The 115,343-nt window shown below is 38.3% G+C and carries 92 protein-coding genes and 1 tRNA gene (2 of these 93 running past the window's edge); 45 read left to right on the top strand and 48 right to left on the bottom strand.

The window, feature by feature from the left end; genetic code table 11:
* Together MM236_RS05435 and MM236_RS05440 are read right to left on the bottom strand one after the other, a co-directional pair.
* On the bottom strand, positions 1-517 hold the 5' portion of the coding sequence (locus MM236_RS05435; RefSeq protein ID WP_241273930.1) for a hypothetical protein. The gene continues 155 nt to the left of window position 1, outside the view; only the first 517 of its 672 coding nucleotides appear in the window; its start codon is at positions 515-517; the stop codon falls past the left edge of the window.
* Between the two features lie 149 nt (positions 518-666).
* Positions 667-1,350, bottom strand: coding sequence for a lysoplasmalogenase (locus MM236_RS05440; protein WP_241273931.1), 684 nt, complete (start codon positions 1,348-1,350; stop codon positions 667-669).
* Between the two features lie 520 nt (positions 1,351-1,870).
* Between MM236_RS05440 and MM236_RS05445 the strand changes: the two genes are divergently transcribed.
* Positions 1,871-5,248, top strand: a complete 3,378-nt coding sequence (locus MM236_RS05445) for a TonB-dependent receptor (protein WP_241273932.1) — start codon at positions 1,871-1,873, stop codon at positions 5,246-5,248.
* A 140-nt stretch (positions 5,249-5,388) separates the two neighbouring features.
* Positions 5,389-6,444, top strand: coding sequence for an aminotransferase class I/II-fold pyridoxal phosphate-dependent enzyme (locus MM236_RS05450; protein ID WP_241273933.1), 1,056 nt, complete (start codon positions 5,389-5,391; stop codon positions 6,442-6,444).
* 76 nt (positions 6,445-6,520) lie between these two features.
* On the opposite strand, the gene MM236_RS05455 is transcribed toward MM236_RS05450, so the two are convergent.
* The 8 genes from MM236_RS05455 to MM236_RS05490 form a co-directional block, all read right to left on the bottom strand.
* Positions 6,521-7,723, bottom strand: a complete 1,203-nt coding sequence (locus MM236_RS05455; RefSeq protein ID WP_241273934.1) for a CynX/NimT family MFS transporter — start codon at positions 7,721-7,723, stop codon at positions 6,521-6,523.
* A 112-nt stretch (positions 7,724-7,835) separates the two neighbouring features.
* A complete protein-coding gene (gene hemH, locus MM236_RS05460; protein ID WP_241273935.1) occupies positions 7,836-8,870 on the bottom strand; it encodes a ferrochelatase in 1,035 nt (344 codons plus the stop codon).
* Between the two features lie 438 nt (positions 8,871-9,308).
* Positions 9,309-9,794 (bottom strand): DUF4252 domain-containing protein, encoded by a 486-nt coding sequence (locus tag MM236_RS05465; protein WP_241273936.1) that lies wholly within the window; start codon positions 9,792-9,794, stop codon positions 9,309-9,311.
* 10 nt (positions 9,795-9,804) lie between these two features.
* Positions 9,805-10,332, bottom strand: coding sequence for a hypothetical protein (locus tag MM236_RS05470; protein WP_241273937.1), 528 nt, complete (start codon positions 10,330-10,332; stop codon positions 9,805-9,807).
* Positions 10,333-10,637: 305 nt separating this feature from the next.
* Positions 10,638-11,162, bottom strand: coding sequence for a DUF4252 domain-containing protein (locus MM236_RS05475; RefSeq protein WP_241273938.1), 525 nt, complete (start codon positions 11,160-11,162; stop codon positions 10,638-10,640).
* Positions 11,163-11,167: 5 nt separating this feature from the next.
* Positions 11,168-11,599: a PG0215 family putative anti-sigma factor gene (locus tag MM236_RS05480; RefSeq protein WP_241273939.1), complete on the bottom strand. Its 432-nt coding sequence runs from the start codon at positions 11,597-11,599 to the stop codon at positions 11,168-11,170.
* The gene (locus tag MM236_RS05485) at positions 11,596-12,078 is read right to left on the bottom strand and encodes a GFO_1088 family ECF-type sigma factor (protein WP_241273940.1); all 483 of its coding nucleotides are present in this window, start codon (positions 12,076-12,078) and stop codon (positions 11,596-11,598) included. The genes MM236_RS05480 and MM236_RS05485 overlap by 4 nt, the downstream gene beginning before the upstream one ends.
* 208 nt (positions 12,079-12,286) lie before the next feature.
* Positions 12,287-12,359 (bottom strand) — tRNA-Phe (locus MM236_RS05490).
* Positions 12,360-12,466: 107 nt separating this feature from the next.
* On the opposite strand from MM236_RS05490, the gene MM236_RS05495 reads away from it, so the two are divergent.
* From MM236_RS05495 to MM236_RS05520, 6 genes are all read left to right on the top strand, one after another.
* Entirely contained in the window at positions 12,467-13,801 is a 1,335-nt protein-coding gene (locus tag MM236_RS05495) for a 4Fe-4S dicluster domain-containing protein (RefSeq protein ID WP_241273941.1), read from the top strand.
* A gap of 85 nt (positions 13,802-13,886) precedes the next feature.
* Positions 13,887-14,678 carry a (Fe-S)-binding protein gene (locus MM236_RS05500; RefSeq protein WP_241273942.1) on the top strand — a complete coding sequence of 264 codons (792 nt, stop codon included), beginning with the start codon at positions 13,887-13,889 and terminating at the stop codon, positions 14,676-14,678.
* A gap of 482 nt (positions 14,679-15,160) precedes the next feature.
* Positions 15,161-16,516, top strand: a complete 1,356-nt coding sequence (locus MM236_RS05505) for an ATP-binding protein (RefSeq protein WP_241273943.1) — start codon at positions 15,161-15,163, stop codon at positions 16,514-16,516.
* A 111-nt stretch (positions 16,517-16,627) separates the two neighbouring features.
* Complete coding sequence (locus MM236_RS05510; RefSeq protein ID WP_241273944.1) at positions 16,628-17,119, top strand: hypothetical protein; 492 nt, start codon at positions 16,628-16,630, stop codon at positions 17,117-17,119.
* 56 nt (positions 17,120-17,175) lie between these two features.
* Positions 17,176-19,098, top strand: coding sequence for a CHU_0125 family OmpA-like outer membrane integrity protein (locus MM236_RS05515; protein ID WP_241273945.1), 1,923 nt, complete (start codon positions 17,176-17,178; stop codon positions 19,096-19,098).
* Between the two features lie 53 nt (positions 19,099-19,151).
* Positions 19,152-19,469 carry a nucleotidyltransferase family protein gene (locus MM236_RS05520; RefSeq protein ID WP_241273946.1) on the top strand — a complete coding sequence of 106 codons (318 nt, stop codon included), beginning with the start codon at positions 19,152-19,154 and terminating at the stop codon, positions 19,467-19,469.
* Between the two features lie 26 nt (positions 19,470-19,495).
* Here the strand turns inward: MM236_RS05520 and MM236_RS05525 are convergent, their stop codons facing one another.
* On the bottom strand, positions 19,496-20,119 hold the full coding sequence (locus MM236_RS05525; protein WP_241273947.1) for a class I SAM-dependent methyltransferase: 624 nt from the start codon (positions 20,117-20,119) through the stop codon (positions 19,496-19,498).
* A complete protein-coding gene (locus MM236_RS05530) occupies positions 20,106-21,017 on the bottom strand; it encodes a patatin-like phospholipase family protein (RefSeq protein WP_241273948.1) in 912 nt (303 codons plus the stop codon). Before MM236_RS05530 ends, MM236_RS05525 begins: the two co-directional genes overlap by 14 nt.
* Before the next feature lie 63 nt (positions 21,018-21,080).
* On the opposite strand from MM236_RS05530, the gene MM236_RS05535 reads away from it, so the two are divergent.
* From MM236_RS05535 to MM236_RS05565, 7 genes are all read left to right on the top strand, one after another.
* Positions 21,081-21,503 carry a VOC family protein gene (locus tag MM236_RS05535; RefSeq protein ID WP_241273949.1) on the top strand — a complete coding sequence of 141 codons (423 nt, stop codon included), beginning with the start codon at positions 21,081-21,083 and terminating at the stop codon, positions 21,501-21,503.
* Between the two features lie 10 nt (positions 21,504-21,513).
* The gene (locus MM236_RS05540; RefSeq protein WP_241273950.1) at positions 21,514-21,723 is read left to right on the top strand and encodes a hypothetical protein; all 210 of its coding nucleotides are present in this window, start codon (positions 21,514-21,516) and stop codon (positions 21,721-21,723) included.
* Between the two features lie 236 nt (positions 21,724-21,959).
* Positions 21,960-22,772 (top strand): alpha/beta fold hydrolase, encoded by an 813-nt coding sequence (locus MM236_RS05545; RefSeq protein ID WP_241274170.1) that lies wholly within the window; start codon positions 21,960-21,962, stop codon positions 22,770-22,772.
* The gene (locus tag MM236_RS05550; protein WP_241273951.1) at positions 22,772-23,854 is read left to right on the top strand and encodes an efflux RND transporter periplasmic adaptor subunit; all 1,083 of its coding nucleotides are present in this window, start codon (positions 22,772-22,774) and stop codon (positions 23,852-23,854) included. Before MM236_RS05545 ends, MM236_RS05550 begins: the two co-directional genes overlap by 1 nt.
* A gap of 2 nt (positions 23,855-23,856) precedes the next feature.
* Positions 23,857-26,922: an efflux RND transporter permease subunit gene (locus tag MM236_RS05555; protein WP_241273952.1), complete on the top strand. Its 3,066-nt coding sequence runs from the start codon at positions 23,857-23,859 to the stop codon at positions 26,920-26,922.
* Positions 26,919-28,262: a TolC family protein gene (locus MM236_RS05560; protein ID WP_241273953.1), complete on the top strand. Its 1,344-nt coding sequence runs from the start codon at positions 26,919-26,921 to the stop codon at positions 28,260-28,262. The genes MM236_RS05555 and MM236_RS05560 overlap by 4 nt, the downstream gene beginning before the upstream one ends.
* A gap of 183 nt (positions 28,263-28,445) precedes the next feature.
* A complete protein-coding gene (locus MM236_RS05565) occupies positions 28,446-29,843 on the top strand; it encodes an MltF family protein (protein ID WP_241273954.1) in 1,398 nt (465 codons plus the stop codon).
* A 76-nt stretch (positions 29,844-29,919) separates the two neighbouring features.
* On the opposite strand, the gene MM236_RS05570 is transcribed toward MM236_RS05565, so the two are convergent.
* The 6 genes from MM236_RS05570 to MM236_RS05595 all read right to left on the bottom strand — a co-directional run bounded on the left by MM236_RS05570 (position 29,920) and on the right by MM236_RS05595 (position 36,106).
* The gene (locus MM236_RS05570; RefSeq protein WP_241273955.1) at positions 29,920-30,342 is read right to left on the bottom strand and encodes an organic hydroperoxide resistance protein; all 423 of its coding nucleotides are present in this window, start codon (positions 30,340-30,342) and stop codon (positions 29,920-29,922) included.
* Between the two features lie 4 nt (positions 30,343-30,346).
* Positions 30,347-30,790, bottom strand: a complete 444-nt coding sequence (locus tag MM236_RS05575) for a MarR family winged helix-turn-helix transcriptional regulator (RefSeq protein WP_241273956.1) — start codon at positions 30,788-30,790, stop codon at positions 30,347-30,349.
* 71 nt (positions 30,791-30,861) lie between these two features.
* Positions 30,862-32,175 carry a Gfo/Idh/MocA family protein gene (locus MM236_RS05580; protein ID WP_241273957.1) on the bottom strand — a complete coding sequence of 438 codons (1,314 nt, stop codon included), beginning with the start codon at positions 32,173-32,175 and terminating at the stop codon, positions 30,862-30,864.
* A gap of 194 nt (positions 32,176-32,369) precedes the next feature.
* The gene (locus tag MM236_RS05585; protein WP_241273958.1) at positions 32,370-33,407 is read right to left on the bottom strand and encodes an ABC transporter ATP-binding protein; all 1,038 of its coding nucleotides are present in this window, start codon (positions 33,405-33,407) and stop codon (positions 32,370-32,372) included.
* A gap of 20 nt (positions 33,408-33,427) precedes the next feature.
* The gene (locus MM236_RS05590; RefSeq protein ID WP_241273959.1) at positions 33,428-35,065 is read right to left on the bottom strand and encodes an ABC transporter permease; all 1,638 of its coding nucleotides are present in this window, start codon (positions 35,063-35,065) and stop codon (positions 33,428-33,430) included.
* Between the two features lie 9 nt (positions 35,066-35,074).
* A complete protein-coding gene (locus MM236_RS05595) occupies positions 35,075-36,106 on the bottom strand; it encodes a Fe(3+) ABC transporter substrate-binding protein (protein WP_439648009.1) in 1,032 nt (343 codons plus the stop codon).
* Positions 36,107-36,248: 142 nt separating this feature from the next.
* On the opposite strand from MM236_RS05595, the gene MM236_RS05600 reads away from it, so the two are divergent.
* Positions 36,249-37,181, top strand: coding sequence for a hydrogen peroxide-inducible genes activator (locus tag MM236_RS05600; protein ID WP_241273961.1), 933 nt, complete (start codon positions 36,249-36,251; stop codon positions 37,179-37,181).
* A 223-nt stretch (positions 37,182-37,404) separates the two neighbouring features.
* Complete coding sequence (locus tag MM236_RS05605) at positions 37,405-38,541, top strand: BamA/TamA family outer membrane protein (protein ID WP_241273962.1); 1,137 nt, start codon at positions 37,405-37,407, stop codon at positions 38,539-38,541.
* A gap of 152 nt (positions 38,542-38,693) precedes the next feature.
* Here the strand turns inward: MM236_RS05605 and MM236_RS05610 are convergent, their stop codons facing one another.
* The 4 genes from MM236_RS05610 to polA all read right to left on the bottom strand — a co-directional run bounded on the left by MM236_RS05610 (position 38,694) and on the right by polA (position 44,225).
* Positions 38,694-39,272: a KilA-N domain-containing protein gene (locus MM236_RS05610; RefSeq protein WP_369415188.1), complete on the bottom strand. Its 579-nt coding sequence runs from the start codon at positions 39,270-39,272 to the stop codon at positions 38,694-38,696.
* 82 nt (positions 39,273-39,354) lie between these two features.
* Complete coding sequence (radA, locus tag MM236_RS05615; protein WP_241273963.1) at positions 39,355-40,731, bottom strand: DNA repair protein RadA; 1,377 nt, start codon at positions 40,729-40,731, stop codon at positions 39,355-39,357.
* Positions 40,732-40,744: 13 nt separating this feature from the next.
* The gene (locus tag MM236_RS05620; RefSeq protein ID WP_241273964.1) at positions 40,745-41,098 is read right to left on the bottom strand and encodes a nucleotidyltransferase domain-containing protein; all 354 of its coding nucleotides are present in this window, start codon (positions 41,096-41,098) and stop codon (positions 40,745-40,747) included.
* A gap of 304 nt (positions 41,099-41,402) precedes the next feature.
* Positions 41,403-44,225, bottom strand: a complete 2,823-nt coding sequence (gene polA, locus MM236_RS05625; RefSeq protein ID WP_241273965.1) for a DNA polymerase I — start codon at positions 44,223-44,225, stop codon at positions 41,403-41,405.
* Positions 44,226-44,467: 242 nt separating this feature from the next.
* On the opposite strand from polA, the gene MM236_RS05630 reads away from it, so the two are divergent.
* Entirely contained in the window at positions 44,468-44,779 is a 312-nt protein-coding gene (locus MM236_RS05630) for a hypothetical protein (RefSeq protein ID WP_241273966.1), read from the top strand.
* 70 nt (positions 44,780-44,849) lie between these two features.
* Here the strand turns inward: MM236_RS05630 and MM236_RS05635 are convergent, their stop codons facing one another.
* From MM236_RS05635 to MM236_RS05645, 3 genes are all read right to left on the bottom strand, one after another.
* On the bottom strand, positions 44,850-45,452 hold the full coding sequence (locus MM236_RS05635) for a hypothetical protein (RefSeq protein WP_241273967.1): 603 nt from the start codon (positions 45,450-45,452) through the stop codon (positions 44,850-44,852).
* A 393-nt stretch (positions 45,453-45,845) separates the two neighbouring features.
* Positions 45,846-48,362 (bottom strand): M14 family metallopeptidase, encoded by a 2,517-nt coding sequence (locus tag MM236_RS05640; protein WP_241273968.1) that lies wholly within the window; start codon positions 48,360-48,362, stop codon positions 45,846-45,848.
* Between the two features lie 90 nt (positions 48,363-48,452).
* A complete protein-coding gene (locus tag MM236_RS05645; protein WP_241273969.1) occupies positions 48,453-49,055 on the bottom strand; it encodes a DUF2179 domain-containing protein in 603 nt (200 codons plus the stop codon).
* A gap of 293 nt (positions 49,056-49,348) precedes the next feature.
* Here MM236_RS05645 and MM236_RS05650 point away from each other — a divergent pair, with 293 nt between their 5' ends.
* Positions 49,349-50,539 (top strand): serine hydrolase, encoded by a 1,191-nt coding sequence (locus tag MM236_RS05650; protein ID WP_241273970.1) that lies wholly within the window; start codon positions 49,349-49,351, stop codon positions 50,537-50,539.
* 57 nt (positions 50,540-50,596) lie between these two features.
* On the opposite strand, the gene MM236_RS05655 is transcribed toward MM236_RS05650, so the two are convergent.
* The 3 genes from MM236_RS05655 to MM236_RS05665 all read right to left on the bottom strand — a co-directional run bounded on the left by MM236_RS05655 (position 50,597) and on the right by MM236_RS05665 (position 53,336).
* A complete protein-coding gene (locus MM236_RS05655) occupies positions 50,597-51,337 on the bottom strand; it encodes a 1-(5-phosphoribosyl)-5-[(5-phosphoribosylamino)methylideneamino]imidazole-4-carboxamide isomerase (protein WP_241273971.1) in 741 nt (246 codons plus the stop codon).
* A 281-nt stretch (positions 51,338-51,618) separates the two neighbouring features.
* Positions 51,619-52,659, bottom strand: coding sequence for a WD40/YVTN/BNR-like repeat-containing protein (locus tag MM236_RS05660; RefSeq protein ID WP_241273972.1), 1,041 nt, complete (start codon positions 52,657-52,659; stop codon positions 51,619-51,621).
* Positions 52,660-52,682: 23 nt separating this feature from the next.
* On the bottom strand, positions 52,683-53,336 hold the full coding sequence (locus MM236_RS05665; RefSeq protein ID WP_241273973.1) for a Tll0287-like domain-containing protein: 654 nt from the start codon (positions 53,334-53,336) through the stop codon (positions 52,683-52,685).
* A 181-nt stretch (positions 53,337-53,517) separates the two neighbouring features.
* On the opposite strand from MM236_RS05665, the gene MM236_RS05670 reads away from it, so the two are divergent.
* Both MM236_RS05670 and MM236_RS05675 read left to right on the top strand, forming a co-directional pair.
* Positions 53,518-56,328, top strand: a complete 2,811-nt coding sequence (locus MM236_RS05670; protein WP_241273974.1) for a YCF48-related protein — start codon at positions 53,518-53,520, stop codon at positions 56,326-56,328.
* A gap of 278 nt (positions 56,329-56,606) precedes the next feature.
* Positions 56,607-57,851, top strand: coding sequence for a cystathionine gamma-synthase family protein (locus MM236_RS05675; protein ID WP_241273975.1), 1,245 nt, complete (start codon positions 56,607-56,609; stop codon positions 57,849-57,851).
* Positions 57,852-57,971: 120 nt separating this feature from the next.
* Here MM236_RS05675 and MM236_RS05680 read toward each other — a convergent pair whose 3' ends face one another.
* From MM236_RS05680 to MM236_RS05690, 3 genes are all read right to left on the bottom strand, one after another.
* Positions 57,972-58,514 (bottom strand): GNAT family N-acetyltransferase, encoded by a 543-nt coding sequence (locus MM236_RS05680; RefSeq protein WP_241273976.1) that lies wholly within the window; start codon positions 58,512-58,514, stop codon positions 57,972-57,974.
* A gap of 215 nt (positions 58,515-58,729) precedes the next feature.
* Positions 58,730-59,200 (bottom strand): RES family NAD+ phosphorylase, encoded by a 471-nt coding sequence (locus MM236_RS05685; protein WP_241273977.1) that lies wholly within the window; start codon positions 59,198-59,200, stop codon positions 58,730-58,732.
* On the bottom strand, positions 59,200-59,703 hold the full coding sequence (locus tag MM236_RS05690; RefSeq protein ID WP_241273978.1) for an Xre family toxin-antitoxin system antitoxin: 504 nt from the start codon (positions 59,701-59,703) through the stop codon (positions 59,200-59,202). Before MM236_RS05690 ends, MM236_RS05685 begins: the two co-directional genes overlap by 1 nt.
* Positions 59,704-60,041: 338 nt before the next feature.
* On the opposite strand from MM236_RS05690, the gene MM236_RS05695 reads away from it, so the two are divergent.
* The gene (locus MM236_RS05695; RefSeq protein WP_241273979.1) at positions 60,042-60,449 is read left to right on the top strand and encodes a hypothetical protein; all 408 of its coding nucleotides are present in this window, start codon (positions 60,042-60,044) and stop codon (positions 60,447-60,449) included.
* A 97-nt stretch (positions 60,450-60,546) separates the two neighbouring features.
* On the top strand, positions 60,547-60,864 hold the full coding sequence (locus MM236_RS05700; RefSeq protein WP_241273980.1) for a hypothetical protein: 318 nt from the start codon (positions 60,547-60,549) through the stop codon (positions 60,862-60,864).
* A 455-nt stretch (positions 60,865-61,319) separates the two neighbouring features.
* On the opposite strand, the gene prfA is transcribed toward MM236_RS05700, so the two are convergent.
* Entirely contained in the window at positions 61,320-62,396 is a 1,077-nt protein-coding gene (gene prfA, locus MM236_RS05705; protein ID WP_241273981.1) for a peptide chain release factor 1, read from the bottom strand.
* Between the two features lie 261 nt (positions 62,397-62,657).
* Entirely contained in the window at positions 62,658-65,480 is a 2,823-nt protein-coding gene (gene uvrA, locus MM236_RS05710; protein ID WP_241273982.1) for an excinuclease ABC subunit UvrA, read from the bottom strand.
* Between the two features lie 134 nt (positions 65,481-65,614).
* On the opposite strand from uvrA, the gene MM236_RS05715 reads away from it, so the two are divergent.
* From MM236_RS05715 to MM236_RS05725, 3 genes are all read left to right on the top strand, one after another.
* Positions 65,615-66,127 (top strand): FKBP-type peptidyl-prolyl cis-trans isomerase, encoded by a 513-nt coding sequence (locus MM236_RS05715; protein WP_241273983.1) that lies wholly within the window; start codon positions 65,615-65,617, stop codon positions 66,125-66,127.
* A gap of 573 nt (positions 66,128-66,700) precedes the next feature.
* Positions 66,701-67,009, top strand: coding sequence for a thioredoxin (gene trxA / locus MM236_RS05720; protein WP_241273984.1), 309 nt, complete (start codon positions 66,701-66,703; stop codon positions 67,007-67,009).
* Between the two features lie 76 nt (positions 67,010-67,085).
* Entirely contained in the window at positions 67,086-67,853 is a 768-nt protein-coding gene (locus MM236_RS05725; RefSeq protein WP_241273985.1) for a hypothetical protein, read from the top strand.
* 459 nt (positions 67,854-68,312) lie between these two features.
* Here MM236_RS05725 and MM236_RS05730 read toward each other — a convergent pair whose 3' ends face one another.
* Together MM236_RS05730 and MM236_RS05735 are read right to left on the bottom strand one after the other, a co-directional pair.
* Complete coding sequence (locus tag MM236_RS05730) at positions 68,313-70,061, bottom strand: M14 family metallopeptidase (RefSeq protein WP_241273986.1); 1,749 nt, start codon at positions 70,059-70,061, stop codon at positions 68,313-68,315.
* Between the two features lie 21 nt (positions 70,062-70,082).
* Positions 70,083-71,699: a M14 family metallopeptidase gene (locus MM236_RS05735; RefSeq protein WP_241273987.1), complete on the bottom strand. Its 1,617-nt coding sequence runs from the start codon at positions 71,697-71,699 to the stop codon at positions 70,083-70,085.
* Positions 71,700-72,044: 345 nt separating this feature from the next.
* Between MM236_RS05735 and MM236_RS05740 the strand changes: the two genes are divergently transcribed.
* The 3 genes from MM236_RS05740 to MM236_RS05750 all read left to right on the top strand — a co-directional run bounded on the left by MM236_RS05740 (position 72,045) and on the right by MM236_RS05750 (position 75,184).
* Positions 72,045-72,875, top strand: a complete 831-nt coding sequence (locus tag MM236_RS05740) for a universal stress protein (protein WP_241273988.1) — start codon at positions 72,045-72,047, stop codon at positions 72,873-72,875.
* A 10-nt stretch (positions 72,876-72,885) separates the two neighbouring features.
* Positions 72,886-74,124: a cation:proton antiporter gene (locus MM236_RS05745; protein ID WP_241273989.1), complete on the top strand. Its 1,239-nt coding sequence runs from the start codon at positions 72,886-72,888 to the stop codon at positions 74,122-74,124.
* A gap of 565 nt (positions 74,125-74,689) precedes the next feature.
* On the top strand, positions 74,690-75,184 hold the full coding sequence (locus tag MM236_RS05750; protein ID WP_241273990.1) for a DUF4168 domain-containing protein: 495 nt from the start codon (positions 74,690-74,692) through the stop codon (positions 75,182-75,184).
* A 386-nt stretch (positions 75,185-75,570) separates the two neighbouring features.
* On the opposite strand, the gene MM236_RS05755 is transcribed toward MM236_RS05750, so the two are convergent.
* Together MM236_RS05755 and MM236_RS05760 are read right to left on the bottom strand one after the other, a co-directional pair.
* Entirely contained in the window at positions 75,571-77,199 is a 1,629-nt protein-coding gene (locus MM236_RS05755) for an LVIVD repeat-containing protein (protein ID WP_241273991.1), read from the bottom strand.
* Positions 77,200-77,628: 429 nt separating this feature from the next.
* Entirely contained in the window at positions 77,629-79,953 is a 2,325-nt protein-coding gene (locus MM236_RS05760) for a glycine-rich domain-containing protein (protein ID WP_241273992.1), read from the bottom strand.
* Positions 79,954-80,767: 814 nt separating this feature from the next.
* On the opposite strand from MM236_RS05760, the gene MM236_RS05765 reads away from it, so the two are divergent.
* Positions 80,768-81,502, top strand: coding sequence for a DUF2490 domain-containing protein (locus MM236_RS05765; RefSeq protein ID WP_241273993.1), 735 nt, complete (start codon positions 80,768-80,770; stop codon positions 81,500-81,502).
* Positions 81,503-81,556: 54 nt separating this feature from the next.
* A complete protein-coding gene (locus MM236_RS05770; RefSeq protein WP_241273994.1) occupies positions 81,557-82,207 on the top strand; it encodes a metal-independent carbonic anhydrase family protein in 651 nt (216 codons plus the stop codon).
* Between the two features lie 184 nt (positions 82,208-82,391).
* On the opposite strand, the gene MM236_RS05775 is transcribed toward MM236_RS05770, so the two are convergent.
* The 5 genes from MM236_RS05775 to MM236_RS05795 form a co-directional block, all read right to left on the bottom strand.
* A complete protein-coding gene (locus tag MM236_RS05775) occupies positions 82,392-84,599 on the bottom strand; it encodes a DUF4347 domain-containing protein (protein ID WP_241273995.1) in 2,208 nt (735 codons plus the stop codon).
* A 374-nt stretch (positions 84,600-84,973) separates the two neighbouring features.
* Entirely contained in the window at positions 84,974-86,782 is a 1,809-nt protein-coding gene (gene rho / locus MM236_RS05780) for a transcription termination factor Rho (RefSeq protein WP_241273996.1), read from the bottom strand.
* 194 nt (positions 86,783-86,976) lie between these two features.
* Entirely contained in the window at positions 86,977-87,666 is a 690-nt protein-coding gene (recO, locus tag MM236_RS05785) for a DNA repair protein RecO (protein WP_241273997.1), read from the bottom strand.
* A gap of 136 nt (positions 87,667-87,802) precedes the next feature.
* Positions 87,803-88,390: a thymidine kinase gene (locus tag MM236_RS05790; RefSeq protein ID WP_241273998.1), complete on the bottom strand. Its 588-nt coding sequence runs from the start codon at positions 88,388-88,390 to the stop codon at positions 87,803-87,805.
* Positions 88,391-88,765: 375 nt separating this feature from the next.
* Positions 88,766-89,092 carry a 2Fe-2S iron-sulfur cluster-binding protein gene (locus MM236_RS05795; RefSeq protein WP_241273999.1) on the bottom strand — a complete coding sequence of 109 codons (327 nt, stop codon included), beginning with the start codon at positions 89,090-89,092 and terminating at the stop codon, positions 88,766-88,768.
* Between the two features lie 34 nt (positions 89,093-89,126).
* On the opposite strand from MM236_RS05795, the gene MM236_RS05800 reads away from it, so the two are divergent.
* The 5 genes from MM236_RS05800 (at position 89,127) to MM236_RS05820 (ending at position 99,063) form a co-directional block, all read left to right on the top strand.
* Complete coding sequence (locus tag MM236_RS05800) at positions 89,127-90,305, top strand: DUF8457 domain-containing protein (RefSeq protein WP_241274000.1); 1,179 nt, start codon at positions 89,127-89,129, stop codon at positions 90,303-90,305.
* Positions 90,306-90,805: 500 nt separating this feature from the next.
* Positions 90,806-94,057 (top strand): SusC/RagA family TonB-linked outer membrane protein, encoded by a 3,252-nt coding sequence (locus MM236_RS05805; protein ID WP_241274001.1) that lies wholly within the window; start codon positions 90,806-90,808, stop codon positions 94,055-94,057.
* A 14-nt stretch (positions 94,058-94,071) separates the two neighbouring features.
* Positions 94,072-95,667 carry a SusD/RagB family nutrient-binding outer membrane lipoprotein gene (locus tag MM236_RS05810; RefSeq protein ID WP_241274002.1) on the top strand — a complete coding sequence of 532 codons (1,596 nt, stop codon included), beginning with the start codon at positions 94,072-94,074 and terminating at the stop codon, positions 95,665-95,667.
* Positions 95,668-95,700: 33 nt separating this feature from the next.
* Positions 95,701-96,324 carry a hypothetical protein gene (locus MM236_RS05815; protein ID WP_241274003.1) on the top strand — a complete coding sequence of 208 codons (624 nt, stop codon included), beginning with the start codon at positions 95,701-95,703 and terminating at the stop codon, positions 96,322-96,324.
* Positions 96,325-99,063, top strand: a complete 2,739-nt coding sequence (locus tag MM236_RS05820) for a M14 family metallopeptidase (RefSeq protein WP_241274004.1) — start codon at positions 96,325-96,327, stop codon at positions 99,061-99,063.
* A gap of 197 nt (positions 99,064-99,260) precedes the next feature.
* Here the strand turns inward: MM236_RS05820 and MM236_RS05825 are convergent, their stop codons facing one another.
* Positions 99,261-99,977, bottom strand: a complete 717-nt coding sequence (locus MM236_RS05825; RefSeq protein ID WP_241274005.1) for an RDD family protein — start codon at positions 99,975-99,977, stop codon at positions 99,261-99,263.
* Between the two features lie 34 nt (positions 99,978-100,011).
* Between MM236_RS05825 and MM236_RS05830 the strand changes: the two genes are divergently transcribed.
* Genes MM236_RS05830 through MM236_RS05855 form a run of 6 tightly spaced genes read left to right on the top strand, consistent with a single transcriptional unit; the run spans position 100,012 to position 106,087 of the window.
* On the top strand, positions 100,012-100,968 hold the full coding sequence (locus MM236_RS05830; protein WP_241274006.1) for a stage II sporulation protein M: 957 nt from the start codon (positions 100,012-100,014) through the stop codon (positions 100,966-100,968).
* Positions 100,968-101,807: a hypothetical protein gene (locus MM236_RS05835; RefSeq protein WP_241274007.1), complete on the top strand. Its 840-nt coding sequence runs from the start codon at positions 100,968-100,970 to the stop codon at positions 101,805-101,807. The genes MM236_RS05830 and MM236_RS05835 overlap by 1 nt, the downstream gene beginning before the upstream one ends.
* Position 101,808: 1 nt before the next feature.
* The gene (locus MM236_RS05840) at positions 101,809-102,540 is read left to right on the top strand and encodes a hypothetical protein (RefSeq protein WP_241274008.1); all 732 of its coding nucleotides are present in this window, start codon (positions 101,809-101,811) and stop codon (positions 102,538-102,540) included.
* Entirely contained in the window at positions 102,537-103,751 is a 1,215-nt protein-coding gene (locus tag MM236_RS05845) for a DUF4350 domain-containing protein (protein ID WP_241274009.1), read from the top strand. The genes MM236_RS05840 and MM236_RS05845 overlap by 4 nt, the downstream gene beginning before the upstream one ends.
* Positions 103,738-104,751 (top strand): AAA family ATPase, encoded by a 1,014-nt coding sequence (locus MM236_RS05850; RefSeq protein WP_241274010.1) that lies wholly within the window; start codon positions 103,738-103,740, stop codon positions 104,749-104,751. Before MM236_RS05845 ends, MM236_RS05850 begins: the two co-directional genes overlap by 14 nt.
* 4 nt (positions 104,752-104,755) lie before the next feature.
* Complete coding sequence (locus tag MM236_RS05855) at positions 104,756-106,087, top strand: DUF58 domain-containing protein (RefSeq protein ID WP_241274011.1); 1,332 nt, start codon at positions 104,756-104,758, stop codon at positions 106,085-106,087.
* 244 nt (positions 106,088-106,331) lie between these two features.
* Here MM236_RS05855 and rodA read toward each other — a convergent pair whose 3' ends face one another.
* The 5 genes from rodA to MM236_RS05880 are packed head-to-tail and all read right to left on the bottom strand — an operon-like array spanning position 106,332 to position 111,790.
* On the bottom strand, positions 106,332-107,606 hold the full coding sequence (gene rodA, locus MM236_RS05860) for a rod shape-determining protein RodA (protein WP_241274012.1): 1,275 nt from the start codon (positions 107,604-107,606) through the stop codon (positions 106,332-106,334).
* A 1-nt stretch (position 107,607) separates the two neighbouring features.
* Entirely contained in the window at positions 107,608-109,407 is a 1,800-nt protein-coding gene (mrdA, locus tag MM236_RS05865; RefSeq protein ID WP_241274013.1) for a penicillin-binding protein 2, read from the bottom strand.
* Positions 109,407-109,928, bottom strand: coding sequence for a rod shape-determining protein MreD (locus MM236_RS05870; RefSeq protein ID WP_241274014.1), 522 nt, complete (start codon positions 109,926-109,928; stop codon positions 109,407-109,409). The genes mrdA and MM236_RS05870 overlap by 1 nt, the downstream gene beginning before the upstream one ends.
* Positions 109,918-110,754 (bottom strand): rod shape-determining protein MreC, encoded by an 837-nt coding sequence (gene mreC, locus MM236_RS05875; RefSeq protein WP_241274015.1) that lies wholly within the window; start codon positions 110,752-110,754, stop codon positions 109,918-109,920. Before mreC ends, MM236_RS05870 begins: the two co-directional genes overlap by 11 nt.
* Before the next feature lie 7 nt (positions 110,755-110,761).
* Positions 110,762-111,790, bottom strand: coding sequence for a rod shape-determining protein (locus MM236_RS05880; RefSeq protein WP_076501372.1), 1,029 nt, complete (start codon positions 111,788-111,790; stop codon positions 110,762-110,764).
* Positions 111,791-112,495: 705 nt separating this feature from the next.
* Here MM236_RS05880 and rimP point away from each other — a divergent pair.
* The 3 genes from rimP to infB all read left to right on the top strand — a co-directional run.
* Entirely contained in the window at positions 112,496-112,966 is a 471-nt protein-coding gene (gene rimP, locus MM236_RS05885; RefSeq protein WP_241274016.1) for a ribosome maturation factor RimP, read from the top strand.
* A 5-nt stretch (positions 112,967-112,971) separates the two neighbouring features.
* Positions 112,972-114,219 carry a transcription termination factor NusA gene (gene nusA, locus MM236_RS05890; RefSeq protein ID WP_241274017.1) on the top strand — a complete coding sequence of 416 codons (1,248 nt, stop codon included), beginning with the start codon at positions 112,972-112,974 and terminating at the stop codon, positions 114,217-114,219.
* Positions 114,220-114,286: 67 nt separating this feature from the next.
* Positions 114,287-115,343 carry the start of a translation initiation factor IF-2 gene (gene infB, locus MM236_RS05895; protein WP_241274018.1) on the top strand. 1,970 nt of this gene lie beyond the right edge of the window, so only the first 1,057 of its 3,027 coding nucleotides appear in the window; its start codon is at positions 114,287-114,289; its stop codon lies off the right edge, out of view.

The following is a 115,343-nucleotide window of genomic DNA, read 5'->3' on the forward strand; positions in this document are numbered from 1 at the left end:
TAAAGATTTTACCATTTCTTTCTTCCAAAGGTTCGTCTAAGTTGAAATTAATTATTTCATTTAAGTCGTTGTAGTTCATTTTCCAACTATTCCTTGAATAGGTCTTTTCCATTTTTAATAACAACTTCTTTCCATCAATCGACTTGCTAATATCAGAAATATTCAAATTGTTTTCTTTATAAATTGTAGCTGAATACATAGAAGTTTTTGAAAAAACAGAATTTTCAATATTTCTATAATTTATGTATAAATGGCTTGCTCCTTTTATTGAAGCCTCACTTTTTAATTTGCGGAGAGCTCTATTGTTTATGGTATTTATAGGAGAAATGGAAAAAACACCTTTAGCTTTTGAAAATATTAAATCCCCTTTTTGAAAGTCTTTAGCTTCCTCTAAATTGTCCAATATTTCGATTTCTTCTGGTGGAGTATATCCTTGAATATTCCAACTTTCTATTTGTGCAACTAATAATTGACTGAAAAAAGTCATGATGATGGTAAATAGGAGTGTTTTTTTCATAATATTTTTGTTTGTTAAATGTTACGGCGATAATAGTTAGGGGGTTGTTATATTAATTGATAATAATTTTGAATTTTTCATTAAGAATTCCTTTACTTCAGAAAGTTTGAAAAAGAAACTATAATTTTACTTTTATAAAAGTAGTTTAATCAATCAACATAATGCGCCCTTATTCCCATTACAATTAATAATTGAGCAAGCAGATAGGTGCCCATGACCAAGACGCCAGATTCGGGAAAGGATTTGAAAAACATATTTAAAGCTAAAATCCCATCAGAAATCATAAAGAATAATGCACCAACAAACACTTGCCAAAAACTGGCAGGGTTTGTTTTTTTGAAGCGCTCTCGGGCAGTTGTCACCATAGTCAATATCACAAGCATATAGATTATCACAGGGATTTTCATTTCTCCCAGATTGGGATTTACTAAATAGTAAACAATGACAGCGGGAAGATATATGGGTAGATTATAAAGAAATAGCCTGATAAAATTCACTTGACCTATTTCAAAAGGCTTTGTTTGGCTCAGCTTGAAGCTAATGACATAACAAATGTGTGCCATCAAAAAAGCGCCAAGCCCATAGAGGAACAGTTGGGGAAATAATAAAAGCACATCGCCCATCCATGAAAAAAGCAATGCACCTACCATTGTTTTTCTCAGAATTGTCCCCGATAAGTTTTTGCTGATTTGATGAAAATAGATGGCAAGAGGGATTATGATCAAAGGTTTTGAGTAGATTCTCATGTTCATATCGCCTTGTGCGGTCAATGCTAGGTCTATAATTCCCGCTATTAAATAAAGGTATAACCAATATATATTTCTGTTTTTCATAAGTCTCTAGAAATTATAATTAGGTCATAGATATGGCCCAATTGAACCTAAAATTAAAAGGTTTTTAAAGAATTCAAGAACAATTGATCTTCAAATTATCTAAGGGGTATGATTAGAGGTTCGATTGACCTCATAGGAGTTCTGCTTCAAGTGAAACTTCTGAAACTACAATGAGTAGTTTTGTTTGAAAAGAGGAGATTAAATTTCAACCTTCAAAACAACTCAAAACTACTTAACATTCCGATAAAGAAAACTTAACACGAGATGAAGGAAACAAACTTAATTTCAAAATAAAGGGTGATTTACTGGGTTTAAACCGTTTGAAATACAAAAAAACGAGAGAAAAGAAAATTTCCTTCTTTTTTCAATGTTAAGAAATTGTTAAGTAATATTGTGAAATAATGTTAAAACTTAACAATTACAAAAAAAAATACTTGTCTAAGTCCTATACATTTGTACTCGGAAAAACTAAGTAAATCCTAAAACTGAAATTTTAAATTTTCCACAAAAAACAAAAATTATGAGGCAATCATTACTTAAGAGTCTATTTGCTTTTGCACTTGTCGTATTTGCGATAGGAACTGCATTAGGGCAAGTAACAACGAGTTCTATTCAAGGAATCGTTTCAGACGCATCTGGAGAAACACTTCCAGGTGCAAATGTCGTTGCTGTACACGAGCCATCTGGCACTCGTTACGGTGCTGTAACCAATTTAGAAGGTAGGTTTTCGTTACCTAATTTAAGAATTGGTGGACCTTACACTATCCAAATTAGTTTTATCGGGTTTAGAACTCAGTCTTACACAGGAATTGTGTTGAAATTGGGTGAGCCATATTCATTAACGGTGAACTTAGATGATGATAGTGAGGATTTGTCAGAAATAATTGTGACAGCATCAAGAACAGGGGATTTCACTTCTTCTAGAACAGGTGCAGCTACAAATATCAGCAATGAACAAGTTAATTCACTTCCAACTATTAATAGAAGTCTTACAGATTTTACAAGGTTGACTCCCCAGTCAAATGGAAATAGTTTTGCAGGACGTGATGGTAGATATAACAATGTTCAAATAGACGGTGCAAATTTTAATAACGGATTTGGGCTTAGTGATGGTTTATTGCCAGGAGGAAGATCCCAGCCAATTTCCCTTGATGCTATTCAAGAGATAACTGTAAATATAGCTCCATATGATGTAAGACAAAGTCAATTTACAGGAGCTGGTGTAAACGCAGTGACAAGAAGCGGGACTAACCAATTTGAAGGTTCTGCATTCGGTTTTTTTAGAAATCAAAATTATAGTGGCAGAAGGGTAGGTGATTTAGAGTTAGATGAACAAAATCAGGCTTCAACAAAAATTATGGGCTTTAGATTAGGTGGACCAATTATTAAAAATAAATTGTTCTTTTTTGTTAATGCAGAGCAAACAATAAATGAGGGAACTAACCCAGGGGCTGTTAATCTTTGGAGACCTTCTCAAGATGGCATTGCAAATCCTGATAATAACATCTCTAGAACCCGTGAATCAGATCTAATTGCAGTTAGAGATCACCTTATCAATACTTGGAATTATGATCCAGGGAGATATCAAGGATATGCAAACGATGCAGGAGACAAAAGCACATCTATATTTGCTAGGCTAGATTGGAATATCAACGAAAAACATAAATTTGCTGCAAGATTTAGTAGCGTAAGAGGAACTCGATCATCACTAGTAAATGGTAATTCTGGCCCAAGACCAAGGTCAGCTGTAAATAGAGTAAGTGACCAGTCCATTGCATTTGAATCAACTCAGTATGGTACTGATGACATTGTAGACTCTTATGCAGTCGAATTGAGCAGTTACTTCTCTCCAAAACTATCAAACCAATTTATCGGAACCTACTCAAAAATTCAAGCAACAAGATCTACTTTTAGCAATAGATTGTTTCCTACAATTGATATTTATACAGATATAGTAAGAGACCCTGTAACTGGTACTCCAACAACTGATGGAACTAATTACATTACAGCTGGTTATGATCCATTTACGTTCGGAAATGATGTCATAAATAACAACTTCAATATTGTTAATAATTTAACCTACGTAGAAGGTAAGCATGAAATAACTGCAGGTGTAGCCTTTGATTCCCAAACTTTCGGAAATCAATTCTTAAGAATCGGAGCTTCCTATTACAGATATGCCTCTGTTGATGATTTTCTTTCAACTGGTACTCCAAATGAAGTAGCCCCAATTATGTTTGGAGTTACTTACCCATATGAAGGTGCTGATACTTATGGCGGAATTACTCTTGGACAAGCTAGTATCTATTTGCAAGATAAAATTAGCATTTCTCCAAAGTTCGAATTAACAGCTGGTTTAAGAGCCGAGGCTCCATTATTCTTGAATCAATTGACTACAAACCAATCAATCGATGACTTGGAGTTCAGGTCAATTGATGGAGGTACGAAAAATTATAAATCAGGAGAATGGCCAAAAACTAGAATAAACCTGAGTCCAAGAGTTGGGTTTAATTATGATGTCTTTGGTGATGGCAAGCTTAAATTAAGAGGTGGTACAGGTATTTTCTACGGTAATATTCCGTTTGTTTGGTTCACAAACATGCCTTCAGGTGCAGGTGGATATCAGAACAATGTAGAGCCTAATAGCTATGGGGAAATTTCTGATTGGATCGGTGGAATAAGATTCAATGAAGACCCATATTTTTGGCCAAACAATCCTCCTGCTGGTTCAGAAGATGTTTTCTTGACAAGCCCTCAGGGAGGAGCTCCAGGAACTATTGCCTTAGTAGATGATGAATTTAAAATGCCAAGTGTTTGGAGAACTAGTTTTGGATCTGATTTCCAAGTTCCAAATACCCCCATCACTCTTACAGGCGATTTGATGTACACACGAGATGTAAATGCAGTTTATCAATTCTTGGCGAATAGAGCAGACGCAACACAATTTTTTAATAATGGAAATGATAATAGAGAATTTTATCCAGGACCTGGTGGAGCACCTAGATTCAACCCCGCAATAGGTCCTAATAATGTGTTTATACTTTCAAATACACAAGAAAAAGGTAACATAGTAAATGCAACTTTTGGTGGAACAATTAATTCAAATAGAGGTTTGTTTGGTTCATTGTTTTACACTTACACTTATGCAGATGAAGTATCGAGTAACCCAGGTTCTTCAGCTAATTCAGCATTTGCAGGTCCAAACATTAATAATCCAAACCAACAAATGCTCTACAATTCCTTCTTTGCTGTTCCTCATAGAGTAGTTGGAAGTTTGTCATATAAGTTGAACTACTTGAATCATGCTTCTACAACTTTCTCTATTTTCTATAATGGAGCACATCAAGGTAGATTTAGCTATAGATACACTAATGATATCAATGGTGATGGTATTAACTCTGATTTGCTATATGTACCAGCCAATGACAGCGAAATAAATTTTGCGGATATTGTTATCGATGGTCAAGTCAGATTTACAGCTGCCCAACAATTGGAAGCTTTCAACGAGTTTGTTGATAACGATCCGCACTTAAGCAAAAGAAGGGGTCAGTATGCTGAAAGGAACGGTAACCTTATCCCTTGGTTAAATAGATTTGACATTAGAATCTTGCAAGACCTATATACAAATATTGGGAGTAGAAAAAACACTCTTCAATTAAGTTTGGATATTATGAATTTTGGCAATATGCTAAATTCTGATTGGGGTATTGCTACTGGATTTAATAATGCTCAAAATTTATTGGTTCCAGCAGGAATTCAACAAAATGGACCTTCAACATTTAGAATGACAACTGTTACTGAAGATGGTCAACTTGCTTTGCCAAAAACTCCATTTAGAGATATTACCACAATTGGAACAACTTGGAACATGCAAATAGGTTTAAGATATATATTCTAATTGTTTAGAATGAAACACCTAATTCTTAAAAACCCTCAAGCAATTGAGGGTTTTTTTTATGCCTTTTTTCTCTTTTTCAAAACCAATTCTTTTTTTGATACCATTTCCATCACATTTTTCTATCTTCATACATTAATTCTATGGAGCCAATTTTTCAAAATAATAAAATCGATCGGACTATCTGGGCTGAGGGTAGAGAATGTCTCTATTTTAGTGGCACTTCCTATTTGGGAATGTCTGCATCTGATGCTTTTGCTTCTTATGTCAATATTGGGATGCAACAATTTGGCCTTTCCCATGGATTGAGTAGGATAAATAATGTCCGACTGAAAATCTACCAGGATTTCGAATTGTTTTTCGCAAAAAATGCCGGGGCTGAAAACGCTTTGGTTTTTAGCAGCGGCTTTCTGGCAGGTCATGCTGCCACTTCATTTTTGGAAAATGAAGTAGATGCGATTTTTATAGCTCCTGATACGCATCCAGCTGTTCTTCCCAATTCCTACAAAAAGCATATTTACCCAAATGCCAAAAGCTGGATCCATGCTTGTCAGGAATTCGATAAGAATAACTTCGGTAAAAAACTTCTGATTCTTGCAAATGCAGTGGATGCTCTTAAGCCTGAAATCCACGATTTTTCTTGGATTGAAGCGCTTTCAGGTAGAAATGAATACATGCTTTTGATTGATGATAGCCATGCTTTTGGAACTACCGGTATTGATATTTTTGGGACATATAGCAAATGGAAAAAACTCCCTGTAGAACTCTTGATTTCTGGGTCTTTAGGGAAGGGCTTGGGAATTCCAGCAGGCATCGTACTGGGAAGCGAAAAGATTATCGAAAAACTCTCCCAACAAGCAATTTTCAGGGGAGCTTCTCCACCACCACCTGCATACCTTTGGGCTTTTTTGAATGCACAAACGCTATATCAAAACCAACATAAAAAATTAAAACACAATATCAGTTTTTTTAAATCCATTGCAAGCGGGCTGAATTTGCAGACTTGTGATCATGACTTTCCTGTCTTTCGACTTTTTGTTGAGGACATTACACAGAGACTCTTGAATAATGACATCGTCATTTCTTCCTTTCCATACCCAAGCCCATCCGACCCAGCTGTCCACAGACTAGTAATCTCTGCTTGGCATGAAGAAAAGGACTTGTTGGACTTGAAAGCCGCTTTGGAAGCTGCTGTTTAACCACAGAGCTCACGAAGGTTTCACCAATGAATAAAATCCTCTCCACAATCTTCCAATCTTCCAATCTTAAAAATTTTTAATCTACCAACCGCCCAATCACTCTGGCCCTTCCACTCTTTATCCCAAAAAATGTAAATAGCAGCGTGCAAACGAGCATCAAGTAGATTAGATGATCCCAATCGCCGAAAATATCGAAAGCAACACCAAACAACAAGGGGCCTAGGGCAGCTAGATAGTAGCCAGCTGACTGAGACATTCCTGATAAGGAGGCAGTCACTTTTTCCGATCCTGTCCTCAATCCTATAAGCGTATAGGCTAAGGAAATACTCGAACCTAAACCCAATCCTACCAACGTCAAACCCACATAATTCACCCAAAGGGTATGAATAAACAAGGAACTGAATCCGATCAGATACATGCTTCCCAATACCAAGATAATCCCAACTTGATCCTTGAACTTGACTGCAATAATTGGAGAAATAAATGTTCCAAGCAAACCCACCACCTGCATCAATGATATCAAAAGTCCAGCTTCTACAGGGCTCAACCCTCTGGAAATCATCATGTCAGGCAGCCAGGCTACCAACGTGAAAAATAGCAGCGACTGAATCCCCATAAATAAACTCACCTGCCATGCCAACCTGGATTTCCAAACATTGATTTTGATTTCATTTGCATGGATATCGATTATTGGTTTAGGGAATTTCGTTTGTGGTGCCCACATAAGGATCCCCATCAAGATCAAAATCCCCCAAGATAAAAGAGAGCCCTGCCATCCAAGATTCAAGTCAATAGCCAATGGGGCACTGATCCCCGAAGCGATCGCTGCCGTTAGTGTCATTCCAGTAGTGTAAGATGCTGTTACGATTCCAATTTTTTGAGGGAGTCTATTTTTGATCAATGGAATCAGAAGCACATTGCAGATCACAATGCCAATTCCAGTCAGTCCTGTCCCAATGTACAACCAATGTGAACCTCCCAAAACCCTTACAATCGATCCTATCAGTAAGATGAATAGCGCCAATAAAATCGCTTGAGAATTACCTAATTTTTTGCCAATAGCGGCTGAAAACAGTGAAAATGTAGCAAAAGTCAACAATGGCAATGTGGTCAAAAAACCAGCCCATCCGTTGGACAAACCAAGGTCTTCTCTGATCAATGGAATCAATGGACCCACAGCAGTGATGGACGGACGGAGGTTGAAAGCAACCAACATAATTCCAAGAAATAGAAATCCAGAATTTTTGTAAAGAGGCTGTGAAGCTTGTTTTGTTGACATGATTTTTATTTGACTCGCAATTTGCAAAAAAATAAGGTTCGTGCGAAGGTTTTTCCTTCATTCACGAACCGTTATTGTTGTTAAGAGCTTTTTGTTAACCGTTGCCGTCTGATTAACTATTCGTCTCTACCAAATCCTTCACACAAGCTACCCAAGTGTCATTTGAATTCAAGCTTGGCACCAAATCCCATTTTTCTCCTCCTAACTCCTCAAATTCTTCTTTGTATTCCTCACCTACTTCTACGGTGGTTTCGAGACAATCTGCTACAAAAGCAGGAGAGAATACAAGCACTTTTTTGATTCCTTTCTCTGCCAATTCTTTGATTACATCTTCTGTGTATGGCTTGATCCAAGGGTCTTTTCCTAGTCTTGATTGAAAGCATGTCATCACCTTTTCTTCAGGAAGACCAAGCTTCGCTGCAAGCAGTCTCGTCGTGTGGAAACACTGTCCCCGATAGCAGAATTGATTTTTCTTGGTGTAGTTGCTACAGCACTTATCAGAAAGCTGACAGTATCCATCGACAGATCCTTTTCGGATTTGTCTTTCAGGGAGTCCATGATAGGAGAAAAGATACATGTCATATTCATCTTTCGCCATCATATCCCTTCCCAACTCAGCCCAAGCTTCCAAAAACAAGGGGTGCTCGACAAAATTGTTGATGAAAGTGATATTTGGAATTATTTGCCATGTTCTGGCTATTTCCATCACCCGGTCGGCCACAGAACCATTTGTAGCAGATGCGTATTGAGGGAAAAGAGGCAATACAATGATTTTTTGAACATTGGCTTTGTTCAGTTTATTTAGCCCATCCTCTATGCTTGGAGTTTGATACCGCATCGCCATTTCTACAATGTATTTCTCAGGATCTAGTTTAGGGATCAGTTTATCTTTCAAGTCTTGCGTGTGGAAAAGCAATGGTGATCCTCTATCCGTCCATAATTTACGGTATTCTTTTGCTGATTTTGGAGCGCGAAAAGGAGCAATGATCAAATTCACCAACATCCATCTCGGAATAAATGGAAAGTCAATCACCCTTCCATCCATCAAAAATTCCCTTAAATATTTTCTAACATCCCCAGTAGCGGTGCTGTCGGGTGTTCCAAGATTTACTAATAGGACGCCTATTTTTGCTTTATTTTTAGTCATAATGAAGGTATATACGAGAAGAATTCTTATTCAGAACCAAAAATACACCCTTTGGTTAGAAATATACCATTGAAAAAGTCAATCTTACTTAGATAGGTCTGATAATTTGAGTTTATGAAGGTTTTTGATACGAAGGCACAAAGAGGATTTATGTCCTACTCCAAGGTCTGTGTTCACATAGACTTTTTTAAGACTATCCCACTAATAGTGTAAGTTCCACTCCAAGGTCTGTGTCTTCACAGACCTTTTTATAATGCTCTAACCAAAGAATATGTCTCAGCCAAAGTCTGTATCCTCACAGACCTTTTCATAAGAATATGTCTTTCAGATTTTTTATGTTAAAACTTGTACTGTGTCAAAAGGGAAATGGCTTGTGGGGACACAAGCCATTGTGTCAGAGTTTTGTTTTATAATACCTTTGTAGCGAATACTTCACGTTTACTTGCCAACTGATTTTCCTACCTCAGAAAGCATCTTCGAATCAAAGTCCCCTTTGAGTTCAATAATGATAAAGTCGCTGTTTTTGTCATTTACCATCAGTACGATGTCATTGATTTTTGAATTTCCTTTGGTGTAGATCATGACATTGTTGTTTTTTTCGCTCACCTCCATCATCAGATCAAACTTCTCTTTTTCCAAGCCTTTTTGAAGCCCCATAAACTCAGCTTTTGAGCTGGCAACAGCTGGGAGTTTAAAGAATTTTACTTTTTCGAGAGATTTTGTAAGCAAAGAGGATTGGTCTTCGTCCAAGTTGATGTTGAAACCTTTGGCAAAATTCATAAAGTTTCCACCGAGATCCATGTGGAAGAAGTCAGGGTTGCTTTTGTGTTTTTGGTACAATGCCTCTACCGATTTGCTTTGTGCAAAAGAATTTTGGGCGATAAGTACAAAGAATGCTGCGAATACTATAAGGTACTTTTTCATGATGTTGAAATTATTTGTTTAGTGTGTTTTGTAGTTGAAATTTCAGCCTGTCCTTTTCTTTGGTTTTTGGCTTGTATTTGAAATAAAGAAGTTCGTAATTCTCTTTACCTGTAGCTAAAAAATAAACTTCTTCTTGTTCTATAGAGCCGTTTGAGAACATGTAGAAAATTTCCTCTCCATCGAATTTTTCAAAAACAGGTATGTAATTATCAGAAACAGATTCTCTTAATAATTCAGCTAGAAATTTCCCAGAGACTTGGTTTTTTAAATAAGTTGCAGAGACTAATTTCTCAAAATTCTTAAAGTCAATCACAAGCTCAGAATTATCCTTTTCATCAAATATCAATTTATAGTACGCACTGAATTCAGTTACATTGGCGTCTTTTAATAAATCATTTTCCCAAGGCCATAGTAGTTTTGCATCAACGGGTTTTTCTAATTGCATATTAATAGCGTCATAAGGATCTTTTTGCCCAAACGCACTTTGCATAATCAGTACTAAAAATGTTGTAGTAAAAAGGATATATTGCTTTTTCATTGTCTTTAATATTTTAATTTCAACTTATATTTTTTTACTCTTAATAAGAGGTTTGTTGTTTCTTCATTTTTCCTAATAAGCTTTTTAGCTTTTATGTTCGTATTGCAACTCTAAACCTTCGTCTTCCCTAAGTAGCAATGGGTTGTCATGACCTGAAATATTTGATACTTTTTATTGTTCCCATTTCTTTGTACAAAGACGGAAGGAGACCTCGATCCCAAATGCTTTTGGGATCGAGGTGACGTAGTCGTAAAAGGCACACTCGTTTTTTTCTCGCCTCTCGCTTCTCGCCTGACGCTTCTTCCTCACTTGCCTCCTTTATACTTCTCCATTCCGGGGATATTGGTTTTGTCTGCGAGGATGTTGAGGTCTTCGTAGGTGAAATTCCCAAGCATGCTGAGCAGCGTGAAGTTTTCTGCCGAACCTGTGAGCATCAATAGTTCCCGGACTCTGCCTCCTTCTTCACGTACCATGAATTTCACACTTGAAGTCTTGTCTTGGATGTCCATCAATTCTTCGTATTTGTTTTTGGTCAAAGTGGACATTGCCTCATTATAAAGTGGCTTTCCATTGATTTTTTCAGCAGTAAGAATTCTGATACCTCGGATTTTGGTGATCAATTCACCAAGGTCTGCGGCTTCTTTATCTGTTTTGACATCATTAGATTTGAGAAAACCTCCAGCCATTTGCATCATCTTTGGACTGATATATACTCTTGAAAAGCGGTCATCATCCATGTATTTGGAGAAGAACTTGACGATAGCATCGTCTTGTGCCTGTACACCTGAGACGATCAGGAATAGTGACAGGATTAAAGTAACTCTTTTCATAATATTTAATTTTTCTCTTTTGATTGAAACAGTTCTTGAGGGGTGTTCAAATGCTTGAAGTCCTCCATCACCTGCATGCTATTTGTCCCCTTTTCCAGCTGTGCATTGATCAACGCAAAAGCTTGCATGACTTCCAGATAGGCTTGTTTTTCAGCTTCCTGCTGTTGGTATTGCCAAATTGCTATGCCTGACACAAAAAGAATGATCAGTCCAGCAGCGATATTCATCCAGATTGGAAGTCTTGATTTTGGAGTTTTAACTGGGAGTGAAAATGGTTTTTCACTTAGGTTTGATAGCTCTTCAATTCCAAGAAAAAAGGCTTTTTCGGATTGATATCCTTCGATTTGGGAAAGGATAAGGCGTAGCCTTTTTTCTTCCTGCAATGAAGTCTCACCGTCCCAGTATTTATCCAATAATTTTTCTAATTCCTCCTTCATTTCTGTTGCATTAAGTAATCCCGCAATGACTTTCTGGCTCTGTGGAGGTTGACCTTGACTTGGTCTAAGCTTACCTCTAAGTATTCGGATATTTCTTCGTAACTCAAGCCTTCTACTTCTCTTAGTTGAAATACTTCCCGCTGTTTGTCTGGTAATTTCTCCAGGAATTTGAATACCAATCGCAGCCTCTTTGGGCTTTCGTCATCATACTCCTTCGTTTCTTCCTCAAACTCTTTGTCCCCGAGTGACTCTAGTCTTTTGGTGGAGCGGAAATGTTGCAAGCTTTCATTTTTCAGACTTCTTACCATCCAGCCTGTAGGATTTTCCATTTTTTGAAGATCATTCCTTTGGAGCCATGCTTTTTCAAAAACCTGCTGTAGCACATCATTGGCGACGTCTCTGTCTTTCACCCAGAGATATGCCATGCGGTATAGCTTGCTTTTTAGAGGCCAAATATGTGCTTCAAAAAATGTCTTCATTCAGGTAGGTGATGCATGAGTTTGGGAAATGTTACAGCAATTTGAAAAAAAATATCAACTTAGACTCAATTTAAATTATTCAAATAAATAGTATGCATGCCTACTATTTATTATTTTGCACTGTCAACAAAAGAAACAATGAGCCCAACAAATCAACATACTGAAAAAATAGAAGGCATAAAAAAAGTCCCGAAAGATTCGGGACTTGTGGTGATGAGTGGATTCGAACCACCGACTCACGGATTTTCAGTCCGATGCTCTACCAACTGAGCTACATCACCGTTTACCGTTTAAAGTGATGCAAAGGTAGATATTTGTTGCTTTCTTGCAAATGAATTGATCAAAAAAAATATAAATATTTCAGTCCAAATACACTAATACAAACAATATGAGCATTTTACCTCAGATAGTTTTTCTTCTGATTTTTGCCGTAGCAGGTTATTTTCTCTTCAAGAGAATCTCTTATCTCAAAAGAAACATATTTCTCGGCAAAGCAGAATCTAGAAATGATCGTCCAAATGATCGTTGGAAAACGATGCTTTTGGTCGCATTAGGTCAAAAGAAGATGTTTAAACGAATCATTCCAGCATTTCTTCATCTATTGATTTATGTGGCTTTTATTGTCATCAATTTGGAGGTTTTGGAATTTGTGATCGATGGGATTACCGGAAGTCATAGAATCTTTGCACCTTTCTTGGGAGGGTTTTATGGTGTTGCCATGAATATCTTTGAATTTCTGGCCATAGCTGTTTTGGTTTCCTGTTTTGCTTTCTTGATTAGAAGAAATATCATGAGAGTAGATCGTTTGACCAAGTCAGAGCTGAAAGGATGGCCTGCAATGGATGCAAATCTGATTTTGATTATTGAAATCGTATTGATGTTTGCCATTTTGACGATGAACGCCACCGATCAGATACTTGCAACAAGGGGAGTGGAAGGTTACACGCTACTGAATGGATTATTCTTTAGTGATTTGATACAACCTTTGTTTATCAATATAAGTGATTCTGCTTTGGTATTTATTGAGAGATTTGCTTGGTGGTTCCATATTGTTGGGATTTTGGCATTTGCTATATATGTGACTTACTCCAAGCATTTACATATATTCTTGGCATTCCCAAATACTTGGTATTCGAACCTGAAGCCAAAAGGTGAGATCAGCAACATGCCTGAAGTAACCAATGAGGTAAATATGATGCTTGGGATCCATGTAGAGGGCAATCAAGAGCCCCCTGCTGAAATCAGTAGATTTGGGGCAAAAGACATCAATGACCTGAGTTGGGTCAATGTGATGAATGCTTACAGCTGCACCGAATGCGGTAGATGCACAGCAGAGTGTCCTGCCAATATCACTGGGAAAAAGCTATCACCAAGAAAGATCATGATGGATGTTCGTGATAGAGCGGAAGAAGTTGGTAGAAGCATAGATGCGGGTGGGCCAGGATTGGAAGATGGGAAGTCACTTTTGGGTGATTATACAACCAAAGAGGAAATCAATGCTTGTACCTCCTGTAATGCCTGTGTAGAAGCTTGCCCAGTAAATATCGATCCACTATCGATTATCCTTCAGATGCGAAGATATGTCGCAATGGAAGAATCAGGTACCCCTGCACAGTGGAATGCGATGTTCCAAAATATGGAAACTAGCTTTTCCCCTTGGAAATTTGCCCCAACTGATAGGTTCAACTGGGCTGAGAAAATCAAGGATGAAGAAGTAAAATAAATAGACACAAGACATAAGACGTGAGACATAAGAAAAGCTTTTTTTTTAGTCTCATATCTCAAGTCTCATATCTCAAATCTAAATTATGTCAACATATAAAGTACCAACCATGGCCGAGATGGCCTCATCTGGACAGAGTCCCGAAATCCTTTTTTGGGTAGGCTGTGCAGGTTCCTTTGATGATAGATACAAGGCCGTAACACAGGCTTTTGTCAAGATACTTAATAAAGTAGGAGTGAGCTTTGCCGTATTGGGTACAGAGGAAGCTTGTACCGGCGATCCTGCAAGAAGAGCAGGCAATGAATTCCTTTTCCAAATGCAGGCTGTAGCCAATATTCAGGTGATGAATGGCTACGAAGTCAAAAAGGTAGTCACAGCTTGCCCTCATTGCTTCAATACGATCAAGAATGAATATCCTGCTTTGGGAGGAAATTATGAAGTGATTCATCACTCCCAATTTCTCCAACAACTCATAAATGAAGGCAAAGTAGCACTCCAAGGTGGTGGAGAATTCAAAGGAAAGAAAATCACCTTCCACGATTCTTGTTACCTAGGTCGTGCAAATGATGTCTATGAAGCTCCGAGAGATGTGATCAAAGCCTTAGATGTGGAGTTGGTAGAGATGAAGCGTTGCAAAACAAAAGGTCTTTGCTGTGGCGCAGGAGGTGCACAGATGTTCAAAGAGCCTGAAAATGGCAAAAAAGACATCAATGTAGAGCGGACGGAAGAGGCTTTGGCTACAGGGGCATCTGCGATAGCAGTGGGTTGCCCGTTCTGCCTGACGATGATGACTGATGGGGTAAAAAATAAAGAGCGCGAGCATGATGTCCAAGTCTATGATTTGGCTGAGATGATCGCCAAGGATATGGGCATTTGATTTGAGCGTATTTGGATTGTATGTTCAGACCTGCCAGGTTTTTAAAACCTGGCAGGTCTTTTTATTTTTCATAAAAAAAGATGATCAAAAGGTATCTTTACACTATCCCTTCGGTAGAGAAGCAGCGTTTGATTTCTTTACCGTGGTCTGTGTCTGCACAGACCACCACATGAATCAGCGTTTGATTTCTTATTGTGTTCTGTGTCTCCACAGACCACCACATGACTTATATCCAATTTGTAATTGAATCCTTAAAGGATTTCTCTTTTTGAAGCTATTAAAATTTAAGTCGAGAATAATGACAGACTCTAACTTGGATATAAGCGTCCAAAAATAGAGTGAACAAGATTACTTACCCTTACTTTGTTACAAGATTCTATGAAATTTGCCTTGACTTTGTGACAAATAATGTAAAAAATACCCTGACTTTGTTACAATAAAATCAAAAAAATGCCCTTACTTTGTTACAAATATGGAGAAATATGGGTTTCAAAAGACATGTTTTCAGTCATTTAACTAGCTGGAAAGAAAATATAGACAGAAAGCCTCTGGTTTTAAGAGGTGCAAGACAAGTGGGGAAGACCACTTTGATCAAGCAGTTTTCAGAATTGTTCCCTTATTTCATTTCATTGAATTTGGAAAAGGAATCTGACAAATCATTTTTTGATGACTTTGATGAAGTCCAAAGCATTGTAGAAGCAATTTTTTTGACAAATAATCTAAAGATTGAACACTTAGGAGAAACACTACTTTTTTTAGATGAAATTCAAGAGTCTCCAAAAGCAATCAAATTGCTTAGATATTTTTATGAAGAAATGCCAAAACTCCATGTGGTTGCTGCAGGTTCTTTATTGGAGTTTGCTATGAAAGAAGTCTCAAGCTTTCCGGTAGGAAGAGTTCAATTCCTGTATCTTCATCCGATCAATTTCCCTGAATACCTTGAAGCCATTGGACAAAACACCTTAGTGGATCAAATGAATCTGTTTCCCATTAGACCAGCTGCAAATAAGGTTTTGATGGACTTGTTTCACAGGTTTGCGATAATTGGGGGGATGCCGGAAATAATCAAGACTGATATTGAGAAAAATAACCTTGCGGATCTTACGGCAACCTATGAAAGCATTTGGGGTACATATAAAAATGATGTTGAAAAATATACTTCAAATGAAACGGAGCGAAAGATTATCAAGCACATTATGAATGCAGCCCCATTAGAGCTGGATAAAAGAGTCAAGTTCCAAGGTTTTGGCAATTCGAATTATAAATCAAGGGAAGTTGGAGAGTGCTTTAGGATTTTGGATGATGCAAGGGTTATCAAACTGATTTACCCTACGACAGATTTGAAACCACCTGTTCAATACGACTTAAAAAAATCCCCTAGATTGCAATTTTTGGATTCTGGATTGGTAAATTATTCTTTAGGAATTCAAGGGCAGTTGTTGAGAATGGAAGATTTGAGCCCTGCATTCAAAGGTGCATTGATCCCGCATTTGGTAACACAAGAATTGCTGTCAGTCCAAAATATTACAGACCAAAAGCCAAATTTTTGGGTAAGGGAGAAAAAGCAGTCGAGTGCCGAAGTTGACTTGGTGTATGTTTTTGAGGATAAGTTGATTCCAGTTGAAATCAAGTCTGGCCCTACAGGTTCGTTGAGGTCATTGCATCAATTTATCGATGCTGCTGACCATCATTTTGCCATGAGGGTTTATGGTGGAAAATTATTGAAAGAAGAGGCAGTAACGCCAAGTGGAAAGCCATACTTGTTACTGAACCTTCCGTATTACTTAGGGTCAAAAATTGGAGTTTACGCTCAGATGTTCGTGGAGGATCAAATTTAAATATTACAGAAAGATATTTTTATATACCCAAATATTATATTTTTCCGTTAAGGAAAAGAACTAAAGTATGGTGAAAGTCCTTATCCTTAGGAACAATAAAATCACATTGAGATGTATCTAGAATTTGAAAATATAGCGGCTCATTCACGAGTTTGGGTTTATCAATCTGATAGGAAATTTAATTCTGAAGAGCTGAATTGGATCAAATCACATTTGAAATCCTTCTGTGAGCAATGGAATACCCATGGAGCTTTGATGCCTACTTCTTTTGAGATCAAATTTGATCAGGTTATCATCCTTTCCGTGGATGAAAGCAACTTAGGTGCCAGTGGTTGCTCGATTGACAGCTCGGTTCGTACACTAAGGGATATAGAGCAAAAATTTGGTGTGAATTTGCTAGATCAAGGAAAAGTTGGTTTTCTGAACTCAGAGGACAATTTGGCTATTAATTCCGTCTTTGGTATCAAAGAAAGTGTGCAATCAGGTGTTGTGAGACCAGAAACTCGAATACTCAACCCACTCGTAAGGGAAAAGGCAGATTTGGAGAATAATTGGCTAATTCCTGCTAAAGAAAGCTGGTTAAACAAATACTTTCAAAATTAATTATTATAATTATCCTATATTTAAGATTCAAGACCTAATTCGACTAATAATAGCAAATGAAGCGAAGTTTCATATTTATCATTTTTGTTGGACTACTCGGCGTTTCTTGTACGAGTTTATTCAAAAAAGGCCAAAAGCAGTTCTCTTCTGGTGAATATCAATACGCTATCAGTACTTTTTCTAAAGTTTTGGAGAAAGATCCGGATAACAAAGAGGCGAATTTTTATGTGGCTGAAAGCTATAGACTTTCCAACAGAATAGAGAAATCTTCAGCATATTATGAGAAATTGGTTGAAGAAGACGGGACTTTTGAGAATTATTACCGCCTTGGGCAGAGCTATAGGAATCAAGGAAGATCAGATGAAGCGCTTGAGGCATTCAAGCAAGCTAAAGGGCTTACATTGGAAGATGGGAATTTGAATGAATTGGATAGGGAAATTGCAAACCTTCAGAAAATCGATCAAATAGAAGATTATTGGCCTTACATTGAATTGGAAAATTTCACTTTGTTGAATACTCCAGGGCCTGATTATGCTCCGATTGTCAATGAAGGGTTTTTCTATTTTACCAGCTCTAGGCAAGCTACTGGGATATATTCAGCCACTGGAGTGCCTTACACAAAGCTTTTCAGAACAAGAGCCGACGGGATCAAAGTGGATGTGCAGAATATTCAAGCATTGCCAGAATTCAAAAATGAGGAAGGTTTGAACCAAGGTTCGATAGCGATAAGTCCTGATGGAAACACAATAATCTATGCAAGGGGAAATTCTACTTCAAGTAAAGACCTTCCTGATGTTCATTTATTTGCTTCCTATTTTAGGGGAGGTGGGTTTACGCAACCTATTTGGATGCCTTTGAATGAAGATGAATTTTGGTGGAATAGTACTCCTGCCTTTAGCCCAGATGGATCAGAACTTTATTTCGCTTCCAACAGGCCAGGAGGGTATGGAGGGGTGGATCTATACAAAGCTACAAAACTTGCCAACGGAGATTTTGGAAATCCTGTAAATTTGGGTCCTCAAATCAATACATCAGGTAATGAATTGTTTCCTCGAATGATGTCAGATGGTAAATTTTTCTTTGCTTCCGATGGTCATCCTGGATTTGGTAAGCTCGACTTGTTTGTAGCCGAACCATCAGAAGATGGCTTGATTATCAAAAACCTTGGGTCAAAAATCAATTCAGTAGCCGATGATTTTGGGATTTATTTTACAAGATATCCACAAGATGGATTCATCACTTCCAACAGGGAAGGCGGACAAGGTGATGATGATATTTATTATTTTGAGGATAAAACTCCAAAACCAAAAGTTGTCAATGTGTTCCTAAATGTGATCACCAAAGAGAAGAAAGACGATGGCACAGAGGCGATTTTGCCACAGACAAGGGTTGCAATATATGACTCTGCCAATAAAATGACTGGAGGAGACTTTACAAACCAAAATGGGCGTGTTAGATTTACTTTAGCTCCAGATCAAAATTTCTCCATGATAGCTTCCAAAAGCGGATATTTCTCTAAAAGTATCACCTATGATACGAGAGGGAAAACACCAAGGCAAGAAGATTTGATTCAAGAAGTCACAAATATTACTTTGGATACTACGATCGTGTTGGATGCATTGATTTTGGAAAAATCCATTGTCTTGGATAACATCTACTATGATCTAGACAAGGCTGATATCAGGCCGGATGCAGCAGATGAGTTGGATAAATTGGTGACGATTTTGAAAGACAATCCTACCATCTCAATTGAACTGAGTTCACATACAGATGCACGTGCTACAGATGCTTACAACGATGCGCTTTCACAAAGAAGAGCTGAATCCGCGGTAGCTTATATTGTGTCCAAAGGCATAGATGCTGAGAGATTGGTGGCCAAAGGATATGGTAAGCGTCAGTTGATCATAGCAAATGCAACGACAGAAGAAGAGCACCAAGTCAACAGAAGAACGGAGTTTAAGGTTATTGAGATAAAGTAGTTATACTTGAATTTGGGGTTAAGAAAATATGTTTTGTTTTCTAATTTAGTGCTATGAAGGATCTCAGAGAAATGCAAAAAATACTAGCAAAAAATAAGTCTTTACTTTTTGAAAAATATCCCATTAAAAATTTGGCGATCTTTGGTTCTTTTGTGAGAAATGAACAAAAAGAAGATAGTGATTTAGATGTTTTGGTTGAATTTAATGATAAAATTGGAATTGAATTTATCAATTTAGCAAATGAACTTGAGGAAATACTTGAAATTAAAGTAGATTTAGTTTCTTCAAAAGGTGTAAAAAGTAAATATTTAGATTCAATTAGAGAGGATCTTATTTATTTAAAAACAAACTCCCCATCCGTAATTTTCTAATTTTAAAATCTGCAATTTTCTAATTCCTAATTTTTAGCTTTCTTCCACACAAATACTCCCATTGCTCTTTGGTCATGAACCAACACACTTTTAGGGGCTTCAAGGTTGGTCAAACCATATTTTAACTGAATTTTTTCCATCAACTCTTTAGTTAGTATAAACCGCTCACTTCCATCGGGAAGGACGTACACTCCATCTCCTAGATTTGGAGATATATCCTGAATTCCCCCAAACCCTGTCGTCATTCTCAAGAAAAATGTCCCGCCGACTTTCAGCACTTTCATCATTTCATCCATCATCTTGAAGAAATGGGCTTCACCATTGGCGAAATGTAATACTGCTGAGCTGATAATTGCATCGAATGCCCCTTTGTGGAATGGCATGTCTTGTACAGTAGCTGTCTGGAATCTGAAAATATCATAATCAGGCTGAATCGTCTGTGCATAAATCCGTGCCATTTGTACAGCGATGGGATTGGCATCTACCCCAAATATTTGGTAGCCTTGGTTCAAAAAATAAATACAGTTTCTGCCTTCTCCACATCCTGCGTCAAGGATTTTCATCTCTTTGGTAAATCTTCCTTTGAGGATTTGATCCAACAAATAAATGTCAATATTTCCCAAAAGTTGATTCAGCTTATTGATTTCCATTTTCTAGTTTTTTAAGCGCATCGATAGTTTTGCTTTTGCCTATTTCGATCAACTCAGAAGCTCTATGAAACTCAAGCGTCTTTGCTTGAATTCTAGAAACTTCGATCAATACATCGATCTTATTTTGATTGATCGTGATGGAAGAAAGTTTGTCTTGAAGCAAATCAAAAGAAAAATTCATCAATTCCAACGAACTCATTCCTTTGTATTTCTCCTGCCTTTCTTCCGAATCAAAATACTTTGAGAACTTTGAGCGATACTCGATGACCCAATTTGGAATCTTGATCCTGCTTTCAGATTCTTTTTTGATACTTATTTCTGGTACTAACGTTACGAGCTTGTCTTTTGAAGCATTCAAATCAACTGCAATCACCAAGGTACCTCTTTTTCTTTTTGGCAGTAAGCTTAACGGGATAGGGTTGATAATTCCGCCGTCTACAAATTCCTTCCCATTAATCTTGGCAGGAGTAAGGACAGTTGGGATAGAGACCGATGCCCTAATGGCATCAAACAGAGAACCTTTGTCAAATATTTTTTCTTTTCCAAGCGGAATTTCTACGGCATTGCAAATAAATGGAACTTGAAGTTCCTCGATTTGGCAATCGGGGATAAACTTTTTGATTTCATTGAATACTTTTTCTCCTTTTATAAATCCCTTGCTTGACAAAGTGAAATCCATCAAGGAAAACACATCAATCCTGTCTAGGTTACAGATCCAGTCTTTGAAAACGGAGAGGTGACCAGCAGCGTGAATTCCACCGATCAGAGCGCCAGCAGAGGAGCCTGCGATAGAAACTATTTCATAACCGGCCTCTTCAACAGCCTCGATGACACCAATGTGTGCCATTCCTCTTGCTCCACCACTTGAAAGAACCAATGATACTGTTTTTTTACGCATAATATAAAAGTGACATAAATTTTTATATTTGTAAATTAACTTTAACAAAAATACTCAAATACCATGAATCAATTTAAGCCTTTCCATCTCGCTTTTCCGATCAGAGATATTGAAGAAACCAGAGCTTTTTATGGAGATCTCCTTGGTTGTGAGATAGGTAGGAGCACAGAAAAGTGGATTGATTTCAATTTTTTTGGTCATCAGCTTTCTGCGCATGTTAAGCCAGATGAACTTGCCGCTGCCCACAAGAATGAAGTAGATGGCAAAAATGTCCCCGTGAGACATTTTGGGGCGATTTTGCCTTGGGAAGAATGGCATGAGTTGGCAGATAAGCTCAAAGAAAATGGGACTGAATTTGTTATAGATCCTTATATTAGATTTCAAGGAGAAGTTGGTGAGCAGGCGACCATGTTCTTTTTGGATCCTTCAGGAAATGCATTGGAGTTCAAGTCATTTCAAGATTCAAGTCAGATCTTCGCCAAATAAAATATTTGTTATGAAAAATTCAATCGTTATTTTCAGTGGTGTTTTATTGATCCTTTCTGCCATTATTGTTGATAATTTCATATCAGCTTCAAAACCTCCTTTTGACATTGAAATGATCAAATTCTTTGCAGGAATATGTTTCGGGGTAGGAGTGGGAATTTTGATTATTTCTATTTTTGGGAAAAAAGAAAAAAAACAGACGCATAAAACTTTACAATGATTATTATTGAGCTTTTTTAGAATTAAAAAAGATGTATTTATAGTTGAGAGGTGAAGTTTCAAATATCTCATCATCTGAATTTATTTTTTGGATGGAGATAATGATAAACCACTGATAGATTACAGTCACCATCTATATCTTATTTCATTTTTTTCAGGGGTAATTAGTTTTAATTTTGGATCGGGTAACTTTATTTGATTCTTTTCGGTTATACCAAGACTATGGCGAAACAAGAAATGTTGTATTACAAAACCTATAAGCACTCGAGTAGTGAGGAATGGGTTGTATTTATACATGGAGCTGGCGGTTCTTCATCCATCTGGTATAAGCAAATCCGTGAGTTCAAGGAGGATTTCAACTTGCTATTGATTGATCTGAGAGGGCATGGTCGATCAGCCAATTCAGTCAAAAATCTTTGGAATGAAAAATACACATTTCCCAATGTGACGAAAGACATCATTGAAGTTTTGGATCACTTGAAAATACCGCCTGCACATATCATGGGTGTTTCCCTTGGGACAATATTAGCAAGACAGTTAGCGGAAATGGAACCGCAGCGAGTGAAATCAATGGTAATGGCGGGAGCCATCACAAGATTAAACTTTACTTCCCAGATATTGGTGTTTTTGGGAAATGCGTTTAAGAGTGTGTTGCCCTACATGTGGCTTTATAGTCTTTTCGCATTTATCATAATGCCAAGAGGACATCACGCCGAATCCAGAAATCTTTTTATCAGGGAGGCAAAAAGATTATGTCAAAAGGAATTTATCCGTTGGTTTAAGCTTACCAAAGACATCAATCCATTACTGAGGTATTTCAAAGAAAAAGATCTTTCCATTCCCACTTTGTACATCATGGGAGAGGAAGATGTGATGTTTTTGGAATCAGTCAAGAATATAGTGAAATCACATAAACAATCATTTCTCAAAGTGATAGATGCCTGCGGACATGTTGTGAATGTAGAACAACCCGAAATCTTTAATAAACTATCTTTAGAATGGCTCAAAAGCCAAAATAATCCACTTCAAATTTCCTTGGAGCAATCGTAATGAAAAAGCAAACCAAAACAATTTTAATCGTAGCCATAGTAGTAGTGGTTGCAATCATTTTTATTTACCCAAGACTTGACTTATTTGTTTCAAAAGATGCTGAAAATCAAAGCACTTCAGGAACTCAAGCTCAATCGAACGAAATACCGGTTAATGTCATAGAAGTCAAGTCAGAAAGATTGGAAAACAACCTGAATATCACGGGTACTGTAATTCCAAATGAGGAAGTTAGCCTAAGATCTGAGATCTCTGGTTTGGTAGAACGAATTACCTTCAAAGAAGGTGAATTTGTCAAAAAGGGAACACCACTTCTCTATCTCAATGATGATGAACTGGAAGCACAATATCAGAGATTGGATTATACCAAAAAACTCTATGAAAGCCAAGAGAATCGTCAAAAGCAACTTTTGGAGCGAGAGGCTATCAGTCAGGAAGAATATGATATTTCACTTAACCAATTCAATACAAATCTTTCTGATTTGAAATTGGTCGAAGCGCAGTTGAGTAAGACTGTCATCAGAGCTCCTTTTGATGGCGTTGTGGGTTTGAGACAGATTTCAGAAGGTTCTGTGATCGGAACTGGAGATGTTATCGCCAATGTGGTGAATATTGATCCTATCAAAATCGAATTTTCTATACCGGAAAGGTATGCGAATGCTGTGGAAATCGGATCGAAGATTTCTTTCTCCAATGATGGTGGAGGTGAAAATGGAGAAGGTACTGTATATGCATTCGAACCTACAATTGACGCTGCTACAAGAACACTAAAGCTTAGGGCATCAAGTCCAAACAAACAAAGGCGATTTTTGCCGGGAATGTTTATAAGGATTAAATATACTTTGGGAGTGGAAGATAATGCATTGATGGTTCCGTCAGAATCTGTAATACCGGAACTTAGTGGATATAAATTGTTTGTCGTTAATGATCAAAATCAAGCAGAGGAGAGAGTAGTCAGAATTGGGACAAGGACAGAAAAAGACGTCCAGATTTTAGAGGGACTAGAAGTTGGAGATTTGGTTTTGACTACTGGGATTTTACAAGTAAGGGTAGGGTCACCTTTGAAACCCACCAAAACTAATTAAGCATGGCGAGTTTATCAACCATAAGTATCAGAAGGCCAGTTTTGGCTATAGTGATGTCCCTCACAATTACCTTGTTTGGGATTATTGGCATCAGCTTTTTGGGCGTAAGGGAATTTCCTAGTGTGGATCCACCGATCATCAATGTGAGGACAACTTATGTAGGTGCAAATGCGGATGTTATCGAAGCCCAAATCACAGAACCCTTGGAAGAGGCCATCAATGGGATCGCAGGTATCAAATCATTGACATCAACAAGTAATGACGGTACAAGTAATATCACTGTAGAATTCGATGTGGGAGCTGATTTGGAAGCTGCAGCAAATGATGTAAGGGACAAAGTATCTGGTGCACAAAGGAATTTGCCACCAGACACAGATCCTCCAGTAGTGTCTAAAGCAGATTCAGATTCTCAGCCAATTGTGTTTTTGAATGTGCAAAGCAATAAGCGAACACTTTTGGAACTTTCAGAATTGGCTAATAATATTTTCAAAGAAAGACTCCAAACCATCCCTGGTGTCAGTACCGTTCAGATTTGGGGCGAAAAGGAATATGCTATTCGACTTAGGATGGATCCTTTGAGAATGGCTTCTTACGGTGTCACTCCTTTGGATGTATTGAATAAAGTGCAAAGTGAAAATGTAGAGTTGCCTTCAGGAAGAATAGAAGGGTCGACTATAGAGCTTTCCGTTAGGACAAAAAGCAGATTGAGCTCTCCTCAAGAATTCAATAATCTGATCATCAAAGAAGATCAAAATAACATAGTCAAATTCCAAGATATAGGAAAAGCTGAGCTTGCAGCTCTCAATGAAAGGACGGTATTGAAGCGAGATGGGATTCCTATGGTGGGGGTGGTCCTAGTGCCTTTGCCTGGATCCAATAATATTGAAATCGTAGATGAATTTTACAAAAGGTTGGAATCTATCAAAAAAGACCTTCCTGAAGATATTTTGTTGGATATTGGTTTTGATTCGACCAGCTTTATTCGATCTTCTATTGCGGAGGTGCAAGAGACGATCATTCTTGCATTTTTTCTAGTAGTTTTGATTATTTTCTTGTTTTTAAGAGACTGGAGAACAACATTTATACCTGTTTTGACCATTCCGATTTCATTGATAGGAGTGTTTTTTGTAATGTATTTGGCAGATTTTTCTATCAATGTCCTGACATTGCTTGGGATAGTACTTTCTATCGGATTGGTGGTAGATGACGCTATTGTAGTATTGGAAAATATCTATTCTAGGATTGAAAAGGGAGAAAACCCTGAGACGGCAGCAGAAAAAGGAGCCGAAGAGATATTCTTTGCAGTTATCGCAACTACAGTAGCCTTGGCAGCCGTGTTTCTTCCTGTGATTTTCCTGACAGGCACGACAGGTAGGTTGTTTAGAGAGTTTGGTGTTGTCGTAGCGGGGGCAGTTATTATATCTTCCTTTGTTGCACTGACTATGACTCCTATGTTGAGTTCAAAATTGCTGAAAAAGAGGGAAAAGCAAAATTGGTTTTATAACAAAACTGAACCGATATTCCTTTGGATGAACGACAAGTATAGTTCGTCTTTGGAGTCATTCATGAAAATCAGATGGATAGCTTTTTTGGCGATAATTTTGGTGGCTTTTGGGATTTATCAGCTTTTCCAAATCATCCCAACAGAACTTTCGCCGATAGAAGATAGGGGTGAGATGAGAGTCAATCTTACTGGACCAGAAGGTGCGACATTTGAGTTTATGGATAGGGTATTGGATGACATGACCCAAGAATTCATGACTGAAATACCAGAGAAAGAGAGGGTTGGTATGATCACAGTTACTTCTCCAGGATTTGGAACATCAAGTACCAATTCTGGGTTCTTAAGGCTGATCTTGACTGATGCAGCAGACCGGGATAGGACACAGCAGGAGATTTATGATGAAGTATCGCAGAGATTGACAAAGTTCACGTCTGTAAGGGCATTTGCTACACAAGCACCATCTATTGGAGATAGAAGAGCAGGTCTACCTGTACAATATGTTTTGCAAGCACCTACTTTGGACAAACTGAAAGAAGTCATTCCAAAATTTATGGAACAGGCAAATCAAAGTTCTATTTTCAGCTTTGCAGACATCAACTTGAAATTTACCAAACCAGAAATAGAAGTAGAAATCGATCGTGAAAAAGCAAGAAATGTAGGTGTATCCGTTCAAGAAATTGCAAGGACCTTACAACTTTCTTATTCTGGTCAGCGGTTTGCCTATTTTATCATGAATGGAAAACAATATCAAGTTGTCGGAGAAATGCAGATTGAGGATAGAAACGAACCGATTAATCTAAGGACACTCTATGTAAGAGCTGAAAATGGAAGTTTGGTACAAATGGATAACCTTGTGACAATTAGGGAAAACAGTACACCACCACAACTTTACAGATTCAACAGGTTCGTGAGTGCGACTGTTTCAGCAAATCTAGCACCTGGATATACAATTGGATCAGGATTGGAAGAAATGGATAGGATTGCAGCTGAAGTTTTAGATGAATCATTCAGTACTGATGTGGCTGGACTATCTAAAGAGTATAGAGAAAGCTCAAACAGTTTGATCTTTGCATTTATCTTTGCATTGGTTTTGATTTACTTAGTCCTTTCAGCTCAGTTTGAAAGTTTCTTGGATCCATTGACGATTATGTTTACTGTGCCTTTGGCATTGTTTGGAGCATTGTTTTCTTTATGGATATTTGATTTTACATTGAATATTTTCAGTCAGATAGGTATTATAATGCTTATAGGTTTGGTGACGAAAAACGGTATCTTGATCGTAGAGTTTGCCAACCAAAGAAAGGCACAGGGATTATCTGTTGATGAAGCGATTATTGATGCGGCAAGTGCGAGGTTTAGACCTATTTTGATGACAAGTTTATCCACTATTCTCGGCATTCTTCCTATTGCATTGGCATTGGGGGCAGGATCTGAGGGGAGGGTTCCCATGGGAGTAGCGGTGATTGGAGGATTGGCTTTCTCTACAGTTCTTACATTATTTATTATTCCGGCAATTTATACATTCCTTACATCCAAAAAAGGAAGATTAGCAAGAGTACAATGAAAAAATATCTTTTAACAATGTTCTTTTTATCTCAATTTTCTTTATTCACGATTGCTCAGGAGAGTGAGATGCTGAATTTGGAAAAGGCCATTATGATAGGTCTCGAGAAAAATTATGATGTGAAAATAGCTGTCAATAATGTGCAGTTGGCAAATTATGACAAAGAAATCGGTTTTGGAACTTCATATTTGCCTGTCGTTGATGCGAATTATACGCAAAGTTACAGCAAGGAAGATGTAGAGCAATTATTCCAAACATCCTCTGCGCCAAATGAGATTCTTGGGGCCACATCTGATACCGAAAACTTTACCGTTTCTGCCATCTATGGATTCAATCCCGAGGTGGTCGTGACGATGAGAAGGTTGGGGAAATTGGCGGAGATCAGCGAGCTGGACGCAAAGATTGCCGTCGAGAATTTGGTTGCGGCAGTTTCATCTTCTTACTACAGATTGGTATTGGAGCTTCAGAGGCAGAAGGTTTTGGAAAAGACATTGGAGTTCTCCAAATCAAGACTTGAAATAGCAGAAGCAAGGTATGAACTTGGAGGGGCAGGGAAAAGGGATTTCCTAACCGCACAGGTAGATTACAATACAGATTTGTCTCTGACAGTGAATCAAGAACAAATCATCAGGACAGCACAGATCAACTTGAATGAATTGTTGGCTTTATCTCCTTCTGATCAATTTACCGTCAAGGACACAATCCTCATCTCCGATAATTTAAGATTGGAGGATTTGATGGAAAACGCATATTTGAACAACAAGCAATTTCTGGTAGCACAGAGACAGGAAAATGTTGCGTTCTTGCAGATCAGGGAATTACAGGCACAAAGACTCCCGTCAATCAATCTGAATGGAGCTTATGTAAACAATACACTTAATGCCCAGGCTGGTTTTCTTCTTTTTAACCAAAGACAGGGGTATAACTATGGAGCTGGTGTAACTTTGAATTTATTCAGTGGCTTTACTTTGAACAAGCGAATTCAAGCTGCAAAAGTACAACGATACAACTCTGAACTTGCCCTTCAGCAATATGAAATTCAAATGCAATCAGATCTGCATCGGGCATTTACATCATATGAAAACAATAAGAGGTTGTTGGAAATCGAAAGGAAAAATTATGAAGTAGCTGTAGAAAATACAGATATTGCCTTGGAAAGATTTAGGCTTGGAATAGCTAATTACCTTGAGTTTAGGGACGCCCAAGTCAATTTGCTGACAGCGGAAGACAGGTTGATTTCTGCACTTTTTAATATCAAAGAAATGGAGATAGAGTTATTGAGACTTTCCGGTAAAATCTATTTTCAAAACAGTGAGGAAAGACTGGAGCTAATGGATTAACAACATTTCGAAATTTTATTTATTCCTTTTCAAAAATAAAGTCTCTCTACTTGGTGTAAAGAGACTTTATTTTTGTTTCAGGATGCGCTGTTCTTAGAGATATATTTTTGGTATATTATTTGTTAAATGTGGTGGTTGATACCATTTTAGCAAATTGTATCTGAGAATATTGAAATATAGTTTATGCGAAGAATAATCACCCCTTTTCTTTTCGTCTTGCTTCTCCTGACTTTTGGGGTTCAATGTACTTTTTTCGAAAAAGAAAAGAAAAACAATGTTTGGGAAGATCCTGTAGCCCTAGATATAGATGATATAGTAAAAAGAGGCTATATCAGGGCTGTTGTGGACAACTCCTCCACGAGCTATTATATCTACCGAGGAAGAAGAATGGGTTATGAATTCGAACTCCTACGAAATCTCGCCAGTAGCTTAGGCGTCCGCTTGCACCTGATAGTCAAATCTGATATTGAAGATGCTTTTCTTCTACTCAATAGAGGGAAAGCAGACATTGTAGCAATGAATTTGGAAATCTCTGCTGATAGGAAGAATTATGTAAGTTTCTCTGACCCAATCGGTGAAGTGAGTACTGTGTTGGTGCAAAGAAAATCTGGGAAAATGATTTCTTCAATAGATCAATTGAAAGATCAATTGATTCATATTCCACAAGGAGCTATTTACAAATCTCAGATTTGCAATTTAAGTCAAGACAGTACTTTTTCGGTTGGAATCATGGAAGTCAGGGAAGGAAGGGAACAGTTGATTTCTAAAGTACTAGAAAAAAAGATTGACTTTACCGTTGCTGATAGGGATTTAGCATTGGTGAATGCAACATACAATAATGAGCTTGATGTTAGTTTGGAAATTAGTGAGTTATCACCAGTAGCTTGGGCTGTGAGGCCAAATGCCCCAAGTCTTGAAAAGGTTATTAATTCTTGGATAGGGAAAAGAAAGAAATCGGGATATTTAGCCACGCTATATTCCAAGTATTTTTTGAATTCGAAAAACAGTTATTATAGATCGAACAGTGCGTTTTCTTCTTTGGGGGGGAATAAAATTTCCGCCTATGATGATATTATAAAAACTGCAGCTGAAAATCTCGGTTGGGATTGGAGATTGCTTGCTTCACTAGTTTACAAAGAGTCTGGGTTTAATCCAGAAGCAACATCTTATGCCGGGGCGACAGGTTTGCTACAGCTAATGCCAGTAACATTGGAAAGATTCGGTGTGGATAATCCAAATGATCCTTATCAGAGCTTGATGGGAGGTGTGAATTTCTTGAAGTATTTGGATAAATTCTGGAGGGAAAGAATACCCGAATCCAATGAAAGAATAAAATTCATCCTCGCTTCTTACAACATCGGTCATGGCCATGTAGAAGATGCTTGGAAGCTCACGATGAAATATGGGAAGAACCCACAATATTGGGAGCATGTATCACATTTCCTCAAATTAAAAACAGACCCCGAATATTATCGTGATCCGATTGTCAGGAGTGGTTATGCCAAAGGTCACATTGCTGTCAATTATGTAGATGATATTTTGATTTTGTATAACTCGTATAGGGTTTTGGTTGAACCGTAGCCTATTTTTAATTTGTAAAGAGCAAGATCATTCATAAAAATAAAAAGAGCCACCTTTTTGGTGGCTCTCTTTATTTTTATTCTACTGCTTTCACATTCACTTCAATATTCCCTCTAGTTGCTTTAGAATATGGGCAAACTTCATGGGCAGCTTCTACCAACTTCTGGGCTTCTTCCAAAGATCCAGCTTGTGGTATTTTGCAGATGATATCTACTGCTAAGCCAAATCCACCAGCTTCAGTTTTGCCAAGATGTGCTTTGACCGTGATCTCGGCATCATCCAATTTCACACCTTTGGCTACAGCACCCAATGCACCACCAAAGCAAGCTGCGTAGCCTGCCGCAAATAACTGTTCAGGATTGGTTTTTCCACCAGTTCCTCCAATTTCTTTTGGCATTGCCACATCAAAGTCCAATTGGCCATCATCTGTTTTTACGTGACCTTTTCTGCCACCGGTATTGATGGCTGTAGCTGTGTAATCAATTTTGATCTTTTCCATTTTTTTAAGGTTGGTTTAAAGTTTCTACTAATTTGTTTACTTCAGATTTAAAATTTACTAACGACTTTTGATCCCAACTGTTTAAGCATTCCATTATTTTTGAAGGGATTTTTTCTGCTTTGGATTTCATGGATTTACCTTGAAAAGTTAGCTGGATTTCAACTTTTCTCTCGTCTTCTTCGCTTCTCACTCTTTTGATTAGGTTGTGACTTTCTAATCTTTTTAATAAGGGTGTAAGTGTACCTGAGTCCAAAAACAGCTTTTTGCCTATTTCATTCACTGCTAAGCCATCTTTTTCCCATAGAATCATCATTACAAGATACTGAGGGTAGGTGATACCCAATTCTTCCAAAGGCTCTCGGTATGCCTGTATGATCATTCTCGATGCTGCATAGAGAGGAAAGCATATTTGGTTTTCCAACAACAATAAATCTGAATCTTTAGCCATTTTTTTAAATTGTAAACAATTAAATTTAATGCAATTTTATTAGAATAAAAAACAGTGACCCATTTTTTTGTTTATAGCTTGTATCCATTTTCATAATTGTAATGGAGCTTTGCGCTTGCCTCCCAATCATCGGGGAAAGTTTCTGACTTGGGATCCCAGACAAGGGGCCTCTTTAATTCCTCAGCAATATTGCCAATCGTGCAAATTGTACATGTACTATGCCCCACTTCTACGGGAACAATTGGATCTTTTCTGGAAATTACCGATGTGATGAAGTCACCATAATGGTGAGAATAGTCTTGTTTGGGAAGGATTCGTGTTGGTTTTAGACTTTCATCTGAAGATTGAAAAACACCTCTATTCACTTGAATCCATCCATCAGAGCCGATGAACCGCACTCCTTGTGGGCCATCACCAAAAGGAGCAACCAAAATCTTTATTCCGTTTGCATATTCATAAGTTAGAGGGTCGTCATTCGATGCCGGAGTTACTTTTACAGGTCCATTTCTATCCATGCCAATCCCCCACTGTGCTACATCTAACATGTGGGCTCCCCAATCTGTCATGTGTCCTCCTCCTGTCTCTTTGTACCATCTCCATGAGGCCCAAGATTTTTCGTTCGTTTCTGGATTTAGGCTGATTTTAGGAGCCAAAGCCTGATTATATTGTATTTGTTTCAAAGGGCCAAGCCAAGCTTTCCAGTCTAGACTTGCAGGGATTTCTTCTGCTGGTAGATCGTATGGTTTTGGATGTTCTGGACTGCCTACATGTACCAATACCTTTTCAATTTTGCCAATCTTGCCCTTTTGGACCATATGTGCAGCATGTTGAAAATTTACCTCTGATCTTTGTTGACTCCCTACCGCTAGTACGATGCCATTTGCTCTTACGGCTTTGACTAACTCCTGTCCTTCTTTGATCGTGAATGTAAGTGGTTTTTCCAGATAAATGTCTTTTCCTGCTTTGCAAGCAGCTATAGCTGTCAATGCATGCCAATGATCTGGAGTTGCTATGACAACTGCATCAATATCATCCCTTTCTAGCAATTGATTAAAATCTGCATAAGCAGAAATCTCAACCTTATCTTTTCCATTCTCTTTTGTCAGCCGGGTTGCTCTGATTTGAAATCTTTCTCGCTTGTCTGAATCCACATCCGCACATGCCAATACTTGAACCCCAGGTATTTTCATCATGCCGTTTAGAATGCCCATCGCCTGCTGTCCAACTCCTATAAATCCGAGCCTTACTTGATGGATGTCTCCTGGATTTGTGGTTTTAAATGGTGGGGAAAATGCGAAAGAGGATAGGCTTGTAAATCCAGCAATCGATAATAGAGAGTTTCCTATGAATTTTCTGCGTGATGAATTTTTCTTTTTTTGGTTCATGGGTTATCGGTTTGAGGGTAGATTTTGCTATGATTTTTTCAAAGCAACTCTTAATAATAACACATAAAGTTGAGATCTGAAAAAGTGTAGTGAAAGATATGTTCATTAGTCCATTACGGATACCATGGTCAATGCATGTCGGCCCAAATCTTGATCGCCTGCTATTTGAACCTTATCAAAAATACAAATTGATTTTAAAATGCCTCTTCAATATCATATTTCCACAAATAGAAAAATGCTCTTTCCGATTCATCAAAGACTCTTCCAGGATTGGTTCTTATAGTCACGCGGAGGCCTTCATCATCACAGATTTTTACCAATTGATGACTACCAAAGTAAGAGACTTTGACGATTTTGCCACTGAGTTGCTGCCCTTTTCTCTGAACTACTTCGCTATGTTCGGGTCTAAAAAGAAGTTTGATTGCTGATTTGTATTTTTTGGCTTCTGGATCAGCAATAAACCCAAATGAAGTATAGAACCCATCTTCGCTAGGTGTGGCCATTATCTCATTCCTTTTTCCAAAAAAATTAGCTACATAAGGATTGATAGGATTTTCATAAAGGACTTTTGGGATATCTATTTGTTGTAAAAAACCTTTATGCAAAATAGCAACTCTATCTGCTGTAGAGAGGGCATCCTTTGTGTCATGTGTAACAAAAATTGCTGTAATACCCGTTTTTTTGATGATTTGTCGGATTTCTTCACGAACTTGATCCTTGAGCATGGCATCCAAGTTACTGAAAGGCTCATCCATCAAGAGAATCCTTGGATTTGGGGCGATAGCTCTTGCCAAAGCCACCCTTTGTTGCTGTCCACCTGAAAGTTGGTGTGGATATTTGTTGAAATCTTCATTCAAACCAACCAACTGCAAAGTTTCTTTGGCGATTTGCTCTCGATTTCCTTTAGATTTTTGGATTCCAAACATGACATTTTCCAAAATCGTCAAATGTGGGAAAAGTGCATAATCTTGAAAGACCATCCCAACTTTTCTCGCGTGTGCAGGCACTGTTTTTTTGCCTTCCACGATCACTTGACCCGAAAGTGAGATGCTTCCATGGTCTGGATGCTCCAGTCCGGCAATCAGTCTCAATAAGGTTGTCTTGCCAGACCCACTTTCACCAACCAAAGCTAAAATCTCCCCTTCAGTGACATTGAAGGAAATATCATTGACAGCAAAGTCTTTGGCTTGGCCATATTTCTTGTTGATATGTTGAAGTGATAAGATTGGCATCTTTATAATGATATGTATACTTATATTTCTCTTTTTTTGATCATCCGATTAAGGAAAATGATCGGAATAATCCCTGTTAAAATGATGATCAATGCGGCATTTGCAGATTCTGCAATCATCTCATTTGTCGCCATGTCAAAGGCTTTGGTTGCCAAAGTTTGGTAATTGAAGGGACGAAGGATCAAAGTTAAAGGTAATTCTTTCAACACATCTACAAAAACCAACAATATACCTGAAAACAAACTGGATTTGATGAGTGGAAGGTCTATTTTCCAAAGTGTTTTTGAACTTCTAATCCCCAGCAATCTACTTGCTTCGTTTACATGGATCCCTATTTTTTGAAAACCTGATTCCACTGGATTGTATCCTACTGCCATGAATCTTACAATATACGCAAAGGTCAATGCGAACAGCGTTCCTGACAAAAAGAGTCCAGCCACTCTAGATGATAATAGGGTGTCATATATCCACTTATCGAAAGAAAGTAGCGGTATCATCACTCCAACAGCAATGACAGCACCAGGTATCGCATAACCAAGTGTTGCGATTTTAGTGATACTTTTAACCCATTTGAATGGACTTAGTCGCAGTGCATAAAGTAAAATAATGGAAAAAAAGACAACCAAAACTCCAACAAGTGCAGCAAGTCCGAAGCTTCTAAATATCAATAAGAAGAATTCTTGATTGACTACTTTTTCATAAGTCATGAACACCCATTGGAGCAACTGCAAAAAAGGAATAAAGAAACTGATCAAAAAAAGCATGGTACATACACCCGTATAGAGGAGTTTGCTTTTGGTAGAAACCTCTTTTCTTGCTTGCGGCTTATTGAGTCCGTTGACTGATGAGTATTGTCGATTTCCCCTTTGTATCGATTCTAAATACAATAAAGCAAAAACAAAAATCATTAAGATAGCAGCTAGATAGATGGCCGTAGTAGCATCACCCATCGAAAACCATGCTCTGAATATCCCTGTGGTAAATGTGTTTACACCAAAATACTTGACTGTTCCGTAATCATTCAAAACTTCCATAGAAGCAAGTGCTATCCCAGCTACGATTGCTGGTCTTGCCATTGGAAGTGCTACTTTGAAAAAGGTTTTTGCACGATTTGCACCCAAAAGAGAAGAAGCTTCCTGCATGGTTTTGGATTGCTGCAAAAAGGAAGATCTTGCAATCAAAAACACATAAGGAAATAAGGTGATAGACAAGATAAAGATTGCTCCAGGAAGATTCATGATATCTATGAGACTTCCTTTAATTTGAATTCCAAATGAATTTCTTAAAAAAGTCTGTATAGGTCCTGTATAATCAAGAAGCCCCACATAGGTGTAAGCCATGATATATCCAGGAAATCCCAAAGGCAATATCAGGAGCCATTCAAAATACTTTCTACCAGGAAATTCATAATTTGAAACTAGCCAAGCTGTACTTACACCTAGGACAAAGGTACTGAATGCCACTCCCAGTAAGATTAGGAGGGTGTTTTGAAAATACCCAAAAAGGAGGTTGTTGGCTATGTGTGACCAACTACCTCCCGGGCTTGTAAATAATTTGAATAAAATAGTGAAAAGAGGCGTGGCTACTACCAATAATATTAGTAATGCAAAACCAGTCCACTTATTCCACCAATAATACTTTTTATCAATGATTTCCAACGCTTCTCTTTATTTCCATCCAATACGGTCAAAGATAACTACTGCATCTTTGTTGTATTTACCAAGTTCTGATAAGTTGATTTCGTCTGCCTTGAAGTCCCCCCATTCTTTTAACAAATCTGAAAATTCAGCTGATTTGTTTACTGGGTATTCGAAATTAATGCTTGCCAAGAAATTTTGAGCTTCAACTTCAGACAAAAACTCAATCAAAGCTGTTGCATTTTCCTTATTTGGGGCATGTTTTGTAACTGCAGCGCCAGATATATTTATGTGTGTACCTCTATCATCCTGATTTGGGAAAAACAATCCGACTTTTTCTGCTGCTTTTCTTTCTTCTTCATTAGAGTCATTCAACATGATACCGATATAATAAGTGTTGACTATCGCTACATCTCCTTCTCCCGAAGCTACAGCTTTTACTTGATCTCTGTCACTCCCTTTTGGGTCTCTAGCCATATTGGCAAGCAGTCCTGATGCCCAAGTTTGAGCAGCTTCCTCACCATTATGGGCTATGATTGATGCCAATAAGGATTGATTATAAATGTTTTCTGAGGACCTTGTCAAAACTCTCCCCTTCCAAGCTTCTTCTGTCAAAGCTTCATATGTGGACAATTCCTCAGGGTTCACTCTTTCTTTGCTGTAAGCAAATATCCTTGCTCTGTAAGTTAGGCCAAACCACTTGTTTTCAGGATCTCTGAACTTAGATGGAATGTTTGTTTCTAGCGTAGAAGATGAAATTGGCTGTACCAAATCTTTGTCAACTGCTCTCTGAAGCCTTCCTGCATCCACTGTGATCAAGACGTCTGCTGGTGAATTGGCTCCTTCCAATTCTAACTTTTGGATCAATTCGTCAGCACTTGCACTTACGACATTTACTTTGATCCCGGTTTTTTCTGTGAACATATCAAAAAGCTTTTGATCTGCTTCGTAATGTCTGTGTGTGTAAACATTTACTTCGTTGTTGCTTTCTGTAGTTCCTCCGCATGAATATAGAGAAGCTGCAATTATTGCTAAAGAAACTGCTTTTAAGAAGTTTTTCATATCCATTTTTTTTGTTTGACGAGCCAAAATTAATCATTATTTAAATCAAATCTAAATAAAAAGAAAAAGATTTTTATATTTGCACCATCCTTCTGACGAGAGGTGAGAATAGTGGTTTTTCAGGTTTTAGATCAGAAAATAAATGACAATCCAACAACTGGAATATATTTTAGCAATAGATAAATTCAGGCATTTTGGGAATGCAGCTGAAGCATGCTTTGTGACGCAGCCGACATTAAGTGCCCAAGTCAATAAGCTTGAAAAAGAGCTGGAAGTCATTATTTTTGACCGATCAAAGATGCCTGTAATTCCAACTGAGTCGGGTGCTCAAATCATAGAGCAAGCCAAAAAAGTGGTCTCACATAGCAAAGGGATTTATGAGATAGTTGCACAACTCAAAGGGGACGTAAGTGGAGTGATTAAGCTTGGAATAATCCCAACTTTGGCGCCTTACCTGTTGCATAGGTTCATTAGGAATTTTCTGGAAAAATACCCTAAGGTGCAGCTTCAAGTAGAAGAAATGGTAACTGAAGAGATCATCAGGAAATTGAAAAACGATGAACTAGATCTCGGTGTGGTGGTCACCCCTTTGGACGAAAGTGGGCTATTGGAAAAACCGATGTTTTATGAAAAGTTCTACGCGTATCTTTCTGAAGGACATCCTTTGCTTTCGAAGAAGAAGATCAGTGTGTTGGATTTTGAGAGTACTGATATGTGGGTTTTGCAGCAGGGACATTGCTTTCGGGATCAAGTTTTGAATTTCTGTAACAAAGCCAAGTTCCAAAAGATGAATTTTCATTATGAAAGTGGCTCTTTGGAGGGTTTGAAATATATGGTCAACGAATACAAAGGAGTTACCTTGCTTCCTGAGTTAGCGACTTTTTATATGACTGAAAATGAGAAAAATAGATTGCGATCCTTTGAGGGAGAGGAGCCTACAAGAGAAGTAAGTATCGTTTTGACCAGGAGTTTTCTCAAACAAAAACTCGTAGCACTTCTCTACAATGAAATAACGGCCTCGATCCCTCAAGAAATGACATCAAAAGCACACGGGAAAATCGTCAGATTCAAATAAAATTTATGAATATCCGCCTACATACAAGTAGCCACTTAAAATAATGTATTCAGTTTAAATCCATCAGCAGTTGACCGTAAGCTGTTGTCTGTTGACGATTATCAGCATGATTTATGTGTTTTAATATGCGTACTTGTACACAAGCGGATAATCATATAAAATTTCTTTAATTTCGAAGGTTCCAAGCGGAAACTCTTTTCTGCTATTTACGTTTCTCTTTTCTATGAAAAAATTCCCCGTTGCTTTGTTGATCTGTTTTATGATCTTAGGGTCGAGCACTTTTAGCTTAGGACAGTCATTTTTCAAAAAGTACGTCAACAGTCTGGTAAATGACACTTCAGATATCAGTAAGCCTCAGTTTTTGATTTACCCCACGTTGGCATACGCACCTGAGACAAGCTGGGAAATAGGATTATCATCCCTGTATGTTTATTATGCAAATCAAGATACAACAAACAGACTCAGTGAAATCAATGGGTTCACTTTTGTGACATTGGAGAATCAATACGGCCTTTGGTTTGACCATGCGATGTATTCCGATCAAAGTAATTGGTTCTTTTTGGGAAGATTGAGATTTCAGAGTTTCCCCCTCAAATACTACGGTATAGGAATGGATTCTCCATCAGAATACCTTGCTTTGGTAGATGCAAATCAAATATTGATCAAGGAAAGAGTACTTAGAAAAATCAAGAACGACTTGTTTTTTGGTTTGGAAGTAGATTTCCAGAGACTTGCAGGTACTGACTTTAGGTTAGCTCCAGATAGTCCAACGTTTCCGTTGCCACGTGGAAGTGAAGGCTCCACAAATATCGGGATTGGTGCAGGCTTAGTTTATGATAATAGGCACAATGTGCTGAATGTAAGAAATGGGTTTTTCTCAGAATTGGCTTATTTACGTTATTCAGCAGCCATCAGTACTTTTGGTTTCAATTCTGTAATTTCGGATACTAGATATTACAAATCGGTGAGTAAAAACACGGTTTTTGCGGCTCAGCTATTAGGCCATTTCAATTCAGGAGATGTTCCATTCAATCAATTGGCATTGATGGGAGGAGAATCAATGATGCGAGGTTACTACACGGGACGATTTCGGGACAATAATCAATTGGCGACACAGGCAGAATTGAGATTTTTGCCGCTTCCCTTGGGATTTACGGACAGGATTGGTGCAGCTGTTTTTGGAGGAGTTGCCACAGTTTTTTCGGATTTTGATAATCTAAACCTCAATAGAACCGTTTGGTCTGCCGGTGGTGGCTTGAGATTTTTGTTGTTCCCAAAGAAGGATATTTATACGAGAATTGATTACGCTCTGACCAAAGAGGGTTCCGGTATATATTTATTTATAGGAGAGGCATTTTGATCAGGGAAACCGTGTTTTGTAATCCTAGGAGGATACCGATTTAGCGTTAAGCTATTTCAAAGCAAATACAATATTTCATTCAATAAAATCCTTTTATAACAAACCCTTGAAACGTTCTTGGGGTTGAAAGCAATTTCCCTAGCTTTTCAGTATTACATATCTTCTAGGGAAAGGGCAAGGTAGGTAGGTCTATAGTTTGGTAGTTGGGACAACAACGCTTTTGATTTTTCCTTCAAAATGCTGATATCAATTTTTTGTTTGTTTAGTTTAACTTCAGGAAAAGTGCGCTGAAAGTTCCATTCACGCTTAAGTCTTTCATTTTCATCCTCTTTTAGTCGTTGAAACTCCTTGATTAAGTAAATTTGAAATTCAGGACTGAGCCACATTGCAAAATGGCATGCAATATCTTTATGTGCATAGGTTCCTCCAAATCTTCCCGGTTTAGAGATGATTCCAATAGCATTTGTGGTTTCTATCCATCGCTTTGGCGTCAGAACGAAACTGTTTAATCCCGCTAATTTTCTAAACCCCTCGAATTCGAAGGGTTTAAAATTCGGGTTGTACATTACCTCCCAGAAACCTAAAAGTTCTACTGTGTTTCTATTTCTCATCCAGTTTTGAATAATAATATCAGTACTTGAAGAGTCTTTAAATCTTGCTATGTCGGTAATTGAAATGTAATCGTTTTGATCGCTTAGGATTAAAGTGATTTCTGTCCCTTTTACATTTATTTTTTTTGTTTTTAGCCATTGTCTTCTACTTTAAAAAAGATTCTTGAAAAATTATCTTCCTCAAGATCGGAAATTTTGAACTCTAAGAAAACAACCCCTGATACATTTCTTCTAGCTTGCTTACTTGGATGACTTTGATAGAGTATTTGTCCATATCCATGCCTTTTACGGCATATTTGGAAACCATGATTCTTTTGAATCCCAATTTTTCGGCTTCAGCTATCCTGTTTTCGATACGGTGGACTGCTCTGATTTCTCCACCCAAACCTACTTCTCCAGCAAAGCATAAATCTGCAGGAACAGGTGTGTCCTCGTACGAAGAAATCAAAGAGGCACAAACTGCCAAATCCAATGCGGGATCGTCCACCCTTAAACCTCCTGCAACATTCAAGAAAACATCCTGCTGACCAAGGCGCATTCCTCCTCTTTTTTCCAAGACAGCCAAAAGCATGTTGAGTCGCTTGGCATCATGCCCAGTACTACTTCGTTGTGGTGTGCCGTAAGTGGCGGGACTTACAAGAGATTGAATCTCAATCAAAAGAGGCCTGTTTCCCTCCATCATTGCACCGATAGCAACTCCGTTGAGCAATTCCTCCCTTTGGGTGAGTAAAATCTCAGAAGGATTTGCTACTGGCCGAAGTCCCTCAGCACGCATTTCATAGATCCCCAATTCGTGTGTTGAGCCAAATCGATTTTTTGAAGTTCTGAGAATTCTATAAGTCAGATGCCTGTCACCCTCAAACTGCAAAACAGTATCTACCATGTGTTCAAGAACCTTTGGGCCAGCTATCGCACCGTCTTTTGTAATGTGCCCTACCAAAAATACCGGAGTGCCAGTTTCTTTGGCAAATTTCATCAACTCTGCTGTACATTCCCGCACCTGACTTACTGATCCAGCTGCTGATTCCACATGTTTGCTGTGGAGTGTTTGGATGGAATCAATTACAAGCACATCAGGATTGAGGACTTCTATCTGTTGAAAAATGGATTGTGTATTGGTTTCAGAAAGCACATAGCAATTTTCGGATTTGAGAGGCATTCGCTCTGCACGCATTTTTATCTGCGATTCGCTCTCTTCACCAGAGACGTAAAGGATCTTTGTCTGATTGAGCATCAGGGCGATTTGGAGCATCAAGGTGGACTTTCCTATCCCGGGTTCACCACCAATCAAAACCAAAGATCCAGCAACTATCCCACCTCCCAAAACACGATCCAATTCGGCATCATGCGTAATCAATCTCGGTTGATCCTCAAAATTTATTTCTTGCAATCTCTTTGGTACACTGGCTCGCTTTTCCTTTGCACCACCTTGCTTCCATGAACCACGACCTGCTTCTTCTTTCTGCACCACTTCTTCCACATAGGTGTTCCATTCTCCACATGAAGGACACTTGCCAAGCCATTTAGGACTTTGAGCACCACAGTTTTGACAAAAGAAAGTTGTTTTGGTTTTGGCCATGTAATTTTAGATTTTAAATGGTAAATTTTAGATTAGTGGGATTTGATATATCATGATAAGTAGAAACATCAAATTTGTATGGAAGCATAAGGTCATCCAATGCAAATTCTATTTCTTGTTGTGTGGTAAGGTTTAGTTTCTCACCAAATAAGCATAAATCAATATCTGATGCAGGCTTGAAATTTCCCACTGCCCTGGATCCATAAATTTTAACCATAGCGACTTCCCTAAAATCAGAAAACACGCTTTGAATTTTCTGAATGTCTCGTCTTGAAAATGGTTTATACTTTTTCTTACAATTAGTAGAGTTCAACCTCCCGAAATTATCGGGACAGGCGCTTCGGGGTTGTTGCTTAATCATCCTCATTATTCCCCGCATTTCATACGGGGCTATTGAAGGTTTAACCCCTTTCGGGGTTGTGTTTTCTGGATCATCATTAATCCCCGGGTTGCGACCCGGGGTTCCGCCACGGCGGACAAGTATTTAAATTTAAACCCTGCCTGCAGCTGGCAGGCACTTCCTGGTTTTTTCGACTTTGGCTAATTTCTATCATAGAATAAGCGTGTAAACCACTTCGTGGTTTTCATCTCTTGAATCACCTCTTTTGCCTCTATCTTTGCTACATCTTCGCTTCTCACTTCACAATCCAATCTTCCTAATTTCTTCCAGATTAGTGTGCTTCCAACCAATCTTTACCTAATCCAACTTCTACTTCCAATGGTACAGTAATTTTTACTGCATTGGACATGATTTTTGGTATTTCTTTTTTGAGAAGTTCCACTTCATCTTTGTGGGCATCAAAAACCAATTCATCATGGACTTGAAGAATCATTTTGGACTTCAGGTTTTCTTTGATCATCCAATCATGAACTTGGATCATCGCTACTTTGATCATGTCGGCGGCGGATCCTTGTATTGGAGCATTGATGGCATTTCGTTCAGCAAACCCACGCATGGTTTGGTTTCTGCTATTGATGTCTCTCAGGTATCTTCTTCTTCCCAAAATCGTCTCTACATATTCATTTTTCCTAGCTTTTTCTATACAGCCATCCATATACTCTTTTACAGCTGAAAACTCTTTGAAATAAGAATCAATGATTTCTTTGGCTTCTGATCTTGGTATGCTTAGCCGTTGGGAAAGCCCAAATACAGAAATCCCATAAATAATTCCAAAGTTGGCTGTTTTTGCCTTCCTTCGCATGTCTGAAGTCACTTCTTCCAATGGAACTTGGAAGATTTTGGCTGCAGTAGTAGCATGGATATCCCTACCGTTTTTGAATGCCTCTATCATGGATTCATCCTTTGCAAATGACGCCATTATCCTCAATTCTATCTGAGAATAATCAGCTGCCAAAATCACATGGTTTTCATCCCTTGGAACAAATGCTTTTCGAATCTCTCGTCCTCTTTCTGTTCTGATTGGGATATTTTGAAGGTTGGGATTGATAGATGATAGCCTTCCTGTTGCTGCTACAAATTGATTGTAAGTAGTATGAATTCTGTTTGTCTTGGGATTGATCATGGTAGGTAAAGCATCCACATAGGTGGATTTGAGCTTTACCATTTGCCTATACTCCAATATGGCTGAGGCGATTTCGTGTTCACCAGCCATTTTGCTCAAAACTTCCTCGCCGGTTGCGAATTGACCTGTTTTGGTTTTTTTTGCTTTTGGATCCAATGCAAGCTTTACAAAAAGGATTTCTCCAAGTTGTTTTGGTGAAGCTAGATTGAACTCTTCTCCTGCCAATTCATATACGCGCTGCTCTATGGCTTTGCTTTCTTCTTCTAAGATACCCGACAATTCTGCCAAACTCTCAGTATCAATTCTTACGCCTTCAAATTCCATTGCAGCCAAGACATTGATAAGCGGGTTTTCGACTTCATGGAGTAGTTTTTCCAAGCCATTTTCTTTGATCATGGGATCAAAAGTCTGCTTGAGTTTCAAAGTGATATCTGCATCTTCTGCTGCATAAGCAGTCACTTCATCTTCATCTACATCCCGCATATTTCCTTGGTTTTTCCCTTTTTTGCCAATCAGGGATTCTATGGAAACAGGCTTGTAATTCAAATATTGCTGGGCTAGCCAATCCATGGAATGTTTTCCTTCTGGCTCTATAAGATAATGGGCAAGCATGGTGTCGTAGAGTTTTCCTTTGACTTCCATTCCATAGTTTTTCAAAACCAGAATGTCATACTTTACGTTTTGCCCGATTTTAGTGATTTTTTCATTTTCGAAAAGTCCTCTAAAAAGCTCAAGCTTTTCTTTGGCTTCTTTTTGGTCAGCTGGAAATGGGATGTAAAAAGCTTCGCCAGCAATGTAAGCAAACGATAGCCCTACCAATTCAGCTTCGTTTGGATTCAGTGCGGTAGTTTCTGTGTCAAAACAGAATTCCTCCTGTCTCTCAAGATAGCTGATCAATTCCAAAATTGCTTTTTCTCCATCCACTTTATGATAATCATGGGCTGAGGTGAGTATATTGTCGTGGAGCTGGATTGCTGGTAGTGGGTTTTCTTCTGCCGACACCTCCAGTTCGGTTTCCTCCTCCGTAGCTGCAGGGCCCGTGAAAAGCCCCAATTGTTCGCTGACTTTTATCTTCGGTTTTTTGATGGCTTCGCCAAAAACTCTTTGAGTCAAGGATCTGAACTCCAATTCTGCAAAGAGTGCTTTTAATTGTTCTTCTTTTGGGCCGTTATACTTTAGGGCTTCTTCGTCAAATTCAACTGGCACATCGAGACTGATAGTTGCCAACTCTTTGGAAAGCAAGCCTTGTTGTCCGAAATTTTCGACATTTTCCTTTTGCTTCCCTTTCAGTTCGTGGGTGTTTTTCAACAATTCCTCAATCGACCCATAAGCTTTGAGTAGTTTTACGGCAGTTTTTTCTCCAATTCCAGGAATTCCAGGAATATTGTCCACAGCATCTCCCATAAGCCCTAAGATGTCTCTTACCTGGTCTACATTTTCAATATCCCACTTTGCACAGACTTCCTTCGGTCCCATAATGTCTACGGCGTTCCCCATAAATGCGGGCTTGTAAAGGAAAATATGCTCCTCTACTAATTGCCCGTAATCCTTGTCTGGTGTCATCATATAGACTTCGAAGCTTGTTCTTTCTGCTTTTTTGGCAATGGTACCGATGATGTCATCAGCTTCAAAACCATCCAATTCCAAAATTGGGATATCAAAAGCTTCTACAATTTGCTTCACCCAAGGAATACCAATTCCAATATCTTCCGGTTGTGCTTGTCTGTTCGCCTTGTAAGCTTCAAACTGCACATGTCTGAAAGTAGGTGCTTTGGTGTCGAATGCGACCGCTATGTGTGTAGGTTTTTCCTTTTCGAGTACTTCTAGAAGTGTATTTGTGAACCCAAGCATGACACCTGTATTCAATCCTTTGGAATTTATTCTTGGGTTTTTGCTAAATGCAAAGTGTGCTCTGTATATAAGGGCCATTGCGTCTAGCAGAAAAAGTTTTTTATCTCCTTTTGAAGGCATGTGAAGGTGTTTTTTGAGTTGAAAATATTTTCTGAAGTACTTTTTGATTGTCGTCTTTCAAACGCTAAATTACAAATAATAATGAAAAGCGATGGCTCTATTGTTCTATCTATAAAACAAATAAATTATGATATTTTACTTACTATTGTCTTATGTGGTCTGATATTTGGTATTATTTTTCCCGTAGGTGCAACTTTGCATCGAAAATTCAAAAAAATATTTATCACCTTAAACAAATCATCATGAAAAAGATCACCTATTTTTTATCAATTATGTTTCTATTTATGGCTTTTGCCCCTACAGCAAATGCTAAAGATTCAAAAAAAGAAAAAGAAGAGCTTACTGTGGATCAGCAACAAAGATTGGACGAGATCAACCTTAGAGTTGAGGAAATCAAATCTTTGGATTTTGCTGATATGACTAAGGCGGAGAGAAAAGAAGTGAGGAAAGAGTTGAAGGAAATGAAAGTGGAGGCTAAAGAAATGGGTAATGGAGTTTATCTTTCAGTTGGTGCCATCATTATTATATTATTGATTCTGATTTTATTGACATAGAATAGAATTCTATTATAAAAAAAGCCTCACAGCGATGTGGGGCTTTTTTATTATGAAAAGGTGGAAAGAATTAAGAAGACTTTCCATTAAGGGCATCGACCAATTCTCTTTTTAGCTTGCGTTCGCGATCCAGTGTGTTTTTTCTGTGTTGCTCAAATTCCTCAACTGTCTCTTCTAGATTTTTCCTTGCAATCGAGATGACTTTGTGGCTTTTGCTATATTTATATAAGAAGAATAAAAAAGCAATCAGAAGCCCCAGCACGATTGTCCACATGATTGTATTGTATGCGTTTTTGTGGATTGGGATTCCAAGAAAGAAAAAGCTGTCTCTTGCTTCCAACGCAGCATCCAAATCATCATGGGTGCTTTTTATATCTTCCTCCAGCTCGTTGATTTTTGCTTGTTGGTCTTTGACCGTAGCATGAATGTCAATCAACTCCTTCTTGAAAACTTGCAAAGAGTCTAAAACATTCGATTTAATTTTTTCAAGGTTAGTCTTTTTGACAACTTTGTATTCTTGAAAATTATTTGAAATACTATTGATGTAATCAAATTGGCTTGAAATAGTTCCGCTGTTTAATGAACCCATTTCTTCTACGTTACTTTCTTGTGCTTGACCGGGGTGGATAAAAAATGAAGTTGCGATCAATACAAGTAGAATAGTTTTATTCATGAGGTGATTGGTGTTATTTACGAAATATAGTTAATATAAATTATTTAGATTTGTTGATTTTGATGGACGGATCAATAACTGTGCCTCTCTATGCTCAAAATCAGATTAAAAAACTTAAACGAAAATAGAAGAGGAAGTGATATAATGTTTTTGTTTTTTTGGAAAAAGGGAAAAGACCACTTGAAGCCAATAGAAATTCTTTGCTGAAAAACATGCAGTTTGAATTCCAAAAAATCAAAAAGTATGAGTTTAAAGTCTTTGTGGCAATACAAATCGAATTGCCACAAAGACATTTTTATAATGTAAATCCAAAGCCTGTAATTAAAGAAACCTTATATTTTTTCGCTTCCATTATTGAAAAGACTTTTTAAATTATCATGTTTGTTTGAAATCTTACTGCACTACGAAAATAGCATTGGCCATAATCAACTTCCCGGCTTCCCAAAAGCTTCTAAACATTGGGTTGTCCACAAGATAGACTATCTTTCCTCTACCTTGATATTCCATTCCATATACCATAGATTGATTCATTTGAGGCTTCAGTTTATTTCCAATAAATCCAAATCTATATTGATCTAAACTCTGAATCGTACCTACATTCACACCGTTTGTCAAGTATGCATATCGTCTTCCATTATTTTTCAAAGTGTAATAATTTTCCCCAACTCCAAATGAAAGCGGGTGGGTTTGATCCATTTTGACTTCAAAGATAGCGCCTGCTGCTGAAGTAGATATTCCCATTCTCTCACGATCTTGGAAAGAGCTTAATCGCTCAATTTTCTGAATTTCTGTATCTGCTTTTTGCTTCGCTTTTTTCTCTTCCTCTGTATCAAATTGGCTCAAATTGAATCCTTCTTTGTCAGAAAACATTCCTACGGATCCTTCAATAGCAATAGCTTTTCCGCCTGCTTTTACCCAATCCATTACTTTTGTGAAGTTCCCTCCATTCAGGTAATTGCCTGATGGCAATATCAACACATCATATTTGCTCAGGTCAAATCTACCCAACATATCTGCCTCAAGTATGGTGACAGGATAATCTAGCTCTTGCTCAAAGAAATACCAGATTTCTCCGAAATTCAATGATGATGTTCCAGAACCTCCTACTACAGCGACATTTGGTGCTTTGATCACCTTCACATCCGATGAGCCAAAGTCTTTCCCTTTATCAACATAAGATGTATTGGAAGTAGTAAGTTTGATTTCAAACTTATTGGCCAGATCGACCACTTTTTTATCATAATCAGCTACCCACTGATTGCCATTTCTCATGATCAAAAGTGTTCCGGCATTGTAAGACTGCCCATTGATTTCAAAAGGATATTCCGCAACTCTTGCTCTAATTCCAGCCTTCAGCAACGCTCCCAAATACTTTGCATGTTTGGTAGCATTCCAAGGTGCAATATATGCCAATGGGGTACCTTCCACAATATTTGCCTGAAAAACAGATTTTTCAAAAGGCTTTGCAGCATCTAGCTTCGTCTCCAAAGCATAGGCCTGAAGTCCATAAGCATACGGTAATGCCCAACTTGTTATATCATAAGTGATGCTGTCCTCCAAAGTAGCTTCAGGTTCAAATAAAACCTGAGTAAGGACTGATTTTGGCTGATATGCATTGACAATGATGTCTTTATCAGTGGTAGAAAATGATGCAGATTTGCCAGTATTATAATCCAAGCCTCTCAGTCCGGATCTATTTCCAGCAAATCCATAGCTTATTTTATTTTTATCCAGAAGTTTCAACAAAGCAGCCAATCTATCAGGTTGATCTTCTCCTTTGATGACAAAGCTTTTATACTTTGCTCTTGGACTGGTGCTATTGCTTTTGAAATAGTCTGCGAACTCATCTGCTAATCTTTCTGCATTCTTTGAGGTAACTTCTACAGCGGAAATACCCGCAGTATGCTGATGGATGATCCTTTCTTCCAAAGTAACTGTGTCGCCCAGTGCATTGAGCATCCCTAAACCCGCACGACCTGAACCGCCTTTTTCGATAGTCATACCAATGGCACCATTGTACATTGGGTAGGTGTCTCCGTAAGATGGATAGAGCAAATCAAATCTTTCTCTTGTGAAATATTGCCAGTTATTTGCATCAAACTTAGCGGCGGTATTTTTCCCATAAATCTCTTGGAACTCATGCTGAAATGGTGAGACTTGCTCGTGAACTGGCTTCGCTGCTGGAGCAAAGTAAAATGGTTCGTTGATTCCTTGTTCGTGATAATCTACGAATAAATGTGGCATCCATTCGTGATAGAGCTTGATTCTTTGTTCTGTTTCAGCTTGCGTTTGCCAAGCCCAATCCCTGTTGAGGTCCATCATGTAATGGTTTGGCCGACCTCCAGGCCATGGCTCAGAGTGTTCTGTTGATTGTGGGTCCGGTTGAAGGATTTTATTGGATTTTTGGTTGTACCATACAGTATATCTATCTTTTCCATCTGGATTTGCACAAGGATCCACGATTAGAACTTGATTTTTCAACCATTCTTTGGCTTCAGAATTGTTTGGATTTGCCAGTTCCCAAAAAGTCATCATCGCAGCTTCCGTTGCTACGGCTTCATTGCCATGAACATTGTACTGCATCCAATTGATCGCCACTTTGGTGCTTGGACTACCTTCCAACATCCCTGTTCTCTTAAGATTGTCAGTCCTGATTTGGTCGAGGTTTTGAATATTCTCTGGAGAGGAGACGATCGCTACAAACAAGGGTCTGTGTTCTACCGATTCTCCATAATATTTTATTTGTACATTAGGTAAAGTACTTGCCAAATGTTCGAAATAATCTACTACTCTGTGATGAGGAGTAAACCTTTCTCCTGCCTTGTAGCCCAAAAATTCATCTGGACTTTGTTGGGCAAATGCAAACCCGGATATCAAAAGCGATAAGAATAGGGCGTAAATTTTTCTCATAAATTAAGAATTAAGCTGAATTAAATTTGTGGACGGTAATTTACACTCTTTGGATTAAGGATTCAAACCGTCCTTGGAAATCTATTTTTGTTACTTTCTGATTCTGCTCCAAAGTTTGGTAGTAAACCTTGGCCTGTCTTCCATTACGTTCAACTCGTCCTCACTGACTCTTTTGACACTTTCTATTGTATAGAAAGCTTTGTCATTGAAGGATTTTACTTTCCCGACGAATTCAGTAAGGGCATCTCTTTTCATTACTGTAAAAAGTAGATTTACTTTTCCAAACCTTCCCTCAGCACCAACAGAAGTGAATCTAAAATTCTTTTCTTTCATATAGTCTATCAATTCTGGCATTGGAGTAGGAGTAATGACACGTACCAAAACCCTTCCAAGAGCCAATTTCTCCTCAATAGTCATCCCCACAAAAGTCCCCATCGCAAAACCTCCAGCATATGCAAGGTAAGACATCGGGTTGTTGATGTTTTGAAAAATTTGGCCAATAGCCAATAACCAAATCAAGGCTTCAAAAAAACCTAAAATTGGAGCGATTTTTTTCTTGCCATTGAGCATAAACATGATTCGGAGGGTATTGATGGAAACATCCATTACTCTTGCGAAAAAAATCATGAGTGGCATTATGACATAATTGAAGATTTCGATAGATATTCCAAAGGACTCTAAGTATTCTTGCATTTTGATGGTGATTTATATTTGCTGATTTCACAAAGGTAATGAAAATAGCCCTCAAGGTATCGTAATGACCCCCATTCAAATGAGGATAATTACTAGCAGACTTCTTGTCAATTGTTTATATTCGAATTGTATTCTACCATTGACTTTATTTAAAATCTATGAGGAGCTGGCAAAAAATAGTAAGTTTATGAAAATCTCATTTTAATTAGATTATTTGCAATTAAGTGGCTTTTATTATTTGAATAGATCCAAAAGCAATTCTTTTGTTTTATCAAAAATCAAATTGGCTAAATATGAAAAATCAGATCATTTTAATGCTGACAGGGTTGATCCTTTTTTCCTGCGCTTCCAAAGAATTGATGCCTTTCAAAGAAATTGGAGCGGCATATCCAGTTTTGAAAAAGGTGTTGGAAAATAGCGATACTTACAAAGTTCAAATTCTCTATTCCCAAATAGAAAGGGATAGTTTGGGAAAACCAATATTAAAAGATTGTGCTTTCAACTTAAATGATGAGGTGTATTACTACCCTGCAAGTACAGTCAAGCTTCCAGTAGCAATTTTAGCTTTGGAATGGTTGCGGGAACAAAAAACAGATGGGCTTTCTGCAAATACCATTATGCTGACAGATTCTGTTCGGGAGTCTCAAATTCCCGCTTTGTATGACAGCACTTCACAAAACTTGTCGCCAAGTATAGCTCATTACATCAAAAAAATTCTTTTGGTTTCAGATAATGATGCATACAACCGTTTGTATGAATTGCTTGGACAGGAGTACATCAATGAAAAGCTAAAACAAAAAGGACTGAAAAACACAATTATCAATCATAGGCTGAGCATCTTTATGAGTCCCGAAGAAAATAGAAACTTAAACCCGATAAGATTTATTGGAGACAATGGAGAAATAGTATTGGAGATCCCGGCGAGAGTCACTACCAAAGTCTATCAAAACCAAGATAAACCAAGCTTAGCAAAAGCTTACAAAAGTGGAGGAGAGTTGGTGTCTGAGCCGATGGATTTTACGTTCAAAAACAAGTTTTCTTTGTCAGATTTTCATGGGGTAGTCCAGAGGATAGTATTTCCAGAGCTTTTTGCAGAATCAGAGAGATTTCAAATTTCTGAAGAAGACCGAGATTTTGTTCTGAAATATATGTCCATGCTTCCAGGGAAAAGTGATTTTCCTCGATATGAACTTCCAGAGTATTATGATAGCTATTCAAAATTCTACAAATTTGGAACAAGCAAAGAACCTATACCTGATGAATTTGTGATCTATAACAAAACAGGGCAAGCATATGGACATCTTCTCGATGGTTCATACTTTGTCAATAAAACGGAAGGGGTAGAGTTTTTTGTTTCTGCTGTGATCTATGTGAATGAAAACAATATTTTGAATGACAATAACTATGAATTCGATGAAATAGGGTTTCCCTTTTTTAAGGAATTAGGAGATTATCTATATGATTTGGAACTTAGAAGGAAGTAAAATAAAAAAGCCTATCAAATGTGTGATTGATAGGGTTTTTTTTAATTATGTTGGAGGCTAGTTCCCGTGGGCTGCCATGAATTTGTCCAGGTCTTGTAGGGTTATTTTTCCTTCATAATATGCCCTTCCAAAGACTACCGCAGTGACTCCGTTTTCTTTTAGTTGAATAAAATCATCGATAGATCTTACACCACCATTGGCAGCAAGGTGAATTGTCGGAAACTTTGCTACGATCTCTTTATAAAGTTCAAAATTCGGACCTTCCATTACCCCATCTCTTGTGACATCGGAGCATTTGAGGTATTTTAAGCCTCTTGAGTAGAAGTTTTCTATATGTTCAAAAAGATCTACCTCAGTTTTTTTTGTCCATCCTTTTGTTTTGATTTTATGATCTTCAGGATTGGTGTCAGCAGCTAAGTTGATTTTTTCTCTACCATATGACATGATCCATTGGGCAAATCTCTCAGGGTAGGATACAGAAACAGAAGCTGCTGTGATTGCACGGGCACCATGTTCAAAAGATTTGAGTACATCGCCATCTGTGGAAATCCCACCTGTAAAATCAACATTTAGATTGGTGTATCCCGAAATAGCTTCCAGAATGTGGTAGTTTTTTGGTTCTCCTCGCCGCGCTCCATCCAGATCTACCAAATGAAGCCATCTGATGCCGTGGTCTTCAAATGCTTGGGCAATTTCTAGGGGGTTATTGGAAATCACTTCCTCGGTAGAGAAGTCTCCTCTTTTGAGTCGGACACATTTTCCGTTGATCAAATAAATAGAAGGAATAATATCAAACATGGTTTTATAGGCTTTTATTGACAGTAATGCTAAGGTTCTATGTTTTTTCAGAAAGTGAGGGCAATTCACCTTCTCTTTAAATTACTAAAGATAATAGAAGAACTCATTATTTTGCAATCCTCTGGTAAATTGTTTGGTTTATTATACAATATAATTTAAAAATAAGATTATCCGCAAATATGAAAGTAAGTTATTAAGAATGCTTGCATTGATGTAGGTGAGTCAGTCTAAAACTTATCGTTTAGTATAAGGGCGAAAGTATTTTTTTTTGGATCTCAAGCTCAATAAGTCAGTCGGGCAATTTTTCCTCCTGCACCTGATGCCCAAATACTCCCTTGTGATTTGTCTATTGACACTGCATGAAAGCCTTCATCAGAAAATTTCTCCCAGTTTATTCCTCCGTCTTTTGAATAGTCGCTTCCATTAGTTCCTACAGCAATTACCCAATGGTGCCTCGGGAAGTATGCTACTCCAGACCGAAATCCATTAGGTAGATTTCCAACTAATATTTCCCAACTATTTCCCAATTCAGGAGAATAGATTACATTTTTTTGTGAAAGATCGGGCTTTAGGTAATCCCCACCTACAGCGATCAAGTTATTGTTGTCTAATTTTGAGAGCGAAAAAATACCTTGGGAAGGCTCTCCCTGGATGATAGGTGTTTCTTTGATCTCCCATCTGTGTCCTCCATCATTGGAACGATAGATTTTGCTTTTACTTCCACCACTTGAAAACCAAATGAACTCGCTATCCGTCAAAATTGTCGATCCACTCGCAGCAAAAGATCCTTCACCAGATTCTGCGCTCGGACTTGACTCGAGCCAAGTCCAGCTTTCTCCTCCATCTATTGTTTCCAAAACCATCCATTTGCCATCTACAGGATCTCCAATTGCGTAGCCTTTACGGTTTTTGTAAAAGGAAATCCCATCTAGGAAAGCCTCATCTGGTCCTTGATATTTCTTTTGCCAAGTCTTGCCGCTATCTGTAGTTTTATAAATGACGGCAGGTTGTCCAGCAGAAACAGCAACTGCTGTTGAAGCACTGAGCCCTTCAATGTCCCTAAAATCCACGGAATCGAGTCCATCGATAATGCCAGTGGACCAAGATTTTCCTCCATCCAAAGTCAAAAGCCAAGTGCCTTTAGAGCCACTGGCCCAAATGATTTCTGATGTAAGAGGAGATAACCCACGAATAGAAGCGCCACTTGGAACTTCCATAATTTCCCAACCAGTGGGGGAATCAATTTTTGGGTGTTTGCGATTCTCTTGACATGAGCCGAGAAGGGCGGTAAAGGCCATTGAAAACAAAAGTCTTTTTTTCATATTGGTAGCGAGGGGTTTTGGAGTCAAAGCCTTTTGATGACTTCGGACTTTGGCAATCTTATACTCCACATTCCACGAAGATCTCCAATTTTATGATTCTTTGCTTTATCTTCAGGATAAAGTTTCTGGATTTTATCTAAAGTCTCTTCATTGATATCTGTTTTGGGTTCTCCATGGCAGTTTAGGCAAAGACTATTGGGGATTTGAATTGCTTTGGTGTAAAGCAGAACTTCTCCGTTTTCGAATTTTTGGATGTTGGGTTCGTTTTTAATGTCGTTTTCAGAATTGTAGGCGTAAGCATCCAAAATAGGGAATTCTTCTTCAGTGGGCTTGTCCAATGGATTCCTGAAATCGATAGATGCTCTTTTTATTGAAATATTATGTTTTTGGCTAACCTCGCTCAGGATAGGGAGCGCTTCTACATTACAAAAAGCTATGGCTTCAGGAATTCCTTTTTCTGAAATTGCTTTTTGCAATGCAGTGATTAATTGTGTTTGTGCTTCAGTGCTAATTTCATCTCCCCATTTCATCGCTTCTTCCAAGATCTCTACCTCGCTAAGTTTTTTGACTTCCATGCTTTTGTTCACTTCTTCAAAGATGTCCTTGCTGATTTTTTCGTTTGAATTACAGGATAAAAGTAACTGTGTACACAAAACTGTATAAATAATTTTTTTCATCTTTATTATATCTTTGCCTAAAAATACGGTTAAAAAACCATTTCTTAAAAGGTTAAATGCTGTTTGTTTGAGGCCTCCAATTTTCATTGAAGCAGCTGCTTGCAATCAATTGAAAATAGCTTTCTTTTATGCTTAATAATCCTAATTTTACACTGCCTAATCAATTGACTAGCTTGTTCCAATGAAAAAAATATACGTTCTAGTAGTTTTGTTGTTTTTTGTATGTTCTCTGAATTTTGCACAAACTTGGAGGAGAGTTGGTGGTTGGGGAAATGATTTTTCAGGTATTTCTTGGGTGAATGATGAAGTTGGGTATGTCTCTGGAGATCAAGTGATCCTAAAAACCGTAGATGGTGGGCTCAGCTGGACAGAACAGCAAGCTCCCATCAAAAACAAAATGAATGGAATAGATTTTTTCAATGAAAATGTTGGCTTGATCGTGGGTGATAATGGAGAAGTTTACAGAACTGCCAATTCAGGTGAGTCATGGGAACTGATCTCCGTTAATACTTCAAGTTCTCTAAAAAAAGTAAAATTTCTTAGTCAAAACAGGGCATACATTGTCGGCGAAGGTGGGGAATTGTACCGATCTACCAATGGGGGTCAGTCTTGGGCAAGACAAAATGTGGGAACTACAGCTAATTTGACAGGTTTGACATTTGTAAATATTGACACTGGATATGTTTCTTTGGCAAGTGGAGCAGTATTAAGGACATTCAATCAGGGGAATAATTGGACAATGCTCAGTACGGGCAATTCCAAGCCATTGAATGATATTTATTTTTCAAGTGGAAAAATTGGCTATGCAGTAGGAAATGAAGGGACAATTCTCAAAACGAGTGATGCAGGAGTTAATTGGACTTTAGTTAATTCAGGTACAGAAAGAGATTTATTGGGAGTGTCATTCAACAAGACCAATAGAAACCTTGGAGTAATAGTAGGGAAGACAGCTACGTTACTGAGAACCATCAATGCAGGACTTACTTTTGATGGGATCAATAGCAATAATACCCAAGATTTTAGTGCTGCAAGTTTTAGGGCAAATTCAAATGCTGTTTTTGCAGTAGGTACGAGTGGTTTTGTCTTGGCATCAACCAATTCGGGGGGGTCTTGGTCCTTGAGATTGTCCGGGATCAAAAATGACTTCAATGCCACAAAATTTAGAACTGATAATCTCGGGTATATTGTCGGGACTGATGGTAAATTTTTTGTAACATCAAATGGTGGAAACAGCATCAATGATCGATCTAGACCTTTGACGGTTGCATTTAACAATCTCTTCTTTTCCACCAATGCTTACGGTTATATCGTAGGGGATGGTGGTACAGCTTTGAGAACCTCCAATTCAGGTACCAATTGGACTTCACTGAATCTCAATACGAGCTTGAACCTGAACGGTGTCTATTTTTTTAACAATAATCTTGGTTTTATAGTCGGTGACAATGGTTTTCTTGCAAAAACAGAAAATGCGGGCATTAATTGGCAGCAAGTCTCAGCTGGTAGTACAACGGCCAATCTTAATCAAATTTTGTTTTTTGATCAATCAGTTGGCTTGATTGTAGGAGACAATGGTTTTTTGAGCAGAACGGAAGAAGGTGAAGAATGGACTCAAGTATCCTCAGCTACCTCAGCATCTTTAGTTGAATTGACTAAATTAGACGATAATTCAGCTTTGGCTGTTGGCGAAAATGGCACAATCATTAAAACAGAAGACAAAGGACTTACATGGAAGGCTATAATCACTCCATTCAATGTTGATTTTACTGGTGTAGATTTTTTGGATGAGTCTGTAGGGTTTATTTCAGGAGAAAAGGGTTTGATATTGAAAACAGAAGATGGTGGAGAAACTTGGATTCAAATGCCTACCGGTACTTTTCAAGATCTTACAGGTTTGAGCTTTGGCTCTTTGAGCATAGGGTATGCAGTAGGTGAAAGAGGAAGCTTGTTTCAGTATAGATGTGCTGTTCCAGATACTCCGACATTGATTTTTGGGGAGTCAAATATTTGCCTTAGCCAGCAAGCATACAGTGTCCAAAGTTCAGGAGAAGCAGGAGAGGTATTTGAATGGCGGGTAGATGGCGGGACTATTTTGGAAGGACAAGGCTCAAACAGGATTATCGTACGATGGGATACCCCTGGTAGAAATGCAGTCTTGGTAAGAGGACAAAATGAATGTGGAAATGGAGGTACCAAAGGGCTCGAAGTCTTGGTTTCAGTAGCGTCACAAATTATTGCAGAAATTAGTGGGGAAGGGGCTGTCTGTTCAAATTCTTTTGTAACGTATTCAGTAAATGATGTGCCAGGGACAGAGTTCGTATGGCAGGCTAGTGGAGGATTGGTGAGAGAAGGTCAAGGAACAGCTAGTGTTACTATTGAATGGACAGGGGTTGGTTCACAGACTTTGTCAGTTACACCTCGGAATCCTTGTGGATCAGGCACCATGTTTTCCAAACCAATAACTATAGAAAATGCGCCTTCAACAGCTTCATCAATTAGTGGAGCTGACATGGTTGGATTAATAGAATATGATTATGAAGTTATCAATGTTCCAGGGATGAATTATACTTGGTCTATTTCAGGTAATGGGGGGGCTATAGTCGAAGGGCAGGGTTCAAATAAGGTTGTGGTAAAATGGGCAAGAGAAGGAGAGTTTGATTTGACAGTGACTCCTATGAATAGCTGTGATACCGGGCCAGCTTCCAGTTTGACTGTAACAGTAAATCTGATCACTAGTATAGAAGAGGAGAAAATATTGGATTCTTTTATCCAGGTATATCCAAACCCTTCGAGTGGAGATATTCAGATTGCTACTTCAGGACTATCTGATATAAGGGAGATCAGTATTGTAAACAGTCTTGGGCAGACTCTCCAGCAAGTCCAACCTAGTCAGGGTGTTTTTTATTATAGAATTCTCAATTTACCAAGAGGACTTCATACGCTAATCATAAGAACAAGGGAAAATAAATACTATAAGAAGGTGATTGTTGAGTGAGCATTCATTAAAGCGAAGAGATAAACTATGGTGAATCTTGACTTTAGGATAAATGTTTTAGCAATAAATGAAAATGATCTAACCATATTTTTTCACGCTAAAAGATAGATTGATGTAAGTGAACAAAATTTTATTCTGAATAAGAAAAAAATAATCAATAATACATCCATATTTAGAATAATAGTAAAAAATCAAACCCACAATCAAAATATTATTTTGATTGTGGGTTTGATTTTTTAAAGGGTTTTTTGCTGATTTGCATCAATAAACCCAAAGATATGATGAATAGAGAATTTCATCCAGAGAGTTTGATGATGACTCATGGATACAAGCCCGAACTTTCAGAAGGAGCAATCAAGTGCCCAATTTTTCAAACTTCAACGTTTGTTTTCAAGTCGGCAGAAGAAGGGAAAGCCTTTTTTCAAGTAGCCTATGGTCAGAGGGAGAAAGAGCCAAATGAAGAGTTAGGGTTGATTTATAGCAGGTTGAACAATCCTGATTTACAGATTTTGGAAGAAAGACTGTGTCTTTGGGATGGAGCTGATGAGTGTGCGGTTTTTGAAAGTGGTATGTCTGCAATCTCAACCGTGATGTTGGAATTTTTGAGACCTGGTGATGTGATGCTATACAGCAAGCCCGTCTATGGAGGGACAGATCATTTTGTGAACAAAGTTTTGCCACAATACGGAATCAAAGGTATTGGATTTACAAGTGTACAGAGTAAAGAAGAAATCCTAGAGCTTGTCAAAGGTCAGGAAGAAAAAGTGAAGATGGTATATGTTGAAACACCAGCTAATCCCACCAATGCACTTTTTGACTTGAAAATCTGTAGAGAAGTAGCCGATGAATTGTCAGGTGATGAAAAAGAAGTCGTAGTCTGTGTGGATAATACCTACATGGGGCCTCTTTGGCAACATCCATTGAAGCATGGGGCGGATCTGATAGTATATTCAGCTACCAAGTATATCGGGGGTCATTCAGATTTGATTGCAGGAGCCGTTTTGGGAAGATCCAAACATATGGTGAGAGTTAGGACACTTCGGACATTCCTAGGGAATATGGCAGGTCCATGGACAGGTTGGTTGCTCATGCGAAGTCTTGAGACACTGAAGGTAAGGATGACCAAGCAAGCAGAAAATACAGTTAAAGTAGCTGATTTTCTCAAAGCCCACCCTAAAGTGGAGAAAGTCTATTATTTAGGCCATTTGGAAGAAGGCACCATTCAATATGAAATTTTCAAAAGGCAATTGACTTCTGCGGGAGCAATGATATCTTTTGATGTGAAGGGTGGTGAGAAGGAAGCGTTTACATTCTTGAATAACCTCAAACTGATGAAGTTGGCAGTTTCTCTTGGAAGTACCGAATCACTTGCAGAGCATCCAGCTACCATGACTCACAGTGATGTTTCGGCTGAGGATCGAGAATTACTTGGGATTTCAGAGAAACTCGTTAGAATATCAGTAGGCGTAGAGCATCATTCCGATATCATTTGGGATATAGAACAAGCTTTGGAAAAAGTGTGATTAGAATTTAAATTTCGCGTATTGATTAAGCCATGCCTATCAGTGATAGGTATGGTTTTTTGTTCGTATAGCAGTATTTTGGAGAGCCGTATAGTACTTTGAAAGAATTAACAATTCTCTTTATTTATCCACCTTTTCAACTTCTGACCTGATGATCACATATTGGAATATATCCCCGATTTTATCATTTTTGATATAGGCATCTCTAAGAATTGCTTCAGGGATAAACCCAGATTTTTCGAGTACTTTCATACTGGCAGTATTGTAGTCAAAGACCTGTGAAAAAATCCTTTTGATATGAGGGAATTTATCCAAAACATACTCAGAATATAGCTGAACTGCCTCAGAAGCTATCCCCTTGCCCCAAAATGGTTCTGCAACCCAAAAACCAATTTCCAGACTAGTTCTCAATTCATCCTTGCAGATTTCACCACCTACAGAACCCACCAATTGATCATTGTATTCGATGGCAAAATTTTGTGGAGGATTAAATTTGATATTATGCTCTATCCAATGCCTGGCATCATGAATGGTGTATGGCTGTGGAAAAGTGTCCTTTAAGTTTTTGGCGATATTAGGATTGTTGGCTATAGGATAAAGACTGTGGAAGTGTCCATCATTCCATCTTACCAAAGCAATATTACCTTTACCTGTGATCTTCATATTGGTGCGTTGGGTTAGTTAAGGTTAATTTAACTTAATTTTCGAAGAAGACAAATTTTTTGATTCAATCTGATATTTTAAAGGATAGTTATGTCTTTTACTTGAGAAATAAGAACTATTGGTAATCAGTGGATTGGATGACGAAGGGTAGCGTAGTGTGGGGTTTGGAGCTGTGAGGAGAAGAATTTTTTTTGTTGACAAACAATCAAAATGAATTATCGTCTTTGATCCATTTTAAGCCTTTCATCTATGGCTAATTCAATAAACTCGACAATCCTGACTTTTTCAAAATCTTTATACAATGGATTAAGTATTAGGTTGGATTCCAAATTGACAATTGTGGAAGGTACCCGGAGTGCAAAAAAATCTCGATGCTTAGCAAGGTTTGTGAATATTGAAGTTGTTTGTGAGGAGTAAGGATATTGATTCCATTTTTGTGGCAATTCCTTTAGTTCTTCAATTATAAAATCATTAGGAAACTCGATTTTTGCGATTAAAATATTGGCAGGTAAGTATGCAATATTTTCTGAGTGAACATAGTATTCTAGCAAAGCCAATGAGATGTTTTCCGAGCAATAGACTGCTCTTGTTCCTATTTCATTCCACCTACCGCCAACCTTTTCAGCGCCTATTCCAGATAAAGTTGACTCTTTATATTTTACATTGGCTATTCGGTAAACGATCATTAGCTATATACATTATATTGAATTCTAATGATTTCATTTTCAACAATTTCAAAACCAAAACTACTGTCGAGCAATTCAAAAGGTTTTTTATTCCCAAGTGCTCTGGATGGAGTCATTAGCCAATTCTTAAAATTATCCTTAGAGTCAAATACTTCGTAGCCTAACCCAAATAACTTCGCTAATTCATAGATTCGTTGGGAAGTCTCTTTATTATAAATTTCCTTTTTCTGCATACTGCTTATCGATGCAGGGAGGATATTTTCAAACTCTTTTTCTGTTGAATCTATATATGAAATCAAATCTTTCCAATCTGTTTTTTTAACTCCTTCGCGTATCCGGTCGATTAATTCCAGGTTATAACTGGGTGCATCTTTGCCATGAACAACGACCCATGCTGGAGAAAACTTATCCATGTGCGTGTTACTAGCTATCTTCTTGGCAAGATTTAGATGTTTACTTTCCCCTTTTTTTCCAACACTTCTAGAAGTTTTTACTTTATTCATAATAGTATTTTTACACTTGTATGATAGTAAATATACAATTTTAATTCCTAAATGATTTCAATCCCCTTATAATTTTGGTTAGAGGAATTTGCGAAATCTCAGAATCTAACTATTTCAAATTTTATGCGTAATTTGAAATTTCTGACTTAAAAAAATATAACTCACAAGTTCACTAAAAGGAATATCGGGAGTTTAAATTTACGATGCTTGCAGTTTTTGTGTGACCTTTAAATTCACAAAGCCTTGGAAGCTTACTTATTTCAAATTGAGAAATTTTGTTTACTGTAGAATTATTTTGACAAATGATAGTGAGAAAATTTGTAACCATATTAATTTTTATGGTATTAACAAAAAGTGCGTTTAGTCAAGCTAATGTAGATGCAACCTATGGCATGACAAGTGAACAAAATAATGAATGGTTAGCGAAAGTTGCCATTGCGGATAAAGATTTGCAATTAAGATTAATCAAGAGTAGGCTTTTTGAAAATCGAGAAAAATTAAATCCTGGAGATCATTTGAAGGTCCCTATTTTAATAATTGATGGTGTTGTAATTGACGACATTACCTATGAAAAGAAAAAAGAGTTTCTTAAAGCTCAATTGACAACAGAAAAAGTAAACATAGCTATAGTTGATAGGGAACTTGAAGGACTTTATTTAGACAAAGAATTTACTGGAATAATCTTGATTGTTTTAACTGATAAAATGGCGAGACTAAAATACAGTAAGTTAAAAAGAATGTCTTAGTTTTTTAGGTGTATGAGTCCTTTATTAACCATTCTTATTAAATTTATTTTGATATGAAGAAAATTCCAAAGTTTATCCTACTTAAAGAAACCTTTATATGCTTACAATAAAATCAGGTATGTTTAGAAGATTTAACGAGCCATTTTTTGTAAATATAAATCAATCCAAAAGTGCTGTAAATAATTACATTAATTATGAAAAGAGCAAAAAAAAAGATTTTTTTAGCTTTATAAAAAGTAGTCCTGTGGATTTTAATGAATTTACAATTCTTGATGGAAATGTAGTAATTGATGTTGAAGCTAAAATTTTAAATCCGTTTCGAGGTGCTGGTAAAATACGTATGAATCTTCACACTGATGAAAGTAATTCGGGTAAACATATCAAAGGTGAGATTATACCTTATAATGGCTTATAACTCTTTACTTTTTATATGGTTATGGGCTTTTTAGTATTGTGGTCTGTTTTAGTTTTATTGGTGTCTTCAGGTGTAGAGACTTTAACAATGTTAGCTTTAAGTTGGGAAGTGTTCCCATTAGTTTTGATATTAATACCTTTTTGGTATCGAAGGAAATTAAGAATATATAGAGATTGTTTTATAGATATTTTAAATAAAAACTGTACTTAAAGTATTAAAAAAAAATATTCACATCGATCGTACCTACGGCATTTCTTCATCTTATCAATAACCTATTGTCCCCGCATTACGTACGGGGCTCCGCCACGGCTGACAAGTTACCTTAAAGTTCAACCTCCCGTGCCGATAACTATAGGCACGGGACAGGCTCTTCGGGGTTGTCTAAATTCAATCTTAATGTCTTCCTCTTCATCCTTCCTCCTTCCTCCTTCATCCTTCAAATTTCCTCCTTCTTTCTACTCTTCCATCCCACTAGTCTTCATCTTCTCGACATTTTCTGCAAATCGAAGTGCTGAGATAAAGTCTTCAATGTTTCCTTCCATGACATCTGGCAGGTTATAGACAGTTTTGTTGATTCGGTGATCAGTTACCCGGCTTTGCGGATAGTTGTAAGTTCTGATTTTGTCAGATCGATCACCACTTCCTACCATAGATTTTCTTTGGGCACCTACAGCATCATTGTGCTTGGCAAGTTCTATTTCATACAGCCTAGATCTCAATACTTTCAGGGCTTTCTCGAAGTTTTTGATCTGAGACTTTTCATCCTGACAAGTTACTACAAGTCCAGAGGGTAAATGTGTCAATCGAACGGCCGAATAGGTGGTGTTCACCGACTGTCCACCAGGTCCAGAAGAACAGTAGGTGTCTTTTCGAACTTCATTCATGTCAATGTTCACCTCTACTTCATCCATCTCTGGAAGTACTGCCACAGAAGCAGCTGAAGTATGGACGCGCCCTTGGGTTTCTGTCATCGGTACTCGCTGAACACGGTGTACACCGGATTCGAATTTCATCATACCATAGACATCGGCACCGGTGATTGTGCTGATGATTTCTTTGTAGCCACCTGATGAACCAAAAGTTAAGTCAAGTACTGTAAGTTTCCAGTTTTGCTTGTCACAAAAGCGCTGATACATCCTGAATAGATCACCCGCAAAAATTGCGGCTTCATCACCTCCTGTACCTCCCCTGATTTCCAAGATACAATCTTTGGAATCATTCGGGTCTTTAGGGATCAACTGCTGTTTCAGATCTTCTTCAAGCTTGATTTGACGATCTTTCAATTCGTCCAATTCGGCTTTGGCCATATCCCTGAAGTCAGGGTCTTTTTCCTTTTCTAGAATTTCTTTGGAACTTTTGATATTGTCCAATACCAAACTGTATTCATCCAGAAGCTCAACCACTTTTTCCAAATCCTTATATTCTTTGGATAGTTTGGTGTATTTGCTCATATCGGACATGGCATCCGGCTGGATGATCAATTGTCCGACTTCAATAAATCTATCTTTTAGCGCTTGTAATTTGTCAAGCATAATTGTTCGTCGTTTTTAATAAGAATGGCAAAGATAACTCCTCTAAACCTAGGAATAAAATATTTTATAATTATCCGCAAATACATCAATTGCTTATTTTACTTTGAATTCATGCGGATAAATTGTCAACAGTCAACTGACAACAGCCCTCTGATGGTTGTAATATGATGCTTTGGTTTTTTGCTTCCTTGTTAATTAGAAAAATCAAAGCATTCGAAAATCTGAGGTTGTAGCTGGGTAAATGATGATTATTGGAAATGATTAATTTCCATCAAAAGCCTCCCTCAAATACTTCGCAGTATAATTGTCTTTTACTTCCATCAATGCTTCAGGTGTGCCTTCAAAGGTGATGTTTCCGCCCCTCTCTCCGCCTTCTGGACCTATGTCAATAACCCAATCTGCAGATTTGATGACTTCTGTATTGTGCTCGATGATAATCACTGTGTGTCCTTGATCGATCAGCGCATTGATAGAGTGGAGGAGCTTTTTGATGTCGTGAAAATGCAAACCAGTAGTAGGTTCATCGAAAATAAAGAGGATATGGTCTCCAGACTTATTGCCTCCCTTTCCAAGGAAGGATGCAAGTTTCACCCGCTGTGCTTCACCTCCAGAAAGGGTATTTGACGATTGCCCCATACCAATATAGCCAAGTCCTACTTCTTGTAGTGGTTGGAGTTTGTTGATGATTTGGTTTTTCCCTTGGAAAAATTCCATTGCCTCATCGATAGTCATGTCAAGAATATCGGAGATGTCTTTTTCTTTGTATTTGGCATCCAAAATCTCAGCCTTGAACCTCTTGCCTTTGCAGGATTCACAAGTCAGGTGAATATCTGCCATAAACTGCATCTCTACAGTCTGTGTACCTTCCCCTTGACATGCTTCACAGCGACCACCATCTACATTGAATGAGAAAAATGCCGGCTTGTAGCCTCTTTGCTTGGACACAGGAAGTTCCGAGAACAATGCCCTGATGGCATCATAAGCTTTGACATAAGTGACTGGATTCGAGCGTGAAGATTTTCCAATTGGGTTTTGATCTACAAACTCAATCTGGGTGATTTTCTTGTAGTCACCTTCCAGCTTATCAAATTTTCCTGTTTCATCAATGACAGTTCCATGGATTTTCCCCAAAGCAGGATAAAGTACTTTTTTGATTAAAGTAGATTTTCCTGACCCACTGACACCCGTGACTACGGTCAGGGCATGAAGTGGGAACTTGGTAGTCACATTTTTAAGGTTATTTTCCCTTGCTCCTTTGACTACAATGCTATCTTTCCACTTTCTGTTAGATTGCTTGATATTGATTTTTTCTTCTCCTTTGAGGTATTGAGCTGTGTAGGTGTCGGAATTGGAAATCAATTCTTCCAGATTTCCCTGAAACATCAAATTTCCTCCCTTTACACCTGCATCTGGGCCGATATCAATGATTTCATCTGCAGCTTTCATGATTTTTTCCTCATGTTCTACCACAATGACCGTATTCCCCATGTCTCGCAATGCCTTTAGCACTTCGATCAAGCGGTCTGTATCTCTAGGATGAAGTCCTATGCTCGGTTCATCCAAAATATACATTGATCCGACCAAAGCAGAACCCAAGGAAGTAGCCAATTTGATTCTTTGAAACTCTCCGCCTGATAGGGAAGAAGTAAGTCTATTCAGCGTAAGATAGCCCAAGCCAACTTTGTCAATGTATTCCAAGCGGTTCAGGATCTCTTTCAAGAGTCTGTTCGCGACTTTTTGTTCAGCAGGACTTATGTCTAGGTTTTGGAAGAAAGGGAGTGCTTTCTCTATTGGCATTAGGACAATGTCTGTGATAGAATGGCCTGCAATTTTGACATAAGAAGCATCTTTTCGCAATCGCGTTCCCCTACAATCTGGGCAGGTAGTTCTTCCACGGAATCGAGAGAGCATCACGCGATACTGGATTTTATGCGTTTTGCTTTCCAATTCACTGAAGAATTCATTCAAGCCTTTGAAATAGGAATTTCCAGTCCAGAGCAATTCTTTTTCTGCTTCAGTCAGGTCTTCATATGCACGGTGGATTGGGAAATCAAAATAAATCCCTTTTTTGACCAAAGGTTCAAGCCATTTCCCTGTCGTCTCACCTCTCCAAGGAGCAATTGCGCCTTCATAGACTGACATGGACTTGTCAGGGATTACCAAATCAGGATCGAGTCCAAGCACTGAACCAAAACCCTCACATGTTCTACAAGCACCATAAGGATTGTTGAAGCTGAAGAAATTCACAGATGGCAATTCGAAAGTGATGTCATCCAATTCGAATTTGTCGGAAAAGGTTCTATTAGCCTTGTCAGGAATCAGAATGGTACATTCTCCATGACCTTCAAAAAAAGCTGTCTGAACAGAATCGGCGATTCTGAATTGATTGTCTTCGTCTTCTTTTTGTACAGTAGCCCTGTCGATCAGAATTTCATAGCGACCTTTTGGCATTTTCTTCTCTGTGACCAAATCTTCCACAAAATGAGCTTCCCCATCAATCAAAATCCTCGTAAAGCCTTTTTGCAACAACAACTCTAATTCTTGTTTGATAGATCTTTCATTCAGAATCTGAAGAGGACATGAGATCATCACACGATCACCTTCTTCAAATGAATGGATAAAATCGACCACGTCTGTTACTGTATGGTGTTTTACTTCATCTCCACTTACTGGAGAGAAAGTTCTGCCAATTCGACTGAAAAGTAATTTGAGGTAATCGTAGATTTCAGTTGTTGTTCCAACTGTTGACCTAGGGTTTTTGGTGCTGACTTTTTGTTGGATTGCGATGGCTGGAGATACACCTTTGATGTATTCCACATCAGGTTTTTCCATTCTCCCCAAAAACTGCCTTGCGTAGGAACTTAAGCTTTCCACATACATTCTTTGGCCTTCGGCAAAAAGCGTATCAAATGCCAAAGAGGATTTTCCAGACCCCGAAAGTCCAGTTACCACCACCAATTTATTTCTTGGGATGGCCACACTGAGGCTTTTTAGGTTGTTTACCTTGGCATTTTTGATGATGATATATTCCTTGGGATCAAGGTCGTCGATGGATAATTTCTGAACTGGAGTGCTTGAATTCATAACTTGCAAAGTTACCCAACTAACCTGTATAATGATAATTTGTTGTGGATTTTAGCTTTGTATTTTTTATAAAATCGAATTTTACTCTCAGAAATTTGTTTTCTTTGGACTGGGAACGTCAACCTATCAACCAAATGAAAGTAGAAAAAAATAAAGTGGTAGCTGTAAGCTACGAACTCCATGTCGATGATGGAGAAAATGGAAAGCAGTTTTTTGAGAAAGTAGAGAAGGTAAAGCCATTTCAATTTCTGTATGGAACAGGACATGTATTGCCTGCTTTGGAGGCTGCGATGGAAGGAAAAGAAGCTGGAGAAAGTTTCGAAGTATTCATAGATTTTGAGAATGCTTACGGAGATTATGATGAAAGCAAAAAAACCATTGTCCCAAAGTCAAACTTTAAGGACAATGGTAAGAAAAACAAAGACTTACTCAAAGTCGGGAAAGTGATCCCAATGAAGGATGACCAAGGAAACCAACTTCGCGGAGAGATTACCAAAATCGATTACAAAGGAGTTCATATGGATTTCAATTCACCTCTTGCAGGATTGGATCTTTATTTCAAAGCAGAGATCATTTCGATCAGAGAAGCAGACCCAGAAGAAATCGACCACGGACATGTACATGGCCCAGGAGGGCATCAGCACTAGGAGGAAAGCCTGCCCCGGAGAATTTCGGGGGATGAAATCAGAAGGGTGAAGGATGAATATGTACTAATTCCAAAGTATGAAGTATTAAAAACACCAAGCTAGTGAGTGGGGTTTCTTTCATGATTTTAAATTCGGTGTTCGAAGTTCTTAATTTAAAAATACCGAATGTCGAATGTTAAATTTCGAATTATGAAGTCAATGAAAAGAGAGTTAAGAGATGAGAAACAAAGAGAAAAGAAGAAGTGTGGAATGTTAGAGTTTGACATACAGCTATTTAGGTTTTAAACAGAAAAAATCAATCATCCATCTACATACCACGAAGTGGTTTAACTTTGAATAACCCCGGGTGACAACCCGGGGATAATCAGTAAACAACATCCCAATAACCCTGAATAGGGTTGAACATTAGCTGCCAAACTTTAAAATATATATCTTGAGATATCTTCCCGCAATTCTGCGATGCAGGCACTTTACAGTCGATATGACCCACTGGAAAACTTGTAACCCAATCCACTAACCCCCTTCAACTAATCCAATATTCACCTATTCCACTAATTCCCAATCAACTATCCCATGGCCAAGAAAAAATTCAAAGATATGATTCAAAAAAGTGAGGAAGCTATCTTGGTAGATTTCTATGCAGATTGGTGTGGTCCATGTCAGACGATGAATCCTGTGTTGGATGAAGTCATTGCTGAATTGGATGGAAAAATCAAGCTTTTCAAACTCAATATAGATAAAAACCCACAAGCTGCTCTGCAATTTGGAGTTCGATCGATTCCACACTATATCCTCTTCAAAAGAGGTAAAATCCTCTGGAGAAAAGGAGGTTATATGACAAAAAGAGATTTATCGCAGGCGATGAAAGGGTTTGTAGGGTGAGTAATTGATAAAAAAACAAAATGTTTTTGGTTATCTATCAAGATTTTTTTTAGTTAGAGGATTAAACACAATGGTAATGAAAAAAGCAATACTCATAATTTTTTTATTAAATTCTGCTTTCTCGTATGCTCAAAGTAGAAAAATAGTGAAACTAACAGCGCATAAAATTGATGTCAGTTTATCAAATGATGAACATTTCTACAATAAAATAATCAATTCTAAAATTGATACCATTCAAATAGTCAGAATTTTGGATTTGGAAAATAGAACTGTGGAATTGATTACAAACCATTTTGATGAAAATGACAGTTTGACCAAACAAGTCATCGACAATTTTGATGAATCAGGAAAAATAACAACTCGAAAAATTTATGATGGGGGATCAAAAACAAATCAATATTCATTTTTCAGAAATGATTCACTATTGGTTCAATTTAACACATTCCCCAAATCAGGTGCTGGAATAAAGTATGTTGGAGGCAAAGAGTTTATGGTTGAAAGGAATGAATTTCAGCCTTATTTTGACCATAATAAGGTAGGGATTGCGGATTTGGCAAAAGAGTCTATGATAATGCCAAAAATAGACCCAGAAGAAAACTCAAATAACAAAGCTATCCTTGCCTTTTTAATTGATGAAGCTGGAGGTGTTGAAGATTTTAAGTTGCTCAATAACAAAGGCAACCGTTTTGTTGTGAAAAAAAATGCACTTAAAATTTTACAGAAATACAACTACGCATTTGAACCAGCTGTGGATCTCGATGGAAAACCAATCAAAAAATGGTTGTATGTAACCTTAAACCAAAAAGTAATTTCTTATAAGGACACGTTCTATGGGATGAATTAATTTTGGATAAAAAGAAAAGGGAATTTGTTTTATCAATAGTTATCAGCCTAATATTTTTATCATTGGGGTTTTTATTGCTTCGTTTTTAAAGATTTCACTTGGGTTTCCGATAATCATTATCCTCGAAGATGACAGGGCTAACACCCCTTGTTGCCCAGTTTCGGGGTTCAACCTTCAGTGAATTTATCTTGATTGACCAGGTTTGGTTTGGATCATGTTTCTAAGCACGAAGATGTCAGTGCTAATCCCTCTCCTTTAATTATGCTGGTGATTAGTGAATTATTTGCTACATCTTTACCGAAAAAGCATCCGCAAAAAAAAACCTCCTCTAAATTTAATCAGAGGAGGTTTTGATATATTTAATCTTTCTACTGATAAGTAATTAACTAAATATCACTAACTTATAACCAATCAACTCAATTTTCAGTTGTCAGTCATCTGTTGTCTATTGACTGAAACTCACTTCTTCCAACTCGCTTTTCCACCTTTGGCAGAATCTACAGTAATGCTGTAGTTACCGCCTCCGCTGACAATCCACCTAACTTTCACAGCGCTCATCCCTGGGATATTTGCTACTGATATTTTCTCAGGAGTGACTTTTTGCTCAGTTACTTGGTTGAAATCAGCATTTTCTACCGTAAACCCAGCGACCACTTTTGCACCGGCAAGGGTTACATAATCAGGTCTTTCGATTTTGTATTTCAAATCCTGGCTTGAGTGTGTAGGGATCAATCTTTCATTGTAAATAGTAGCAGTCACTTCTTTCAATCCACCGCCCAAATCAACTTCCTTCACATCCATTACGCTCAATTTTGGTGTGTGGTAAGCATGAAGAATTGAGAAAGCTGCATTTCTATGGGCATCCTGCTCTAACAAGAAACCTGGGTGTAACCTCCCGAAATTTTTCTTGAAGCCACCGATTTCCACTGTTCCGAATTGTGGATGTTCGTATTCTTTCCACTTTACGAAAGCATCTCCGAAAGTCAAATATTTGTCAACATCCATTTGCTCGTCTTGATTGCCTCTACCAGCATTTTTATGAAAATAAAGGTATGAAGTCATCAATTCATTAGAGTAAGTGAAGATCCCTCTACCACCATAGAACCAGTCCAGCTGACCACCAAATACAGAATAAAGATCTTTGTAAACCACCAAGTATCTGTAACCAGGCATAAACTCTTCACCTTTTTTGGCAATGGCATCATAGATTCTCACATCATTTGAATTGTACGTACCCAAATCTTCTTCAGCACCAGGGCCTCTTAAGATCATCCCGCCATAATTGTGGTAAGATTGTGCGGCTGCAATGTTAGGCTTTGTCATTACAAAGTCAACCACAGCACGGTTTTCCGGTACTGAGAATGGATATCTCAATGCACCGCTTTGTACATAGTCTGGCTGCCAGTTCCAGCCCCAATCTCTGTTTGGATCATAATAACCAATACCATCACTATTCACTCTGCCATCGCCATCTCTGTCAAGACCTTCTTGGCCAAGCATTTCATATTCTCCTTTTTCATCAATTCCCACTCGGATCAATTTTCTTGGATCCATAGGGTCTTTGATAAAGTTTCCAGTAGGTGATTTTCTGATCATGGTAGTGATGCTTCCATCACCATCCAAATCATCCATTGGATCTTCTCCAAATTCACCATCTCCATTGTTATCAAACACCATCATTCCTGACCTAGGAGTATTTCCATTATTTGGGCCAGTCATAAAGTAATCGTGCGCATCTGGATTGATAGTTGGAGCGAAGTAGAAGGTTTTGTCCTTCAGCAATTCTGTGATAAAATCAAGTTCACCATACATTTCCATCAAGTACCAAGCTGTGTATAGCGTGAATTCTGTTCCCTGGATCTCATTGGAGTGGATGTTTCCGTCGATCCACATTGCTGGTTTATCCTCTGCTTTTCCCGCTTTGAAATCCGTGACAGTCAATACCCAAATGTCATTGTCTTGGTACGATTTGCCGATACTTTCCAATTTCACCAAATTGGGATGCTTGGCTACCATGTCTTGCATGATTTCTAGCAAAGCTTTGTTGGTATGGTACCTGTTCCAAGATACTTGCACTTTTGGATTGTGCGGGGTTCCGTTTGCACGGAAGTATCTTTCTGCTGCTACTTGCGCATCAGTAGTTTGTGTAGCTCCAAAGCACATCGCAGCGCCTAAAGCCGTTGTATATATCCAGTTTTTGAATTTCATAATTTGAATTTTTCGATGTGATTAGAGTTTTACATTCAAGGTAGCAAAGCCAGTATGTGCAGCACCTGCCTTGATGTCCACATTTCCACTTCCTTTTACAATCCAGCTTACACTGGCTTTCTCGAAAGCACCAATACTTCTGATCAGTTGTTTTTTATCTCCAGCTACCAAGTCTTTCGCTTCTTTGGAAATATCAACTCTTACTTTTCTCAACCACCTGGACCTCTCACCTAACTCAGAGTGAGTAGGAAGTGGAGAGTTGTTGAAAATATCGGCAGTGATTCTTGTCAAGCCATTGCCAAGTTTTTCTGTCTTCACATTGTGAAACTCAAGTTTTGGCTGCATATCAGCCAATTTCAAGATGAAGGAAGTATGTTCTTCAGCGATTTCATTGACTTTGCTGAATGGAGGGTTGTGCATCACAAATGGTTTGATGCCTCCAACTTCTACTTTTTGTCCTGGGAAATCTGGGTGCTCTACACTTGTCCAAGGGACAAAAACATCATTGATACCTTCCTGCTCTGCCCATGCCAAGAAATTTGCCTCTGCATTGGCGTTGCTTTTTCCATCTTCATCTTTGACTTCTGGAGCCCACCACCCTGGAGTGCTAAAGCTTAATCGGGCAAAGTGGAAATATGCCCACTGGAAAAAATCCCCATCTGTACCCTGATTGGTCTGGTTGAAAGCTTTTTGTGAGACGGTTTCATTGTAAATGCCAGATACCATGCTATTGATAGCTACGTCTTTTTCCAACATTGATGTCAGGATTCTCTTTCTTGCATCTCCGGCATTGTATTTCAAAGGATTCGATAGGTTGTTTGAAGGGCTAAATGATACAAATGCGAAAATATTCCACTGATCAAACAAATAATCCAACAACGCTCTGGTCTCTACTTGTGAAGCTGCAAAATCACCTGCCAATGGTTCGAAAATAGGGAATTTGTATGTCAAGCTTTTGTTGAAAGCAATCCCTTCTGATAAGTCTTCGCTAAAATTACCATCTTTGTCTTTGTCTCTGCCTTCAGGAAATACCATATAGCTTCCATTTTTTCCTTTGGCACGTTCAGCTTTCACCAAGATTCTTTCGTCTTTTTCATGTGTCGTATATCCACCCATTGGAGATTCTACACGCATCATGGTGATGAATCCATCTTTGTTGAGGTCTTCGTAAACATCTTCACTTACTTGACCATCTCGATCGTGGTCGACTTTGGTAGCATTTCCACGTCTTTCATACTTCAGTGAAGCATGATACTGCTCGTAAGCATCAGGAGACATGTTTGGGAAAATGTAAAAAGTTGTGTTTTCTAACTTTTCGGCGTGCTCTTTTACCAGTTTTTCAGCAAATTGCAATGCTAGTTCAACACTAAGCACATGGAAACCTTCAATGCCTCCCACGACTGCAATGCCTGGTTTGTTGTCCAGATCGCCAGTTCCCACTTTGAGTACCCAGATGTCTTTTCCTCCTTCAGTTTTCGTCAAGGAAGTAAGTTTGGCAGGGCTTCCGCTGCCTGAAATCGCTTGTAGCCTTTGATTGACCTGGCCAAGAGTAGGGTAGTCGCCCTGAGCCAGTGTGGTTGAGGATAAGGAAAATAGCATTCCCGCACCTGCAACCAACGACAGATAAATGTTCTTCATAAAGTCTTTAAGGTTTAGATCTTTTGTCAAGAATATAGTCTTGACGCATCTATGATACAAAAAAAAGTCGGATTAAAGAATGTGCTTTCGCTGTACAGACTACAGGGTTTTTGAAAGGCAGAAAGTATGGATGAAAGGAAGTGCTTTTTACCGAATTCGAAGTATGATGGAATCTTCTATTTTGTTGAGCCCAAAAAAGCTAATTCATTAAACTTCTAAACCACTAAACCACTAAACACTCTAAACCACTAAACTTTCCCTACCCTATCTCTCAATCCCTGATCTTCGTTTTTAGGATTAAAAGGTATTTTTGCCTATTTTTCTGATTCCCAAATATTGATCTGTATGTTTAAGAAGATAGCTCTAGCAATTTCATTTTCTCCCACTATGGAAGCATTGATCTGTGAATCAAAGCGATTGAAAGATCTTTTTGATTCGGAATTGATACTCGTACATGTTGGCGAAAAAACCGCTACGTTGGAGGAGAACCTCAATTTTATGTTAGAAAAACATGAAATAAATAGGGAGAAGACGAAAGTTTTGTGGGAATCTGGAAATCCGGCAAAGAAAATCATCCAGACTTGTGACAATGAGGGTGTGGATCTTTTGGTAGCAGGTGCACTCAAAACAGAAGGTTTTTTTAACTATTACTTAGGGTCTATTGCACGCAAAATCATCCGGAAATCAAAATGCTCAGTACTTACCCTTATTGAGCCGATGCTGAAGCCTACGCCATTTGAAAAAGTGGTGATCAATGGGACACAACAAGAACAAACGCCTTATGTCATCCAAAGAGGAATAGAATGGTGTAAGCTTGATAATGCAAAAAAAGTATATGTAGTCAATGAAATCAAAATGTATGGTTTGCAAATGGCTACCGCAGGTGAAGGTGGAGAAGGAGAAATAGCAAGTACAAGAAGAAAGCTCGTAGGAGAAGAGGTAGAGTACGTGGAAAATATTCTCAAAGAAATAGACAAAGGAGATCTCCGTGTCAATGTCAAAATCACTTGTGGCAAGTGGGCTGTGGAGTTGGCTAGATTTTCCCAAGATTTCAATGCAGATTTATTGGTAGTTGGAGACGAGGGTAATTTGGGATTCTTTGATCGATTGTTTCCACACGACTTGGAAGACATTCTCAGTGACCTTCCTTGCAATTTGTTAATCATAAAAAAATAAAGTACTACATATGGAAAGTTTATCACATCAAGATGTAGTCAATCTATTTCTTCAACTCGCTGCTATGCTTTTGTTGGCAAGGGTGTTTGCCGAAATAGCACAAAAATTTAAGCAGCCTGCCGTAGTGGGGGAGTTGTTGGCAGGGATTATTTTGGGGCCGACTATTTTGGGGACATTTTTCCCTGGGGCTTTTGATTATTTGTTTATGAGTAATCCCAGTGCAAATTTGGCTTTGGATGGTTTTGTCCAAATTGCTGTTGTGCTGTTGTTATTTATCGCTGGGTTGGAGGTAGAGCTCCACTTAGTTTGGTCTCAGGGAAAATCAGCATTGAGTATCAGTTTGTTGGGTTTGGTGGTTCCTTTTATATTGGGATTTATTTTTCCTTATTATTTTTCTACATTCTTTGGGCTTGCAGACGGAGACAGGCTACTGTTCTCACTCTTTATGGGGACGGCCATGTCGATTACGGCCTTGCCGGTCGTCGTCAGGATCTTGATGGATATGAATCTCTTCAAGACAAAGATGGGCATGCTGATAGTAGCTTCTGCTATGGTCAACGATATTATTGGGTGGTTGATATTCTCGGTAATCCTTTCTTTTATGGGCAAAGGAAGTTCCCTGTCTCTTGTTCAGACCATAGGAGTGACGCTTTTGTTCACTTTCTTCATGCTCACTTTGGGGAAAATTATCATCAATAAAATCCTTCCTTGGGTGAATAAGAAGCTTGCCTGGCCAGGTGGTGTGCTTTCTTTGTCGATGGCATTTTGCTTCTTGGCAGCGGCATTTACAGAATGGCTGGGAATCCACTCGATTTTCGGGGCATTTCTTTTGGGAGTAGCCTTAGGAGATTCTGAGCATATGTCAGAAAGAGCCAAAGAAATTGTTCATCAGTTTATAAACAACATCTTTGCACCGCTTTTCTTTGTTTCTATTGGATTGAAAATCAACTTCTTTACTAATTTTGAGCTTTTACTAACCTTAGCGATCTTGGCAATATCATTTGCAGGAAAAATCATTGGAAGTGGCTATGGTGCCTATAAAGGAGGTTTTAATATCAAAGAATCTCTTGCAGTAGGGTTTGGGATGAACGCAAGAGGAGCGATGGAAATTATCTTGGGCTTGATAGCTTTGGAGAATGGACTGATTGATGAAAAACTCTTTGTGGCACTCGTTGTCATGGCAATCATCACCAGTATGACAAGTGGGCCTTTGATGAAATGGGCTCTTAAAGGTAGCAAGAAAGGGTAGGGGAGAGATGATTGGGGTTTTGAGGGATTTTGAAGATTGGAAAATTGGAAAATTGTAAGATTTGAAGATTCGAAAGTTGCAAGGTTGGAAGGTTAGGTAGCCCTAGTAATATGGGAGGTCTTCGGACTTGGTACTGAAAAGATAGGTTTCGAAAGCTATTGGGATGGAAGAACTTGTCCGCCGTGGCGGATTGGAAAATTGTAAAGTTACAAAGTTGTAAGGTTGGAAGGTTAGGTAGTCCTAGTCATATTGGTGGTCTTTGTACATCATACTTTGTACTTTGTACCTTAAATTTGTTCACCTTACTTTGTACTTTTTTCATCAAATTGAAAGGCTTAGTTAATCGCTAAAAAGAAAGTAGTCTCATATCTCATTGTCACATCTCCTATCTCTCATATTTCAAATCTCACATCTACTATCTCTCATAATTCAAACCTCACATCTCTCATCTAAAATAGAATATTTCCGTTTTAATTTTGTTAATAAACTTTAAAAAATATCATTAGAAATCTTTTTTGGATTGAATTTTGTACTTTTTTTTTCAAATCAAACAAAACCTAAAATTATGAATGATTCAAAATTAATGAACAAGACTTCTATGCTTTCACTGATATTCACCTTATTTGTAGGCTTCGGTGCGATGGCGCAGCAGATGATGCAACCACAAACTCAGGTAAAAGAGGATTTTTCTGATCAAGAGTTTGAGGAGTTTGTAAAAATCAATTTGGTATTGATCCCGCTTCAAGAGAAATCTCAGGGTGATATGATAAAAGCTATTGAAGAAAATGACTTGAAAGTTGAGCGTTTCCAAGAATTGGCACAAGCACAACAAGCGGGAACTTTGCAAGAGGTAGCTGCAGGTGCTGAGGAAATGGCGAGTTTCAATAATGCAGGTCAAAAAGTAATGGAAATGCAACAAGGTTTGCAAACTGAAATCCAACAAGCAATCACAGATAGCGATCTTTCTGAAGAAAAATTTCAAGAAATGTATATGGCTTACACCCAGAGTCCAAAAGTGAAAGAAAAAGTGGACAAAATGATTGAAAAAGAGATCAAATAAGATATATATAAGATTTATGTCTTGTCAGAAAAAAAAAAGGCCGATTTTAACAAAATCGGCCTTTTTTTATGTTACGAACTGATTGAAGAGCTCTATTATTTGATGAGTCTTAAGGTTTTTCTTTAATTCTTATTTTGTATTTATGTATCTACGCTTTCTTGCCACTAACCATTATAAATATGCCTAAAAGGAGATCTATCCAATCTGTTGACGGCCGACTATTGAAGATTATCAGCATGATTATCTCTTATTAATTTTCTTACTGGCAAAGTTGCGGATATTCATATTTCTATTTTTAGAATTGTTGAATTCAAATCCATAAATCAGAAATAAAAACCCTGTGAATTCCGATCAACTCAATTCGGTATTCCTTGTTTAGTAGTGTGTTATTTCAACTTCCCTTCGGTATCGATAAAGTCACCTTTGATAGTTACGTTGTTGTTTTTGGTGACTTTTCCGTAAATGGTAATGCTAGATCCTTGGCCTACAAATTCGATTGTTGCACCTGAGTTCAAAGTCAAGTCTCCATAGATTACTGCAGAACCACTGATCTTAAGTACGGAATTGTTGTTGATATTCAATCGACTGTTTCCTTGATATCTTCCAAAAGAAAAGCTTCCTGACATTTCAAAAAAGCCATTGCTGTTGATATTCATGTTGTCCTGAACAGCCATAGATCCACAGAATGTCAATGTTCCATTGACATTCAAGTTGCTCAACGCTGCTGAACCAGAATATCTCATTACATCATTGGAATTTACATTTAGATTATTGCTTCCACGATATGGAGTCAAATCATCACAATTTATACCAGGTAAAGGTTGGCTAGTTGACCTTTCCAATTCCAAGATTTGTAATCCCTTCGATCCTGATGCGACAAATAGGTGTTTACCTTTAAGTTTCACAAAGTTGGATGAGCCAGATAAAGATATTATTCCTAATGTTTCAGTTGTGTTATTGGCAGTGATTTCTACGACCTCTACACCAGCACCACCGTTGGCCATCATGAGAAGCCCTTCGTCGAATGATACCGCATTGGTCACAATGTCCCCTTCTTCCACACCTTCTGGGTTAGAAGCGATGGTGATTTTTTCCACCAAAGTACCCGAAGGAAGGCGATATATACCCGCTCCTTTTGCTCCCTCAGAAGTGAAAAGTAAATCCCCATTGATGTCCATAGTTCGCTTTGAATTAGGAGTGTCCTTATCCAAATTGATTTTACTTAGAGCATTAAGATTCGTAGGATTCATGATCACAACCCCTTCTTCGCCGCTTAAAGCTGCCAGGGTGTTGTTTCCATAAGCGACATCTCTAAGATCGGAGATGGGAGTACTTGCGATTCTATTGTGACTTGCATCAAACAGAGCTACAATACCATCATTGCCGGAAGAAACCGCAGCATGTGAACTTGTATAAGTAATCCCGGTACCTGCAAAACCTTCTAAATCTGATTTCACAAAATCAGAAGTAAATTGTCCATTGCCTACACTTACACTTAGGTATTGTGCTGCGGTATTGATTTCGCGCTCAGCGTCTACATCAAAAGCTGCTGCAATATGTAACCTGCCTTCATGATATTTGAGGGCATTGATATCTGCTGTAGTGAATATAGCCTGAGCGGTGATTTTTGGTTTGGTAGGCTCAGAAATGTTGTAAATCTCAATGGCTCCCAAAAACTCCTCGCCTTCTTTGTTATAGCTCACAAATGCATAATCTCCAGCTATATCCACATGTGTTGCCCTTAGGGTTTTTCCGTTGTGAGTAGGGCCTTCTGCTTGTGCTACAAGGATCATTGGGATTTTTCCCGCAGGTACCTCTTCCTCCGAAATCCTTCCGTTTGGTGAATCGGGTTCCAGTAAGTTGACTACCCCTGCATTTTGTATACTTATTCTTTTTGAAAGTTGTTCGGAATCTGAGTTGACCAAAATATTTCTCTCAAAACCAGGGTTTTCTTGCTTCCAGTCACAAGAGAAAATCACTGCTACAAGCAGAACAAATGGGTAAATTTTTTTCATGTCAATATTTTGTTTTTTATATATAAACAATTGTTTATCAGAATAAAACCCTTGTTTTTCTTACAAAGAAAAATATAATTCTTTGAATTACATTGTTGATAAATGATGAATTTCCACTTTTTCCTTTTTCGACTTAGGGATAAAGTGAAATTCTTGTGTGATTTAATTATCAAGTATGATTATTGCAAACTTAAAAGGTTGAAAATAATATGAGTATTCGCAATGTTGCATGTTGGCTCAATAGATGTATTATCTGTTGCGGATTCTCGTCACCGGACAACTGTCAACAGAACGTCAAATCATTTATCAAACATTCTATTCATTGGCTACGTGCAATGAAGCAGATACACCTATGAAATTATAAGCAAGATGCAATTTTCTTGAAATGGAGAGAAAATCAGCTTCACTTGCAAAAGTTTTAATATCAAATTATTTCTTTAAGATTTTGATGTATTCTAATTTTTGTCCCCAGTTTACTTCCAGGATATAAACGCCATTTGGTGAGTTGCTTAGGATATCTGCTACTTTTTTGGAGATTTCCTTTAGGTCCTTGCCTTCCACAGGCTTGTGGTTGGCCAGAGAAGTTACAAGTCGTATGCTTAGTTCTTCATCATTGTACTCCCGGTTGTTTACCAATTCGAGATTGAATGATTCCCCAGAGGTAGGGTTAGGAAATGCTCTCCAGACACCTTTAGTGATATTCATAGGAGGGATTCTTACTCCAACCACTTCACTGTATGAAAAAGATCCAGAGAAATCCACTTGCTTCAACCTGTAGTAAGCCATTCCACCAAGAAGAGGGAGTTTTTCGTCTATAAAGCTATATTCTTCCACATCATCAGAGTAACCAACACCCTCCACTTCACCGATTTTAGCGAAGGAATTCACATTGTCAATTGACCTTTCAATTTCAAAATGCGAGTTTTCCCATTCTTTGGCAGTTGCCCAAGAGACTGTGGAGGTTCGGATTTGTGGGGAAAAGGTGGCTGTTAGGGATGTGTATTCGACGGGATTGATACTGAAAGTTTGACTAATGATAACTATACCATTGGCTCCATTCCCTCCTCTTGTAGTTCCGGCTCCACCCCCTGATCCTGTATTCATTAATCCACTAAATCCAGGGCCAGCATTGTTTCCATTCCCACCAATTTCACTACCCCCACTTCCTGGAATAGCATTATTATTAGAATTACCTCCTCCGCCTCCACCAAATAAACTTATTAAAGTGAATTCTGGGATAATAATTTGATTTTTACCATCTCCACCATCTCCTCCTTTAGTACTTGATCCCGATCCACCCCCGTCTTTTCCAAGTGAGCTTAATCCACCGCCTCCTCCTCCTGCTTTATTGTTCCCACTACTGTTAGATAAACCTCTTCCTCCTGAATACCCATTTGCATTTCCTAAACCTCTATTTGTATTGAATAATCCTGAACCACTATACGGAGCATTAGATCCTCCTCCGCTCCATCCGTTACCACCATTTTGCGAATCTTGTGATCCACCGCCACCGCCACCTAGAGCAGTTTGTCCAGCCACTGAAGTGTTTCCGCCTATTGAACCTTGTTGCCAGAGTTGAGTTGATCCAAGTCCTCCTAGTCCAACAACAATTGGTATTGTTTTTCCAAGTCCTAAAGTTAAAGGAGTTTCCAAAAGTTGACCTGCTCCGCCACCACCTGCTGAATTTCCTCTTCCACCACCACCACCGCCAGCTACTAATACAGCAGCAACTTCATCTAAAATCACACCATCTGCTGCATCAGGAATAGTCCAGTCTGTAGAGCATCTAAATATGTAAATTCTATTAAATTTCTGAGTCCCATTTTCAAAAGTACTTGGTGTTTCAATTATTTCTAAACAATGGTTATTACCTCCAATGTAGGTCTGTCCAATTATACAGATGTTGTTTTCAGTTGGGAACTTATTTGTATAAAGTGTTCCGTTATTTCCGTTCAAACAACCTTGTCCCGTGAAATTCCCATTAACATTCAAATAATTAGGTTGATTTTCATCTCCAGCTGAAATATTTGACCCACCATTGATCTGCAAGTTCCCTTGGATATTTAAGGAACCGTGAATATTAATATTACCATTGTTTGTTACATTTCCTCCAATACTTCCTTCTCCAATACTAAATGTGCCATTTCCATTATTTGTTAAATTGCCTGTTATATTAATATATCCGTTTGCAGAATTTGTCGGGCCATTGTTTACGTAATTTCCTTCAACTGAAATATTGCCTGAATTATTCACAGATCCATTACTGTTAACTGAAAAATTACCATTAACTATTGTATTTCCGCTTGAGTTAAAAGACCCATTTATTGCGAATTCTCCATTTCTAATAAAATTACCAGAGTTATTAATGGTTTTATTTGTATTGAGACTTCCGAAGTTAACCGTTAGTGCCCCAAAATTATTAATTGTCCAGTTTCCATTATAATCTGCACGAGCGGTAAAATTCCCGAAGTTATTAATAGAAGAAAGATTGGAAAGGCTACCAAAGTTTGCATTAACTGTAACACCTTCTGAAATACAAATAGTTACATTTTGAGCATTGTTAAAATTTAATTCAGCAGTCCTGCTAGCAGTTATGCATACAGTAATTCCATTTGCACTACCTGGTATTGCAGGTACTGGATTTCCTGTAGCTCCAACAACATGATCACAAACTGTACACTGCCCCAAAACCTCCCCCGAAAAAACAACAATTAAGAAACCTAAAATAAACGAAAGGTAAAATTTTGTAATCATACTACTCTATGTTGTAAAGGTTTTAATAGGTTCTGGTTTTTGAAAAAAAACACCAGCTTTAAGTATTCAAAGCTTAAGGTTTTATTTTTTTCAGGTTGATATACTAGGGGATTACTACTTGCTCTATTTTGAAGCTTGGGCGTCTATAATTTGGGTGAATATGAGCTAAAAAGCTCTGACAAAGATATATTAAAGATTTTTTTAAACCAATATAAAAATTTATTCAAATACTTAATATTGTATTTTATATTGATTTTTGAACATTTTGGTAAATTATTCAGAACTTTATTTCCCTGAAAGTTCAACTTGATTTTTCCCCTTTTTAGGATCATAAAGACTGGTTTGAGTATCTTTGCGTATCTATTTATTTTTCTAATTATCCTTCAAAGGTTCGTGATTTTACGCATGAAATACGTAATAAGTGTTCTGATTGGATTTACCGTCACAATGAGTAATAAGCAACTGAAAAGTATGGGTGAGTTCATCAAGACTCCGAATAAATTCATATCTGAAGGGATTCAATTTGGCTACTGGCAAAGTCCCACATAGTCCAAAAAATAAATTTGGAAACTGTTTTGGTGTTGTTGATTTACATTTTCCTTTTTGTTGAATTTCAAAAAAGAACCTTTGTAATATGAAGTCCGTCTTTGATTCTAATTTATTCAAATTAAGTTTTGTCAAAATGATTTTATATAACTAAAAAATTGGTTTAAGAAAACTCAATCAATTAATTGTCAAAAAAATATCGAAGGAAGTGAGATGTTTTTTTAAATCACACAACTTAAATAGCTGGTTTTGAAATTTGTATTTTGTTATGCACAAATTAGGTAGGTTTTTTTTTGCTGTATTGATGATGTTGGTTCTGACCATTTCTATTTCGAGGGCTCAAGTCTCAGATCTTGGGAATTGGTTAATCTATTTTGGGAATCAAGATTTTGGAAATGGCAAATGGGTATGGCACAATGAAATCCAATATAGAAACTATAATTTCCTGGGGAATACAGAACAGCTTCTTTTGAGGACAGGGGTTGGTAAATATGTTTCAGATAGAAACAGTCTTGTGTCAGCAGGATATACTTTTGTCAGGACAAGGCCTTTGGTGGAACTTGATGGAGTTGTGGATGTGAATGATGCAGGCAAGTTTCAAGAGCATAGGACATGGCAACAATTTCTAACTAGACATCATGTGGGCAGGGTGTTCTTTACACATAGATATAGGTTTGAACAGCGTTTTTTTGACAACAATGATTTCAGGCTTAGGGCGAGGTATTTTCTTGCACTCCATGTTCCATTGAATAATATGTCAATGACCCCAAAAACCTATTATCTGTCTTTTTACAATGAAATATTTATGAATACCCAAGTAGAAAATAATCCAGCGTTGTTTGATAGAAACAGGTTGTATGGCGCAATTGGTTATCAATTTAACCCCAGTATTAGAATGGAGGTAGGAATGATGCGACAAAACGTAAACAATAATTTGTTTTCAAGGAATCAATTGCAATTTGTAGTTTTTAATAATCTTCCAATAAAAAGAAAAAACCAATAAAAGGAAAAGTCTTCATCCGTTTAAAAGAGGACATCAAATAAATCTCACAATTTTATGTTAGGAAAAAGAGTAATTTTAGGAATGTTGGCGATCGTTACGTTTTTGAATTCATGTGATCAGTCTAAAAAAGATTCAGAGTCAACCCAAACTGATACTAATCAAGAAGTGCAGAAAGTGATTGATGAGCTTGGACTTGAATATGTAGAAGAGGGAGCCCAAGAAATCATTACTTATGAAGAGGTCAATGCTGCCCAACAAGCGTGGTGTGATGCGCTAGTGAAAATTGGTCAGTTGAAAGAAGAAGGTGGCGATTACGTAGCTTTTGCTGAGCAAGTACTTTCTGAGGCTTATAACTATGATCATGGGAAGGTTTTCTTCAAGCCTACGCTTGCTTTTGGTGATCAAACATTCAGATCAAGCAAAAAGGGTGCACTTGCATATTTTGTAGGAGGTGATTCAGATTATCCTCAAGATAATGGGTTTGCATTGAAGCCTTGGGTCAAAGCTAGATATGATAATTTGGGTGATGGAAATGAAGGAATCCAAATCTATGGTTCAGTCGCTATTACGATGGGGAATGTCTGGGTGACTGACAAAGACGGGGCAGAAGTGATGGTTGACAAAACTTGGGTTTTTAAGAAGGGTGATGATGGCAAACTTAGGATAATTGTCCATAAGTCAGCTTTGCCTTTTGTGCCAAATTAAAAAGATTTTTTTAGGAAAAAAGGATCATGAAATCTATTGATTTCATGATCCTTTTTGTTTAATTGAGGGAATGACGCAGACTCACATTTTGAAATTTTGATACTTGCAGAGTACTTTCTTGGTTTTTGCAAAACTTAGGTTGATGGGTGATAAAAAGTGGAGGATAAGTTTATTGAATTGGTGTTTATTTTTTTAGTTTGTAGATAAAAATTTCTTTACCTCTATGGATTTTTAGGTAATAAAGTCCATTTTGGAGTTCTTTGGTGTCAAAACGGAATGAATAATCTTCCACATTATTTGAATTGCTAAAAATAGTTCTTCCAAAAGTGTCCATCATGGAAACATGGATTTCGCCGAGATTTTTGGTTTGGATGAAAATTTCATCGGTAAATGGATTAGGAAATACTTTTACTGACCAGTTTGGATTGAAATCTACTCGGATGACTTTTGAAAGGTTCGTTTTTCCATCAAAGTCCACCTGTTCTAATCTATAATAATTGTTTCCAGCCATGGGCTGTTTGTCTAAATATTCATAATTGCTGACTTCATCGGTGTCCCCCTGTGCGGCTATGGATCCTAGATTGACCCATGAATTGGTGTTATTGGATCTTTGGATGATGAATTTTTCACTGTCTCTTTCTTTTGCTGTGGACCACTGGATTTTTGCTTGGTTGCTAGAAGTTAGGCTGCCTTCAAAGGAGAGCCAATCGACAGGTAATAATCTAAACAGTGTAGCATCATTAGTAATAGTCTCACAAGGGTAATCAATATGCGTGATTTTGGCTCGAAACAGATAGCCGTTGTATGACAATTCTGGATCGGTAATGGTCAAAGTGTTGGTATTGGCTCCGCTATATACTCCTCCGTTGCTAATATCTGTCCAACTGTCACCATCATCAGTGCTCTCTTGCCACCCATACCTTAAGCCCTGTGATGAATCAGTGCCAAATGGAGCGCTATAATCCGGGTTGCCATTTTCGAATGTGGATGAATTGGTAGAAGCAGAATTTACGCTAAATGAAGCACTGGAATTGTTTACCAAAGTGGCGTCATTTGGCTGAGATATAACCCTCACTTGGGTGGCAATCCTACTAGAGCCAATCGATTGGCCACCAGGGCTGATTACTCTAGGTATCCCGTTTGCATCTATACCTCCTAGTAACCTGGTCAAGGGATCAAGGTCAAAATAAGTGAATGAAGCACCTCCTTCGATGGCATCCGGACAGCCGTCATTATCAGAGTCGAGATCTAAGTAATCTGGAGTGCCATCTTTATCTGTATCGATCAAGTTACATTCTTGTACATCAAAGTTCAAGTTACTGTTGTTATTGTCACTGTATTGACGGTCTGTATATACCACATGCAATACACCACTTACTGTCGGGGTAAAGGTGATATTTCCAGTTTCAGAAAATAAGACAGGTACTATTTGGTCTATGCCACGGTCAAATTGATTGTTGCCATTTGTATCGATCATCCCAATATATGTCAATAGCCAAGGGTAGTCTCCTGGGATTAAGTTAGCAAAGCCGATGGCTTCTGATGGTCTTGGTCCAATCTCGTAGTCATTGGTTGCGGTGAAGTAGCCAATACCATCTAAATCTGAAAATCTATTTCCTGCAAATTGAGTCGATGTAATCGTTCTCCCGTCGTTTGGCCCACCTTTTACAGTTCTTGTCCCAAAAGAACTTGTAGGTTTATTGACTTGATAGCTTCTTCCTGCAATTACATTTACGCTTGTAGTCTGCCATGCGGTAGTTAATGCACTAAAAGACGAACTGGAAAGTGTGATACATTCGAGCTCATCAGAATCCAAAATCCCATCATTGTCCGAATCTCTGTCATTTGCATTGGATATACCATCTCCATCACAGTCTCCCAGAGGGCCAGCACACTGAAGGTTGTATTGATAAGAGTGTAAATCAAGAGAGGCGTTGTATTTTCCCACTTCCAAAACCCAATCTCCGTCCCAGCCAGTGATATCGTCGGAGGCTGAAATTGTTATGTTTAACTTTGACATCAAGGTTGCTACTGCATTTTTTCCTTTGATATCTTTGCCAAATTCACAGCCATAGATGTTGATGTGTTTGATTTTTTTTAGGGAAAAATTCCCTCTTAGCCAGACGATGATTTCATCTGAGTCCATCCAACGGTTTTCAAGTAATAACTGCCCAGGCTTTCCATGTGAAAAAAGGTAGATAGTATCTGAATCTTTTATTGGGGAAATTTTTGAAGTGATTTGGGATTTCCCTTCTACTTTTTCATCAATATAGATCCATGGACTTTGTGTATTGTCACTGTGTTCTATACCTTTTCCCAAATAGGAATAGATAAAAGAGTGGCTGTAGCAAATGCATGCAAATACGAACGCCGCTGAAAGCAAATGCTTCATAAAGCTCATTTTCATAGTAAAAATGACTTAAATATATTTTCTGTAGAATGGGTGATCAATCCTGTGAACGGAATCGACTTTACTCAAATATCTATGACTGTTTACTTTAAAACAAATTGCTAGTTTACAAAGCTGTTTTGAGTATTTGAAAAACAAATTGCTGGCTGTGTCAAATAAGATAACTTAATATTAAAAAAATAGTATTTATTAATTGAAAAAAAATAAACCCCTAAGGTTAGAACTTAGGGGTTTTGTATATGCTGTTACGCTCCGCTTTGGATTAATTTGCTTAGCTGTATTTTTAAATCAAATCATCCTTTTCAACAATCTTAACTTGACTTTGTCTGGGGTCAAGGCTGTTGAATGGAGGTTTCTTATCCATTCATACTGATCAAAAACTCTGCATTGTCTCTTGTGCCACGCATTCTTTGAAGTAGGAATTCCATTGCTTCCTGAGAGTTCATGTCGGACATCAGCTTGCGGAGAATCCAAACTCTCTGCATTTCCTCTTTGTCCATCAAGAGATCTTCTCTTCTGGTACCTGATCCAGGTACGTCGATAGCAGGATAGATTCTTCTGTTGGATAGCTTTCTGTCAAGTGCAAGTTCCATGTTACCTGTTCCTTTGAATTCTTCAAAGATCACTTCATCCATTTTCGAACCTGTCTCTACCAATGCTGTAGCGATGATAGTCAATGAACCTCCATTTTCTACATTTCTTGCAGCACCGAAGAATCTCTTTGGCTTGTGCAATGCATTTGCGTCAACACCACCTGAGAGGATTTTCCCTGATGAAGGGACTACAGTATTGTAAGCTCTTGCCAATCTGGTGATGGAGTCCAATAGGATAACGACATCGTGGCCACATTCTACCATTCTCTTGGCTTTTTCCAATACGATAGAAGCTACTTTTACATGTCTGTCTGCTTGTTCGTCAAAAGTTGAGGAGATCACTTCAGCTTTTACGGAGCGCGCCATATCCGTTACCTCTTCCGGTCTTTCGTCGATCAATAGGATCATCAAATGAACTTCAGGATGGTTTTGGGTGATTGCATTCGCGATTTGTTGCAAAAGCACAGTTTTACCTGTCTTTGGCTGCGCCACGATCATCCCTCTTTGGCCTTTACCAATAGGAGCAAAAAGATCCAATATCCTTGTAGAATAATTGTCAGCCCTGGTGGTTAGGTTTAATCTTTCTTCAGGGAACAGAGGTGTAAGATATTCAAAAGGAATCCTGTCTCTGATTTCTTCGGTAGTCTTACCGTTTACAGTAATGACTTTTAGCAATGCAAAATATTTCTCTCCTTCTTTTGGAGGTCTGATTGTGCCTTTGATATGGTCACCTGTTTTCAAACCAAAAAGTTTGATTTGTGATGGAGAAACGTAAATATCATCTGGAGAAGCAAGGTAATTGTAATCCAATGATCTCAAAAAGCCGTAGCCTTCGGTCATGATTTCCAATACTCCTTCATTTTCAATTATCCCTTCAAATTCCTTCGGGCTTACATAAGTTTTTCTCTTGTTGGGAACAACTTCTGCAGTTGGGATATGTACTTCTTCTATATCCTTGATGTTTTTTCTTCTTGGAAGATCTACTTCTGCAGCAGGTGTAGAAGGAGTTTCCACTTCATCGATTACCCTTTTCCTTGGTCTGATGAATTTTGGTTTTTCATCTTCAGCAGTTACTGCTGTAGGAATTTGTTTTTTTGGTTCTGGATTGGGGGTAGGAGCTGGAGCGGGAGTAGGTTCAGCCTTTGGCTTTGGAGTTTGCTCTTTTTTTGGGTGCTCTCTTTTCTCTGGTGCATTTTCCTTTTTGTCCTTTTTCGGCTCTCGCGCTTCTTTTGGACGTGGAGTAGGTTTCTCCTCAGGTTTGGATTCTTCTTTTGGAAGCTCCGTTACGTTTTGTCTTCTAAACTTCGGTTTGCTGTTAGCTTCTTCGGCTTTTGGGGAATCTGCTACTGGAGCTTTTGATGATTCATTTTCAGCTGCCGGTTTTTGTTCAGGCTCTACTGTTGATGGTTTTTTCTTAGGGAGCGCCTTTTCTGGGGTGATGGCTTGCTGATCTAAAATTGCATATACTAGATCGTCTTTTTTGAGGGTCTTAAAATTTTTGACTCCCAACTCCTCTGCGATTTCTTTCAATTCAGAAAGAAGTCTGATCCTTAATTCTTCTATGTTATACATAAAAAGCTTATGATGTTGATTAATTTACTAAAGATGTTTATTGATAAACTTGTATTGAGTATTACTGAACTGAATTAAAAATATATTCAGGATAGTATAAAATCCACGGGGAGAGGATTTTGAAATACTGTGACGCCACAATATTACACTTTACATTCTATATACGCAAACTTTTCCCTGATGGACTTATTTAATTAAGAGATCAATTGTCTCAATACTTTTATAGACTTCCAACTCCCATTGTCCTCTAAATGTTGCGAATAGAAAATCAAAAAATGGTCTAAAAGTCCTTTTCTGACAGATGAAGCTATGTTTTTTTCACAATAAAACGAGCTTTCAAATAGCGTATCAAGCGCTTTTCTCTCTTCTAAGAGCTGTGCAGGTGAGTTGATGTCATGTATGATTTCATCAAAAAAAGATGCGGAATCACTAGGGGAAAAGCCCAAATAGGATGACATTTCCAACAAAAACACAATTGGAAAAATTGATAATCTGCAGTCTTTGCTATCCAAATGCAACAATGCGGCTTCCAGAAAGTCATACAATGCGTCATTTTGGTAGTTTTCATAAATTGATTTTGCCAAAGCTTCTGCTACAAACATTGCAACACCAGATCGGATAAAATCAAAGGGTATCAATTGATAGGGGTGGAGGATTTTTGCTTCAGAAATGCGGTTCAGTCCGGCACCTTCTTTATCATAGACTACTAAGTCCAGTTGTGTCAGTGGTTGGTAGAGTGCTATTTTTGATTTGCCAGTGTTGCTTCTTACACCATTGATGATATAAGATTTCAACCCAAGCTCCCGAGTGAAAATCTTGACAATGATCGAAGTTTCCTTATATCGAATGTAGGAAATGATTATTCCACTCGTTTTTTTCTGCATTATCTTTTACACCAGTAGCGATTTATAATATTGTTTGAAGTTCATTTCAAGTTCTGTTGATTGTATGCTGTCGTCAGTTGACGAGGATCCGCAACACAAAAACCCCTTCTTAGCTAATGTGCAACATTCCAGATACTCATGTTTTTTTATCTTCATAGTAGCACTTTCTACATCTTGCTTCATAGCTTTCTTTTTCGCCAAGTACGACTTTTTCCTTTGTGTCAGAAAGTCTGAAAGAATAGGATGCCAAATCCCCACACTTCATACAGATTGCATGGACCTTTGTGACGTATTCTGCAATTGCAAGAAGTTGTGGCATTGGTTCAAAGGCCTTGCCTTCAAAATCCATGTCGAGTCCAGCAAGGATTACGCGCTTACCTGAATTTGCCAATGTGTTTGCGACGTTAATGATCTGATTGTCAAAAAATTGAACTTCATCTATTCCCACCACATCACAATCCCCCGCCAAAAGGATAATATCATCTGCAAAATTTACAGGAGTAGAACGAATTGCATTTTCATTGTGCGAAACCACATCTAAGTCATGGTATCTTGTGTCAATGGATGGCTTAAAGATCTCAACTTTTTGCTTGGCTATCAAGGCCCTGTTGAGACGACGGATCAATTCCTCAGTTTTCCCAGAAAACATCGATCCACAGATCACTTCAATGTGACCTTTTTTATCCTTCTTATTTTTGGCACCGATAAATGGCTCTATAAACATGTTAATACTTTAAATTTATCTATGAGACTTGAGATGTGAGACACAAGACATGAGATTTGAGACACAACTACTCTCTTTTTTATAGGTTAACTAGCCCTTTCAATTTAATGTACAAAGTACCAAACCCAATGTACAAAGACCGACTTGTGGGGATACCTAATCAACATTACAACTTTCGAACCTTCCAACCAATCTTCCAATCATGTAGAACCAAGTACAATGTACAAAGGCCTCCTATATTGCAAGACCTACCTAACCTTCCAACATTGCAACTTTCGAACTTTCCAACCAATCTTCCAATCCTCCAATCTTCCAATCCGCCACGGCGGACAAGTTCTTCCAATCCTTTAACCTCCCCACCTAACTCACAAAGCTTCACCCGCTATACTCCATGTGAGGAAATTTATTTTGCTCGGCTACACGGATTCGAAGAGTGCCAGATTTCAGTTCTGCTTGGCAAGTTAATCTTTCGTTGAGTTTTAATCTTTCATTTTCTCGGAAAATTTCTTCCCGATCTGTCAATGGACTCAAATTTTCCATACCTTCTTCTATGATCATTTTACAAGTTGTACATCTTCCTTTTTTACCACAAGCATGCATCCAATCGATGTAGTTTTCATGAATTAATTCTATAACTTTACGATTACTTTCAGACGAGATTATTTCTTTGTGATTAAGATTCTCGATGATAATTTTCAGCATGATTTCTGCTTCACTTTAATGTAAAATACCAAATATGAGTATCAAAATTAACAGCAAATATTTAGAAAACTACGCCTTAGGATTTGCCAAAAAAGTTTGTGACCAATATTTTTCCTCCAAACAATACATGACAGGGGCCGAAATCCTTAAGTTGACAGCCAGCAAGCAAGTTAATTTCTTTGTTATCAAATCCCTTTTTGAAGCTTGGCATGTAGAGTTGGAAAAATTGAAAAGCAATCCCTTTTTCGATTACAGAGACAATTCAGTTCACCAGGCATTGAATGAATTCATGAATGTGCTCTCAAGGTCTATCAAAATCGATAGGGGGAATTTTGAGCCTCTTCTGGGAGAGGCAGTGGCTTTTTCGGTGATTTTGGCTTTAGATCCTCTTTCTTTTTTCCGCGGTGAGATAGAAAAATCCTCAGGATCAAGTGTGAATGATTTTCTCAAAGGAAATGAGAAATACTATAAGTGGAATCATTCTCTAATTGCCAACCTGATAGATAGGGCTGGAATCAGTCAGTCACCCGATGCGTATAAAGAAGCTTTGAGATTGAACTTCGAGCAGCAAAAAGAGCAATTGACTAGGCCGGAAGAATATCTTTCTGAATTAAAAAATATTTTCCATTTGGATTTGGATATTTTGTTCGAAAGAATATCGGATAAGGTTGAAGATTCTATCAGTGAAGAAAGCGTGCAAACCAAAGAAGAGGTTTCTGTTGAGGAAGATGTTATTGCTGAGGCAATCGTAGAGGAAGATGTTGTAGCGCCAGCATATGTGAATGATTCTTCTCCAGAAGAAATTCAAGAAACGATTGAATCCCCAGAAAAAGAGGAAGAGCACTTCGCAGAAGAGTCTATACAAAATTTACCTTCGCAATATAAAGTAGCACCAACTGCTAATTTAATCGATCCACTTCAAGCCTGGGAAAAGTTCGAATCCGAGCAATACAGTGTGATGAAAGGGAGTGTTGGTGAGCTTTCAGAAAATGTTGGGATCAATCAGAGGTTTATGTTTACAAAGGAGCTTTTTGATGGAAATCCAGACTTGATGAAGCATGCTTTGAAATCGATCGATAAATGTGACAGTTTTATGTCTGCCATCACATTGATCAATGAAAGATATGTAGGAGAACTCAATTGGGATAAAAATTCAGAAGCAGTGGATGAGTTTCTGCAGCTTGTTTTTAGAAAGTTTGATCAAAGGGGTTAAGTCCCCTTTTTTTTATACATACGCTATCATATCAGCAGTCTTTTAAATATAGTATGTGGCTCAAGTTATCTGGCAATAAGGTTCGTGATAAAGCTGGGGATTATCCATACAATATGATGTACAGAGAAGCAGATAGTTACCATGAATTGGGATAAGTGGTTTGTGTTATTTTTGATTGCATGGTTTAAAATTAGCTATAATTTACTTATTAAATGTTTTTGTATTAAAGAGAGGTTTGATTTTTCGCTATCTAAACATGATTTTATGTTCAATTCATATTTTTTGGTTGTTTTTTAAAATATTTATGTAAGTGGTTTGAGTTTAGGGATTTTTTAGATTACTTTTAGTAAGGAATAAAAAGTATATTTTTTATGCGCATGAATTCAATTATTTCTTATTCTTAATTAAATCCCAAATAACTGTTTCTGTAAATGCCTTTTCACTCAATTTTGATTGGGATGGGATAGGTGTGTATTTCTTACTCATTAACCTTATAGTCTATGAAGACAAATTTTACTCAAACAGGCATTCCACCTTATTGGAGGAGATGCTTTTACTTCCTGATGTTGCAAGCTATACTTATGGTTTCCCACCAAGGATATGCCCAACAAAAAACCATCAAGGGAACTGTATTGGATGAAGCTGGGATGCCGATTCCAGGAGCTAATGTTCTTATCAAGGGTACTTCAAAAGGAGCTGTTACGGATTTGGACGGCATCTTTCGGATTGACCTTGCAGAAAGCGAAAGTATCTTAGTCATATCCTATATAGGCTATGAAAAGATAGAGGTAAACATAGCCAACCAAAGCGAGATCACTGTAACATTATCTGATAGTGTTCAGCTTTCTGAAGTGGTGGTTACAGCGGCAGGGATTGAAAGAAACTCAAATACGCTGGGTTATGCAGTGACTACTTTGGATAGCGAAAAGTTGGGCCAGCGAAATGAGCCAGACCCAGTAAGGGCACTAACAGGAAAGATCGCAGGTGTCAACGTCCAAGGTGGAGGCGGTGTCGCTGGAGGGGCTACAAATATTTCTATCAGGGGGAATTCATCTCTGGGAAATAACAACCAACCCTTGTTTGTAGTGGATGGAGTGCCTTTTGATAATTCGACTTTTGAATCGGGAGGTACACGCCAGACACAAAGCAGTCAATCTACTTCAAGTAGGGCATTTGACATAGATCCAAATAACATTGAGAATCTGACAGTATTAAAAGGTGCTGCGGCCTCTGCACTTTATGGATCGAGGGCTGCAAATGGAGCCATCATTATCACCACGAAGACTGGATCCAGAAAAGGCAGGAAAGGAATGGAAATTACCTACAACACTTCCTATTCCAACGAAAGGTTGTCGGGGATTCCTGAGTATCAGAATAAGTATGGACAAGGAACCAACGGGGATTATCGTGCGGGTGTGTATGGATCTTACGGTTCTCCATATTCCAGCAGACCCACGATTCCTCATCCCTTAGCTTTGGGTTCAAACCCCGCTTCCCAATTTCCTGAATTTTATGAGGCTGATGGCGTGACTCCTGTGCAAGTTCCCTATAGATCTTATATGAAGGAAAATGTCAGCAATTTCTTTAGAAATGGAAACCTGTTTGAAAATTCCATCATGATCAATGGGGGGACAGAGAAGAGCAGTGTGACAGCTGGGTTTACAAGAACAAACAATGATGGGGTTGTGCCAGGAAATAGTATAACCAGGACATCATTCAATATAGGAGGGAATGCTAAATTGGATAATGGGTTCTTTGTCAGGGGAACGCTGAACTATGTAAAAACCAGCCAAACTAGTCCTCCAATTGGTGGCTCGGGTTCTGTGATGGGAAATCTGCTCTTTATGCCTACAAGTTATGATTTGACAAATTACCCTTTTGAAAATCCAGTTACTGGAGAAAATGTTTACTACAGGGCCTTGGACAATCCTTATTGGTCAGTCAAGCATAGTCCGGCTACCAGCGATGTGGATAGGACATTTGGGAGTTTCGTATTAGGAAAAGAAATTACTCCTTGGTTGACAATCCAGAATACATTTGGATTCAATAGCTTCACTGACAACCGGGTGAGCGTATTGGGGAAAGGTTCCAGTGTCTATGCCAACGGCACCATCAACACAGACAATATCTACAGGGAAGAGTTGGACAATGTCTTGCTGGCAACCATCAATACGCAGATCAATGAAGATATCAAAATAAGGTTGATTCTTGGAAACAATATCAACCAAAGATTGACTAGAAGATCTGCATTTTCAGGAGACGGAATTATTGTGGCGGGTTTGAATGATATTAGGAATACTACTACCATTACTTTAGGAGGGCTGCCAAATAATCAAGCTTTGATAAAACAGCGCTACTATGCCTTTTTTGGTGATTTGACATTTGATTATAAAAATTACGCATCTCTTAATTTTGTTGGTAGGAATGATGTCTCTTCGACTCTTCCTGAGGATAATAGAAGTTATCTCTATGGTGGCGTCAATGGGTCTTTTGTATTTACTGAGGCTTTAAAGTTGAATTCGTCAACCTTAAATTTCGGTACTATCAGGGCTGGTTATACAAAAGTAGGAAACGAGGCATCTCCATACCAAACTATCAATGTGTTCAATGCCAATGCTACATTTGGAGGGATAGGATCTCCGTTTTCCAATTCAAATAATTCAGGTGTAAGCACTCAGACACTTGCCAACAGTTTTTCAAACAATGAATTGAAGCCGGAATTTATTACTGAATTCGAAATCGGTACTGAGTTGAGGTTTTTGCAAAACCTTTTCTCTTTGGATTTGACTTATTATACCAAAATGAGTACTTCACAGATTTTTGTGGTGAACTCAGCGCCATCTTCAGGATTCCTGACTAGGATCATCAACCTTGGAGAGACTTCCAACAAAGGGATTGAAATCGGTTTGACTGCAAATCCGCTGATGTCTGATAAAGGTTTGAATTGGTCTATTAGTGCCAACTTCACCAGAAATAGAAATAGGGTAGAGGACTTGGGAGGTTTTGCCCAACTTACTTATGGTGGCAATGTTCATATTGAGGGCCAGCCCTATGGGATGATTTTCGGATCCAGGTATGCACGTGACGATGAAGGGAATATTTTGGTCAACCCTCTGACTGCAAAACCTATTTTGGCTGCGACCAACGGTCCAATTGGTGATCCCAATCCAGATTTCTTTGCAGGATTGAGCAATACGTTTTCCTTTAGGGGAATTACGCTGGATGTCTTGTTTGATTGGAAACAAGGGGGAGATATTTTGTCCACCACTATTGGTGAGACTTATGCCCGTGGTGTCTTGAAAGATACCGAGGATCGGGATTCATTTAGGGTTGGAACTGGTGTGATGGGTGATGTGAATACAAGGCAACCTCTTTTGGATGAAAATGGAAATAAAATCCCCAACAATACTGCTCTGAACTACAATGATTACTTCTTTGGGAGTGGCTTTGGGCCTAGTGGTCCTTCGGCGGGATACATCAATGAAGCAGCTATTTTCGATGCTACGGTTTTTAGGCTGAGGGAAATTTCCCTGGGATATGTTTTTCCTAGACAGCTTCTCAGCAAAACCCCATTTGGAAGTGCCTTTATTTCAGTAAGTGGTAGAAACCTATGGTATAAGGCACCAAATACGCCAGCTGCGATGAACTATGATCCTGAAGTGAGTACCGCAGGAGCCAACAACTTAGGATATGACCAGCTCGGTGTGCCTCCTACCAAAAGATATGGGGTCAACTTAAGATTTACATTCTAAAAACTAGCAAAAAGATGAAAGTTATAAAATTCATAAAATCAAAAAGAGTAGCTACTCTGCTGATGGTCGGAGTGTTATTGGGAGCTTGTTCTGACTTTATTGATATCAATGCAGATCCAAATAACCCTACTGATCCCCAATTGGCATTACTGCTTCCAGCAACTCAATTATCAATTGTCGGGAATTTCAACACCATCAATAGAGGAGCATCAAATGTCATACAGCATAGGGCTGCTGGCGGTCTGAATAGGTGGGATCAAACAGGGACAACTTTCCAGGCTACTTGGTTGGGATATTATACTCAGGCAATCCCAGATTTAGAGCAAATGATCACAACAGGTACCGAGCAGGAGAGCTGGGGTTATTTGGGGATAGCGAAGTTGCAGAAAGCTTTTTTGTATGGCATGATGGTAGATTTGTGGGGAGATCTCCCATACTATGAAGCTGCTAAATCCGCAAACCCACGGTTTGATAGTGGGGAAGAGATATATTCAGATCTTTTGAAACTGATAGATGAAGCCAAAGCAGATATAAACAAAGGCTTTTCAGTTGTACCCTCTTCAGATTTGATTTATCAGGGCTCTAGGGAGAAATGGATAAAGTTTGCCAACTCGTTGAAGTTTAAATTTTATCTACAGACCAAGAATGTGAATCCTACAGCTTCTGCTCAGGGAATCAGTGCATTACTTGCTGAAAACAATCTGATTGACAGCAATGAAGATGATTTCACCTTTTTGTTTGGGAGTAGCCCGGCTCCAGAAACCAGACATCCATGGTATACCACAGGTTATTCTCCAAGTAGGGATGGTTATGTTAGCATGGTGCTTCATGATAGACTCAAAGAACAGGATGATCCAAGGCTCAGATATTATATTTTCAGGTTGAACGAAAAAGCTGGCCTTGCAAATTCTCAGGTTGGAGAAGGTTATTATGGTCGCTATCCCGGTGATGGCGCAGCATCACCGGCCGATCAACAAACCAGGGCAATCGTGGGGATATACCCTTCTGGAGGAGTGTTTGACAATGGTATGATCCCTTCCATTCCTGATGATCAGGGGTTGCTGAACAATATAGGAGCGACTACAGGTGCTTCTGCAAATTCATTCCGCTTGGTGCTTTTCGCCAATGGGGATGGTACTGGTGCAGGGATTCAGCCACTTTTGACAAATTCAATGATGAAGTTTTATCGGGCCGAAGCTGCCTTGACTTTGAATACAGGGGAGAATGCAGGTGAATTATTGACCCAAGCTGTAGCTGCCAATATGGAAGCCATCAGTGCTCTTTCTCCTGCTTTCCCGATTTCATCAGCGAGTATCCTACGTTTCAACGAAAGGCTTTTGGGGGAATTTGAAGCGGCATCTCCGGAAGACAAGCTCGCTTTGGTAATGATGCAAAAGTGGATAGCAATGTATGGAAATGGAGTAGAGTCTTACAATGATTATAGAAGGACTGGCCTTCCAGAATTGGTTGAATTGATCTCTCCACTTGATGTCTTTCCACAAAGGTTCTTCTTCTCAGAGACAGAGTTGACGTCAAATGAAACCGTGATAGAGACAAGGGAGCAATTGCAAAGAAATCAGCAAATCATCCCTGTTTTCTGGAGCCGCTAGTCATATTTTGATTTTAGAAAAATAAATAAAGCCATGAAAAAAATATCAATATTAAGTCTTTTGATCTGCTTGTTGTTTTCCTGCAAAACAGTAGATTATGAATGGGAAAACTTCACCTATGTAGCAACCCCCAAAGTTACTTTGAATGCCGAAAGTTCTGCTTTGCCGACATTTGCTTCCGCCAAAACCTCTTTCTTCAACTTGGCTGATCCAGACTACAGTACTTCCCAAAAATTTGAGTGGGAATTGGACTACTATGATGCAGAAGGCAGGGCTGATGTGGAAGCGATAGAAGTGTATATAGGTTTCAATAGAAGGGAAGGAAATCCGCCCGTATACCCACTGGTATTGTCTTTGGCGGAAGTACATCCTAACGAAAGGCAGTTCCCACTTCCAAGTGTCATAAGGGCAAACGATATCCTTCTCGAAAGGGTGACTACTTTCCCCAAGCAATATAGCTTCACCGCTTCAGAGCTTGCAGCGTTGACTCAGACCAACTTATCGACCGTTGCTGTAAATGACTATTTCCTCTTCAAATTTATTGTTATTATGGCAGACGGAAAGAGAATAGTCCAATACAATGACAACTCCTGCGATGAGTCCAGGGGCGAACTATGTGACTGTAGGGTAGGAGTTAGGTTTAAAAATATACGTTAAATGAAAAAAACAAAAACAGAAAACAAAATCATCCAAAGAGGATTCATTCTTATTGGTGTTTTTATTTGGGGACTTACAGCAGTTAGTGCCCAAACTATCCCTACTCCCAAGGAACATTTTGGGTTTGGATTGGGAGATGATTATCATATCTCCACTTATTCACAAACAGAGGCTTATTTCAAGAAAGTAGCTGAGATTTCGGATAGAGCGAAATTGGTGTCTATTGGAAAGACAGAAGAAGGGAGAGATCAATGGATGATGATCGTGACTTCTCCGGAAAATCACAAAAATCTAGACCGTTTCAAAGAGATTTCTGTGAAAATGGCTCGAGCAGAGGACCTCACCGAAGCTGAGGCACGTGACTTAGCTGAAGAAGGGAAGGCTGTAGTTTGGATAGATGGTGGTTTGCACTCTACTGAGACAGTGGGTACTCACCAACTTACTGAGACTATTTACAATGTATTGACCAGAGATGACAAAGAAAACCAACGGATTCTTGACAATGTAGTGATCCTTTTTGTGCATGCCAATCCTGATGGACACCAAAAAATCGGTGAGTGGTACATGAGAAATGAAGATCCTGAGAAAAGAAGCCTTTCTGGATTGCCTGTTTTGTATCAAAAGTATATTGGTCATGACAATAACAGGGATTTCTACATCCAAAACATGAAGGAATCTGTGAATATGGGGCATCAGCTTTTTGTAGAATGGATTCCACAAGTCATGTACAATCACCACCAGAGAGGGCCGGCAGGTTCTGTTTTGGCAGGTCCTCCTTACAGAGATCCATTCAATTATGTGTTTGACCCAATGATGGTCACGGGAATTGATGCAGTAGGTGCAGCAATGTACAACAGATTGAACGCCGAAAACAAACCAGGATTTACAAGGATGAATGGTTCTACTTTTTCCACTTGGTACAATGGTGGTTTGAGGACTACCACCCATTACCACAATATTATTGGAATATTGACGGAAATCATAGGTGGCCCAAATCCTGAATCAATTCCTTTGGTGCCAGACAGGTTGATTCCTAATGCAAACACACCATTCCCAGTCACCCCACAGGAAACTTGGAAGTTCCAGCAATCAATCGACTATTCTGTTTCTCTGAACTATGCGGTATTGGATTATGCAGCGAGAAATAAGGATCATCTTTTGTACAATATTTACAGCATGGGCAAAGGCTCCATCCAGAGGGGGAGTGATGATTATTGGACGCCTTTCCCAAAGAAGGTAGAAGCTATCAAAACCGCTTATGCGGAGTCAAATGAGGATAGTCAAAGAAGTTCAAGATGGGGGATCCCTTCTGTATTTTATGACAGTATTTACCAAACAAAGGAAAAGAGAGATCCGCGCGGATTCATCATTCCTGCTAATCAAAAAGATTTCCCGACCGCCGTGAAATTCATCAATGCCCTTATCAAAACTGGTATTCGTATAGAAAAAGCAACAAGCCAGTTTTCAGTAAATGGGAAAAATTACCCAAAGGGTTCTTATGTTGTGAAGACTGATCAGGCATTCAGACCCCATGTGATTGACATGTTTGAGCCTCAGGATTATCCAAATGATTTTCAGTATCCAGGAGGACCTCCGATTCGCCCATATGATGCTGCAGGTTGGACATTGGCTTATCAAATGGATGTTGCATTTGACAGAGTCTTGGAAGGGTTTGATGGGCCATTTGAGTCTTTGGCTTATGGAGAACTGGAATCTCCAGAAGTTTTGCCTCTTTCTGAGTCGAGAAATGGCTTCTTGATTAGTAGTGTTCACAATGATGCTTTTGCAGTTGCAAATGAATTGTTGAAAAAAGGCATCAAAGTTTCCAGAACAACTTCAGCTGTAGATGGGATGCCTTCAGGGTCATTTTACATTCCTTCAAATGGATACAAAGTTCTTTCGGATTATGGAAAGCAATTTGGTTTGGATATCAAATCTGCTAAATCACAACCAGCCGATCTTTTGGCTATCAAAGCAGCTAGAATCGCTTTGTATGACACTTATGGAGGATCTATGCCTAGTGGATGGGTGAGATGGATTTTAGAACAATACAATTTTGAGTTTCAATTGATTTTTGCAAAAGAAATCGATCAAGGAAACCTCAATTCAAAATATGATGCGATCTTATTTATCAGTGGAGGAATCCCAGGACTACAAAACTCAGGGGGATACAGAGGTCCAAAAGAAGAAGATACTCCAGCTGAATATCATCACATGCTTGGATCTATCTCAGCAGATAAATCAATTCCACAGTTGAAAAATTTTATGGAAAATGGAGGAAAAGTAGTTGCAATCGGTTCGAGTTCTGTGCTTGCATATCATTTGGAATTACCAGTGAGAAATGCATTGGTGGAGATTCAAAGAGATGGATCAGAACAGGCTTTGCCGGGAGAAAAGTATTATGTTCCTGGAAGTGTATTGCAAACTAGAGTGGATACCAATCAGCCTCTCAATTGGGGGTTGGAAGAGAACGCCTATGTTTTGTTTAATAACAACCCTGTGTTTAAATTGAAACAAGAGGCAAAATTGCAAGGCATCCAAGCATTGAGTTGGTTTGATACCGCTACACCATTGAAAAGTGGATGGGCATGGGGCGAATCATACTTGGAAGATGGAATTACAGGTTTTGTAGCACCAATCGGAAAAGGTGAATTGGTAGTTTACACACCAGAAATCACCTACAGAGCACAAGCACACGGAACTTTCAAGATGCTGTTTAATAACCTATACAAGAAGTAATTCTGTAAATCAAAAGTCATCAATCCCAACCTAATCATGCTGTTCTAAAGTGTGGTCGGGTTGGGATTTTTTGTTAGGATGAATTAAGTTAAAAGGTTTGGGTTTTTTGAGCTAAAGGATTTAAGCAATGCTTTAGTTTTTAAGTCGTTAGCTTATGCTCATAATGTTAGTTGATTTGAATTGGTAAACTTTCATCCTCATCCCCGTTGACTATAATAATTGTAATCCTTGATCACTTGCTCTAAAAATGCCATTGATTTTTCTTCATAAGTGATCTGAAGCAGCTGGGCAGTTTTGTTGGCCAATTTCTGAATCAAACCAAAATCACCACTTTTCAAAGCTTCATTTTTGATTTGCTTGATATCTTGGACTTGCTTATCGGTAAGGGACAATACTTGAGGATACTTTGGGATGTAATCTTCAGGAATTTCTACCAAAAGTGTATTTTGAAGATTGGTGACAAATTTTTCTGAAATTACTGTAGTGCCAGCAGCCAGATCACCAATTCTTTGTCCTTTTCCACTAATCAAGATACTCAAAATAGCCAATCCCCCAGAAGTGGCCGAGATGTCCAAAATCCTCAATAGCCACCTGATTAGGAAATCTCCCAGCCCTGCTTTCGAGCCATCAAGCTTTACTACCCTTATTTGCATAATCATTTTCCCTGGGGATTGTCCGTCCATCAGTGATTCAAAAAGCAAATGGTAAAGCAAAATGGGAAGTCCCAAAACTGCAAAAAACAAATAATTAAAGGAGCCTTCACCCTTTACTTTTGATACTAAAAAAAGCATCAAGATTACAAACAATACTATAAAGCATCCATCTAGAAGATATGCTAAAATACGGGTGCCAACATTAGCAGCGTTTTGATGAATATTAATGTTTTGGGCAGTCTTTATTTGAAATTCCTTCATTTATTATTTTCTTTGGTAAAACTGATGACATAGAATGCGAGAAGCTTCTTTTATTAAGCGAAATAAAGATAAATGGGTAAAATTTGAAAATGCTCTTTTATCCAATACACCTATCTCACCGCTGGAGCTTGGAGATCTATACGTAGAGATCACAGATCATTTGAGTTATGCCCAGACTTTTTACCCAAATAGCCAAACGCATATCTATCTAAACCAATTGGCGTCTAAATCTCACCAAAAAATCTACAAAACAAAAAAAGAATCCAAAGGAAGATTCATAAAATTTTATACACATGAATTTCCTGCCATGTTTTACCAGTATTTGCCACAACTTGGGATTGCATTTTTGATCTTTTTGGTATTTTCAATTATAGGTGCTTATTCTGCGGCTACAGATGCGGCATTTGTCAGGGCGATTTTGGGAGATGCCTATGTCAATATGACACTTGCCAACATTGAAAAAGGAGATCCGATGGCTGTGTATAAACAAATGCAGCAAATGGACATGTTTTTGGGAATTACAATCAATAATATCAGAGTGGCGCTCACAGCATTCTCCTATGGGATTTTATTAGGTGTGGGGACATTCTACATATTGATGCAAAATGCGATCATGCTGGGATCATTCCAATATTTCTTTTACGACCAAGGATTGCTCTGGGAATCAGCAAGGACCATTTGGGTTCATGGAACAATTGAGATTTCGGTCATCATTGTGGCTGGGTGTGCGGGAATTGTCCTTGGAAACAGTCTCCTCTTTCCTGGTACTTACTCAAGGTTGACTTCATTGAAGCGGGGGGTTAAAGCAGGTCTAAAAATTTTGATTAGCACAATCCCTTTTTTTATAATTGCAGGCTTTCTGGAAGGTTTTGTTACACGGATTACAGATTTTCCTGACTTTTTCAATATTTCAATAATTATTGTTTCATTAGGTGTGATTGTATTTTATTACGTTATTTATCCTTTTCAAATTCATAAAAAATCAAACTGATGGAAAATTATTTACCCTTACGAAAAAGACGGGAATTGGGAACAATCTTGTCAGATACATTTGCTTTTTCACGTACAAATGCCAAGCAGCTTTATTCAGTCTTGGTAAAAACATGCGGAATTCCTTTTTTGGTCGTAATCCTTGCTTCGGCTTATTATCAATATGTACTAATGAATCCAGAGCCAATGACTGTAGCAGTAGAAATAGGACTTGCATTGTTTGCGATGGCTTTGTCTGGTGGTATCTTTTATGCCATTAGTGCCGCTACTGTTTATAGCTTTATCCATGAGTATGAAGTGAACAAAGGTCTGGTAAATGATGCAAGTGTGATTGATAACGCAAAGGGGAAATTTGGAGGATTGATTCTTCTAGTCATTGTCTCATATTTTATGCTGGTGTTTGGTTTTATCTTCTTTGTTATTCCTGGGATTTATTTCTTAGTGCCACTTGGAATTGTATTTCCTTTAATGATTCTTAGAAATACAAGTGTAGGCTCTTCAATCAGTCAAAGTTTCGAATTGATCAAAGGATACTGGTGGGTAACTTTCGGATCCATTCTTGTCGTTGCAATTATCATAGGGGTGATCTCCTTTGCTTTTTCTATGCCTGCCCTGATTTATTTGATGATAAAAACAGCTATTGTAGCTTCCCAAACTTCAGTGAATGCTTTAGGAACACCCAATGATTTTATTTTTTTGATTTTGGCAACTTTGGGAAATGCGGCATCTTATATTCTGTCCGTCATTATATTGATTGCTTTGGCGATTATTTATTATGATTTGGATGAGGAGAAAAACAATACTGGAATCAGACAAAAAATCGAAGAGCTGGGGTCTTAAAATGCTATACAAATTCGCTTTCATTCTTTTCTTTATTTCCATTTTTACTTCTGAAGCAAGTCAGGATAGTCTTGCTGTGGATTTTGTATTTGAAAAAGAACAATTGCAACCTTTTGATCTTGGGGAAGAATATGTGGATAAATACCTTGGTGAAAAGGAATTTCAATACATTGAATTGAATGATGGTGAGAATTGGTTTCAAAAGCTCAAACGAAAAGCCAATGAATTACTCGGAAGGGTGTGGAGTTGGATTATAGGAAATAAAACAGCGGGGAAGTTTTTGAGCTTTTTTATACAAGTTTTGCCTTATTTGCTTCTATTGGGGCTCTCGATTTTGATGATTTGGCTTTTTGTAAAGTACGAGAATAGAAAAGTGGCTGAAAATAAATTGAATGGTTCCAAAGTCGCATTTGGGTCAGATGAAGAAATCATCCAAAATCAAGATATTCAACAATTGATCAATCATGCGATTTCCAGAGGGGATTTCAGATTGGCTATACGCTATTATTATCTTTTGACTTTGAAGAAGTTGATAGAAAAGGATTTGATAGAATGGAAAATTCAAAAAACCAATCATGATTATTTTGAAGAGCTATCGGTCGGACCCCTGAAAGTTCAATTTGTAGAAATCACTAAAATATATGATTATATCTGGTATGGGGACTTTGATGTAGATCAACTTTCCTTTCAGAAGGCAGAAGGGGCATTTCATAAATTGGATCGTCTGCTATGATACCAAAATCACAAAAAATATTCATGGGCTTATTGGCCTTCATTATATTGGTTTTATTGCTTTTGCAAGTCAATATGAAGTCTTCCATAGATTGGAGTGAGAGTTTCTTCAAGTTGGATAAAATCCCTTATGGTGGAAAGGTCATTTATGATCAATTGTCTGAAAAAATAGCCGAAGAAAGGTTCAAAGAAGTCAATGTGTCTGCCTATGAATGGTTGAATAAAGAACCAGAAGAAGGAGTGTTTTTCGCATTCAATTCGTTTTTTTCTTCAGATAAGTCCGAAATCGAAAAAATGCTGAATTGGGTGAGGAGAGGAAATACTTTGTATGTTTCTGCTCGAAATTTCAGTGTTCCTTTATTGGATTCCTTGGATTTGAAGGTGGCTCCATTAGTGGAGCTAGCAAATCTGAATGAAAGGGCGGAGGTGAACTTTACTGATAAAAGGCTGAGAAGAGAGCAACCTTTTGTATTTGACAGGACTACCTCTTTGGATTATTTCTCAGAAATGGATAGTAGCAAGACAGCTGTTTTGGGTACAACCAAATTTCATAAGTCAAAATCCTCGCCTGAGCCGAATTTCGTAGTGGTGAAGGTTGGTGAGGGTCTTGTTTATCTTCATACGTTCCCACTGGCATTTTCGAATTATTTTCTTTTGGACACAGCTACCAAAAGTTATACCCAGGGTGCTTTGGCTTATTTGCCAAATGAAGGGAAATTCTATTATGACAATTACCAAAAGATAGGGAAGTCCATTTACAGTTCACCTCTCTATCTATTTCTTGCCAATCCAAGATTGAAAAGCGCTTATTATACAATTGTATTCATGCTTTTTCTTTGGATTGTATTTGAAGGAAGGAGGAGACAGAGAAGTATTCCAATAGTGCTTCCTTTGGAAAATCAGACAGTTGCTTTTTCAGAAACCATATCAGCAATGTATATGGAACGAGAAGCTTACACGGAGATTTCCAAGCAGCAGATCAATCTGTTTTTGGAATATTGCAGGACAAATTTTAGAGTGAAATTTGAAAATTTTGATGACTTGGATGTCAAGGATTTGGCAACTCGGGCGAACTGTCCTGAGGATAAAGGCAAAGAGACCTTTGACTTCTTGGCAGCTGTTTACACCAAAGAAAAGGTGTCAAAGGCAGATGTCATGAAAGTAAATAAATTGATAGAGGAATTTAAATCATATAAAAATGGAAGAAAATAGGGAACCAAACCCAGAAGAGAGCAATGCTTCAATGGATTTCAAAAGTCGCTTGCCTTTGGAAGATTTGTGTAATGCTGTAGGGAGAATCAAAGCTGAAATCCAAAAAGTTATTGTAGGGCAGGAAGAGATGATTGACCTGCTTTTGGTAGCGATGTTGGCAAAAGGGCATGTTTTGATAGAAGGTGTACCAGGAATAGCAAAGACGATCACGTCTAAGTTGTTTTCGAAAACATTGCAGGTAGGATTCAGCAGGATTCAATTCACACCTGATCTCATGCCAAGTGATGTGTTAGGGACTTCTATCCTAAATATGAAGCAAGGAGAGTTTGAGTTTAAGAAAGGTCCTATTTTCTCAAACCTTATTTTGATCGATGAAATCAACCGTGCTCCAGCCAAAACGCAGTCAGCACTTTTTGAAGTGATGGAAGAGCGTCAAGTAACGATCGATGGACATACATATCCCATGGATGAGCCTTTTATGGTGTTAGCAACGCAAAACCCAATTGAACAAGAGGGGACATATAGCCTTCCAGAAGCTCAGTTGGACAGGTTTTTATTCAAAATCAAATTGGATTACCCTTCCCTTGAAGAGGAGTTTGATATCCTAAAAACCCACCATGCCAGAAGATCTGATGTTGCAATCGACCAAATAGAATCGATTTTGGATCCTGAGTCTTTGAAAATTTTCCAAAAATTGTCTTCTGAAGTCGCAATTGAAGAAAAAATCCTGAAGTACATTGCGCAGATTGTGGTGAAAACAAGAAATCACCCCAACTTGTATTTAGGTGGATCTCCAAGGGCTTCTTTAGCGATCATGAATGCTTCAAAAGCATCTGCGGCTGTAGCGGGAAGGGATTTTGTAATTCCTGAAGATGTTAAGAAAGTGGTGGTGCCAGCTTTGGGCCACAGGATTATTTTGAATCCAGAACGAGAAATGGAAGGAATGACAACAGAAACTGTCATAGATGGCATAGTTCAGTCAGTAGAAATCCCTAGATAAATTGATGCAATTACTTCGACAACTTTTCTTTGAGCGCAGACTTTATTGGCTATTGGCTGGTATAGCTTTTATCTTTTTGGTTTCCTATTGGGTAGAAATTTTATATCCTGTAGGTTTCGTTTCTTTATGGGTTCTTGGATTTTTAGTTGTTGTTGATTTTATCTTTTTGTTTAGGTTGAAAGAGGGTATAAAAGCAGCTCGGATTTTACCAGAAAAATTCTCAAACAGTGATTTCAATTCTGTAAATGTCACTATAAAGAATAACTACAGCAGGCAAATCAAAACATTCATTCTTGATGAAATTCCCGTCCAATTCCAAAAAAGGGATTTTGGGTTTGGAGATTCGGTAGAAAAGGATGAAGAAAAGGAATTTCAATACCAGCTACTTCCAAAGACAAGAGGGGAGTATTTTTTTGGTGATTTGCACATTTATGTCTGTTCAATGCTAGGCTTGGTCAAGAGAAGGTACAGTTTCCAAAAAGGACAGCTGGTAAAAGTTTATCCATCTTTTATTCAGATGCAGCAATATGATTTTTTGGCCAGTAATGTCAGAAAGTTTGATTTGGGTTTGAAGAAAATCAGGAGGATCGGACATACGATGGAGTTTGAGCAAATCAAAGAGTATGTACAGGGAGATGATATCAGAAGGATCAATTGGAAAGCTACCGCAAAGAGTGCTTCGTTGATGATGAATCAATATCAAGATGAAAAATCCCAACCTATTTATTCTGTAATCGATACTGGCAGGGTAATGCAAATGCCTTTTGAGGGATTGAGCTTGCTTGATTATGCAGTAAATAGTACCCTTGCTTTTTCTAATATCGCCCTTAAAAAAGGGGATAAAGCTGGCTTGATTACCTTTTCAAACACGATGCAAAGGTCCTTGCCTGCGATCAATCGCAAAACCCATTTGATGAGTATCATGGAAATGCTTTACAATGTGAACACCAAGTTTTTGGATACAGATTATGGGTTGCTTTATAATTGGCTGAAGCAAAAAGTCAACCATCGCAGTATGTTGATTTTGTTTACCAATTTTGAGCATCATACTGCTTTGGAAAGACAGCTTCCTTACCTCAAGGCTATTGCCAAAAAGCATTTGTTGGTAGTGGTTTTGTTTGAGAACACCTTGTTGGAAGAATTGGCAGAAAGACCCACTGAGAAGCTATCTGATATTTTCAATAAAACTGTTGCCGAAAAATTTCTCTATGACAAAAAGCTGATGGCCAAAGAGCTCAATCGGCATGGGATTCAGACGATCCTGACAAAGCCAAGTGAATTAAGCATCAATACGATCAACAAATATTTGGAGATAAGGGCCAGGGGGTTGTTGTAGGTGTTGTTATCCAAACCTCTGGGCGATATTTTTATCACAAGGTATACAAAGGTGGCACAAAGGGCACAAGTGCTAATGGGATTAATACGAGGTGTTTTTAAAGTATGACATTGTGTAATTTGTGAAATCCTTCGTGTTCTCCGTGGTTAGACTTTTAAGTTAGAAAGTTGGATGAATCCTTACAAAGTGATCCTCTGATATTTGTAATTTCAGAGACAAATTATTCAATCGAGTCAAATGAAGTTTAATTCATTCTTCCCAGCATCTGGATTCTATGTGAATCCAACTTGATAAATATGAAAAGAAGAATAGTAAATGACCATAGAGAGGAACCTCCATAACTAAAGAATGGAAGTGGTATTCCAATCACTGGAAATAGCCCGATAGTCATTGCAATATTGACCATAAAGTGGAAGAGCAATATTGAAATAACACAATAACCATAAACTCTAGAGAAGCGAGTTTTCTGCCGCTCGGCCATAATTACTAACCTGATCAATAAGGTGCAAAAAAGTAAAATCACGATAAAGCTTCCTGTCCAACCAAATTCCTCACCTAAAGTGCAAAAAATAAAATCGGTATGTTGCTCAGGGACAAAATCAAACTTTGTCTGTGTTCCTTCTAGATATCCTTTTCCAAGAAATCCACCCGAGCCTATTGCTATTTTTGATTGGGTTACATTCCATCCGACGCCCAAAGGATCCAAATCAGGATTGAAGAGCACCATAATCCTATTTTGCTGATGTTGAGGTAATTTCGAAACTACATAGTCTAGACTGTAAACATATGCAACCATCAGCAAACCTATTACAATGAAAGAGATGATTCTAGAAATTTTCTTCTTCCCTAAAAATATCAGAATAGCCACTACCGCTGCAATGGCAAAAACCAAGTAGAGATTGTTTTCGACACCCAAAGCCAATAATGATATAGCAATGATTGTCAATGCCAGCACATAGTATTTCTGTGGCATTCCTTCTCTATAAAGCATAATGAAAAATGCAAAGTACACCATAGCAGTACCAGTGTCAGGTTGCAGCATGATTAAAATCACAGGGATCATGATGATTGCCAAAGCTTGCAACTGGTACTTGATTTGACTGAGATCGAAACTAGGTCTTTCCATGTACTTTGCAAGTGCTAAAGCGGTCGCAAATTTAGCAAATTCAGACGGTTGGATTCTGACAGAACCAATGCCAACTGTAAGTATCTGTCCGTTGACTTCTTTTCCAATAAAAGGTGTGGCAATCAGAAGAATTAGAAAAAATACATACAAAATCATGGATAGATTATCGTATAGCCGATAATCAGCTACCATGATCAGCAATATCATTATAATGGCAGCTCCCATCCGTACGAGTTGTTGTCCGGAATTGATTGATAGGTCAAAGATGCTTTTAGCATTTTGCTCATCAAACACAGCAGCATAGATATTAAACCAACCTATGATTACCAATGCAGCATAGATTAGGATGGATATCCAGTCAATTTTGTTGATATATAAATCGTCCTGTCTCAAATCACATAAATTTTCCGGCAATCACATACTCTTCCAAACCAAGTCTTTCAACTTCTCTTTTGATGTATTTCTCTATCATCAAACTTGCTGTACTTGCTGCTGCTCTTCCTCCCCATCCGGCATTCTCTACATACACAGCGATTGCTATTTTCGGGTCTTCTTTTGGTGCAAATGCAACGAATACAGAATGGTCTTCTCCTTGTGGGTTTTGTGCGGTCCCTGTTTTACCTGCAATGGTGATGTCTGGAATAGCGGCCCTTGCAGCCGTTCCATAGATTGCTTCTGCCATTGCGTCTTGGATTAGGTCAAAATGGTGCGCATCTACACCGACTTCTCTTCTTGTCCTGAATTCCTCTCTAATCTTGGTATGGTCTCCATCTATGGCTTTGATCAGGTGTGGTTGGTAATAGTATCCTTTGTTTGCAAAAATTGCAGCAAGATTTGCCATTTGAAGTGGAGTTACCATCATTTCGCCTTGCCCAATAGAAAGGGAATAGATTGTGGAATATTTCCATCTACCGACACCATAGATTCTATCGTAATAGCTGCTAGAAGGAATACTTCCACCTTTTTCATTATACATATCGATTCCAAGTGGACTTCCAAGTCCAAAGAGCAAGACACTTTCACGCCATTTGTCAAGCCCTATTTCCGTATCCTTGAATGTATTTCTAGACACTTCCTGATTTATCATTGCACGATAAGCTTGGTGGTAATAGGGATTGCAAGAATTCCTGATTGCACCAAAGAGATTCACAGGCGATGGGTGATTGTGGCAAGCGACCAAAGACCTGTTGCATGCATAAGTAGTATTTGGAGTCAATATGCCCATTTGTAGTCCTATCAGCGATTGGACAATTTTGAAAATAGAACCTGGAGGATACATTGCCATGATTGGCCTGTTGAACAATGGCATTTTTTCGTCTTTATTCAAAACACCATAATTAGATCCAAACTTAGATCCTGCCAATAAATTAGGGTCATAAGTCGGTGCAGAAATCATCGCCAATATTTCTCCTGTCTTAGGTTCTATAGCGACTACAGAGCCTACTTTTCCCTCCATCAATTTTTCGCCATAAAGCTGAAGCTCAAGATCAATGGTGGAGGTAAGATTTCTTCCTGCTACGGAAGCAGTGTCATAGTCACCATCTTTGAATGAACCTTTGTCCACTCCCCTGACATTGACCATTTTGTACTTCACTCCTTTTAACCCTCTGAGTTCTTTTTCATAGAATCCTTCGAGTCCGCTGAGGCCAACAAAATCCCCCTGTCTATAATATTTCACAGTATCTCTTTCGAGTTGCCTTGCGTTGATTTCGCCGATGTAGCCCAATGCATTTGCGGCGCTAGCTTGTGGGTAAGACCTCACTGATCGGGTAGTTACAAATAGGCCAGGATAGTCGATCAAGTAATCTTGGATTTTGGCAAATTCGGTAGTGGATACCTGTGGGATTAGGATTGATGGTTTTACAGATGAATATTTTCGGGCTGCGGTGTATTTTTCTATCAGATCTTCTTTGGCAATGTTGAAGATTTCGCAAAATCTTGTAGTGTCTTTGACATCGAATTCTTTTGGAATGACCATCAAATCAAAAATAGGGTTGTTATAGACCAATATTTTTCCAGTACGGTCATAGACAAGCCCTCTATATGGATGATCTACAAGTCTTTGTACAGCATTTCTTTCTGCCCTCTTCAGAAAGCTGTCATCTAGCACTTGTATCATAAATAGTTTGGTCAACAGTACAATCCCTATCAACACGATAACTATGATGATGGTAATCGGTCTTTGTTCGTTCATTATATTCCCCTCCTTCTCCTGTAAAATAACAGTTGAACAATATTACTCATTACAAATACAAAAATAGCACTGGCAATTATTTTTTGAACGACGGGGAAGAACAAATCTGTACCCATACTTTCAATAAAAAAGAAAGAAAAATTAAAAATAACAATTAGGGGCAGGCTATAAGTCATAAACCACCCAATGCCCATGTTTAATATTGTGGGCTGAAGGTTGTCATCATAACCACCCGTAGGTGTCAATATTTTGATCCAAGGTCTTCGGATAAATGCAACAATCAATAAACTCGCTGTGTGTATTCCTAACGTATCATAAAACAAATCCACAATCAAGCCCATTCCAAAAGCAATAAGAAGCGTAGGAATGGTTTTGGTCTCTATTGGTAATAGAATAACGAAAATGATATATAAAAAACAAAACCCTACACCAAACAGCACCAGATTTTTTAGTACAAGTATCTGTACCAAAAGATAGACAAGGAATCCACCAATTAAATAAAAAATTCTGCTACTGGTCATTGCTGATGTCTGAATTTATATACAAGGAGTCCAATTCTTCCTCAATGTCATTTTCTACTAGATATACGTATGTTACTTTTGTGAAGTCTGTGGCTAAGGACACCGTTACGTCCAAATAGTTTGTGTCAGATCCTTGATTTACTTCTAAGACAGTGCCGATGTTGATCCCCTCCGGAAATACTGCATTGTATCCTGATGTGACTATCTTATCACCTACTTCAATCTTTACATGGCGTGGGATATAGAGCATTTTTGCTTTTTGCGGATCTACACCATCCCATTTGATTGAGCCAAATACTTCAGTTGAATCTACTTTAGATGAGACCAAAAGATCAGTATGAAGTAAGGAGATTACTGTTGCGAAATTTTTTGAAACACCTTTGACTCTACCCACCACACCCTGGCCGTTGAAAACACCCATACCAGGTTTGATCCCGTGCTTTTCTCCTTTATTCAATGTGAGATGGTTTTGGTTTAACCTGATGGAGTTGTTGATTACTTTAGCACCCTTAAACTCAAACTTCGCCATCAAAATACTATCCAGCTGTATGAAGGTGCTGTCAGCTGGTTTTTTGTACATTTCTAGTTCTGCCAAAAGCTCAGCATTGGTATCCACAAGCCTCCTGTTTACCTCTGCTAGTGAAAAGTACTCAGAGACGTTGTTTTTTGCCCCTAAGATCTTACCGCTAAATCTGTTAGAGCTATTGAAAAAAGCAGATCCTTGTTGGGAATTGAAGGAGACAATCAGCCAAATGGCGATTGCCTCCAGAAAAACGAATAACAGAAAAGCTCTTAAACTGTAAAGAAATAGTAAAATGCGCTGCATCCAGTGATCAAGTCATCAATACGGTTCTGAAATTGGAAATATTTTTCAAGGCGGTTCCGGTTCCTCTTACCACTGCTCTAAGTGGATCTTCTGCGATGTGAATAGGTAATTTTGTTTTTTGATGAAGTCTTTTGTCTAGGCCTTTTAGCAATGCACCACCTCCAGTGAGATGAATACCATTATCATAAATATCTGCAGAAAGCTCTGGTGGGGCGATTTCCAATGCTTTCAAAACGGCCTCTTCGATTTTGGATACTGATTTGTCAAGTGCAAATGCAATCTCAGAATATGACACCTTGATTACTTTTGGAATACCTGTCATCAAATCCCTACCTCTGATTTCATAATCTTCAGGCGCATCATCTAATTCTGTCAATGCAGAACCAATGGCTATTTTTACTTTTTCAGCTGACCTTTCACCGATTAGTAGATTGTGTTGCCTTCTCATGTAATCGAGAATGTCTTTAGTGAAAGTATCTCCGGCTACTCTGATAGATTGATCAGCTACGATACCTGACAAAGCAATCAATGCGATCTCTGTGGTACCACCACCGATATCCACAATCATGGATCCCATTGGTTTTTCTATATCTATCCCAATACCGATTGCAGCAGCGATCGGTTCATAAATCATGTAAACCTCTTTGGCTCCCGCATGTTCTGCAGAATCACGAACAGCTCTTTTCTCTACTTCTGTGATGCCAGATGGAATACAAATTACCATTCTGTGAGATTGGGGAAACATTCCTTTTTTGTGGCCAGGGATCATTTTGATCAATCCTCTGATCATTTGCTCTGCAGCATAGAAATCAGCAATCACACCATCTTTGAGTGGACGGATGGTTTTTATATTCTCATGCGTTTTTTCATGCATATTCATCGCATCCTTTCCCACTGCCAAGACCCTATTGGTAGTCCTGTCAATTGCAATGATAGAAGGTTCATCAACAACTATTTTGTCTTTATGAATAATCAGCGTATTTGCAGTACCTAAATCGATAGCAATATCACTGGAGAAAAAATCGAATAATCCCATTATGTCTTTTTGGTTGAATTTTATATTTGAGAATATGTTAAAGTTAGCATTCTAGATGCATAACATGAAACGCAGGACGACAAAATTATTATCTTAATTGCAATTTCTTATCATATTGCTCTTTTTTTTTAAAACATTGTTTCACTTTACTCTAAACAACCTTTTACAATCAAGTTGGAGTGGTTTTGATTGGTGCAAATTCAGGAGGTTTGCCTGCACTTAACAATTCACATACCAAAGATTCTCTTTTCAGTAAAGTTTTTTCCCGTCTCTTACCCTTTAGTAAAATCCCTCCAGGTTTCTACCAGCACGGAAGGCATCAATTTTATATTCACAGGTAAGGGTTTTAGAAAAGTTAAAAACTGTGAAGTTTTGCGAAGTGGTTTTAATAAGGCTTGTCATATTTTCTATTAATTTAGGGTAATGGATATTGATTTTGTCAAAGAATATCATTTTGTAAAAACAAAACTGAGAGGTATCCTTTAAAGACCAAATAAATTAGTAGTATTCTGAAATCAGGTTGAGAAATTAAAAATAGAAATACAAAGATATTTTATGGGCAGAAGTATTGCTTTCAAATACTTTAAAACAAAGGATTTAATAACACTCTTTTTTTTATAGGAATTATTTTATTAAATTTGTAGCGTATTAGCCGAATATATGGAGGGGACGACAGTCCCCTCTTTCATTATGGTAAATTGTAATATGAGTTTAAAACAAACTATTGAAGAAATTGTAGAAAAGCACTTGCCTGATGAAGAACACTTCATCGTGGACATTCAGCTTATCGAAAACAGCAGTAAGCCTCAACTTAAAATCCTCATCGATGCTGACAAAGGTGTTAGTATAGATGCTTGTGCTTTTTTAAGTAGACAAGTTGGTGAGGAGATAGAAGCCAAAGAATTGCTCGCAGATGCATACGTGCTTGAGGTCTCTTCTCCAGGTGTGGATTATCCTCTCAATTCAAGACGGCAATATGTGAAGAATATTGGAAGAAAACTCAAAGTAACCTTGACTGATGGAAAGGAAACTGAGGGGGAACTTCTACAGGTGGATCCTTCAGAGATCAAACTGAAGGTGATCAAAAAAGAAAAAGGAAAAAAGGCTACTGAAGAAGAAGTTGTATATCCTTTGGAAGAAATAAAGAAATCAATTGTACTAGTCTCTTTTAAGTAAAAAAAATGGATGCTAAAGTTCTTATAGAATCATTTGCAGAATTTGCAAGATCAAAAAATGTGGATCGACCAACGATGATTCGCATTCTCGAAGATGTGTTTAGAGCGATGATTCGCAAGAAGTACGAGACCGACGAGAATTTTGATGTGACAATCAATGCAGATAAAGGTGATCTTGAAATATTAAGGATTAGAGAGATCGTAGATGACAACTCTGAAGATATTTGGGATTTTGACAAAATAAGCCTTACAGATGCACAAAAGATCGAGCCTGATTTTGAAGTTGGCGAAGAGGTGTACGAAAAAATTGAATTGGAAGATTTTGGTCGTAGGGCTGTCATGATGGCAAGACAGACTTTGATCCAAAAGATCAAGGATCTTGAAAAAGATTTGCTATTCAATCAATACGAAGAATTGGTTGGAGAAATTATCTCTGCGGAAGTTTACCAGATTCTTGGAAGAGAAGTTTTGTTGATGGATGGAGAAGGAAATGAACTAATCCTGCCCAAAGGCGAACAGATTCCAAAAGATAGATTTAGAAAAGGAGACGCTGCAAGAGCTATTGTTCACAAGGTGGAGATGGTAAATGGTAATCCTAGAATCATACTCTCTAGAACCTCTCCGATTTTCTTGGAAAGATTGTTTGAAAATGAAGTTCCAGAAGTTTTTGACGGATTGATTACTATCAAAAAGATCGTCAGAGAACCAGGAGAAAGAGCGAAAGTGGCTGTGGAATCTTATGACGACAGAATTGATCCAGTAGGAGCTTGTGTCGGAATGAAGGGGAGCAGAATCCATGCAGTAGTTAGAGAGTTGCAAAATGAGAATATCGATGTGATTAATTTCACCGATAATCTTGATTTATATGTGTCGCGTGCATTGAGCCCGGCAAAAGTTTCTTCGATCCAGGCGGATCATGAGAAGAAAAGGATCTCAGTTTTCATGAAACCAGATCAAGTGTCCATGGCCATCGGTAAAGGAGGGTTCAATATCCGTCTTGCAAGTAGATTGGTTGGATACGAGATCGATGTATTTAGAGAATTGAGTGAATATGAAGATGAAGAAGATGTGGTACTTGACGAATTCGGTGATGAAATCGAAAGTTGGGTGATTGATGAGTTGAAAAAGACAGGATTGGATACTGCCAAAAGTGTACTTTCCTTATCAAAAGAAGACCTCTTGAGACGTACCGAGCTTGAGGAAGAGACCATTGAAGATATCTTCAAAATATTAAAACAGGAATTTGAACAATAAATAAAGACCAATTTACCCAAATATAGGTCTTATATTTGCCAAAGAATTAGAAAGAGGTTTTTAGCGTATGTCAGAAGAAAAAATGATGAGACTTGGCCAAGTCGCCAGAAAACTCAACGTAGGAATAGCTACGATTGTGGAATCTATGGCTAAAAAGGGCGTTGAAGTCGAAAATAATCCAAATTCGAAGATCAGCATAGATCAATTTAGTGTGCTGGCCAAAGAATTTAAGTCCTCCGCCCAAGAGAAGGAAGAGGCATCACACCTATCAATAGGTAAACGTCATCATGAGACTTTTACTATAGAGGCGGAGTCAGAAGCTCGCGAAGAGTCTAAGCCTGAGCCAGTAAAAGAAGAGAAAAAAGTGGAAGCTGTGAAGCCAACCCCAACGCCACCTCCTGCCCCTTCGCCTGAGCCCGAAAAGCCCAAAGAAGAAAAGAAGGAAGAGCCAAAAGTTGCTGCTGAAGCACCAAAGTTACCTGGTATAAAGGTTTTGGGAAAAATTGATCTTTCTCCAAAACCAGCACCGGCACCTACTCCTGCACCAGCACCTGCTCCAAAAGTAGAGGCGAAAGTGGAGCCTAAAGCTGAGGAAAAACCAAAGCAAGAATTGAAGCCAGAACCAAAAAAGGAGGAAGCTCCGAAGGTTGAAGCTAAAGTAGAAAAACCCACTCAGGCTGTGAAGCCTCAGCAACAAGACAACGCTAAATCACCAAAACCTGTTTCTACGCATCAACAATCGCAAAAACCTTTTTCAAAAGATTCTTCTCCAAAAAAAGAAGAACCAAGAAAAGAAGCTCCAAAGCCAACACCTCCTACTGTAAAGGTTGAGGCAGAGCCGCAACAAGTAATTGCTGCTAAAGCGGATTCTTTGAAAGGGTTGACTGTATTGGGTAAAATAGAATTGCCTACAGATCGCCCTAAGAAAAAAGGAAAGCCTGTAGCTTCTTCTGATGAGAGGAATAAGGACAAGAAAAAAAGAGTTCGTAAGAGAATAGATAAAAATACTCCAGGAGGGGATGCTGCCAAACCCGGTACAAACACTCCTGGTGGAAATAAGCCAGCTGGACAACCACAAGGTGGGCACAGAGCCGGTGGTGGACCAAACCAAAGAGAGAGAAGAA

This window comes from Belliella calami, assembly GCF_022549695.1.
Taxonomy (GTDB): domain Bacteria; phylum Bacteroidota; class Bacteroidia; order Cytophagales; family Cyclobacteriaceae; genus Belliella; species Belliella calami.

Excerpts from the sequence above, each read along its gene's own strand:
- MM236_RS05440 (WP_241273931.1), bottom strand. The coding sequence starts at position 1,350 with ATGAAAAACAGAAATATATATTGGTTATACCTTTATTTAATAGCGGGA.
- MM236_RS05445 (WP_241273932.1), top strand. The coding sequence starts at position 1,871 with ATGAGGCAATCATTACTTAAGAGTCTATTTGCTTTTGCACTTGTCGTA.
- MM236_RS05450 (WP_241273933.1), top strand. The coding sequence starts at position 5,389 with ATGGAGCCAATTTTTCAAAATAATAAAATCGATCGGACTATCTGGGCT.
- MM236_RS05455 (WP_241273934.1), bottom strand. The coding sequence starts at position 7,723 with ATGTCAACAAAACAAGCTTCACAGCCTCTTTACAAAAATTCTGGATTT.
- hemH (WP_241273935.1), bottom strand. The coding sequence starts at position 8,870 with ATGACTAAAAATAAAGCAAAAATAGGCGTCCTATTAGTAAATCTTGGA.
- MM236_RS05465 (WP_241273936.1), bottom strand. The coding sequence starts at position 9,794 with ATGAAAAAGTACCTTATAGTATTCGCAGCATTCTTTGTACTTATCGCC.
- MM236_RS05470 (WP_241273937.1), bottom strand. The coding sequence starts at position 10,332 with ATGAAAAAGCAATATATCCTTTTTACTACAACATTTTTAGTACTGATT.
- MM236_RS05475 (WP_241273938.1), bottom strand. The coding sequence starts at position 11,162 with ATGAAAAGAGTTACTTTAATCCTGTCACTATTCCTGATCGTCTCAGGT.
- MM236_RS05480 (WP_241273939.1), bottom strand. The coding sequence starts at position 11,599 with ATGAAGGAGGAATTAGAAAAATTATTGGATAAATACTGGGACGGTGAG.
- MM236_RS05485 (WP_241273940.1), bottom strand. The coding sequence starts at position 12,078 with ATGAAGACATTTTTTGAAGCACATATTTGGCCTCTAAAAAGCAAGCTA.
- MM236_RS05495 (WP_241273941.1), top strand. The coding sequence starts at position 12,467 with ATGAGCATTTTACCTCAGATAGTTTTTCTTCTGATTTTTGCCGTAGCA.
- MM236_RS05500 (WP_241273942.1), top strand. The coding sequence starts at position 13,887 with ATGTCAACATATAAAGTACCAACCATGGCCGAGATGGCCTCATCTGGA.
- MM236_RS05505 (WP_241273943.1), top strand. The coding sequence starts at position 15,161 with ATGGGTTTCAAAAGACATGTTTTCAGTCATTTAACTAGCTGGAAAGAA.
- MM236_RS05510 (WP_241273944.1), top strand. The coding sequence starts at position 16,628 with ATGTATCTAGAATTTGAAAATATAGCGGCTCATTCACGAGTTTGGGTT.
- MM236_RS05515 (WP_241273945.1), top strand. The coding sequence starts at position 17,176 with ATGAAGCGAAGTTTCATATTTATCATTTTTGTTGGACTACTCGGCGTT.
- MM236_RS05520 (WP_241273946.1), top strand. The coding sequence starts at position 19,152 with ATGAAGGATCTCAGAGAAATGCAAAAAATACTAGCAAAAAATAAGTCT.
- MM236_RS05525 (WP_241273947.1), bottom strand. The coding sequence starts at position 20,119 with ATGGAAATCAATAAGCTGAATCAACTTTTGGGAAATATTGACATTTAT.
- MM236_RS05530 (WP_241273948.1), bottom strand. The coding sequence starts at position 21,017 with ATGCGTAAAAAAACAGTATCATTGGTTCTTTCAAGTGGTGGAGCAAGA.
- MM236_RS05535 (WP_241273949.1), top strand. The coding sequence starts at position 21,081 with ATGAATCAATTTAAGCCTTTCCATCTCGCTTTTCCGATCAGAGATATT.
- MM236_RS05540 (WP_241273950.1), top strand. The coding sequence starts at position 21,514 with ATGAAAAATTCAATCGTTATTTTCAGTGGTGTTTTATTGATCCTTTCT.
- MM236_RS05545 (WP_241274170.1), top strand. The coding sequence starts at position 21,960 with ATGTTGTATTACAAAACCTATAAGCACTCGAGTAGTGAGGAATGGGTT.
- MM236_RS05550 (WP_241273951.1), top strand. The coding sequence starts at position 22,772 with ATGAAAAAGCAAACCAAAACAATTTTAATCGTAGCCATAGTAGTAGTG.
- MM236_RS05555 (WP_241273952.1), top strand. The coding sequence starts at position 23,857 with ATGGCGAGTTTATCAACCATAAGTATCAGAAGGCCAGTTTTGGCTATA.
- MM236_RS05560 (WP_241273953.1), top strand. The coding sequence starts at position 26,919 with ATGAAAAAATATCTTTTAACAATGTTCTTTTTATCTCAATTTTCTTTA.
- MM236_RS05565 (WP_241273954.1), top strand. The coding sequence starts at position 28,446 with ATGCGAAGAATAATCACCCCTTTTCTTTTCGTCTTGCTTCTCCTGACT.
- MM236_RS05570 (WP_241273955.1), bottom strand. The coding sequence starts at position 30,342 with ATGGAAAAGATCAAAATTGATTACACAGCTACAGCCATCAATACCGGT.
- MM236_RS05575 (WP_241273956.1), bottom strand. The coding sequence starts at position 30,790 with ATGGCTAAAGATTCAGATTTATTGTTGTTGGAAAACCAAATATGCTTT.
- MM236_RS05580 (WP_241273957.1), bottom strand. The coding sequence starts at position 32,175 with ATGAACCAAAAAAAGAAAAATTCATCACGCAGAAAATTCATAGGAAAC.
- MM236_RS05585 (WP_241273958.1), bottom strand. The coding sequence starts at position 33,407 with ATGCCAATCTTATCACTTCAACATATCAACAAGAAATATGGCCAAGCC.
- MM236_RS05595 (WP_439648009.1), bottom strand. The coding sequence starts at position 36,106 with ATGAAAAACTTCTTAAAAGCAGTTTCTTTAGCAATAATTGCAGCTTCT.
- MM236_RS05600 (WP_241273961.1), top strand. The coding sequence starts at position 36,249 with ATGACAATCCAACAACTGGAATATATTTTAGCAATAGATAAATTCAGG.
- MM236_RS05605 (WP_241273962.1), top strand. The coding sequence starts at position 37,405 with ATGAAAAAATTCCCCGTTGCTTTGTTGATCTGTTTTATGATCTTAGGG.
- radA (WP_241273963.1), bottom strand. The coding sequence starts at position 40,731 with ATGGCCAAAACCAAAACAACTTTCTTTTGTCAAAACTGTGGTGCTCAA.
- MM236_RS05620 (WP_241273964.1), bottom strand. The coding sequence starts at position 41,098 with ATGAGGATGATTAAGCAACAACCCCGAAGCGCCTGTCCCGATAATTTC.
- polA (WP_241273965.1), bottom strand. The coding sequence starts at position 44,225 with ATGCCTTCAAAAGGAGATAAAAAACTTTTTCTGCTAGACGCAATGGCC.
- MM236_RS05630 (WP_241273966.1), top strand. The coding sequence starts at position 44,468 with ATGAAAAAGATCACCTATTTTTTATCAATTATGTTTCTATTTATGGCT.
- MM236_RS05635 (WP_241273967.1), bottom strand. The coding sequence starts at position 45,452 with ATGAATAAAACTATTCTACTTGTATTGATCGCAACTTCATTTTTTATC.
- MM236_RS05640 (WP_241273968.1), bottom strand. The coding sequence starts at position 48,362 with ATGAGAAAAATTTACGCCCTATTCTTATCGCTTTTGATATCCGGGTTT.
- MM236_RS05645 (WP_241273969.1), bottom strand. The coding sequence starts at position 49,055 with ATGCAAGAATACTTAGAGTCCTTTGGAATATCTATCGAAATCTTCAAT.
- MM236_RS05650 (WP_241273970.1), top strand. The coding sequence starts at position 49,349 with ATGAAAAATCAGATCATTTTAATGCTGACAGGGTTGATCCTTTTTTCC.
- MM236_RS05655 (WP_241273971.1), bottom strand. The coding sequence starts at position 51,337 with ATGTTTGATATTATTCCTTCTATTTATTTGATCAACGGAAAATGTGTC.
- MM236_RS05660 (WP_241273972.1), bottom strand. The coding sequence starts at position 52,659 with ATGAAAAAAAGACTTTTGTTTTCAATGGCCTTTACCGCCCTTCTCGGC.
- MM236_RS05665 (WP_241273973.1), bottom strand. The coding sequence starts at position 53,336 with ATGAAAAAAATTATTTATACAGTTTTGTGTACACAGTTACTTTTATCC.
- MM236_RS05670 (WP_241273974.1), top strand. The coding sequence starts at position 53,518 with ATGAAAAAAATATACGTTCTAGTAGTTTTGTTGTTTTTTGTATGTTCT.
- MM236_RS05675 (WP_241273975.1), top strand. The coding sequence starts at position 56,607 with ATGATGAATAGAGAATTTCATCCAGAGAGTTTGATGATGACTCATGGA.
- MM236_RS05680 (WP_241273976.1), bottom strand. The coding sequence starts at position 58,514 with ATGAAGATCACAGGTAAAGGTAATATTGCTTTGGTAAGATGGAATGAT.
- MM236_RS05685 (WP_241273977.1), bottom strand. The coding sequence starts at position 59,200 with ATGATCGTTTACCGAATAGCCAATGTAAAATATAAAGAGTCAACTTTA.
- MM236_RS05690 (WP_241273978.1), bottom strand. The coding sequence starts at position 59,703 with ATGAATAAAGTAAAAACTTCTAGAAGTGTTGGAAAAAAAGGGGAAAGT.
- MM236_RS05695 (WP_241273979.1), top strand. The coding sequence starts at position 60,042 with ATGGTATTAACAAAAAGTGCGTTTAGTCAAGCTAATGTAGATGCAACC.
- MM236_RS05700 (WP_241273980.1), top strand. The coding sequence starts at position 60,547 with ATGCTTACAATAAAATCAGGTATGTTTAGAAGATTTAACGAGCCATTT.
- prfA (WP_241273981.1), bottom strand. The coding sequence starts at position 62,396 with ATGCTTGACAAATTACAAGCGCTAAAAGATAGATTTATTGAAGTCGGA.
- uvrA (WP_241273982.1), bottom strand. The coding sequence starts at position 65,480 with ATGAATTCAAGCACTCCAGTTCAGAAATTATCCATCGACGACCTTGAT.
- MM236_RS05715 (WP_241273983.1), top strand. The coding sequence starts at position 65,615 with ATGAAAGTAGAAAAAAATAAAGTGGTAGCTGTAAGCTACGAACTCCAT.
- trxA (WP_241273984.1), top strand. The coding sequence starts at position 66,701 with ATGGCCAAGAAAAAATTCAAAGATATGATTCAAAAAAGTGAGGAAGCT.
- MM236_RS05725 (WP_241273985.1), top strand. The coding sequence starts at position 67,086 with ATGAAAAAAGCAATACTCATAATTTTTTTATTAAATTCTGCTTTCTCG.
- MM236_RS05730 (WP_241273986.1), bottom strand. The coding sequence starts at position 70,061 with ATGAAATTCAAAAACTGGATATATACAACGGCTTTAGGCGCTGCGATG.
- MM236_RS05735 (WP_241273987.1), bottom strand. The coding sequence starts at position 71,699 with ATGAAGAACATTTATCTGTCGTTGGTTGCAGGTGCGGGAATGCTATTT.
- MM236_RS05740 (WP_241273988.1), top strand. The coding sequence starts at position 72,045 with ATGTTTAAGAAGATAGCTCTAGCAATTTCATTTTCTCCCACTATGGAA.
- MM236_RS05745 (WP_241273989.1), top strand. The coding sequence starts at position 72,886 with ATGGAAAGTTTATCACATCAAGATGTAGTCAATCTATTTCTTCAACTC.
- MM236_RS05750 (WP_241273990.1), top strand. The coding sequence starts at position 74,690 with ATGAATGATTCAAAATTAATGAACAAGACTTCTATGCTTTCACTGATA.
- MM236_RS05755 (WP_241273991.1), bottom strand. The coding sequence starts at position 77,199 with ATGAAAAAAATTTACCCATTTGTTCTGCTTGTAGCAGTGATTTTCTCT.
- MM236_RS05760 (WP_241273992.1), bottom strand. The coding sequence starts at position 79,953 with ATGATTACAAAATTTTACCTTTCGTTTATTTTAGGTTTCTTAATTGTT.
- MM236_RS05765 (WP_241273993.1), top strand. The coding sequence starts at position 80,768 with ATGCACAAATTAGGTAGGTTTTTTTTTGCTGTATTGATGATGTTGGTT.
- MM236_RS05770 (WP_241273994.1), top strand. The coding sequence starts at position 81,557 with ATGTTAGGAAAAAGAGTAATTTTAGGAATGTTGGCGATCGTTACGTTT.
- MM236_RS05775 (WP_241273995.1), bottom strand. The coding sequence starts at position 84,599 with ATGAAGCATTTGCTTTCAGCGGCGTTCGTATTTGCATGCATTTGCTAC.
- rho (WP_241273996.1), bottom strand. The coding sequence starts at position 86,782 with ATGTATAACATAGAAGAATTAAGGATCAGACTTCTTTCTGAATTGAAA.
- recO (WP_241273997.1), bottom strand. The coding sequence starts at position 87,666 with ATGCAGAAAAAAACGAGTGGAATAATCATTTCCTACATTCGATATAAG.
- MM236_RS05790 (WP_241273998.1), bottom strand. The coding sequence starts at position 88,390 with ATGTTTATAGAGCCATTTATCGGTGCCAAAAATAAGAAGGATAAAAAA.
- MM236_RS05795 (WP_241273999.1), bottom strand. The coding sequence starts at position 89,092 with ATGCTGAAAATTATCATCGAGAATCTTAATCACAAAGAAATAATCTCG.
- MM236_RS05800 (WP_241274000.1), top strand. The coding sequence starts at position 89,127 with ATGAGTATCAAAATTAACAGCAAATATTTAGAAAACTACGCCTTAGGA.
- MM236_RS05805 (WP_241274001.1), top strand. The coding sequence starts at position 90,806 with ATGAAGACAAATTTTACTCAAACAGGCATTCCACCTTATTGGAGGAGA.
- MM236_RS05810 (WP_241274002.1), top strand. The coding sequence starts at position 94,072 with ATGAAAGTTATAAAATTCATAAAATCAAAAAGAGTAGCTACTCTGCTG.
- MM236_RS05815 (WP_241274003.1), top strand. The coding sequence starts at position 95,701 with ATGAAAAAAATATCAATATTAAGTCTTTTGATCTGCTTGTTGTTTTCC.
- MM236_RS05820 (WP_241274004.1), top strand. The coding sequence starts at position 96,325 with ATGAAAAAAACAAAAACAGAAAACAAAATCATCCAAAGAGGATTCATT.
- MM236_RS05825 (WP_241274005.1), bottom strand. The coding sequence starts at position 99,977 with ATGAAGGAATTTCAAATAAAGACTGCCCAAAACATTAATATTCATCAA.
- MM236_RS05830 (WP_241274006.1), top strand. The coding sequence starts at position 100,012 with ATGCGAGAAGCTTCTTTTATTAAGCGAAATAAAGATAAATGGGTAAAA.
- MM236_RS05835 (WP_241274007.1), top strand. The coding sequence starts at position 100,968 with ATGGAAAATTATTTACCCTTACGAAAAAGACGGGAATTGGGAACAATC.
- MM236_RS05840 (WP_241274008.1), top strand. The coding sequence starts at position 101,809 with ATGCTATACAAATTCGCTTTCATTCTTTTCTTTATTTCCATTTTTACT.
- MM236_RS05845 (WP_241274009.1), top strand. The coding sequence starts at position 102,537 with ATGATACCAAAATCACAAAAAATATTCATGGGCTTATTGGCCTTCATT.
- MM236_RS05850 (WP_241274010.1), top strand. The coding sequence starts at position 103,738 with ATGGAAGAAAATAGGGAACCAAACCCAGAAGAGAGCAATGCTTCAATG.
- MM236_RS05855 (WP_241274011.1), top strand. The coding sequence starts at position 104,756 with ATGCAATTACTTCGACAACTTTTCTTTGAGCGCAGACTTTATTGGCTA.
- mrdA (WP_241274013.1), bottom strand. The coding sequence starts at position 109,407 with ATGAACGAACAAAGACCGATTACCATCATCATAGTTATCGTGTTGATA.
- MM236_RS05870 (WP_241274014.1), bottom strand. The coding sequence starts at position 109,928 with ATGACCAGTAGCAGAATTTTTTATTTAATTGGTGGATTCCTTGTCTAT.
- mreC (WP_241274015.1), bottom strand. The coding sequence starts at position 110,754 with ATGCAGCGCATTTTACTATTTCTTTACAGTTTAAGAGCTTTTCTGTTA.
- MM236_RS05880 (WP_076501372.1), bottom strand. The coding sequence starts at position 111,790 with ATGGGATTATTCGATTTTTTCTCCAGTGATATTGCTATCGATTTAGGT.
- rimP (WP_241274016.1), top strand. The coding sequence starts at position 112,496 with ATGAGTTTAAAACAAACTATTGAAGAAATTGTAGAAAAGCACTTGCCT.
- nusA (WP_241274017.1), top strand. The coding sequence starts at position 112,972 with ATGGATGCTAAAGTTCTTATAGAATCATTTGCAGAATTTGCAAGATCA.